This is a genomic window from Salmonella sp. NW177, from assembly GCF_051811585.1.
Lineage (GTDB): Bacteria > Pseudomonadota > Gammaproteobacteria > Enterobacterales > Enterobacteriaceae > Salmonella > Salmonella enterica.
This window is the reverse complement of the sequence record NZ_JAMMZV010000011.1, coordinates 1-93,223: the sequence shown is the minus strand read 5'-3', so window position 1 is coordinate 93,223 and position 93,223 is coordinate 1. Positions and strand designations below refer to the sequence as shown.

The window sequence follows — 93,223 nt, the reverse complement described above, 5'->3', positions numbered from 1 at the left end:
GTGCCGTTGTTCCGTGTCAGTGGTGGCGCATTATAGGGAGTTATTTCTGCCTGACAAGAGGAAATTTAAAATAATTTTCTGAGTGCGCACTTTTTATTCTTTGCGTTTATTTTGCCGACGATTTGTTGGTTAAATGGGCTATTTCACGGGCAAAGTGCGCAACCTGCTCCCAGTCGGTGTACACCACTTCTTTACTGGTATCCGTTTCGCCGCCCGACATCTTCATAATAAGTTTGATCATCAGACGGTCATACCAGCGATAGCGGGGATAGCGAAGCGCGCCTGCAATGACGGCACAGTAGTCAGGTCGCCACGGAGAGCTCATTAAAAACTTCCGCGCGTAGCTGTTAGTCTGCGGCGTCCGTTTTTCAGCTTTACGCGCCACCAGGTTAACGGAATAAAAGGCGCTCGGCATTCCGTTCAACCGCGTGGCGTATTTCTTAACGAACTCCTGAAAGGCGCTGTGGTAATGACCATAACGAATAGACGCGCCAATCACTACGCGATCATAGCTATCCCAGTCCGGCTCTTCTGCGCGATGCAGATTAACGACATCGGCCCAGATCCCCATCTCTTTGAGTTCAGAAGCCAGATAAGAGGCAATTTCGCGCGTTTGTCCGTCCCGGGTAGAGAAAAGAATCAATGTTTTCACGTGTTACTCCATTATTCACGCCAGAAAGTCGGGGTAAAAAGTACCAGCAAAGTGAATACTTCCAGACGACCAAATAGCATGTTGGCGATGAGTATCCATTTCGCAACCGGATTCATACTGGCGAAGTTATCAGCAACCACCCCCAGCCCCGGTCCCAGGTTATTAAGCGTAGCCACTACCGAGGCGAAAGCCGAGAAATCATCTACGCCTGTAGCGATAATAGCCAGCATACTGACGATAAATACCAGCGCGTAGGCAGAAAAGAATCCCCAGACGGCTTCCAGAATACGTTCTGGCAGCGCCCGGTTCCCCAGCTTAATACTGTAAACGGCATTCGGATGCACCAGACGTTTGAGTTCGCGGTTCCCCTGTTTAAACAACAACAGAATACGGATGACCTTTAACCCCCCGCCCGTTGACCCGGCGCAACCGCCAATAAACGCGGAACATAGCAGCAAGACGGGCAAAAACAGCGGCCAGCGCGCAATGCTGTCCGTGGTAAACCCTGCCGTTGTCGCCATCGACACAACCTGGAAGAATGCCTGATTTAGCGTTGTCAGCGCCGAGTCGTAGATATTATGGAACCACAGTACCAGCGTGCAGATTACCACCAGCGTCAACTGTACGCCGATGAACATGCGGAATTCCGGATCGCGCCAGTATACTTTCAGGCTACGCCCGCTTAATAAAGAGAAATGCAGGCCATAGTTACAACCGGAGATCAGCAGGAAAATAGCGATGATGGTATTAATAGTGGGACTGTCAAAATAGCCTACGCTGGCGTCATGCGTTGAGAAGCCGCCGATAGCGATAGTGGAGAAGCTGTGTCCGATAGCATCAAACGCGGGCATCCCTGCAAACCATAGCGCCAGCGCGCAGGCTACCGTTAGCAAGACATAGATAAGCCACAGCGTTTTCGCCGTCTCGGCAATACGCGGGCGCATTTTGTTATCTTTCAGCGGCCCCGGCATTTCCGCCCGATAGAGCTGCATCCCCCCGACGCCGAGGATAGGGAGAATCGCCACCGCCAGCACAATGATCCCCATACCGCCAAACCATTGCAGCATCTGACGATAAAAGAGAATGGCGTGCGGTAATGAATCCAGCCCCACCAGCGTAGTGGCGCCCGTGGTGGTTAACCCGGAGAACGATTCAAAAAAAGCATCGGTAATGGTGAGGTTTGGGCTTTCCGAGAAAATAAACGGTAGCGCACCCACGCTGCCCAGCACGGTCCAGAACAGCACCACGATAAGAAATCCTTCGCGGGATTTCAGCTCGCCCTTTTCCCTACGGTTTGGCCACCACAGTATGGAACCGATCGCCAGCGCGACAAAAAAGGTCTGCGTGAACGCTCTTCCTGCGCCATCACGATATATTAGCGCTACCAGTCCCGGGAGAATCATTGTCCCCGAAAATAAGATAACCAGTAGTCCAACGATTCGGGTAATGGCGCGAAAATGCATCTCTGCCGCTTCCTTTATTCTTAAAAATGAGGTGGGGATTATTCTTCAATCGCTAACAATTGCAATGAACCACGGCTAAAATCCGCCAGTTTTGTGGAAAATGCATTCACATGAGCAAAAGGAAGCGCCACCCTGAGCCGAACAGACGCCTGATAATCGCTGGAAACGATCTTCCCGGCAAACTGTCCTAATAATGCTTCGATTCCGGCCAACTGACCGTACTCACACTGCAAAGTATATTCGGTTAATGGCGTCTTGCGTTGTGTGGCAAGCTGACGTAATGCCTGATTCACACCGCCGCCATAGGCTTTTACCAGCCCGCCCGTACCCAGCAGAATACCACCATAGTAGCGCACGACGACGGCAGTAATTTCTCCGACGCCGCTGCCCATCAATTGCGCAAGCATCGGCTTGCCTGCCGTTCCCGCCGGTTCGCCGTCGTCTGAAAAGCCCAGTTGCTGTGAGTCGTCCGGCGCACCCGCCACCCACGCCACACAATGGTGGCGCGCATCAGGGTGCTCAGCTCTGACTGACTCAACAAACGCTTTCGCCGCGTCTACGCCATCGGTATGCGCCAATAGCGTAATAAAGCGGCTTTTTTTGATCTCTTCAACAACGGTGACCGGCGCTGCAGGGATTAACCAACTGTCCATTACGCCAGTTTTAAATCCCGCGTCATGTTTTCCACGCCGTTTTCGTGGATGACCACGTTATCTTCAATGCGAATACCGCCGAAAGGCTTGAGCGCTTCAATTTTCTGCCAGTTGAAGTGCTTGCTGAACGGCCCTTCGCGCCACGGCGCTAACAGCGATTCGATGAAGTAAATCCCCGGTTCGATGGTCAACACCATTCGCGGCTGTAACACACGCGTGCAGCGCAGATACGGGTATTTGGACGGCGCGGCGAGATGCGTACCGGAATCATCCTGCATAAACCCGGCCACATCGTGTACCTGCAGACCCAACGGATGACCAATACCGTGCGGCATAAACGGCCCGGTGAGATCATTTTCCACCATCGCCTCTTCACTCATGTCGGTAATGATTTGATGTTTACGCAGCAGCTTCGCGATGCGCTGATGGAACTGAATATGATAATCCACATAGCTGACGCCCGCCTTCATGGTAGCGATCAGCGCCAACTGTTCGTCGTTAACATCTTTCACCAGGTGGGCGTAGTCGTTATCGCTTTTCGCCGACCAGGTTCGCGTCAGATCCGCCGCGTAGCCGTTGTATTCCGCGCCCGCATCCAGCAGGAAACTGCGCATTTCAGACGGTGCCTGATGATCCAGTTTCGTGTAATGCAGCACGGCGGCATGTTCGTTCAGCGCCACAATGTTGCTGTATGGAACATCAGTATCGCGATGTCCCGTGGCGGTCAGGTATGCCAGGTTGATGTCGAACTCACTCATGCCGGAACGGAAGGCCTCTTCCGCCGCACGATGACCGCTCACCGCCATTTTCTGCGCTTCGCGCATACAGGCCAGTTCATAATCCGTTTTATAGGCGCGGTAGTAATGCAGATAGTCGATAACACCTTTCGGGTTGATGTTGCTGGCGGCGATATCCAATTGTAGCGCGCGCTCAGGAACCGGGCCGATATAGCCGATATTGCCACGCGCGGCAGGCAGCTGGCTGCCGATGCCATCCGCTTTCGGTAAGGCGACGACCTCGACTTCTTCCGTCCAGAAGGATGTTGGCAGCGGTTCAACGTTATGCCAGTAATCGACCGGCAGATAAAACCACAATTTGGGTTTGTTGACGCCATCGACCAGCAGCCAGCAATTTGGAACCTGAGTTACCGGCACCCACGCTTTAAACTGCGGATTGACCTTAAACGGATAAGGGTGATCGTCGAGAAAGACGTTGAAAAGCTCGCCGGAATGAATAAGTAACGCATCCAGCTTAAAGCGCGCCAGAACATCGCGCGTCCGTTCTTGTAAGGTAACAATATGATTTTTATAGAGCGCGGCCAGTGATTCCATTTTTTACCCTTCTGTTTTTTTGACCTCAAGTTCCCGCATCTTAGCACATCGCCCCACGAGAGCGTGATCTCTGCCGAGCGTGATCACATCGGCATTTCTTTAATCATTTATTTGCATTTTATTAACACAAAATACACACTTCGCTTCATCTGGTACGACCAGATCACCTTGTGGATTCAGGAGACTGACATGCTTTATAAAGGCGACACCCTGTACCTCGACTGGCTGGAAGATGGCATCGCCGAACTGGTGTTCGATGCTCCAGGCTCGGTCAATAAACTCGACACCGCAACCGTCGCCAGCCTCGGCCAGGCGCTTGAGGTGCTGGAAAAGCAACACGATTTAAAAGGGCTGCTGCTGCGCTCGAATAAAGCGGCCTTTATTGTCGGCGCGGACATCACCGAATTTCTTTCACTGTTCCTCGTCCCCGAAGAGCAGTTAAGCCAATGGCTGCATTTCGCTAATAGCGTCTTTAACCGTCTGGAAGATTTACCCGTACCGACCCTTGCCGCCGTAAACGGCTATGCGCTGGGCGGCGGGTGCGAATGCGTGCTGGCCACCGATTACCGTCTGGCGACGCCAGACCTCCGTATCGGTCTGCCGGAAACTAAACTGGGCATCATGCCGGGTTTCGGCGGCTCCGTTCGTCTGCCGCGTATGCTGGGCGCAGACAGCGCGCTGGAGATCATCGCGGCAGGTAAAGATGTCGGTGCTGAGCACGCGCTGAAAATCGGCCTTGTGGACGGCGTGGTCAAACAAGAGAAGCTAATTGAAGGCGCGATAGCGGTGTTACGCCAGGCCATTACCGGCGATCTCGACTGGAGAGCTAAACGCCAGCCGAAACTGGAACCGTTGAAACTCAGTAAGATTGAAGCGGCGATGAGCTTTACCATCGCTAAAGGCATGGTCGCACAAACGGCGGGTAAACATTATCCGGCGCCGATGACCGCAGTGAAAACCATTGAAGCCGCCGCGCGTTTTGGTCGTGAAGAAGCGTTGAATCTGGAAAATAAAAGCTTTGTTCCGCTGGCGCATACCAATGAGGCTCGTGCGCTGGTCGGTATCTTCCTCAACGATCAATATGTAAAAGGTAAAGCCAAAAAGCTGACCAAAGATATTGAGACGCCGAAACAGGCAGCCGTACTGGGCGCGGGCATTATGGGCGGCGGTATCGCTTACCAGTCGGCCTGGAAAGGCGTACCGGTCATCATGAAAGATATCAACGATAAATCGTTGAACCTCGGCATGACCGAAGCGGCCAAGCTGCTGAACAAACAGCTGGAGCGCGGCAAGATCGACGGTCTGAAGCTGGCGGGCGTCATTTCGACCATCCACCCGACTCTCGATTATGCCGGTTTCGATCGCGTAGATGTTGTTGTCGAAGCGGTAGTCGAAAATCCGAAAGTCAAAAAAGCGGTACTGGCGGAAACCGAGCAGAAAGTGCACCCGGAAACCGTGCTGGCCTCAAATACCTCCACCATCCCAATTGGCGAACTGGCAAGCGCCCTGGAACGTCCGGAAAACTTTTGCGGAATGCACTTCTTCAACCCGGTACACCGGATGCCGCTGGTTGAAATCATTCGCGGCGAGAAGAGTTCAGACGAAACCATTGCCAAAGTCGTCGCCTGGGCCAGCAAAATGGGCAAGACACCGATTGTAGTCAACGACTGCCCCGGCTTCTTTGTTAACCGCGTGCTGTTCCCCTATTTCGCCGGTTTCAGTCAACTGCTGCGCGACGGCGCGGATTTCCGCAAAGTCGATAAAGTGATGGAAAAACAGTTCGGCTGGCCGATGGGCCCGGCCTATCTGCTCGACGTGGTGGGTATTGATACCGCCCACCACGCGCAGGCGGTAATGGCGGCAGGCTTCCCGCAACGGATGCAGAAAGAGTATCGCGACGCGATCGACGCATTGTTTGACGCCAGCCGTTTTGGGCAAAAAAACGGTCTGGGCTTCTGGCGCTATAAAGAAGACAGCAAGGGTAAGCCGAAGAAAGAAGAAGATGCCGCGGTGGATGACCTGCTGGCAAGCGTCAGTCAGCCGAAACGCGACTTCAGCGACGACGAGATAATCGCCCGTATGATGATCCCGATGATTAACGAAGTGGTTCGCTGTCTGGAAGAAGGCATTATCGCAAGCCCGGCGGAAGCCGATATGGCGCTGGTCTACGGCCTGGGCTTCCCTCCGTTCCACGGCGGCGCATTCCGCTGGCTGGATACACAGGGCAGCGCGAAATATCTTGATATGGCGCAGCAGTATCAACACCTCGGCCCGCTGTATGAAGTGCCGGAAGGGCTGCGTAATAAAGCGCGCCATAACGAACCGTATTATCCCCCGGTTGAACCAGCCCGTCCGGTTGGTTCTCTGAAAACGGCTTAAGGAGTCACAATGGAACAGGTTGTCATTGTCGATGCTATTCGCACCCCGATGGGCCGTTCGAAGGGCGGCGCGTTTCGCAACGTGCGGGCAGAAGATCTCTCCGCCCACTTAATGCGTAGCCTGCTGGCGCGTAATCCGTCGCTTACAGCGGCGACCCTCGATGATATTTACTGGGGCTGCGTACAACAAACGCTGGAGCAAGGCTTCAACATTGCCCGTAACGCCGCGCTGCTGGCAGAAATTCCCCATTCGGTACCGGCGGTCACCGTCAACCGTCTGTGTGGTTCCTCGATGCAGGCGTTACACGATGCAGCGCGAATGATCATGACCGGCGATGCGCAGGTTTGTCTGGTTGGCGGCGTGGAGCATATGGGGCACGTGCCGATGAGCCACGGCGTGGATTTTCACCCGGGTCTGAGTCGCAACGTCGCCAAAGCGGCAGGGATGATGGGGCTAACGGCGGAAATGCTCTCCCGCCTGCACGGCATTAGCCGGGAAATGCAGGACCAGTTCGCCGCCCGCTCTCACGCTCGCGCCTGGGCCGCTACCCAGTCTGGCGCATTCAAAACGGAGATTATCCCGACTGGCGGTCATGATGCAGACGGCGTGTTGAAGCAGTTTAACTACGATGAAGTGATCCGCCCGGAAACCACGGTCGAAGCGCTATCAACGCTGCGTCCGGCATTTGATCCGGTTAGTGGCACGGTCACGGCGGGCACCTCATCCGCGCTTTCCGATGGCGCAGCCGCCATGCTGGTAATGAGCGAAAGTCGTGCCCGTGAGCTGGGCCTGAAACCTCGCGCCCGTATTCGCTCAATGGCAGTGGTGGGTTGTGATCCGTCAATTATGGGTTACGGGCCGGTTCCGGCATCAAAACTGGCGTTGAAAAAAGCGGGACTGTCGGCCAGCGATATCGATGTGTTTGAGATGAACGAAGCGTTTGCCGCACAGATCCTGCCATGCATTAAGGATCTGGGATTGATGGAGCAGATAGACGAGAAGATCAACCTCAACGGCGGCGCGATCGCGCTTGGTCATCCGCTCGGCTGCTCCGGAGCACGTATCAGCACCACGCTTATCAACCTGATGGAGCGCAAAGACGCGCAGTTTGGTCTGGCGACGATGTGTATTGGTCTGGGTCAGGGCATCGCCACGGTGTTTGAGCGGGTTTAATCAAAGATAATATCCCCTAAATAACTCGCATTGCAGCGCAGCGGCAACTGAGCGAATCCCCGGGCACATAGATAACTATGTGCCCGGGGTGAGCAAAGGCAGCCAACAAAGAGGCTGCGCGAATTATGACGGGAAACAGTTTAGTTGCCGTTTTTCCCGCCCGTCAGGGGCGGGTTTTTTCACCGTATGGCCCGTTCTACTCAGTAAGCGCTTTGGTCAGGCTAAATGGCATAGCTTGATATCCACGCGCACCATGTATTTGCATTTCGACCGCAGGCTCTTTTTCTCCCCATTTGAACTCTTCCAGATACGGATTAGGTAAGCTGGTAAATGCGCCTACCGACAAATCAAACGCACCACCTGCTGTTGCGGAATACACGAACACAGAATTCTTGTCAGTCTGGTACTCGGTGATAGAGGTTACCGGGCTAAACCACTCGTTCCCGCGCTCTTTACCGTATTGCCAGATCTGTTGGACTGTCTTGTTTTTCTGGTCGATTTTGTAAATCACGGAGCGGCTGTATTTCATACTCTGCATAGCAGGCTGTTCTAAGCCGCGGCCATCGCCATTGTCGAAAGCGGAAAGGTATAAGATATCGCCTTTACTCTTACTATCAATTTTAAAGGCCGTATGTTGCGTCCATGTCCAGTCGAAGTCACCCTCGCAGCCACTGTCCTGGCAGGCGATTTTTTGGCCTTTGCTATCCACAGGCGTCAGAATTGCGGCATTAAATGGCGCTTTCCAGCCAGCAGGCGTACCCAGTATCCACTTCACTTTCTTATCGCGGCCGATTTTGATAATCGCACTCTGGTGGCGGGAGCTGATGATGATGGAATCATCTTCACTGTCATAGTCGACGCTGTTGACATGCGCCCAGTTGCGGCCAGCCCCACTACCCACGATATCCCCGAATTTGTCGGAGGAGTCCAGCGCCGCCAGATCTTCTTCGCTCAACGTATGGCCGGACTGGCTGGCGTCGATATTCAGGCACACAGCGCCCTGATCGAGGGTTTTCATTATCACATCACGATAAGGATCGAGGATATCAAACAGACGCCATTCATCCACTACCACGCCGTTCTGATCAACTTCGGCAATCACATCACGCACGGTACGAACATTTTTCCCATCAGGACGTTTATAGTTAGAGCTGGCTACACGCAGGAAGTAGTGACCGTTGGCCGCGTTATCCATTGAGTGTGAAAAATCGTTATAATTATCCGGCAGACGGCGGTTAAAGATTTCACGCCCCATGATATCGTATTTCACATAACGCTGACCGTAGCCCCACGATAGTGCGCCATCCTGGTTTTGTTTAAAGCCCATCATAACGCCAGCACGATAAATTGACTTTAAATCATAAATTGAACTTGGATTCATAAACCAACGAATATCACCGGAGGTGTCGATAATAGCGTTAGCTGTAGTGAAGTTCCATTCTAATGCACCCCCAGTAGGGTTGTTCCAGACAGTACGCGTTCCATTCCCAGACTTATCTTTCGTATTATTCAAAAGATACAAGCGATCTTTAAATTCTGGGGAAACCTTTTTAACATCGATAGTAAAGAGTGCTGATTGTTCTTCTTTTGTACCCGATGATTCAATATAGGCAGGCGGTGCATACATTTTATAGCTTTCTTTTATATTTTCGGTTTTACTACCCTGGATCCTTGTATATTCAACTTCAACGGTATTGACATAATCTGGGTAAAGACCAAAGACGGGGATACCGCCATACGTTAAAAGGTATTTATTATTAACTTTATACGCGATCTCCTGGCCATTTTCTTTGGGGACAATCCGTACATGCACGTCACGTAACTGGTAACCGCCATTACGAATAACGGCGGTTAGCGGCGCGATATCATAGGGGTTCATAACAACTTCGCCAATTTTTCCCTGGACCTGATAGTCCACTTTAGCGCCGCTGGCGCCGCCGATGGCGAAAGCAGTAGAAGGTACTGATGACAAAATTGCAACAGATAATGCGAGAGAAGTTAAAGCATATTTAAATTTCATAACACTCTCCATCTTATAAATAAATAACTAACTTTCCATTTTATGTTTCTTTTATAAAAATAAATGAAGCATATATAATTAACTATTTTTATTGATAGCCTCAGGACATAATATTACTTAATTTATTACACGCAATACAAAGCCTGTAGATATTCAATATCATAAGGTTTTATAGTTGACGATTAATTAATATTTAAGAGGACTTTTAGGTAGGCTAACGTAAAAAGGGACGCTACTGCGTCCCATAAAATAGTTAAATAAATGCGAACGCATCGCCAAACAGACGATCTTCCCGCGCGTTACGCTCATGACAGAACAGATCGCGGGCGATTTTCGCCATCTCAAAACGTCCGGCAATATAAATATCGTGCCCCGCCAGCGTACCATAATCCTGCAATACCGCCGTAAGTACCGTTCCTGTACGTCCACGCCAGCCTTCTTCCGGCTGCTCGACAACAGGTTCAATACGCAAATTCGGATGGTTAACAGAGAGTGCTTCCAGCTCAGAGAGATCATAGAGGTGCTTTTCTTCGCGACCACCCCAGTAAATGGTAACATCGCGGTTCGGGTTGCGCGCTAACGCCGTCAACAGGATGGAGCGCACATAAGAAAAGCCCGTACCGCCCGCGATCAGAATCAACGGACGCTCTTCATCGTCACGTAGCCAGGCGTCGCCATGCGGAATATCGACGACGATTTCCCGGTCTTTCAGAATCCGATCCATGACCGCCATCGCATACAGATTGAGCTCGGAGGCGCCAATGTGTAATTCAATAAACCCTTTCTCGTCCGGCGTTGAGGCCATCGAAAACGGGCGTTTGTCACGCTCGTCCATTACGACCATCAAATACTGACCAGCGCGGAATGAAAACGCCGCGTCCGGCACTAAACGAACCCGATATACGGTATCGGTGATAGCTTCTACCGAGGTCACTTTACAGCTTAAGGTTGTCATGCGCTCCCTCTGTCGGGTGTCGGGTCAATACCGACATTTTTCAAGCCGAGTCGCCACAGCCTGAAATGTCGATGTCCGCTTTCAGTTATTTAAAGATAGCCAGCTCATCCCAAATCGCATCAATACGCGCGGTAACTTCAGGATCTTTAACAATAGGACGACCCCACTCGCGTTGGGTTTCGCCCGGCCATTTGTTTGTGGCATCCAGCCCCATTTTTGAACCCAGCCCGGAGACCGGCGAGGCAAAATCCAGGTAGTCAATCGGCGTATTTTCAACCAGCACCGTATCCCGCGCAGGGTCCATACGGGTGGTAATCGCCCAGATCACATCATTCCAGTCGCGTGCGTTAACGTCATCATCGCAAACGATAACAAATTTCGTATACATAAACTGGCGCAAAAACGACCAGACGCCCATCATGACGCGTTTCGCATGACCAGCGTACTGCTTTTTCATCGTCACTACCGCCAGGCGGTAAGAACACCCTTCCGGCGGCAGATAAAAGTCGACGATTTCCGGAAACTGTTTTTGCAGAATAGGCACGAAGACTTCATTGAGCGCCACCCCTAATACCGCAGGCTCATCGGGCGGACGCCCGGTATAGGTAGAGTGATAGATGGCATCCTCACGCTGCGTAATATGCGTGACGGTAAAGACCGGAAAGTTATCCACTTCATTATAATAGCCCGTATGATCGCCATACGGTCCTTCCGGCGCCATCTCTCCCGGCTCAATGTAACCTTCAAGGATAATCTCGGCGCTGGCAGGCACTTCCAGATCGTTAGAAAGGCATTTAACCACTTCAGTTTTCGTGCCGCGCAGCAGGCCCGCAAAGGCATACTCCGACAGAGTATCGGGAACAGGAGTCACGGCGCCAAGTATCGTCGCCGGATCGGCGCCCAATGCGACGGAGACCGGGAAACGTTCACCCGGACGCGCGGCTAACCACTCCTGAAAATCCAGCGCGCCGCCGCGGTGAGACAGCCAGCGCATAATCAGCTTATTTTTACCTATCAACTGCTGACGATAAATGCCCAGGTTTTGCCGTTCTTTGTGCGGGCCACGCGTTACCGTCAGTCCCCAGGTAATCAGCGGCGCGGCGTCGTCCGGCCAACAGGTCATGACTGGAAGACGCGTTAAATCGACATCATCGCCAGACGCGATTTTCTGCTGGCAAGGCGCGCCGCGTAACCGTTTCGTTGGCATATTCAGCACTTGCTTAAACTGCGGCAGCTTGTCAAACAGATCGCGAAAGCCTTTCGGCGGCTCAGGTTCTTTCAGAAACGCTAATAATTTACCCACTTCCCGTAATGCGGAAACATCATCCTGCCCCATGCCCATCGCCACGCGTTTTGGCGTGCCAAAAAGGTTGCACAGCACCGGCATGGCGTAACCTTTAGGATTTTCAAACAGCAACGCCGGTCCACCGGCACGCAGCGTGCGGTCAGCGATTTCCGTGATTTCCAGATGAGGATCCACAGGTAGCGTGATGCGTTTTAGTTCCCCCTGCTGCTCAAGTAGCGTCAGGAAGTCGCGTAAATCGTGATATTTCATGGCGTCCATTGTAGCCTCTTGGTAAGCGCATCATTATACGGCGTTCATCATCGGGATGCTGTATTTTTGTTAAATTAGCGTGAACTCTGGCAACCAACGCTAATCCAGATACGGCTTAAAGGATGAAGTGTATAATTAACTTCGCGCATGGCTTTTGCTATGCTTGCGCCCCGAACAAGCGGATAAGAGTCATTATGCAATCCTGGTATTTACTGTACTGCAAACGCGGGCAACTTCAGCGTGCTCAGGAACACCTCGAAAGACAAGCGGTAAGTTGCCTGACACCGATGATCACCCTGGAAAAAATGGTACGCGGAAAACGTACCTCCGTCAGCGAACCGCTCTTTCCTAATTATCTGTTCGTTGAATTTGATCCGGAAGTGATACATACCACTACAATCAACGCCACGCGCGGCGTCAGCCATTTTGTGCGCTTTGGCGCGCATCCTGCGATCGTGCCTTCCAGCGTTATTCATCAGCTTTCTATCTACAAGCCCGAAGGCGTTGTCGATCCTGAAACCCCCTATCCCGGCGATAGCGTCATCATCACGGAAGGCGCATTTGAAGGGCTGAAAGCGATTTTTACCGAGCCGGATGGCGAAACGCGTTCGATGTTACTGCTTAATTTACTCAATAAAGAAGTGAAGCAGAGCGTAAAAAACACCGGTTTTCGCAAGATTTAGCTATCGTTCAGAATACGACCTCAAATAAGGTTCTGGCGTTGGCATCTGTCATCGCCGCTAACCATTGCGGATCTTCACCACGCCATAGCGCTATGCGCTCCAGGATGTGAGGCAGATACGCGGGCTCGTTGCGTCGTGACGTTGGTTTCGGCGTAAGATCGCGAGGCAACAGATACGGCGCGTCGGTTTCTATCAGTAGCTTTTCCGCTGGAATAAACGGTAAGAGTTCACGTAGCTCAAGCCCGCGTCGTTCGTCGCAAACCCACCCGGTAATACCGATATAGAGCCCTCTATCCACACAGGCCTGCATTTGCTGGCGTGAACCGGTAAAGCAGTGCAGTATTGCACCAGGAAGACTATCCAGCCAGGGATCAAGCAATGCCAGAAATCGCTCATGCGCGTCCCGGCAGTGCATAAAGATTGGCATCTGCAATTCGGCGGCAATTTGTAGCTGCGCCTGAAAGGCACGCTCCTGCTCCTGCGGCGTGGAAAAATTGCGATTGAAATCCAGCCCGCACTCACCGATAGCGACGACTTCTGGCTGGTTCGCCAGCGCAATAATGGCGTCTTCAGACGCGGGTGACCACTGACTGCTGTCATGGGGATGGACGCCAGCCGTCGACCAACAATGGGGGTAGCGCCGCGCCAGTTTTAACGCCTGCTGACTTTCATGGATGTTCGTTCCGGTCAGTAGCATACCTTTTACTCCCGCCGCAAACGCACGGGCGACCACATCATCACGATCTTTTGCAAACTGGCTACTGGTTAAATTAACGCCAATATCAAACATGCTTGCCCCCATATGACAACCGCCCTGGCGGGCGGTTGTGTTTAGTCTTCAGTGTGCTCGGCCTTTTCGGTTTCGGCCTCGTTATCTTCGTCGCGCGTCCGTCGCTTACCGACATAAAAGCGTGAGCAGAAAACGCCAATTTCAAACAGGCAGTACATCGGTATCGCCAGCAACGTTTGCGAGAAAACATCTGGCGGCGTAAGCAGCATTCCCACAATGAATGCCCCGACCAGGATATAAGGCCGTTTTTTACGCAAATCTTCTGGCGTGGTGATGCCCATCCAGCACAGCAACACAATCGCCACCGGCACTTCAAAGGCTACGCCAAAGGCCATAAAAAGCGCCATGACAAAGCTAAGATAGCTGGCGATATCTGTCGAAACCTGTACCCCTTCCGGCGCCGTATGCGTCAGGAAACCAAAGGCCAAAGGGAATACGACAAAATAGGCGAAGGCCATACCAATGTAGAAAAGCAGCGAGCTGGATACCAGCAGCGGTACGACCAGACGACGCTCATGCTTATACAGCGCCGGGGCGATAAAGGCCCAAACCTGGTACAAAATGACAGGCGCGGATAAGATCAAAGACACCATGAAGGTGAGTTTGATAGGCGTAAAAAACGGCGACGCCACATCCGTCGCAATCATTGTCGCCCCTTGCGGCATCTGTTTAATCAGCGGTGCGGCGACTAAATGATAAATATCATTGGCGAAATAAATTAACGCCAGAAAAATCAGAAGTACTGCGACGATGCAGTTTAGCAGGCGCTTACGCAACTCGATCAGATGCGTGATAAGCGGTTGAGTATCTTCTACAGCCATGTTTACGGTTTATCACTCGACGAGGGGGAAGATTCGACAACAGGCGCAGCGGATTTCTTCTCGGCGTCTATCGTGGCTACGGAAGCGGTTTCCGTCGACTCAGGCACGTTAGCTTTAACGGGCTCCGGCTTTTGTTCCGGCGCGCTCGCCTGTGTTTCAGCGGCGGCAGGGGTGACGCCCTCATGCTGCGTTTCGTTCCCTTTTACCACCGGATTATGGATGGTATGCGCTTCATCGCTCGCTTGTTCGGGATCGTTAGCGCTGTAGGTGCGTTTCATCGACTCCGCCGCCTGACGCAGTTCATCCATAGATGCTTTCAGTTCGGGAGTCAGATTTTCCAGGCTCGCCTTTTCGACTTTTTTCAGACTGTCCTGGAACTCCTGAAGTTTCAGTTCCTGAGTCAGTTCATTCTGAACCGTTGTCGCAAGGGACCGCAACGCGCGAATCCAGCCCGCTACCGTTTTTACCGCTACTGGCAATCGTTGCGGCCCCAACACAATGAGGCCGATAACGAACACTAACAGCAGTTCGCTAAAACCGATATCAAACACAGATTATACCTGCTCTTTATCTTGGCTTTTAGCGTCTTCCTTTTTCGCTTCGCCTTGCTTATCCGCGATAGATTTAGCGGTAAAATCAGCGTCCTGACTGGTTTTATCCTGTTTGGCATCATCATCGCTCATGGCCTTTTTAAAGCCTTTGATAGACGCGCCAAGATCGGAACCGATGGAACCGAGTTTTTTGGTGCCGAACAGCAGTACGACGATAACGGCAACAATCAACAACTGCCAAATACTGATACCACCCATACATGTTCCTCTGTGATAGATGATGAATTAATAGGGCCGCATTATACACATTATCCTTCGCGCTGCCTCTTTGTTAGCCGCTTTCGCCCGCCCTATTCACATACTTTTACATACGACCGGGACGACATTGACTTGCGGCCTGAGTACTGCCTCGAGTGATAATATGTACCTGCGTGACACAACCGGCGTTGAGCGATAAAAAATCTCAACGAGTTTTACGCCAGCCAACCAGCCAGACCACTACGCCGCCGACCATGAGCCAGCCAGGCATCAATCCCCATTCAGGGCGGTTGACGAGTAAGAATGACCCGCTCAGTAACAGCGTTGCGCCAATTCCCAATAAATAACGAGACTGACTTTGGCGCACATGGTTTACCTGTAACTCGCGCGCAATCTTATCAACACTGTGCTGTAAATATTTGCCCTGGCGCAAACTGTCGTACACCAGTTCAGGTATTTCTGGCATTTTTTCGACCCAGAACGGCGCTTTTTCTTTAAGAGCCCGCGTGAGAGCCGGAATACCCACCTGATCTTTGATCCAGGACTCAAGAAACGGCTTCGCCGTTTTCCACAAATCAAGCTGAGGATAAAGTTGCCGCCCAACCCCTTCAACATACAATAATGTTTTCTGCAACAACACCAGTTGCGGCTGGACTTCCATGTTAAATCGACGCGCTGTATTGAAAAGGTTTAACAACACATGACCAAACGAGATTTCCGCGAGCGGCTTTTCAAAAATAGGTTCACAGACGGTGCGGATGGCAAACTCAAAATCTTCAACGTTGGTATCTGGCGGAACCCAGCCTGAATCGACATGCAGTTCTGCCACCTTTCGGTAATCGCGATTAAAAAACGCGATAAAGTTTTCAGCCAGATAACGCTTATCTTCTTTGTTTAGCGACCCGACGATACCGCAGTCAATGCCGATATATTGCGGATTTTCAGGGTGTTCATGGCTGACAAAAATATTTCCCGGATGCATGTCCGCATGGAAAAAGCTGTCGCGGAAAACCTGGGTGAAGAAAACTTTAACCCCGCGTTCCGCCAGCAGTTTCATGTTGGTGCCGTTCTTTTCCAGGGCCGCCACATCCGAAACCGGAATGCCGTATATCCGCTCCATCACCATCATGTTCTGGCTACAGTAATCGGAGTACACCTCCGGGATATACAGCATGGGACTATTTTCAAAATTGCGGCGTAACTGAATTGCGTTGGCCGATTCCCGCAGCAGATTCAGCTCATCGATCAGCGTTTTCTCATACTCACGCACCACTTCCGTCGGGCGCAGACGACGCCCATCCGGCAACAGGCGTGGTACCCAGCGAGCAAGGCGATAAATCAGTTTCAGGTCTGCCTGAATTACCGGCAAAATATCCGGGCGAATGACCTTAATAACCACTTCTTTACCGTTTGATTTCAATCGCGCGGTATGTACCTGGGCGATTGACGCCGACGCTAAAGGCTGGATATCAAAGTCGTCAAACCAGGCTTCGACTGGTAGCCCCCCCATCGCCTCTTCAATCTGGGCTTTCGCCAGCCGACCATCGAATGGCGCGACTTTATCCTGGAGCAAAGCGAGCTGATCGGCGATTTGCGGCGGGAACAGGTCACGGCGCGTGGAGAGCATCTGACCAAATTTTATCCAGACCGGTCCCAGCTCTTGCAACGCCAGTCTTAATCGTTCACCCAGCAATTTATCTTTATGCCGGTTTGGCATCCAGAACAGCGAATAGCGCCATAATCGGAGTGGCAGTGTAAGACGCATTCGGGGGATGAGTTCATCAAGGCCGTAGCTTAAAAACGTGCGGATGATGAAATATAGGCGCCGTACTTCACCTGGCGTCATTTGGCCTCCAGTTTTTCCAGCCGTGTGGTCAGAGAATCTACGGCGCGCTCAACAGCCGCGGTTTCTTCGGCAAACCATGCGACTTCCAGCGGGCCAGGCGCCATACGCCACTCTTCAGTGATCGCTTCAGCGGCATAACGCTGCTGGCGTTGAAACCCGTGGCGCAGGAATTTAGCCCCGCCACGCACGACCTTACCGATACTTTCCGCCGCAATATCACCCGTGTATGGCGCCAACAGCTCCGCAGGATCGAATTCGGCGAGATCGGCGAGCGCCACAAAATTTTGCACGACCTGAATATCGCCCTGCACTTCCAGTTCGCCGCTGCGAATAAGCGTGGCCAACTGCTGACGATCGCGTAGTTTTGGCAAAACGCTAGCTTGAGTGATTACCGTACAGTCCGCTTCGCCTTCCCATGCCCCCAGCACATCAACCTGGCGTTCACTGAATACCAGGACTAATGGCGTCGAAAATCCCTTTAGTTTCACACACAGTACTTTTCCCTGTAAGCGCGTTCTGGCTGATTTCAGCGCTGGCGAACGATACAGAAACGTATTGAGGAGACCTTCAATTCCTGCGGTCACTAAGGGTTTAAAAGGCATTCCACCCTCCTAGAATTTATAACCACGGTGCAATGCCACAACGCCCGCCGTCAGATTGTAATAATCCACGCTCTCAAATCCGGCGTCCTGCATCATGGCTTTTAAGGTATCCTGATCGGGATGCATACGGATGGATTCCGCGAGATACCGATAGCTATCCGCATCGTTCGCAACCATCGAGCCAATACGCGGTAAAATATGGAAAGAATAGGCGTCATACGCTTTACTCAGCGGCTCAATGATAGGCTTGGAAAATTCAAGCACCAGTAAACGTCCGCCGGGTTTCAACACACGGAACATTGACCGCAGCGCTTTTTCTTTTTCCGTTACATTGCGCAAACCAAACGAAATGGTAATGCAATCAAACGTATTATCAGGGAAAGGCAGAGCTTCGGCATTCGCCTGCACATACTCTACGTTGCCGATCACGCCGATATTACGCAGCTTCTCACGCCCCATTTTGAGCATAGAATCATTAATATCCGCCAGGATAACTTTGCCAGTTTCCCCGACCATACGTGAAAATTTCGCGGTAAGATCGCCCGTACCGCCCGCTAAATCGAGAACGGTTTGTCCACGACGCACGCCACTGCAATCAATGGTGAAGCGCTTCCACAAACGATGAATGCCAAATGACATTAAATCATTCATCACATCGTACTTTGACGCCACAGAATGAAAAACGTGGGCCACCATGTCAGCTTTCTGCTCTTTAGCGACGGTCTGAAAGCCAAAGTGCGTCGTTTCTTGTGAATCTTCCACCATCTCAGTGCCTGCTTATCGATAAAAATGTTCAAGAAGTGTAACAGATTGGGCCAATTTGCCCTACTCTGCGCCAGGACTAAACTACTCCGTATGGGTTAACTTAACTGCTGCTTCACCCGTTCATCATTGGGATAATGTTCATCCTGCCGCCCTTCAGGGATCGATCGTAAACGATATTCTTCATCTTGCGTAACGGCCTGTTCCGCTAAATCCGGATTAATCTCGCGTTTGATTTCCACGCCTAGCCCCCGGAAAGCCTCCGCCTGCGCCAAAACGTTGCCACGCCCCGACGCAAGTTTTTTCATCGCCTGGCGGTAGTTATCCTGCGCTTTATCCAGACTCTGACCGATCGCTGACATATCATCAACGAACAATCGCATTTTATCGTAGAGCTTACTGGCTCTGTCCGCGATGTGCTGCGCATTGCGGCTCTGGTGTTCATAGCGCCACAGGTTGGCGATTGTCCGTAACGCCACCAGCAGCGTCGTGGGGCTTACCAGCATAATGTTATTTTTCAGCGCCTCGGTTATCAGTTCGGGCTGTTTATCTAACGCCAGCAGGAAAGCGGGTTCTACGGGGATAAACATCAGAACATAGTCCAGCGAGCGGAGGCCGGGAAGCTGCTGGTAGTCTTTACGCCCCAGTAAGCGAATATGATTGCGCACCGAGGCGATGTGCTCTTGTAAAGCGGCCTCGCGCGTGTAGTCATCTTCAGCGTTAAAGTAACGCTCGTAGGCGACCAACGTCATTTTAGCGTCGATGACCACATCTTTGCCCTGCGGCAAGCGGACGATGACATCCGGCTGCATCCGCGAGCGCGCATCGTTCTCAATACTGACCTGGGTTTCGTATTCGTAGCCTTCACGCAGTCCGGATGCCTCCAGCACCCGCGCCAGCACAACTTCGCCCCAGTTTCCTTGCGCCTTATTGTCCCCTTTCAGGGCGCGCGTCAGGTTGATCGCTTCCTGCGCCATTTGCGCGTTAAGCTGCTGCAAATTACGAATTTCGTGCGCCAGCGTATGCCGCTCCTGCGCTTCTTTGCCAAAACTCTCCTGAACCTGGCGGCGAAAACCGTCCAGTTGCTCACGCAGCGGCGTCAGCAGGCTATTCAGGCTTTGTCGGTTTTGTTCGTCTACGCGACGATTACTGTGTTCAAAGATACGATTCGCCAGATTTTCAAACTGCTCGCTTAAACGCTGTTCGCTGTTGATCATCTGACGGATTTTGTCTTCCGCGTGTTGCTGAGTCGCTTCCAGACGGGTCGTGACTTCACGCAGATCGGCTTCCAGAGAGGTATTAATACTGTGCAGGCTACGCAGTTCGTTATTAAGTAACTCGCATTCACTGCGCCAGTGCGCTTCTTGCGCTAATTGCTGCCGGGCCGCGCTAAGTTCGATATCCAGCTCACGCCGTTCTTCGATAAGATCGGCGCGGATTTGATCGGCGTGCGCTTTCGTCGCCAGCCAGCCAATCACCGCCCCAGCCGCCAGCGCCACGACGGCGCTTATCATAAGAGTAATATCCACAACACCTCTCCTGGAACCACACTGTCCTGCACAAAATAGAATTGTGCTGTATAAACGTCCAGTTTAAAAGGGATTTCCTGCGAGGCGCCACGCAAAAAGAAAAGGCCGAACGCGTCGGCCTTTGCAAAAGAGAGGAGAATTACAGCAGACGACGGGCCGCTTCCACGACGATTTTCACCGCGTGGCTTTCAGTTTGTTTCATCGTTTCCGCATTCGGAATCTCTTGTTGGGTACGGTTAACGATAACGCCCGCCACCATACCTGCGCGTAACCCCTGGCTTGCGCACATGGTTAACAGCGTAGCGGATTCCATTTCGTAGTTCATTACGCCCATCGCCTGCCACTCTTCCATAGAGCCTTTGAAGCGACGAACAACGCGGCCAGAATAGGTGTCATAACGTTCCTGACCCGGATAGAAAGTGTCGGAAGAGGCGGTTACGCCAACGTGAGTCGTGGCACCAATCGATTTCGCGGCTTCAACCAGCGCAGTGGTGCAGGCAAAGTCGGCAACCGCCGGGAATTCCATCGGCGCAAAATGCAGGCTCGCCCCATCCAGACGTACGGATGCGGTCGTTACCAGAACGTCGCCGACGTTAATGTGCGGCTGAATAGCCCCCGTGGTGCCGATACGCAAGAAGGTACGAATACCCAGTTGCGCCAGTTCTTCCACGGCAATAGAGGTAGACGGGCCACCGATACCGGTAGAGCAAACGATAACTGCTTTGCCATCCAGCTCAGCGCGCCAGGAGGTGAATTCGCGGTGAGATGCCAGCTTAACCGGCTTATCCATCAGCGCGGCGATCTTTTCCACACGCTCAGGATCGCCAGGGACGATGGCGAGCTGGGCCCCTTGTAAATCGTTTTTGGTGAGGCCGAGATGAAAAACATCAGACTTGGACATATAAAACTCCTCTGTGAATCGGGTTTGTCAGAAGAAGCAAAGAGACACTTTACCTAAGGCATAAAGATATTTTCGTGACAGCCATCACTATGGCGTAAAACAATTGCACTCGCTTACCATTAAAAAGTGATGCACATCACAATAAATAATCAATATCGCCAGGCATTGCACAAAAGATAGCCGCTTTAAGGCAATGTGGTTTGTTACACACTGTCTATAGTTAAGATTGCGCTATTTTTTAAGGGTACGGAGAATACCATGACAACGACACATCCATCCGGCTTTGCACCTGCAGCTTCCCCACTTGCCCCTACGATGATTCATACGCCTGATGGGGCCATTAGCGCGGGGATAACGTCGATTCCCTCTCAGGGCGACGATATGCCAGCCTATTACGCCAGACCAAAAGCGAGCGACGGCGCGCTGCCTGTGGTCATTGTGGTACAGGAAATTTTTGGCGTACATGAACACATTCGCGATATTTGCCGACGACTGGCGCTGGAAGGCTATCTCGCTATCGCGCCGGAACTCTATTTCCGCGAAGGCGACCCCAATGATTTCGCCGATATACCCACATTATTGAGCGGGCTGGTGGCTAAAGTACCGGATTCGCAAGTCCTTGCCGACCTGGATCACGTCGCCAGTTGGGCTTCGCGCAACGGCGGAGACGCGCATCGGCTGATGATCACCGGTTTTTGTTGGGGAGGCCGAATTACCTGGCTGTACGCCGCGCACAACCCACAGTTAAAAGCGGCGGTAGCGTGGTACGGCAAGCTGGTGGGCGACACGTCACTCAATTCGCCGAAGCATCCCGTTGATATCGCCACCGATCTTAACGCGCCGGTACTGGGTTTATACGGCGGGCAGGATACCAGTATTCCACAGGAGAGCGTGGAAACCATGCGTCAGGCGCTACGCGCCGCTAATGCGAAGGCGGAAATCGTGGTCTATCCCGATGCAGGGCACGCGTTTAATGCCGATTATCGTCCGGGCTACCACGAAGCCTCAGCGAAAGACGGCTGGCAAAGAATGCTGGAATGGTTCGCGCAGTACGGTGGGAAAAAAGGCTAACCACAGCGCATTACGATGTTTGTTGGGCCTACGAGACCGGAGTCGGTATAGGCTCAACAAAGCGTCATCGCCACGTTAGCTATGCTTTACCACAGCATTTTTTATATTTTTTGCCGCTGCCACAGGGACAGAGATGGTTACGACTGACGGCTCCTGTGTCTTTACGCGCGTCCTGCGCCAGCCAGCGCATGATCGATGCCATCGGATAGCCTTGCGCCAGCAGCTCCCGCCAGACATTCATATACGGCGTAACGTGCTGGAAAAAATGCTTATAGCCCGCACACAAGTAATTATGCGCAGGATGACCGGACGGCGAGACGGCAAAGCGATGCTTCGGACAGCCGCCATGACACGCAAAGCGGTAGTCACAGCGACGACAATCGGCGGTCAGGGTCTCCCGCTTGGCCTCGCCAAACGCAATAGCCCGCTCGCTATTATTTAAGGTTTTGATGCTGTGCTGGTGGATATTCCCCAGCAGATGCTCCGGGTAGACAAAGTGGTCGCAGTTGTAGAGATCGCCGTTCGACTCCAACGCAAAGGCATGTCCACAAGTCTCGGAATGTACACACAGTACCGGCTGCTGCGCCGTCCAGGCGGCTAACGCCACGTCAAACATCTGCACATAGACGCGGTCTACGTCGCGACGAACCCAGATATCAAAGATCTGGTTGAGAAATTCGCCATATTGCCACGACGGTACCGTCCATGGCGCCAGCGTCGCCGCGCTTTCGCCGGGCATCACCAGATTAAGTACCGATGAGTTATCGGTGCTCATTCGCTCTACCAGCGGGATAAACTGAATAAAACGCGATCCCGCCGCCAGAAGAAATTCGTAGACGTCTGCTGCATGACCGACGTTATGTTTTCCCACGACGGTTAAGGTATTAAAGTCGACATGGTGCGCTTTAAGCCGCGCCATTGCTGCGACGACCTGTTCATGAGTTCCTTTTCCAGCGCGATTAAGCCGATAGTGGTTGTGTAACGACGCCGGGCCGTCGATAGAGAGACCGATGAGAAAATGCTGTTCAGCGAAAAAGCGCGCCCACTCGTCATTCACCAGGATGCCGTTCGTCTGCAACGCATGAGTGATTTTTCGCCCATCGCCGTACTTTTCACATAATGCGACAACCCGGCGGAAAAACGGTAGCCCCATCATGGTCGGTTCGCCGCCCTGCCAGGCAAAGTCAATGCGGTCGCCACTCTGCGCGGCAATATGCTGGCGTATAAACTGTTCCAGCGTCTCGTCCGACATTCGCCAGTTTTTATTGCGTTCCGGGTACAGCGCCTCTTTTTCAAGATAGAAGCAATATGTGCAATCAATATTGCAGATCGCGCCGCCGGGTTTGGCCATTACGTGACAACCTGCTACCGCCATGTCAGACATCTCCGTTAAAAAATAAGGTTCACCAGCGCCATGAGACAATGCGACGTTTATCGTCGCCAGGGAACATAACAGAATGGAAAACCTCGTTTTGTGCTATGAGAGCGCTGGGCGATCATGACAGGAAAAACGATCTGCGAGGCAATAAAATCCGCCGCGCTGCTTCCAGGGACGCTATCAGCCTGGTTGTCATTCATACGGAGAACCTTTTTATTATCAAGATCGCCAAATAGCCAGATCCTGAAAAAGACAGCGCGGAAAATAAGAAAAAGGGAAATGAGAAGAAAGAGGCGCTGTTAATCAGGGTCAGACACGGGCGCTACCCGTCAAAGGGTAGCGCCGCATTGCTGCCGGATAAACGCAGCGGTCAGGATGGGTTATTTCGCCTGACGCAGATTGTGCGCCGCTTTGACCATGTTCGCTAACGCCGCGCGGGTTTCCGGCCAACCGCGAGTTTTCAGACCGCAGTCCGGATTCACCCACAGGCGTTGTGCCGGAATACGTTGTGCCGCCTTCTTCAGCAGGGCTTCAATCCACTCGACGCTCGGCACGTTCGGCGAGTGAATATCGTACACGCCCGGCCCGATTTCGTTCGGGTAGTCGAACGCTTCGAACGACTCCAGCAACTCCATATCCGAGCGGGAGGTCTCAATGGTGATCACATCCGCGTCCAGCGCGGCGATCGAATCCATAATGTCGTTGAACTCGCAGTAACACATGTGGGTGTGGATCTGAGTTTCATCCTTCGCCACCGCCGCGTTGATGCGGAAGGCTTCCACACCCCATTCCAGATAGGCGTCCCAGTCGCTGCGACGCAATGGTAAACCTTCACGCAGCGCCGGTTCGTCGATCTGAATAATCCCAATCCCCGCCGCCTCCAGATCCGCGACTTCATCACGCAGCGCCAGCGCAATCTGTTTCGCAATCGTTTCGCGGGTCACGTCTTCGCGGGGGAATGACCAGCAAAGAATAGTCACCGGGCCGGTCAACATCCCTTTTACCGGCTTGTCGGTCAGCGACTGGGCATATTTCGCCCACTCCACGGTAATCGGTGCCGGACGGCTGATATCGCCAATCACTACCGGCGGTTTCACACAGCGGGAGCCATAGCTTTGCACCCAACCATTCTGGGTAAAGACGAAGCCGTCCAGATGCTCGCCGAAGTATTCCACCATGTCGTTTCGCTCGGCTTCGCCGTGTACCAGCACATCCAGCCCTAAACGCTCCTGCTCGATGATAGCCTGTTTGATATGTTCGGCGATGCCGGTGCGGTAGTTATTCGCGTCGAGGTTGCCCTTTTTGAAGTCCAGACGCAGGCCGCGAATTTCCGTGGTTTGCGGAAACGAACCGATAGTCGTCGTCGGCCAGGCGGGAAGTTTAAAGCGGGCGCGTTGCGCTTCAGCGCGCACCTCATACGGATTCTCACGCTGGCTGTCCTGCGCGGTGATCGCCGCCAGGCGTTTTTCTACCGCGGCATTATGTACGCGACGGGAGTGACGACGAGCCTGAATCGGTGCGCTCCATTCCTCAAGCGCCGCCGTTTCGCCGCTGTTCAGCGCATCGCGCAGCAACGCCAGTTCACCGCATTTTTGCAGCGCAAAGGCAAACCAGCTTTTAACTTCCGTATCCAGACGCGTTTCGACGCTGAGATCGATCGGGCTGTGCAGCAAAGAGCAGGAGGATGCTACCCACAGCGCGCGTTTGCCCACAAGGGCGTTAATCTGCGCGTATTTTTCGGTCAAATCGGCGCGCCAGACATTACGCCCGTTAATCAAGCCTGCGGAGAGCAGCCAGTCGACCGGCAGACGTTGATGCAGTTCCGCTACATCATCTTTGCCATGAATGAGGTCAACATGTAACCCCTGTACCGGTAGCGCGATAATAGTGTCCAGGTTTGGCGTCACGCCTTCAAAATAGGTCGTCAGCAACAGCTTCACCTGGCCGGCGAGCGCGTCGTAAGCCGGTTTGAAGGCATCCAGCCACGCCTGCGGCAGTTCCAGCACCAGCGCTGGCTCATCAATTTGGACCCACTCAATACCACGTTTTGCCAGTTCAGCCAGTACGTGCTGATACACCGGCAAAATGTCTTTCAGCAACGTCAGGCGGTCAAACGGCTCGCCTTTCACTTTACCCAGCCACAGATACGTGACAGGCCCCAGCAGTACGGGTTTGATCTTATGCCCCAGCGCCAGCGCTTCGTCCACTTCCTCCAGCAATTGTGTCCAGGTGAGTCTGAACTGCTGGCCTTTGCTGAACTCCGGTACTATGCAGTGATAGTTAGTATTAAACCATTTGGTCATTTCCGCTGCCGCCGCCGGTTCGCCGGTTGGCGCGCGACCGCGACCAATGCGGAACAGAGTGTCGATGTCCACGGAACCGTCGTTGTTCTGATGACGAGCCGGCACATTGCCTAACAGCAGGCTGGTGGTCAGAACATGGTCGTACCAGGCAAAGTCGCCTACCGGTAACAGGTCAATACCCGCTTGTTTCTGCTGCTCCCAGTGACGCGCGCGCAGTTCGCGGCCCACCGCCAGTAACGCTTCACGCGTTGTGTTCCCCGCCCAGTAGCTCTCTTGCGCTTTTTTCAACTCGCGACGCAGGCCAACGCGAGGAAAACCGAGGGTATGAGTCAATATTGTCATTTTACTTCCTCTAATTATATGTAAATCCTAAGTATTTTAAATTCAGGGAAGGCGGCAAGTTTGCTCATCCCCGGGAGCTTACATCAGTAAGTGACCGGGGTGAGGAAACGCAGCCAACGCACCATCAATTTAAAAGACGACGGATTTTGGACGTCTGGATGTTTACACATCCATAATGTAAAGGTACTGTATATTCCTCAAGCGCAATTTGTTCATGGCGAAGTGAAGGACTTTCATGATCGAAATTAAACATCTGAAAACACTCCAGGCATTGCGGAATAGTGGATCGCTGGCTGCTGCTGCTGCGGTGCTGCACCAGACCCAATCCGCTCTGTCTCATCAGTTCAGCGATCTGGAACAACGCCTTGGCTTCCGCCTGTTCGTGCGTAAAAGCCAGCCGCTACGCTTTACGCCGCAGGGGGAAGTTCTGCTGCAACTGGCAAACCAGGTGCTGCCGCAAATCAGCCGTGCGCTGCAGGCGTGCAACGAACCGCAGCAAACTCGTCTGCGCATCGCTATTGAATGTCATAGCTGTATTCAGTGGCTGACCCCGGCGCTGGAAAACTTCCGTGCAAGCTGGCCGCAGGTAGAAATGGATTTCACATCCGGCGTCACTTTTGATCCGCAACCGGCCTTGCAACAAGGCGAGCTGGATTTGGTGATGACGTCGGATATTTTGCCGCGCAGCGGGCTGCATTATTCGCCGATGTTTGATTTTGAAGTCCGACTGGTGCTGGCGCCCGACCATCCGCTGGCCAGCAAAACGCAGATTACGCCGGAAGATTTAGCCAGCGAAACGCTGTTGATTTACCCGGTGCAGCGCAGCCGACTGGATGTCTGGCGACATTTCCTGCAACCGGCGGGTATCAGTCCGCTGCTGAAAAGCGTGGATAATACGCTACTGCTGATTCAGATGGTGGCGGCCAGAATGGGCATTGCCGCCCTGCCGCACTGGGTGGTGGAAAGCGTTGAGCGCCAGGGTCTGGTGGTGACCAAAACCCTGGGTGATGGTCTGTGGAGCCGCCTGTATGCCGCCGTGCGCGACGGCGACCAGCGTCAGGCGGTGACCGAGGCGTTTATTCGCTCGACGCGGGATCACGCCTGCGATCATCTGCCGTTTGTGCGGAGCGCGGAGCGACCCATTTTCGATGCCCCCACAGCGAAGCCAGGATCACAGCCGCGCCTGTAATAAAGCTTGGCCAGTGGGGCTGCTGATGCCAGATGGCAAGATTAACCAGCAGTCCTGCGGGAACATGCATATTATTCATGATACCCAGAGTCCCGGCGTCTACCTGGGTAGCGCCATAGTTCCACATAAAGTAGCCAATGCCGGACGCCACCACGCCGAGAAACACCAGAATGCTCCATTGCAGCGTGGTTTCCGGCAGCTTTTGCGCGTTCCCCAACAGCGACCACGCCACCGCCGCCACCAAAAACGCCCCCAGATAGAACCACGCAAAGGCGTTGTGCTGCGGCATGGGACGGGTCTCCATCAGACGTTTATACCCCACCATTCCGATAGCGAAACTGATATTAGAAAGCTGCACCAGGAGCAAACCGACCCAAAAATGGTCGGTCACGCGATCGTAGCGAATAATCCCGGCGCCAATCACCGCCAACAACGCGCTAAATGCATAGCCCCAGCGCAAACGACGCTGACTCATCACATCGTAAATCAGCGTGATATAGAGCGGCGTCAGAACGGTAAACAGCAGCAGTTCGGATACGGTCAGGTAGAGGTAAGCATGGAAGCTCAACATATACATGATGCCAAGCTGCATCGCCCCCACCAGCATATACAGGCTGATGGTTTTTAGGTTGTGCCCGCGAGTACGCAAAAACGGCAGAAAAACGAGCGCCGCCAGCCCAACGCGTATCAGCACCGCGAAATAGCTATCGACATGCCCGGCAAGATACTCGCCAAATAAACTAAAGGAGAAAGCCCACAGGATAGTGGTAATGATGAGTAGCGCCACAATGGATGTCTCTTAAAACAGGGAACACCCATTGTAGCGGAGAGTGAAGTTGACAACTGGTCAACTAACAAACAATCACATCAGCGTAAGAAAAGATCGTGCAGGTAATGCGGCACGGCGTTATCCGCGTTGATGCCGATCACCTCAAGTTCGGGATACAGGTCTTTCAGACGCTGGTGCGCATTGCCCATGATGCAGCCTTTGCCCGCCATCGTGAGCATTTCAGCGTCGTTCATTCCGTCGCCAAAGGCGATACACTCTTTCAGGCTGTACCCCATCGCCTGAGCGACCGCTTCCAGCGCATGACCTTTCGACACTCCGCCCGCCATCACTTCCAGACAGGTTAGCGTAGAGAAGCTCACGTTTACCCGATCGCCCCAGCGCGCGTTAATCGCCTGCTCCAGCGGCAACAACTTTTCATGAGTGTCGCTGGTGAAAAACACTTTGCTGACGCCCTCCGGCTCCAGCAGCGCAGGCTCAAACAACGAGTAGTTAAATACCGCCTCTTTGAAAAAACGCATTTCATCGGGGCGATGACGATTCATAAACCATTCGTCGTCGCGATAAACGTTAGTCACGATGTCCGGGTTCGCATTCACCACCCCGAACAGGTCGCTGGCAATGTCGCTGTCCAGATTATGCGTAAAAACCAAATTCCCGTCGGTATCGTGCACTCGCGCGCCGTTGGAGGTGATCATGTAAGACTTGATTTCAAGATTATCGCGGATTTGCCCTACATCGACATGATGACGACCAGTGGCAAAGACAAAATGGATGCCGCGTGCGGTCAACAGCTTCAGAGTCTCTTTGGCATAAGGGGACAACGTATGGTCGGGGGAGAGCAGCGTGCCATCTAAATCAGACGCAACAACCTGATACATAATAAAATTTAACCTCTAAGCAAAGCGATTTCCGCTGGATAAATTAGGCTTGTTGAAAAATTCAACAATGGCGTTAAGCGCGACTGAGCGCATGGCGTCCTTTTCAAAAAGGATCTCATGGTACGCGCCTTTGATAACCAGCGGTTTTCCCCCTTCACAAGGGTATCCCGCCGCGGCGCGAATTTCACAAAAACGATCGTGGGTGCGGTTATCCACTACCCGCTCTTCTTCCGCCTGAATCAGTAGCGTAGGCGTCGTGTCATCGCTCGCCCCGGCCAGTACCTGCTCACCCGCCAGAATGCCTTCGCGTACCCAATGCCAGGTGGGGCCGCCAACGCGCAGCTGCGGCTCGTCGGCATAAAATCGTAAGTTGCGCTGATAACGCTGGCGGCTGTGGGTCAGCGCATTCATCCCAAACGGCAACGCCCGCCACTGACCAGTACCAATAGCGTAATCTTCACGGATACGCTGGTGCCCTTCGGCCCAGTCGAGAATATGGCGCACCATAAAGGAAGGCAAGCGTATCACAATACCAAACATCGGCGCGGTGAGCGCAATAGCGTCGCACCGCACACGATGGCGTTGCAGGAACAGAGTGGCTATCGCGCCCCCCATTGAGTGCGCCAGGATATAACGCTTACGCCACGGCCCCGGCTCAATTTCCTGCTGCCAGAACGCCGCTAAGTCCTCAACATAATCGTTAAAATGATCAACGTGGCCCCGATGCGGGTCCGATAACATCCGCCCGGAGCGCCCTTGACCACGGTGGTCGATGATGAAGATATCAAAACCGAGATGAAAAAGGTCATACGCCAGTTCAGCGTATTTTACATAACTCTCAATGCGGCCAGGACAAATGACGATCGTCCGATCGTTGGAATCATTTCGAAAACGGACAAAGCGCACCGGAATGTTACCCACGCCGATAAACTCTGCCTCTTCCCGCTGACGCCAGAAATCGGTCAGCGGCCCCATAGCAAAAGCGGCAAACGCATTTTCTCTTGTTTCCCAGTCATTTTGCTGCTGAAACATCGGGTTTTCGGCCTCGTTTACCAGGTAAAATCGTTTTTTGCGTCGTGCCTGACACAACACAGCGGCAGTAGCGTATTGTGGCACAAAAACAGACAACCAGGGAGTTTCGCATGACCTTTGAATGGTGGTTCGCCTATCTACTGACCTCAACTCTGCTGAGTCTTTCTCCGGGTTCAGGCGCCATCAATACCATGACGACGTCTATCAACCATGGATATCGTGGCGCAGCGGCTTCTATCGCCGGACTCCAGACCGGACTGGGGATACATATCGTACTGGTGGGCGTCGGACTGGGTACGCTCTTTTCGCGCTCTCTCCTCGCTTTTGAAATTCTGAAATGGGCTGGCGCGGCTTATCTTATCTGGCTGGGTATCCAGCAATGGCGCGCCGCAGGCGCTATCGATCTGCATACTCTCGCCCAGACGCAATCGCGGGGTCGACTGTTCAAACGGGCGATATTTGTCAATCTAACCAATCCCAAAAGTATTGTCTTTCTTGCCGCCCTGTTTCCGCAATTCATCATGCCGCAGCAACCGCAACTGGCGCAGTACCTCATTCTCGGCGTCACTACGATTGTGGTGGATATGATTGTGATGACCGGTTACGCCACGCTGGCGCAGCGCATTGCCGCCTGGATTAAAGGACCAAAGCAGATGAAGGCGCTGAATAAAGCGTTTGGTTCGTTGTTTATGCTGGTAGGCGCGCTCCTGGCGTCGGCAAGACACGCGTGATAGTCGTGCCGGATGATGTTTATCCGGCCCGGAGGTAAATTAACGCGAAATAATCAGGTGAATACCAAAGCCCGCAAACAAAGCGCCGGCAAAGCCATCAATCCATTTCGCCAGACGCTGATAGCCGCGGCGCATTTTCGGCAGCGCGAACAGGCTGGCGACTACGGTAAACCAGGCCAGCGTTTCCAGGGTGATTAACGCGAAAATACCCCAGCGCGCCGCAGCGCCGACGTTATCGCCGACAAACAGTGAAAAAACGGAACCAAAATAGATAATCGCTTTAGGATTCGACAGATTGGTCAACAGCCCTTTGAGAAAACTGCGCCCGCTCTGCGCCAGTTCAATGTGCGGAGAAGACGCCGCCGCATCCTGTTTTTTCAGCGCGCCGCGCAGCATCTGATAGCCCATCCAGCACAGGTACAGGCCGCCGCCTACCATAATGATCGTATGCAGCCAGGCCATTTTTTCGATGATGAGATGCAGGCCAAGCAGCGCCACGCCCGCCCATACCATCACGCCGCAGGTAATGCCCAGTACGCCCATCATCGCTTCTTTACGCGAACGGCTGACAGCAGTTTGAGACACGAAGAAAAAGTCGGGGCCGGGGCTCATTAGCGCAACGATGTGCACCATTGCCACGGTGAAAAATAGCATCATCATAAAAATGGCTCGCGGGGAAATAGTTCAGTGAGTCACCATCCTGGCACTTTTTTGCCGGGCTGACTACTCTTCGTCATCACCATCGACATGCGCGCGGATGAGCGCCATGAATTCTTTCCCGAAGCGCTCCAGTTTGCGCATCCCAACCCCGTTAACGCTTAACATCTCGCTGGCGGAAACCGGCATCTGTTCCGCCATTTCTATCAGCGTGGCGTCGTTAAAGACCACATACGGCGGGATATTCTCTTCATCAGCGATAGCTTTACGCAGCTTGCGCAACTTAGCGAACAATTTGCGATCGTAATTACCGCCGAACGATTTCTGCATCACGCGGGGTTTGAGGGCGACGATGCGTGGCACCGCAAGCTTTAGCGGAACGTCTCCACGGAGTACCGGACGCGCGGCATCCGTCAACTGTAATGCGGAGTGCTGCGCAATATTTTGCATTACCAGCCCCAGATGAATGAGCTGGCGAATCACGCTCACCCAGTGCTCATGGCTCTTTTCGCGTCCCATGCCATAAACCTTGAGTTTGTCATGACCGAAATCGCGAATGCGTTGGTTATTCGCGCCGCGGATCACCTCGACAACGTAGCCCATGCCAAAACGCTGGTTAACCCGACCAATGGTAGAAAGCGCAATCTGGGCATCGTTTAAGCCATCATATTGTTTGGGCGGATCGAGACAGATATCGCAGTTGCCGCACGGTTCTTGTCGGCCTTCGCCAAAGTAATTAAGCAATACCAGGCGGCGGCAGGTTTGCGCTTCGGCAAAAGCGCCCATCGCATTCAGTTTATGCCGTTCAATATCCTGAAGCTGTCCGGCTGGTTTCTCTTCCAGACAACGACGTAGCCAGGCCATATCAGCCGGATCGTAAAATAGCATGGCTTCCGCAGGCAGTCCGTCGCGCCCGGCGCGGCCCGTTTCCTGATAGTAGGATTCAATATTGCGCGGGATATCGAAATGCACGACGAAACGTACGTTAGGTTTGTTTATGCCCATTCCAAAAGCGACGGTCGCCACCACGATTTGCAGATCGTCGCGCTGAAATTTTTCCTGCACATCGGCGCGAATAGTGTTTTCCAGCCCCGCATGATAGGCCGCCGCGCTAATGCCGCGACTTTGCAAGCGCGCGGCGGTATCTTCCACTTTCGCCCGACTGTTGCAGTAGATGATACCCGATTTGCCGCGTTGCTCCTGAACATAGCGCATTAGCTGGTCGAGCGGCTTAAACTTCTCCATCAGCATGTAGCGGATATTCGGTCGGTCAAAGCTACTGATCTGGATTAACGGATCGTTAAGCCCAAGCAGACGAATAATATCCTGGCGCGTGGTGTCGTCGGCGGTGGCGGTCAATGCCATAAACGGCAAAGCGGGAAAACGCTGGCGAAGCTGACCGAGCGCCGCATATTCCGGACGGAAATCATGCCCCCATTGCGAGATACAGTGCGCTTCATCCACCGCCAGCAATACCGGATTCCAGTGCGCCAGATGATCAAGAAAGTTGTCCAGCATCAGGCGTTCCGGCGCAATATACAGCAGACGAATCTGTCCGGTACGGCACCCCGCCATCACCTCAAGCTGCTGCTCGCGGCTTTGAGTGGAGTTCAGACAGGCCGCCGCCACCCCGTTCGCCAGTAGCTGATCGACCTGGTCTTTCATCAACGAGATCAGGGGCGAAACGACGACGGTCAATCCGTCCAGCAACAACGCCGGGATTTGATAGCACAGAGATTTGCCGCCGCCGGTGGGCATGACGACCAGACAGTCGCGACCGGAGAGCGCAGTATCAATAATCGCTTCCTGGCCCGGGCGAAACTGTTGGTAGCCAAAGGTTTCCTGCAAAACCTGTTTGGCCCCTGATTCCAGATTCAACACTTCCGCCTGCGCCACATTAACCCCGTTCACCATAAATCAAAACAGGCGCTATTTTCAGCGCCTGCGAGAGAAACTGCAATGTTTAAAACACAATCCAATCAGAAGATATCGTTAAGCATCACGCCGACGCCGACACGTGTCTGATTAAAATTATAGTCGATCAGCGATTCGCCATAGCCGCTGTACACCTGGGTATAAAGCCGGACATGTTTGGTGACCGGATAGCTTAATCCAACTTCCGCGCCGCCGTAGCCTGTATTCCAGTTGTACTGGCCTTTGGCACTTAATACCGCCTCGCCCAGGTGATAACCGATTTTAAGCTGGTAATAACCCATATATTTGGTGATGTCCGGATTATCGTCGGTACTGCCAATCACGTACCACGGTTTGACCTCTACCAGCCAGTTACCGTTTTCGGCCATCAGACGGGTATACAGACGGTTCCAGCTACGCGAGGTGGGGTCCGAACGTCCGTTAGAGTCATGGTTGTAGCCCATCTCTACGTCGCGCAGCGTCCAGCCGGCAAAGCGATAATCGGTAGCAAAACCAAGAAAAAGCTGCGGTTCGTAGTTGGTTTCGCGAAACGGCGAAGACTCTTTACTGTTGGAAAGCTGCCACCAGGATTTCTGCGTATAGGAAGCGCCCAGTACCGAGTTCGGCCCCAGTATTCCGCGCCACAGCGGAAACGCCAGGCTCAACTGAAATTTCACTTCATCTTTACGTGCGTTTTCAGACCAGTTGTAGGTACTTATGGCCTCTTTGTTCAGATCGCTGGTGTTCGTGTAGATCAAGTAGTTCGTGTCATAAGGGTAAAGCGTAAAAGGGTTATCATGCTCCTGTAGCATGTTAGCGATGATACTTCCCCGTACTGCAGGCGCATCATGAACCTCTTTTATCGTAGCTTCTTGTGCATATGCCGCTAATGGCAGTAGCGTGGCTGGCAACAACCCTCTCAAAATCGCCCGCATTCTTGACGTTCTCCTGACGAAGTATTTTCAGCTTGAATCATTCTCTGCCAACCATTTTTACATATTTACACACATAGCCGTTAGTTATCCCTTCTTAAAGTAGAAAACAACAATTAAGAAGCATAATATCAACATTTCATTAACCAATGAGGTGTCAGGAATCTATGTCCGCTGTACTTACCGCTGAACAAGCTCTGAAATTAGTGGGTGAAATGTTTGTCTACCACATGCCGTTTAATCGGGCGTTAGGGCTGGAGCTGGAACGCTATGAAAAAGCGTTCGCCCAACTGGCCTTCAACAACCAGCCGATGATGGTCGGCAACTGGGCGCAAAGCATTTTACACGGCGGCGTGATCGCCTCTGCGCTGGATGTCGCCGCCGGACTGGTATGCGTCGGCAGCACGCTAACTCGCCACGAAACCATCAGCGAAGATGAACTACGCCAGCGCCTGTCGCGGATGGGAACGATTGACCTGCGCGTCGATTACCTGCGTCCGGGCAGAGGCAACCGCTTTACGGCCACCAGTAGCCTGCTGCGCGCAGGGAATAAAGTGGCCGTCGCCCGCGTGGAATTACACAATGAAGATCAGCTGTACATCGCCAGCGCCACCGCTACTTATATGGTGGGATAAAAGCAGGTAAACTGTTGTTACACTTCAGATACGAGTTTTCCGGATGGACGCAAAACAAACACGGCAGGGCGTATTACTCGCTCTTGCCGCCTATTTTATTTGGGGGATCGCCCCCGCATATTTCAAGCTGATCTATTACGTTCCCGCAGATGAGATCCTGACGCACCGCGTGATTTGGTCATTTTTCTTTATGGTGGCGCTGCTTAGCGTCAGCCGGCAGTGGCGACAGGTTAAGCGCTTACTGAAAACGCCAAAGAAGATTTTCCTGCTGGCCCTGTCCGCCGTACTGGTCGGCGGTAACTGGCTATTGTTCATTTGGGCGGTAAATAATCACCATATGCTGGAGGCCAGCCTGGGTTATTTCATTAATCCGCTGGTTAACATCTTGCTGGGGATGATTTTTCTTGGCGAACGCTTCCGTCGAATGCAGTGGCTGGCGGTGATTCTGGCGGTGTGCGGCGTGCTGGTGCAACTCTGGACCTTTGGTTCACTGCCGATTATCGCGCTGGGGCTGGCGTTTAGTTTTGCGTTTTACGGCCTGGTGCGTAAGAAGATCGCCGTTGAAGCGCAGACGGGTATGCTGGTCGAAACGCTATGGCTGTTGCCGGTCGCCGCGATTTATCTGTTTGGCATCGCCGATAGCCCTACCAGCCATATGGGGCAAAACGCACTATCGTTGAACTTGCTGTTAATGGCGGCGGGTGTGGTCACTACGATTCCGCTGCTGTGCTTCACCGGAGCGGCTACGCGTCTGCGTCTTTCTACACTGGGCTTTTTCCAGTATATCGGCCCAACGCTGATGTTTTTACTGGCGGTGACGTTTTATGGCGAAGTGCCGGGCGCGGATAAGATGGTGACATTTGCGTTTATCTGGGTCGCGCTGGCGATTTTCGTGATGGATGCGATTTATACGCAGCGTAAAAAATAACGCGACTATTATTCTAAATATAATCTGAAAAAATATGCCTCCCCTTGTAAGGGGGGTAGCATATTGTCATGCTAACGACGTAACCCAACATATGGATGTGAAATTAATGTTAAGTGTTTTTATTCCTTCATCTGAGAGATGTGTTTCCAGATGTCGTTATTTATTATCATTCGCGCTAATAAATATAATATTTTCCATTTTGGTTGGGGTTTTATTACATTTAAGCTTTGTGATACTGGCAATTTTATTCACAATTTTACTACATTATCTCGTCATTAATTTAAACTGTCAGCGATTCAGAGACAGTGGCTTTGAATATATAAAATTCTATGTATGGGGTACGCTTGTAATCTATATTGCCTCCTTCGTGATAATGGTTGCTGAAGATTTCGCTTGCGATGGCTTTGGTATGCCTCTTTTTCTAATATGGTATTTTGCAACCTTTTCTCTGCTACTTCTGGCCCCCCCGGATTCGAATTCACTCAACAAGTAATTTAATGGAGTTTACATGGACAAGGATTATATTAATGATGGTTCGCTATCTGAAAAATGGAAATACCGTTTTTCATTTTACGATCAACATGGTTTCCCTGGATTTTGGAAAGTAAGCCCAGAATATAAACAGGCATTTAAAGCATTAAAGCCCCGACAACGGTTGACTATTCAAATAAACTTTATTGCCTTTTTCTTCTCATGGATTTATTTGTTTGTACTGGGTCTGTGGAAAAAAGCAATTATAGTTATTTTATTAGGGATCGTTGCAATATTTATTGGAGCATTAATCGGCGTTAACATACTTGGACTTGTTGTCGCAGCTTATGTCGGCGTCAATACAAATAAGTGGTTCTATGAGAAAGAGGTTAAAGGTATCAATACCTGGAGCCTGTAACTTTTCAGGGTGGTTCAGCCGCAGCTGAATCACCCTGGCCTTAATGTCTTACAGCCAGTTCTTGCGCTTAAAGTACAAATACGGCGCAAGCCCCGCCAGAATCATAAAGATAATCGCGCCTGGATAACCAAAGCTCCACTTCAGTTCCGGCATAAACTCGAAGTTCATCCCATAGCTGGAAGCGACCAGCGTCGGCGGCAGGAACACCACGGAAACCACCGAGAAGATTTTGATAATGCGGTTCTGCTCAATATTGATGAAACCCATCGCCGCCTGCATCAGGAAGTTCACCTTCTGGAACAGCGATTCATTGTGCGGCAGCAGAGATTCGATATCGCGCAGGATCTCACGCGCCTGCTCCAGCTGTCCGCCCGGTAAGCGCGCCTTGCGCACCAGGAAGTTCAGCGCGCGTTGGGTATCCATCAGACACAGGCGTACCTTCCAGCCGATATCTTCCAGTTCCGCCAGCGTGGAGAGCGCTTCGTCGTATTCATCGCCCTGATGCCCTTCCATAATGACGCGGCTCAGTTTTTCCAGATCGCTGTAGATGTTTTCGATTTCATCCGCCAACTGTTCAATTTTAGTTTCGAACAGATCGAGCAGTAATTCATAAGCATTACCGTCGACCATCGCCTGGCTGCGGGCGCGCATACGATACAAACGGAAGGCGGGCAGTTCGCGTTCACGCAGCGTAAACAGACGGCCATCGCGAATAGTGAATGCCACCGTAGAGTTACCGGCATGATCTTCCGCATCTTCGAAGAAGAAGAAGGAGTGGATATGCAGTCCGTCTTCGTCTTCAAAGAAGCGCGCGGATGCTTCGATATCTTCCAGTTCAGGACGCGTCGCCAGACTCTGGCCCAGCTCAGATTGTACGCGCAATCGCTCGTCGTCGTCCGGTTCGACCAAATCGACCCATACGGCATCAATCAGGCTTTGTGACTCCTCGACTTCCAGCCGGGTCAGTCGGTTTTTTTCCAGTTGAAATGCGCTCAGCATGACCGGGACTCCCAATGCGTAAAAATATCGGACAGTTCAGATGGGCACACAGAAACAAATTGGGTTTCAGACCATTAAACAGCCTGACTCAACGCGACGGGAAAAAATGAAAGGTCGCTGACAACCGCTAAGGCTATCAGCAAAAAGGGATAGCCTTAGGAGTTGATCCTGGATGACAGGATAATGAGCCAGTATCTACTGGGTGTGTCCAAGGCGAATGTCCTCTTAGCGTAATCGTGGGCGCATGTTACGCCAGCAAAAATTTGCCGTCAACACGCAACGAAACGCGAAAAAGCAATAATTTCCCCTTATGCAGAAAGGTTAGCAGAGTGAGAGTATTTATCTATGATTTCAGAATATTAACATCAATATATCGCCGGATGGCGGCTTCGCCTTATCCGGCCTACAAATCAAAATGTTAGCCAGCGCGTAGGCCGGATAAGAGGCGTCATCCGGCAATATGAGAGTCGGTCAAACCGTTTCCAGCTTCGCATATGCGGCAACCAGCCATTTGATCCCTTGCCCCTGAAAAGCCACCTGCAACCGGCTATGTTCGCCGCTGCCCTCCAGGTTGACAATAGTTCCCTCGCCGAACTTCGCATGGCGCACGCGTTGGCCGAGTTTGTAGCCTGTGTCGTTTTCCGCCAGCGGCGTTCCCATTCGTTGATGGCTCACCGGACGACTGACGGTGGCGCGCAGACGGACCTCTTCCACGCACTCCTCCGGCAGTTCGCCGATAAAACGCGACGGGCGATGGTAGACCTCTTTACCGTACAGACGGCGAGTTTCCGCATAGGTTAGCGTCAGTTTCTGCATGGCACGGGTAACGCCGACGTAGGCCAGACGACGCTCCTCTTCCAAACGCCCGCCCTCATCCAGCGACATCTGGCTGGGGAACATGCCCTCTTCCATGCCGACAATAAACACCTGCGGAAACTCCAGCCCTTTGGCCGAGTGCAGCGTCATCAGCTGCACCGCATCCTGCCAGGTATCCGCCTGCCCCTCGCCCGCTTCCAGCGCCGCGTGAGAGAGGAAGGCCTGCAATGGCATTAAATCTTCATCTTCGTCGTTGTAGCTGAACTGCCGCGTTGCCGTCACCAGTTCCTCTAAGTTTTCGATGCGCGTCTGGCCTTTCTCGCCTTTTTCTTGCTCATACATGGTGCGCAGGCCGGAATCTTTGATCACCCGGTCAGTCTGCACATGCAGCGGCATGTCGGCGGTTTCCTGCGCCAGGGCGTCGATCAGTTCCATAAAGCGTTGCAGCGCGCTGGCCGCACGCCCGGCCAGGGCTTTTTCCTGTAACAACTCACGGCACGCCTGCCACAATGTTAGCTGGCGATCGCGCGAGGTCTGGCGCACCACGTCCAGCGTGCGGTCGCCGATACCGCGCGTTGGGGTATTCACCACGCGTTCAAAGGCGGCATCATCGTTGCGATTGGCAATCAAACGCAGATAAGAGAGCGCATCTTTGATCTCCTGGCGTTCGAAGAAGCGCATCCCGCCGTAAATGCGGTACGGCATACTGGCCTGTAATAACGCTTCTTCCAGCACGCGCGACTGGGCGTTGCTGCGATAAAGGATGGCGCATTGCGCAAGCGCGCCGCCGTTGTCCTGCCAGGTTTTGATACGGTTAACCACAAAGCGCGCTTCATCCAGTTCGTTGAAAGCGCAGTACAGAGATATCGGTTCGCCATCAACGCCGTCAGTCCACAGCTTTTTACCCAAACGCCCGTTGTTGTTTTCAATCAGAGCGTTCGCCGCGCTAAGGATGTTGCTGGTCGAGCGGTAATTCTGCTCCAGACGAATGGTCTGCGCGCCGGGGAAATCATTGAGGAAGCGCTGGATGTTCTCTACCTGGGCCCCGCGCCAGCCGTAGATCGACTGGTCATCGTCGCCGACAATCATCACCTTACCGGTATCGCCCGCCAGCAGACGAACCCAGGCGTACTGAATGTTGTTGGTATCCTGGAATTCGTCCACCAGGATGTTAGTAAACCGCTCGCGATAGTGTTGCAGGATGTGCGGCTTGTTCAGCCATAGTTCATGAGCGCGCAGCAGTAGCTCGGCAAAATCCACCAGACCAGCGCGATCGCACGCTTCCTGATAGGCCTGATACACCTTCTGCCAGGTCTGCTCCACCGGATTGCCATAGCTTTGGATATGGTGCGGGCGTAGCCCTTCGTCTTTCTGGCTATTGATGTACCACATCGCCTGACGCGGCGGCCACTGCTTCTCATCAAGATTCATCGCCTTAATCAGGCGTTTAAGCAAACGCATCTGATCTTCGCTGTCGAGAATCTGGAAATCCTGCGGCAAATTAGCGTCCATATGATGCGCGCGCAGCAGGCGGTGCGCCAGACCGTGGAACGTCCCTACCCACATTCCGCCCTGGCTGGTCCCCATCAACTGGCCAATACGATGGCGCATTTCCGCCGCCGCTTTGTTGGTAAAAGTCACCGCCATGATGGAGTATGGCGAGTTGTTTTCTACGCTCAGTAACCAGGCGATACGGTGCACCAGCACGCGGGTTTTCCCGCTTCCCGCGCCCGCCAACACCAGCATGTTGCTACGTGGCGCGGCCACCGCTTCGCGCTGTTTATCATTAAGGCTGTCGAGCAGGTAAGAAACGTCCATTGGCACCGCCGCGTAAAAACATGAAAACTAAAAACGCCCGGGGCGCTTCGCTTACCGGGGCTACTTATCGTAGGGCGGATAAGCATAGCGCCATCCGCCAGAATAACTGGGAATTTATACAGAACTACTGGTGATTATATCAGCGAGGTGAGAGATGCCAACCGCGAAATTTCGATATGCGGCAGTAAACGGCTGTCCTGCGTCCGCATCAGGTCGGCATTTTCAGGTTTAATCCAGCAGGCCTGCATCCCACAGCGAATAGCGCCAGCCACATCGGTAGTCAGATCGTCGCCGACATGCAGGATCTCGCCGATCGGCACATGCAGCTTTTCCGCCGCCAGGAAATACATGTCGCTAAACGGCTTGGAACGCCCATCCGGGCCGGCGCGCAGTACAAACTTAAAGTAATCGCCGAGGCCAAACAGTTCCGGCTGGGCGTTGCCGTTAGTGATCGCCACCAGCGGCCATTTTTTCGCAAGCTGCTGTAACGTCTCATGGGTAGCCTGCGGAACCTCAATCTGGCTGCGCCATTTGGCAAAATGCATCATCGCCGCATTCGCGCCGGCAATGGCCTCCTGCGCCGATAATCCCGCATCCCGCATGGCCTGCTCTATCGCGCGATGGCGCCAGCGGGTAACGTCATGATAGATTTCCGGCTCCGCTTCACGCACCGCCTGCCGTATCCGCTGTAAATCGACGTTTTGAAACGAACGTAGCGACGGGTGATAATTTTGCATAAAAGCGAGCGCTTCCTGCTCAGTACGCAAAATCACCGGACGGTTATCATAAAGGGTATCATCCAGGTCAAAGGTGAGCGCGGCAATACGCCCCAAAGGCCGGTAAAAACGCATTATTTCCCCCGTTTAGCGCGCGGATGCGCCGCGTCGTACACTGAAGCAAGGTGTTGAAAATCAAGATGAGTATAAATTTGGGTGGTGGAAAGGTTGGCATGACCCAGCAGCTCTTGCACGCCGCGCAGATCGCCGCTCGATTCCAGCATATGGGTCGCGAACGAATGGCGCAGCTTATGTGGATGCACGTGGCTGTTTAGCCCCTGCTTTATGCCCCATTCGGCGAACCGTTTTTGGACATTGCGCGCGGAGATACGCTTGCCGAGCTTCGACAGGAATAACGCCTCTTCGTCGCTGGCGAACAGGCCGCGCAGATCCAGCCAGTGCTCAATCCACGTCACCGCGTTACGGCCAATCGGCAGGCGTCGCTCTTTGCTGCCTTTACCCATTACCCACACTTCTCCGGTATCGAGATCGAGGTGCTTTATATCCAGGCCAACCAGTTCGGATAAACGCAGTCCCGCGCCGTACATGACCTCCAGCATCGCCCGATCACGTACGGCGAGCGGATCGTTAAGATCGATGTCCAGCAGGCGGTTAACGTCGTCGACATCAATATTTTTCGGCAGATGACGCGGCGCTTTCGGTGCGGAGACGCCCTTCGCCGGGTTAGCTTTCAATTCGCCCTGACTGACTAACCAGTCAAAAAAGCTTCGCAATGCCGAGAGACGTAGCGCCAGACTGGCAGGGCCAAGCCCTTTGCGCCGACTGCGCACCGCAAAACTGCGCACAATCGCAGCGTCACATTGTTGCCAGCTTTTCAGCCCGGTTTCTCCGGCTAAAGCGATAATGGCATCAAGCTGACGCTGGTAGTTCAGCAGGGTAATAGGGCTAAGCTGGCGCTCCACGCCTAAATAGCGCAGGAACCGCGAGACGTCCTGAGAAAGCGCGACATCCGTCATACGCGTTTAATCCAGCGTTCCAGCAGTTCCGGCAGCATCAGCGCGATCTCCTGTAAAAGCTGCGTCCCCTGCCCCGGCTGATAGTGGTGCGGGTCACGGCTGCTGAAGAGAATCACCCCGAGGTCGCCATCGCTGCCCATCATCGACATGGCTACCGAGCCTACAGCCTTCGCCTCCGGCAAGACCACCAGCAGTTCCGGGCCGTTTAGCGGGCCAAGATAATGCTGCGACTGTCCCAGCCGCTGAATACGCAGCGGCTCGAAGGCCTGACGGTTTAAAGCCAGATGCGTATAGCGCGATGGCGCGCCAAGACGCCACCGATCCGGGAACAAACGCAGCGTCGCGCCGGCAAGCCCCAAATCGCGCGCCCAGCGGTGAAACCGCACCAGCATCTCATCCAGACTATCCGCGGCGACCAGACGGCTTTGCAGATGCAGCAAGCGATAAAACAGGCTTTCATTGGCATGAGCCTGTTCCATCAGCAGCGTCATATTTTCTTCAAGCACATTGATGTGATTACGCGCGCGGGCCATATGCCACTCAACGAGCGAAACCGTTCCCCGCACGGGATGTGGAACACGCATCGCTTCCACGGCATGGGCGTTACGGATAAAAAACTCAGGGTGGTGGCGCAGGTAATCGACGACCGCTCGATCGTCCAGTTCCGTGAGCGTTTCCTGTAGTTCTTCCTCTGGTTGCTTCATAAATGGATAAATCCGTCGTAGATATGTGCCGCCGGACCAGTCATGTATAACGGATGACCCGGACCTTTCCAGGCGATATCCAGCCGACCGCCCGGTAATTCCACGCGTACCTCTTCAGCCAGCAGTCCCTGCTGAATCCCCACGGCAACGGCAGCGCACGCGCCGCTGCCGCACGCGCGGGTCTCCCCTGCGCCGCGTTCATAGACTCGCAGCCGGATATGCTCACGTCTTACAACCTGCATAAAACCAATGTTGGCGCGTTCCGGAAAACGCTCATGGCTTTCCAGAACCGGCCCCAGTGTTTCAACGGCCGCCGTGTCGACGTTATCAACCTGAATGACACAGTGCGGATTGCCCATTGAAACCACGCCGCACAGTATGGTCTGTTCCGCCGCTCGCATAATATACGTCTTTTCCGCTTTGTTGGCGCGAAAAGGCACCTGCGCGGGTTCAAAGTTTGGCTCCCCCATATTCACCCGCACCAGTTCATCTTCCGTGACGCTCAGTACCATCCGGCCATTCGCGGTACTGACCCGAATGTCGCGTTTATTGGTTAGCCCTTTCAGGCGAACAAATCGCGCGAAACAGCGCGCGCCATTGCCGCACTGCGAGACTTCACTGCCGTCGGCGTTGAAGATGCGGTAATGAAAGTCCAACTCAGGATCATAGGGCGGCTCAACCACCAGCAGCTGATCGAACCCTACGCCCAGGTGTCTGTCGGATAGTCGACGAATCAGTTCCGGCGAAAAAAAGACATTCTGCGTTACCGCGTCGACGACCATAAAATCGTTGCCAAGGCCATGCATTTTAGAGAATTGCATCATTCACTCCGTTCACGCGGGGACAGAAAACTATCCTCAGTAATTGACCTGGGACGGGCCATCTCCCGTTGCGCGATCGTTCTTATCGGGCATCGTGGACTGCGTTTGCGAATCGACTTTTTTCGTCGGCGGCGGCGCATTTTTATCGGCTGGCGGGAAATAAAGCGGCCCTTTCAAACCGCAGCCCGTCAGGCTGAACAGAGTAAGAAGTACAGCGAGTGTCTTAAACACGTTTTTCATTATGGATTGCCTGTAAGTTCATGCTTTCTATTTTCTATCATCGCAGGAGAAGGCGTAAAAGCAAGCGTTTAGGGGCTCTTTATAAAATCTGAAAAGCGGCGCGTTGCCATGATTATTGCGCATTTACATCAGGGAACATGCTTTGCTAATCACTTTAGGTTTACGTACCACGTCCGGATGACCTTATGCAATATCGTAATTTGTTTTGCCTTTTTTCGCTTTCACTTCTGCTGCCTCCCGCCTGGGGATGCCGGCTGAGTGAATCTCCGCACAATGTTTATCAACGGCAAGGCAGCGGCGTGGTTTATCTCCAGCCAGAAGAGGAGAACAATCTTTCGTTGCCGGAGGTGAATTTCAAACGCCTGCGTCGGTTACCCAATTCATTGATTAACCCGGCAACTCAGGGCTGGAACTGGATAGCCCAGCCCCCTTCCTGAACCGGGAAATTAACGCCGGAAAAGAGCATGGCTATTTTATGCGTGATAGCCAGCAAGGTCAGGGTATTCATGTCTTTAGCATCAATGGGCCGCTAAAAGTCACCGAGCGTTTTGCGTATGACAACCGCTATGTTTATACGTGGATTGGCAGCCAGCTTTACCGAACAGCATCCCCCTGCCCGGATAAGACGCATACTCTGAATAGGAACGTCATGTACACCAACAATAAAGACATCATCATCATAACGCAGGCACCGGAATGCCAAAAATGACGCCGCTAAACCATTTTGCACGTTTGAATAAACATCTGAAAAACGCCCTTCGGGGCGTGGGGATCGGTTCATGCATTTACGTCATTATTGAAAGCGTTATGCACGGCACGATAAACGGTGTTGAAGCTGCCGGGGTTCTGACGATAAGCGCGGTACTCGGTCTGCTTAGCGCTCTTTTGGATATCAAAGCAAAGCCGCGCGCCCCCTTAATCCTGTTGCATTTTCTCCTCTGCGGCGGCTGCGTCGCGCTGATGGTGGCAATGCTGTCGGCTCTGAACCATTTCCCGGTTAACGCGTCCGTCATACTTATCACCAGTGCGCTATTTATCGTCATTTATCTACCGCTGGGTTTTATCCTTTACCGCTCACAACGGTAATTCGTATCAGTTCCAGAAGCTGACGCTTCCCCTTATACTGGCGCTATCACTCAATAGCGGGATAAAACAATGAACGACAGTGAATTTCATCGCCTGGCTGACGCCCTGTGGCTCACCATTGAAGAACGCCTCGATAACTGGGACGGCGACAGCGATATCGACTGCGAAATCAACGGCGGCGTGCTGACCCTCAGCTTTGAGAACGGCAGTAAGATCATTATTAACCGTCAGGAGCCGTTGCACCAGGTGTGGCTGGCGACCAAACAGGGCGGCTATCATTTCGATCTGAAAGGCGACGAGTGGATTTGCGATCGCAGCGGCGAAACCTTCTGGGATCTGCTGGAGCAGGCGGCGACGCAGCAAGCGGGTGAAAAGGTGAGTTTTCGCTAAGTTTTAATTCCGCAGGAGAGCCAGAAGAATAGCGCTTTCCTGCGTATATTTAACGAGATATGCGGTCGTATTACCAACCCCGAAATGTGAAATACAGCCAGGTTGCCAGAAACAGCGCGGGCCATACACTCAACCAACCAACCCAAAAACCGTAGCGTTGCCAAAAGGTTAGGTTAAATAGTGGCTTCTGCTCGGTAAAAAGTTGACGTAACGCTGGTGACCAACGTTTTTCCTTGATTTCATTGCTGCAATGATTGCATATCGCTAAACCAAACTTATCTCTTTTTCTCGCCTGAGACAGACCACATGTACGGGTCCTTTTTTGGCGAATAATCAACCATACATCCTGATTATTACAATAAGGGCATGTTTCATGTGTGGGTAGGGTTGCCAGAGGCAGCACATCAATATGGTGAGTAATAACAAAAAACATATATCTCTACCCTATTGTTCCAGGTTTCTGGCAACAGCCATTTTAAAAATATCCTGTAACTCATCTGAATCATAATCGAGATCGTTTAGAGAGATATTCATCACGCGATTACTTCCATGCTTATTTAATAATGACAGAAAATTATTACGCATTTTCTCATTAGTAATTCGCTGACAATAAAGCTCAACATCTTTGACAAAAACGGCCAGCACAGGCGTATTATCGCTAACACGCTCACCAACATAGTCGATTTCATGCCAGTAAACTATTGGTAGCCTGGTTGTGTGTAATGTTACTCCCTCCTGGTTCAACGTTAGCTGTGGCTTTCCTGAAAAGGCGGAGTACCAGTAAGCACTTGCGCCTGCTATCATGAGGAGTATTAAAAAAACACACACCATCTTTAGCATAATACTATAATTTAGAAAGAGGCTCATCATAAGAGCTATAGCTACCACTGAATAAAACAGAGCTAATTTTATTTGTCGTTTCTTATTCACGTAAATAAGAATAGGGTTGTTTATTGACATATAATATCCTTTTATAAAAACATCCATAAGAAACCATTAAAGAGCTTTTGTTTCTAATATGGTTTTTCAAAACATATTTACGAAAACAATGAAAGACGCGATAGCGTTTTGAACGGTCTGGATATTACTACATAAATTGTATAAGAAAAAATATTGTCTAAACCTTGTTCCGCTCAATGAGCATTCTTCGAATGTAGGCTGGATAAGGCGTGTTAGCGCCGCCATCCGGCACAGTATCGCTCTAAAGCCATAATCATATTGATAAGAATAATGGCCGCACATGTGAGCATTAACGCGGTAAAGAACAAAAAGGCGATACCGTACAATTCCCATCCCAAGTCATAGAGAAAATGGTAATTGTCGCAGGAGATGATCACATCCTCCAGACCGGGACATACTTTTCCCCATCGCCCCCAGTAAGACGCATCCCAGAGTTGAAAACTGGCCATGCTGGCGCATAGCGAGAGCAGGCACCCAGCGGATATAAAACAGAATAACTTATTTATAAGAATGAAGCCGAGGCTGACCATCGCCATGACTATCCCTAACAAAATGAACGCATCTGCCACCTCAAACCTCCTCCTGTAAACCAAATGCGGAGGTCACGGTAACGAAGTTGGGTGAAGTTAATGTGAAGCGGTGAACGCCGGCCGGGCAGCTTTGCCCGGCGCAGCACTTACGAAAAATACTGCTGCAATAGCGGCGCGTCATGATCCTGGTTTGCTGGCGGCACGGTGTTGATAGGCTGCGTACGGAATGGGATCACCTGCGCGCGGCCATCGGTTTTCACTATCTGGTAGAACTGCGGCAGGTTAAAGTTGATAAAACTGGAGCCATACGTGAAGCGATCGTGCGATGACGAATAGAAGCGACTGACGTCGCGCACCAGTTCTTCCTTGCTACCTTCGCAGTGGTGATACACTTCCGCCCGGTTACTTTCATCCAGAATATAAATATTAAAGCCTTTCTCATCGCCCGTTTCTTCAAAGAAGAACTGGATGATCCCTTCGCTGGCGAAGCCATCCACCACTGACGGCAATTTCACCTGGTTGGTTTCCACCTGTACCGACAGCCCGTGCAGCTTGTTATGCGAAATCGCGCCGTAGAATTCGATAGCGTTCTCCAGCTTCTGCACCGAGACATTCAAGCGTTCGAAGAATAGCCCCCACGTCTGCCCGGAAACCCGCAGCGCCTTGAAGCGACCGGTCTCCTGACGGGTGCTGGAAAGACGTAGCTCAATACATTCGGAGACCAGTTGCTGCACACGGGTGCGAATCAGGCCGCGAAGATGCTGACTGTAGCAGAACACCTCCACGCTATCCGGCGGCGCGGCATCCTGGTGCATTTTCCCCAGAATCGTTTTCAGCGCTTCGATCATCGCCTGCTCGCCGTTAAAGTGCAGAGTACGCACTTCGTTCCACGAGTTGCGATATAACAAGTCGATACTGCCTATCAGACAGTTTTGCTCTTCGCCAAAGCTGAAAACGTCCAGCTTACGGAAGTCAAAATGGACCACTTTATTGCGAAACGCCGCCGTCGGGTCATATTCGAGGTTAACGATAATCGCCAGATGGCGAATTTCACAGGGGCTGTAGAGCGCTTTCGGCGTCGGAGCAGGCAAGCGCAGCGGGAAATGGTGCGAAACATCGGCGACCATCTCCTGCAACTTAGGCAGGTCGACAATACCGTTGCCCTTAATAAACAGATGCGTTCGCGACGTCAGCAGGCCGTTGAACCACGCCCACGCGACCAGCTTATTAAGATAACGGTTATATTCCAGCGGCTGATGGCTGATGATGGAATCCATGTTCGGCGCGCGGTTGTAGAGATACCAGCCTGAACGGTTGGCGCGTCCCGGCGGCACATGGATAAAGGTTAAATTCGGCTCGGACAGATCCGGCGATATCTGCGGGTTCACCAGCGTGACTTTACCCGGCAACGCTTCAAAAGCCGCGTACAGCTTACGCGTCAGTACGCCGATATCCTGCGGGCTGGCACTCACGCTGAGGTTGTTGCGCCGCGCAAAGCGAATCAGATTACGATAGCTCTGCATCATGGCGTCGAGCAATTCGTTGTGGGCTTCGCGCACCTGATCGATTTTCCAGTTTGCGCGATTATCGAGCATGGTCAGACGCGCGTCGTCCCATCCCCACTCGCTGACTAACTGGCTTAATACTTCCCGACGCCAGCCTACGCAGGCGCGCTCGCGACTTAATTTCTCGCACACTTTCAGGTAAAAGCAGCGGCGGACTAAATCCAGCCGCGTCGGATCTTCAATCGCCATCAGGTATTCAGTGACCCGTTCCAGCATCATGCAGTAGGGATCGAGTCCAAACGATACGATTTCACCGTCATGCAGACGTTGTTTAATATCTTTCGCCAGCAGACGTGGGTTGGGATATTCCCATGAGTAGGCTTCCAGCAGCAGCGTTTTCAGCACCGCTTTGTACGGCGAGTCAATGCTCTTGTATAGCTGCCACAGGCTGGCGCCAAAGTACTCTTCGGCGGAGAGCGAGCTTAAGCCCCCCAGATCCAGCCATTCGTTTGGCGTTAATACGCCCTGCGCGTAGAGCGTCATGACATAGTCGTCGTAATGCTCTTCTTCGTCGCACGGCACCATACTCCACAGGATACGCTTCCCGGCCAGGCGCACAGCGGTACGATAAAACTCATCAAGCAACAGGATATGCTGCGTAGAACCACAGTCTTCCCCGCCCAGACTGCCGCTTTCGTTATGGCGGAAACGGTTCTCGTCGATCAGGAAGAAGCTCACCTCAACGCCAAGCGAGGCGGCCCAGCTTTCCAGCAGGCTACACTTACGTTGCAGCAACTGACGCTCTTCGCCGTCGAGCCAGGACTGATGGCACACCCAGATATCCAGGTCGGACGAGCAGCTCTGCCCGACCGAGGAGGTGCTGCCCATGGTGTAAACGCCGGTAATCGGCAGCTCGCCCTTCGGCGGGTCCTGCGGCGTCATACCGCGGTACAGCTCAAGTTCGTTCAGATAGTGGCGTTGGGTTTCATCAGGCGTGTAGAAGCAAATACCGCTGGGAACGTTACCATCAAGGTAACCCGGCATCAGTGGATGGTGATAGTGCAATAATGTCGGCAGAAGACTGTAAACCTGCTGAAAAGCGGGTCCCATGGCAGCAAGCGCGCGATCCACACGCAGTTGATTTATGGCATCCAGTCTCTGTTTCAGAGTCTCAATATAGAGGTACAAGACGTATCGCCTGATGTTGCTACCCGTCATGGTGCAGGTCAGTACTTGACCGTCGCCATTCGGGATAAACCGTATGTCAAAAATAACCGTTACCCTTTCTCGTCTGCATATTTTTATCTAATACCGACGAAAAAATGGTCTAAAACGTGATCAATTTAACACCTTGCTCATTGACCGTAAAGAAAGATGCGCTACATACAAGTGTAGCACCGTTCGCTGCGTGTAAATTCTTAAATACGGGCTGGCGGTTTCTCGTCATTATTCACTGTCATTGACGACACTGCGCCTTATCCTCTCACTCACGGTGACCGGAAAACTAACATACTCTCTATAAGGATGTTAGGATGGTCAATGATTGATAATGACGGTAACAAGCATGTTAGACAATGTTTTAAGAATTGCCACACGCCAAAGTCCCCTTGCGCTTTGGCAGGCACATTATGTCAAAGACGCATTGATGGCAACCCATCCGGGACTGACGGTAGAACTGGTGCCGATGGTCACACGCGGCGACGTGATCCTTGATACTCCCCTGGCGAAAGTGGGCGGTAAGGGACTGTTTGTTAAAGAGCTTGAAATCGCGCTGCTGGAAAAACGCGCTGATATCGCCGTGCACTCTATGAAAGACGTTCCGGTGGCCTTCCCGGACGGTCTCGGTCTGGTGACCATTTGCGAGCGCGAAGATCCGCGCGACGCGTTTGTCTCGAATAAATATCACAGTCTGGACGATCTGCCCGCGGGTAGTATCGTCGGGACGTCCAGTTTGCGTCGCCAGTGTCAACTGGCGGAACGCCGTCCGGACCTCATTATCCGTTCGTTGCGCGGCAACGTCGGCACACGTCTCGGCAAGCTGGACAACGGCGACTATGACGCCATTATCCTGGCCGTGGCCGGTCTGAAACGCTTAGGTCTGGAGTCGCGCATTCGCACAGCCTTGCCGCCCGACGTTTCGCTTCCTGCCGTAGGCCAGGGCGCCGTCGGGATTGAGTGTCGTCTTGACGACGCGCGAACACAGGCGCTGCTCGCACCGTTGAATCACTCGCAAACCGCGCTGCGCGTAACGGCGGAACGCGCTATGAACACCCGCCTGGAAGGCGGGTGTCAGGTGCCGATTGGCAGCTATGCAGAAATCATCAACGGTGAAATTTGGTTACGCGCGCTGGTTGGCGCGCCGGACGGTTCGGTGATGGTGCGCGGCGAACGTCGTGGTTCTCCCGAGCAGGCGGAGCAAATGGGCATCTCGCTTGCAGAGGAACTGCTGGAAAACGGCGCGCGCGCGATTCTGACAGAAGTTTATAACGGCGAGACGCCCGCATGAGTATTCTGATCACCCGCCCCTCTCCCGCAGGGGAAGCGTTAGTGAGCCGTCTGCGCGCACTGGGGCAGGTGGCCTGGAGTTTTCCACTGATTGAATTTGTCGCCGGCCGGGAGCTACCCACCCTGGCCGACCGCCTGGCGACGCTGACGGAAAACGATCTGGTTTTTGCCCTTTCACAGCACGCCGTCGCCTTTGCTCACGCCCAGCTCCAGCGGGATGGTCGAAACTGGCCTGCGTCGCCGCGCTATTTCGCGATTGGCCGCACCACGGCGCTCGCCCTTCATACCGTTAGCGGGTTCGATATTCGTTATCCATTGGATCGGGAAATCAGCGAAGCCTTGCTACAATTACCTGAATTACAAAATATTGCGGGCAAACGCGCGCTGATTTTGCGTGGCAATGGCGGCCGCGAACTGCTGGGCGAAACCCTGACAGCTCGCGGAGCCGAAGTCAGTTTTTGTGAATGTTATCAACGATGTGCGAAACATTACGATGGCGCGGAAGAAGCGATGCGCTGGCATACTCGCGGCGTAACAACGCTTGTTGTTACCAGCGGCGAGATGTTGCAACGGCTCTGGTCGCTGACTCCCCAGTGGTATCGTGAGCACTGGTTACTACGCTGTCGGCTATTGGTCGTCAGTGAGCGTCTGGCGCACCTCGCCCGGGAACTGGGCTGGCAAGATATTAAGGTCGCTGATAACGCCGACAACGATGCGCTGTTGCGCGCATTACAATAACTCTCATAATGGGATGCCATAATGACGGAACAAGAAAAATCCTCCGCCGTGGTTGATGAGACCAGGGAGAGCGTGGAAACCACGCCACAGCCAGTTAATACCGAGAAAAAAAGTAAGAACGGCGCCGCGCTGGTATTAAGCGCGGTGGCGATTGCGATTGCCCTGGCGGCAGGTATTGGGCTTTATGGCTGGGGAAAACAGCAGGCAACCGCGCAAACGGAAACCAGCGATGCGCTGGCGACGCAACTAACCGCCTTGCAAAAGGCGCAGGAGAGCCAAAAAGCGGAGCTGGAAGGGATTATCAAAAAACAAGCGGCGCAGTTAGATGACGCAAATCGCCAACAGGCGGCGCTGGCGAAACAGCTTGATGAAGTACAACAAAAAGTCGCCACCATTTCCGGCAGCGATGCTAAAACCTGGCTGCTGGCGCAGGCTGATTTCCTGGTGAAACTCGCCGGACGCAAGCTATGGAGCGATCAGGACGTCACTACCGCCGCTGCGCTGCTCAAAAGCGCTGACGCCAGTCTGGCGGACATGAATGACCCCAGCCTGATTACCGCACGACGCGCGATTACTGACGATATCGCCAGCCTGTCATCCGTTGCGCAGATCGACTACGACGGCATTATTCTCAAACTCAATCAGCTCTCTAACCAAATCGATAACCTGCGTCTGGCGGATAACGATACCGATGGTTCGCCGATGGATTCAGACAGCAGCGAGCTGTCCAGCTCGCTAAGCGAATGGCGCGTTAACCTGCAAAAAAGCTGGCAGAACTTTATGGACAGCTTTATTACCATTCGCCGCCGCGATGATACCGCCGTACCGCTGTTGGCGCCCAACCAGGACGTCTATTTACGCGAAAATATTCGCTCCCGCCTGTTAGTCGCCGCGCAGGCCGTGCCACGCCATCAGGAAGAAACATACCGTCAGGCGCTGGATAACGTTTCGACCTGGGTTCGCGCTTATTACGATACTGACGACGCCGCGACAAAAGCCTTCCTGGAGGAGGTCGATAAATTAAGCCAGCAAAATATCACGATGGATCTGCCGGAAACTCTGGGAAGCCAGGCGATTCTTGAAAAACTGATGCAAACCCGCGTGCGTAATCTGCTGGCGCAACCGACAGTCTCTACGGCAGCGCCTGCCACGCAGACAGACGCTCCGGCAGCCGCGCCGCAAGGAGAATAATGATGCTAAAAGTATTATTGCTCTTTGTGTTGTTGCTCGCGGGTATCGTGGTCGGCCCGATGATAGCCGGTCACCAGGGCTATGTGTTAATCCAGACCGATAACTACAACATTGAAACCAGCGTCACCGGACTGGCGATCATTCTCATCGTCGCTATGGTGGTGCTATTCGCCATTGAGTGGTTGCTACGCCGTCTGTTTCGTACCGGCGCGCACACCCGCGGTTGGTTTGCCGGCCGTAAACGCCGTCGCGCCCGCAAGCAGACCGAACAGGCGCTGCTGAAGCTGGCGGAGGGCGACTATCAGCAGGTTGAAAAGCTGATGTCAAAAAATGCCGACCATGCTGAACAACCGGTGGTAAATTATCTGCTGGCGGCAGAAGCGGCGCAGCAGCGCGGCGATGAAGCACGCGCTAATCAGCACCTTGAACGTGCGGCAGAGCTGGCGGGGAACGACACCATCCCGGTCGAGATCACACGCGTGCGCTTACAGCTGGCGCGCAATGAAAATCACGCGGCGCGTCACGGCGTGGACAAACTGCTGGAGGTCACGCCGCGTCACCCGGAAGTTCTGCGTCTGGCGGAGCAGGCCTATATTCGCACCAGCGCATGGAGTTCTTTACTGGATATCATCCCATCCATGGCGAAAGCGCACGTCGGCGATGAAGCGCATCGCGCCATGCTCGAACAACAGGCGTGGATAGGACTCATGGATCAGGCGCGTGCCGAGCAGGGCAGCGAAGGATTACGCGCCTGGTGGAAAAACCAAAGCCGTAAAACCCGCCATCAGGTGGCGCTGCAGGTCGCAATGGCCGAGCATCTGATCGAATGTGACGATCATGATATGGCGCAGCAGATTATCATTGACGGTCTGAAACGCCAGTATGACGATCGGCTGGTGCTGCCCATTCCTCGCCTCAGAACCAATAATCCGGAACAACTGGAGAAAGTGCTGCGCCAGCAAATCAAGACGGTAGGCGATCGCCCGCTGTTATGGAGCACGCTCGGCCAGTCGCTAATGAAACACGGTGAATGGCAGGAGGCGACTCTGGCTTTCCGCGCCGCGCTGAAACAACGCCCGGACGCGTATGATTATGCCTGGCTTGCCGATGCGCTTGATCGACTGCATCAACCCGAAGAGGCCGCCGCCATGCGACGCGACGGCCTGATGCTGACATTACAGAACAATCCCCCGCAGTAATTCCCTCTTGCCCGGTGGCGCTTCGCTTACCGGGCTTACCGCCTACACAAAATCATTCGGGATGCATAAAAAAACGCCTGCCCGGTTAAGGGGCAGGCGTCAAAACAGGTCTGTATGACAACATAAAGGGGTGCTTCACTCAACGTTGTGTCCAGGGTGTTTGATGAGGCGTAAGCGACATCTGTCAGTGGACGATAAGCACCGTAAACGGCTCTGCATCATTCCTGAGTTTATGAGGCCAGAAGGCGAACATAAGAGAGGGAATGAGCATCTACCCGTACATTATTGCACATAACGTGCCATCTTTGCACCGCTAAAAAACAGGCGCAGGCATTAAAAAAACGTAGAGAATTCACACGATTGTCATCCCCCCGCCGCTAGCGAGGTTTTAGCGTGTCGCCCGGCGGAGACAGAACAGGATGCTTTTTATAAAGTGATTATAAATCAATAGATTATTCGTCACCGAATAGCGACAAATGAAGCCTGGGATATCGCCAATAAACCATAATGGCAACACGTGCGGGATAAGTGGTTGAAAATGAACAGAAAACAAAAAACCCCGCCGAAGCGGGGTTCAAAATTGGTCGGCGAGAGAGGATTCGAACCTCCGACCCACTGGTCCCAAACCAGTTGCGCTACCAAGCTGCGCTACTCGCCGATATACTGCTTTTTTGAATTTTTAGTTCAATTCATTGAGTCGTGGTGCGAGGGGGGGGACTTGAACCCCCACGTCCGTAAGGACACTAACACCTGAAGCTAGCGCGTCTACCAATTCCGCCACCTTCGCGTTTCACAACTCTATATTAATGGGGTGGCTAATGGGATTCGAACCCACGACAACTGGAATCACAATCCAGGGCTCTACCAACTGAGCTATAGCCACCACTGAAACTTTTTACGCGGTATTAAACCACCGCAGCTCAAGCACCTAAATAAATGGTACGCCCGACAGGATTCGAACCTGAGACCTCTGCCTCCGGAGGGCAGCGCTCTATCCAGCTGAGCTACGGGCGCTTAGCGCCGTTGCGGGGGTGGATAATACGGACTTCACACCCCGCTGTCCAGTGCCTTTTTAAATAAAATGCGCGTTTGGTTATGCTTTGCGCATTTTGGCGCTTATTCCCCCACCTTGTGGGCGGTTCCGTGACGATTCAGACCGAAAACTTTGTAGACCAGCGTGACGGCCAGCAGGAAGATGACGCCGACAAACAGCGACATGCGCGTATCTTCATTAAAGTACATGCCGATTAAAACGCAAACCAGAAACGCCATCGTCAAATAGTTCGCCCACGGAAACATAATGGAACGAAAAGGATGATCCGCAATCGCTTCTTTATGCGCCCGACGAAAGCGCAGTTGGCTAATCAGAATGACAAACCACGGCACCATCCCCGGCAGTACGCTGGCGCTATAAACGTAAACAAAGACGCGCTGCGGATTGGGGATGATGTAGTTCAGGCAAGAACCTACCAGCAAAATCAAAATAGAGAGCGCCACGCCCGCGACCGGCACGCCGTGGCGAGAGACTTTCGCGACTGCCGCCGGCAGTTGACGGTTTTTCGCCAGCGCGTAAAGCATACGCCCACAGCTATACATTCCGCTGTTACAGCCGGAGAGCGCCGCCGTCAGCACGACAAAGTTGATAATGCCTGCCGCGGCGGTGATGCCGATTTTCGCGAAGGTGAGCACAAAGGGGCTGCCGTTGCTGCCAATCTCATTCCACGGGAAAATGGTGACGATCACGAAAATCGCGCCAACATAAAAAATCAGGATACGCCACAGCACTTTACCCACCGCGCTACGCAACGTCACCTGCGGATTCTTCGCTTCACCGGCGGTAATACCGATCAACTCAACCCCTTGATAAGAGGCCACCACGATACATAATGCGGTCAGAAAGCCTTTCCAGCCGCCGGCAAAAAAGCCGCCATGCTCGGTCAGATTACCAAAGCCAATCGCCTGGCCGCCGTTGCCAAAGCCGAAGAAAATCACCCCCAGACCGATGATGATCATCACAATAATCGTGGTGACTTTGATCATCGCAAACCAGAACTCGATTTCACCATACAGGCGCACCGCAGCCAGATTCGCCAACGCGACCAGTCCGACGGCAATCAGCGCCGGTATCCACTGCGCCATCTCCGGAAACCAGAACTGGACGTAGACCCCAATGGCGGTAATTTCCGAGATCCCGACCGCCATCCACATAAACCAGTATGACCAGGCGGTAAGATAGCCAAAAAAAGGACTCATATACCGGTGGGCGTACACGGCAAAGGAGCCGGTAACAGGTTCCAGAAAGAGCATCTCCCCCATCGAACGCATGATGAAAAAGACGAACAATCCGGCGATGATATACGCCAGCAGCACTGACGGGCCCGCCCATTTCAGCGTACTGGCGGCGCCCATAAAGAGTCCGACGCCGATGGTGCCCCCGAGGGCAATCAATTCAATATGACGAGCTTCCAGCCCACGCTGTAGCTCCGGTTTTTTCTCTGCCATAAATCCTCATGTCGTGTTTGCAACGGTTCCGGTAGTACCGGTTATTGTTATGGGTACATCGATTGTTGCGAATATTTTCTTAAATTTGGACAAATGGCAAATGGAGCATTAAAAAAATGCACTTATTGTGTAAGAAATCATCGATTATGTTGTAAATGAGCAGCGCCATAAGCACAAGCCGCTGCTCAAGTCATCAGAAGGGAGAATTAGAGATCGCCAGTATAGTGCCAGCGAAGGTAGCGCAGCAGGCGCATCTGGCGGGTAATACGCCTCGGTTGCGAAAGCAGACGATACAACCACTCCAGCCCCAGGTTCTGCCATATTTTTGGGGCGCGTTTGACGTGACCGGTAAACACATCATAGGTACCGCCCACCCCCATATATAACGCATGGGGATGCACTTCCCGACAATCGCGCATGAGTAATTCCTGTTTTGGCGATCCCATCGCGACGGTGACAATTTTCGCGCCGCTGGCATGGATACGCGCAAATAGCGCCTGACGCTGCTCCGGCGTAAAGTAACCGTCCTGGCTACCCACAATATTGACGTTCCACTGCGTCCGCAGTTTTGCTTCCGTCTGCGCCAGCACCTCAGGCTTGCCGCCGACAAGAAATACCGGTGTGCCTTCTTTCCCCGCGCGCGCCATTAACGCTTCCCAAAGGTCAGCGCCAGCCACACGAGAAACCTGCGCCTGCGGAAATTTTTTACGTATTGAACGCACCACGCTGATGCCATCGGCATATTTAAATTCCGCCGCCGCTATCAACGCGCGGACTTCCGGATTATCTTCCGCCGTCAGCAGCTTTTCGGCGTTGATCGCCACCAACGTGCCTTGCTTCAGTTGACCATCGGCAAACAGATAATTCAGCGCATGTGACATGTCACGCCAGCCAATCAGAGGTAACCCGCGCAGCGAGTAAAGGGGCGCAGCGGCATTATTGGTCATAGTTTTCCTTCCACCTGTGCCTGAGGGAGCGAAGTTGTACGTTTATGAATCAGTCCGGCGCTATCAAATAACCAGAACAGAAGCTTAGCGACCAGCAGGCTGGCGCCAAAAACCACCAGGAAGAAAACCACGCGCGAAACAAACGAATCCAGCCCTTCTCGCGCCAGCACAATCATATTAAAGATGGCGCCAAAGCAGAAACTGTGCAGAATCGCCGCCTTATAGCGATTGGGCTCCCGGTTACCCAGTTCATACAGCCAGTCGAACCATTTGATAATCAGCCCGACGACGATCGCGCCGAGCGGAATAAACAGCGCCCCGCCCATGACCACCAGCGATCCGATAAGCGTTGGCGATATCGCCAGGCCAGAATGGTTGTTCAGTACTTCCCAGGTGAAGTAATTCGCAGAATTCAGCACGATACTGGGTCGTCCCGGCCATAACCAAGTGGGAATAAAGACGTAGAAATCACGCACGATAGGGGCCAGCCCCTGAAAATCGATATTGTGGTAATTTTGCAACAGCAGCGCCAGATTCTCCCACGGCGAAAAGGTATCGCGCGTCAGATAAAGAAACGTATAGAACGCCTCATCGCCGCTCACATTTAATCCGTAGCGTTTGAGCGCCAGCCAGAACATACCGACAATCCCCAGCACGCCCGCCGCTGCCAGCATCCACAGGCTGATCCAGCCCCGAATAATGCCGATAAACAGGAAGATAGCAAACGCAATAATGATGTTAGCGCGCGTGCCGCCGACAATCATGTAGGTCAACAGACCAAACGCGACGGTGCTCACCAGAAAGAACAGCCACGCTTTGCTGTCCTGGCGCAGGAAATAGACCACCAGCATCGCCGGAATGAAGAAATAGAAGAACCGTTTTAACGCCACGCCGGAGACTTCGCTGGAAAAGATCTGGCTGTAGGAGTGCAGCCGGAACAGCAAAAAGCCGTTATGCATAAAGAAAATCGCCACGCTCACCAGCGCGATGCCCATCAGGATCACCCAGGTAAGGTGGGTTTCCACCCGGTTCATGGTAAATAGCGGCTTGCGTGGTACATCCACAACGCGTTTGCGTAAACGCGTTTTATAGGTCACGTAATACACGCCGTAGAAACAGGCGGCGGATAATAGAGCCTGCAATAAGATTTCCGGCGGCGCGACGCCAACGTCGAAACGAAATACCAGCACGCTGGTTAGCGGAAAACCAAAAAAGAAGGTCAACAAAAACAGCAACGAAAAGAAAACGTTGAAGTTAAAACGCACGCGGCGGAATTCAAACCAGGTCAGCGTGGCGATAAACAGCGTAGAGAGCAGCCAGACCACCAGCAGCCCGCTGAATTGCATTAAACTCATTCGGCTTCTCCTGCGGCGATTCTCAACGCATTATGCCACGGTTGCAGGTAGTTGGGGCTAAAGAAGGTGATGCCGCTTTTATCTACCGATGCGAGCTGACGCTGCGCCTCGCGCACGACCTGCTCATTAAGATCGTCCGTGGTAAACAGGACGGGCAGATGCTGTTCCGCCATATCCTGCCAGAAAGGATTGTCGCGATTCAGTACGCACGGGATATCGGCCTGAATTAGCAGACATAACGTCCCGATCCCCTGTTGGCGGGCAAAAATAAAATAACCGAGGTCGCACTGGCGCAACAGCGCAAGATAGGCATCAAATTCCATTTTTTCGCTAAGAATTTGTAAATTTTCGGCGCTAAATAGCGCCAGACCGGCCTGACGAACCTCATCAATATAGTCCTGGTTATTGGCCGGATAGCCCATCGGCACCACCACGTTTACCGTGTCGCCAAACTGCTGATACACCGCCCGTAACGCCGCAATATGTTGGTTACTGCGATCGCCGGAGTTCCCTACCAAAATGGTCAATTTCCCCGCACGTTGGCGCTCTTTTGCCATAGCATTCAGGGAAGGGTCCATGCGCGTCGGGAAATAGAGCAACTCGCCGCGTACGCCCGGGTGCTGGCGCGCAAAATAGCTGAGATCGCCGCGCGTCGCGAATACGCCCCCTACTCGCCCCTGCGCGATACGACGAAGCGGGTAGAAAAGGCGGAATTTCAGCCCGTGGGACACTTCGTAGAGATCCGCGCCCCAGATATGCCAGTAAAACTGAGCTGGCTTAATACCGCCGCTTAACAGCGCCAGCCACAGGCTGGTGTTGAACTGACCGTGAAAGAAGAATCTCTGTCGACGATTTGCTTTCGCTTTGGCGATGACCGCCTGCGCCAGCGCTTTCTTACTGCCATAAAAACGAAGCGAGAGCGCCGGGCAGCTTTCCGTGAAGCCGTTATCTTCACCGGCAACCATAAATTCGCGCGCGTGCTCGCTTGCGGCGGCCAGCGTATCATTGAAAAACCGCAGCACGGTGTGGTTATGGTGAGGGATATCCGATCCCAGGACGTGAATCAGTACAGTCATGCTCGCCTACGCCAGAGTAAAAATACGCCGCAACAAAGTGAAAAATAGACAATATAGGTGGCCATATAAGCCTGTGCCGCACCCAGCGCGCCGTGAGCGGGAATCAGCCAGTGAGCGAACGCCGTTAACAGAATGAACTGGCTAATTTCAGCCAGAATGTAAAATCGCAACGACGCTTTGGCAATCACCAGATAACCGAAAACATAGGCGCCGACTTTCAGCACGTCGCCCACTAACTGCCAGGCGAACAGATCGCGCATCGCGGTGAATTTAGCGGAAAAAAGCAGCCAGATAGCAAAATCGCGCAGTAGCCAGACGGTAAAACTCGCCGCCGCGACCGCCGGTAAAACAAATTTCAGCGCTTTTACCACTTCACGCGTAATGTCCTGTTTTTCCGTCAGGCGTGAGAGCGTGGGTAACAGGTAAACGCTGAAGGAGGCGGTGATAAATTGCAGATAGGCGTCAGAAATACTGCTTACGCCCTGCCAGATCCCGACATCGCTCCAGCTATAGTGCGCGGCCAGTTGGTTTCGCATCATCACATAGGCGACCGGCATCGTAACGGAGGTAATCAGCGCCATCAGGGTAAATTTACTGAGCTGCCCTGCCAGACCGTTGTTCCAGGAGGGCTTGAGATAGCATAGCGGGACGGTGCCGCGCTTAATCAGTATTATACCGGCTGGCACTACCACCAGCGCCGGCACCAGCGCCAGGCCAAGCAGAGCGCCTTCATAGCCGCCGACACGGTAGCAGAGATACCAGGCGGCGACGCCCAAAAAGCTGCCGACAATTAACGATAAGGCATTACCCGACGCGTCACGAAAGCCCTTCATTAGCGCCAGCAGCAGGTTCGCCCAGGCGATCCCCATTTGTACCAGCGCAACCAGACGCACCAGCCCTTGATAGTCCGTGTGACCGAACAGTCCCTGGCTAATCGGCGCCGCCGCCAGCAGGAAGACCAGCGCCAGCAGCGTAGAGAACCCCAATACCATCGCGGAGGAGGTTCCCACCACGGTACGTAACTGCGCCGGGTCATCATGATGTTGTGCGACGAGTTTGGTAACGCCGTTAAATATCCCGGCACCAGCCAATACGCCCAGCACGGTGATCATCTGGCGGAAGTTACCCGCTTGTCCCACGCCCGCCGGGCCAAAAGAGACGGCCAGTAGTTTCACCACCAGCAGTCCGGCGCCAATTTTTACCAGCGTACTGACCGCCGTCCACAGGGAGGCTTTAGCAAGCGACATATCAGGAGAAATAATTTAGCAAGGTAGTAATCACCGTTCGTTGATCGACGGGCGCAAGGTTATAAAACAGCGGCAGACGCAGCAAACGTTCGCTCTCTTTTGTGGTGTAGACATCGTCCCCGATAAACTCGCCGAATTTATCGCCCGCCGGACAATCATGCAGCGGAATGTAATGGAATACCGCCATGATTTCCGCCTCTTTCAGGAAATTAATCAGCGCGCTGCGATCGGCGATATCCCGCAGTTTGATGTAAAACATATGGGCATTATGCCCGCAGTTTTCCGGAATAGAAGGCAGCTCGATACGCCCGGCGCGCGCCAGCGGCGTTAACGCATCGTAGTAAGTCTGCCACAGCGACAGACGCTGTTGATTGATACGATCGGCGGCCTCCAGTTGCGCCCACAGATAGGCAGCCTGCAGATCGGACATCAAATAACTGGAGCCGATATCCCGCCAGGTGTATTTATCCACCTGACCACGGAAGAACTGGCTACGGTTGGTGCCTTTTTCGCGGATGATCTCCGCGCGTTCAATTAGCGTACGATCGTTGATCAGCGTCGCGCCGCCTTCGCCGCCAGCGGTGTAATTTTTGGTTTCATGGAAGCTAAAACAGCCGATGTGACCGATCGTCCCTAACGCGCGCCCTTTGTACGTGGACATCACACCCTGGGCGGCATCCTCGACAACGAACAGATTATACTTATCCGCCAGCGCCATGATGACATCCATTTCACAAGCGACGCCAGCGTAGTGTACCGGCACGATAGCGCGGGTTTTATCAGTAATCGCCGCCTCAATCAGCGTTTCGTCAATATTCATCGTATCCGGACGAATATCGACAAACACAATTTTCGCGCCGCGCAGGACAAAAGCGTTAGCGGTGGAGACAAACGTAAAGCTCGGCATGATCACTTCATCGCCGGGCTGAATATCCAACAACAGAGCCGCCATCTCCAGCGATGCGGTACAGGAAGGCGTTAGCAACACCTTCGCGCTGCCGAAATGTTGCTCCAGCCACTGCTGGCAACGACGCGTAAAGCCGCCGTCGCCGCACAGTTTGCCGCTGCTCATTGCAGACTGCATGTATTCGAGTTCGGTTCCCACCACCGGCGGCGCATTAAAAGGAATCATGTTGTCACCTGTATAACCAGTACGCAGTGCTTTCGATGTTGGCACCGCTTTGTATGTAACGTTTAAGCGCGGCGGTGTTGCCCAACTGGGTCGCCACCCGCAATGTTGCTTTGCCGCGACTCTGCGCCCAACAGATCGCCGCCTGCATAAGTTCCGCTCCCGCGCCGCGTCCGGCCAACAGGCCGATGCGCGCGTCGGTATCATTCAATTCCCGCAGCGAGACGTAACCGCGGATAGCGCCTGTCTCCGTGCGAAGCACCAGGCATTGGTGATCAAACGTGCCGCGTACCGCATTCTCAATCCACTGGGCGTAAAAACGGGCGCTGGCGTCGGGCGCATACCACGGCGCGCGAAAACGACTCTGCGTAAACGCCTCTCCGGCCAACTGACGCAAAGCAGGAATGTCCGTAAGGTGTGCAATTTCCGCGCCATGCTGGTCGCGATGCCCTTTTACCGGCAACGCAAAATCCACTTCGCCTTCAACCAAAGAGAATCCCAGCGATTGCAACGCCGACAGCCAGGCGATGTTTTCAGCCGGCACTTTTACCTGCACGCGTTGCCACGCCTGCAGCGCTTCTGGCGTTAATTCGGGCGCTGAGGCATCGATACGCACAATGCCGCTATTCACGCCAAAGAACGTATTTTCCCAGAGTAACGGTTCAATACTGGCGCGGACGGGCACGGAGCAACTCCAGTAAATATTGGCCATAGCCGGTTTTTTCAAGCTGACTGGCGGCGCGTTTCAAACCATCATCATCCAACCAGCCGTTGCGCCAGGCAATCTCCTCCAGACAGGCAATTTTGAAGCCCTGGCGCTTTTCCACCGTCTGCACAAAAGTGCTCGCCTCAATCAGACTGTCGTGGGTGCCCGTATCCAGCCAGGCGAAGCCGCGGCCCAGCAGTTCAACGGTCAGCTTACCTTCCTCCAGATACATCTGGTTGATAGAAGTGATCTCCAGCTCGCCACGCCCGGACGGTTTCACGCGCTTCGCATACTCGACGACCTTGCTGTCATAGAAATAGAGGCCGGTGACCGCCCAGTTAGATTTAGGCTGTTTCGGCTTTTCTTCCAACGAGAGCGCGCGAAAATCATCGTCAAACTCCACGACGCCAAAGCGTTCCGGGTCCATGACCTGATAGCCAAATACCGTAGCGCCTTCGGTACGCGCCGCGACCTGACGGAGTTTGGGGCTAAAACCCTGACCAAAAAAGATATTGTCGCCCAATACCAGGCATGAGGGTTCACCGTTGAGGAACGTTTCGCCAATGATAAAGGCCTGCGCCAGCCCGTCCGGACTGGGCTGCTCGGCATAATGTAAATCGATACCGAATGCTGCGCCGTCGCCCAACAAACGCTGAAAGTCGCGTTTATCCTCCGGCGTGGTGATGATCAAGATCTCACGAATTCCCGCCAGCATTAGCACCGATAACGGATAGTAAATCATCGGTTTGTCGTAGACGGGCAGAAGCTGCTTTGATACGCCGCGCGTAATGGGATGCAACCGGGTACCGGAACCTCCCGCCAGAATGATGCCTTTCATTCGTTTCTCCTCCAGGAGTAAGAACCTGCCGTTTAGCGTTTCAGCCCTAAGCGTTCGCCCTGATAACTGCCATCCTGCACGGGTTTCCACCAGGCCTCATTGGCGAGATACCACTGAACGGTTTTTCGCATCCCGCTTTCGAAGGTTTCCTGCGGCGTCCAGCCCAGCTCGCGGGCGATTTTCGACGCGTCGATGGCATAACGTAAGTCATGGCCGGGTCGATCGTCGACGAAGGTAATGAGATCGTGATAATTCACCACACCCTGCGGTTTTTGTGGGGCCAGTTCTTCCAGCAGAGCGCAGATCGTCCTGACCACATCCAGATTTTTACGTTCGTTATGACCGCCGATATTATACGTTTCGCCCACCGCGCCGTTCGTCACCACGTGATACAACGCACGGGCATGATCCTCTACATACAGCCAGTCGCGAATTTGCTGACCGTTGCCATAGACCGGCAATGGTTTACCCGCCAGCGCGTTCAGAATCATCAGCGGGATCAGTTTTTCCGGGAAATGGTAGGGCCCGTAGTTATTAGAGCAGTTGGTGACAAGCGTAGGCAGACCGTAGGTACGTAACCAGGCGCGTACCAGATGGTCGCTGCTGGCTTTGGAGGCGGAATAAGGGCTGCTTGGCGCATATGGCGTGGTTTCGGTGAAGAAATCGTCTGCAGTATGCAGATCGCCATACACTTCATCGGTGGAGATATGGTGGAAGCGGAACGCCGCTTTAGCGTCCGCGTCAAGCGCGGACCAGTAAGCGCGAGCGGCTTCCAGCAAGGTGTAAGTACCAACGATATTCGTTTCAATAAACGCCGCCGGGCCGTCGATGGAACGGTCTACATGGCTTTCCGCCGCCAGGTGCATCACGCTATCGGGCTGATACTGCTGGAAAACTCGCTCCAGTGATGCCCGATCACAGATATCCACCTTCTCAAAGGCGAAACGGTCGCTTTGCGCCACCGACGCCAGAGACATCAGGTTGCCCGCATAGGTGAGTTTATCCACCACCACCACCGCGTCTGCCGTTTCATGGATGATATGCCGCACCACCGCAGATCCGATAAAGCCTGCGCCGCCGGTCACCAGAATGCGTTTCATCAGCGCCAGACCCCTTTGGTATCAACCACATAACGTTGATGAACCGCATCGCCGGGAATCGCTTTAAATTCGTCGTGATCGACCAGCATCACCAGCACATCGGCGGCGGCCAGCGCCGCGTCCAGTTTCGCCAGCGTGCAAAGTCCGTCCAATTTTTTCGGCAACTGACGGATATTCGGTTCGACGACCAGGGTTTCGCCGCTGTGCCAGCGGGCGATACTTTGCGCGATCCCCATCGCCGGGCTTTCGCGCAGATCGTCGATATTCGGCTTAAAGGCCAGCCCAAAACAGGCGATTTTCACTTCGCTGGCGCGTTTATCGGTGGCCGCCAGGCAATCTGCGACCGCGGCTTTTACCTGATCGACCACCCAGTGCGGTTTGCCGTCATTCACTTCACGCGCGGTGCGAATCAGTCTCGCCTGCTGCGGATTTTGCGCCACAATAAACCACGGATCGACCGCAATGCAGTGCCCGCCAACGCCTGGGCCCGGCTGCAAAATATTGACGCGCGGATGGCGGTTCGCCAGACGGATCAATTCCCAGACGTTAATCCCCTGTTCGGCGCAAATCAGCGACAATTCATTCGCAAAGGCGATATTCACATCACGGAAGCTATTTTCCGTCAGCTTGCACATCTCTGCGGTGCGCGAGTTGGTGACAACGCATTCGCCCTCAAGGAAAATTTTGTACAGCGCGCTGGCGCGAGCCGAACATACTGGCGTCATACCGCCAATCACGCGGTCATTTTTAATGAGTTCCACCATCACCTGACCCGGCAGCACACGCTCCGGACAATAGGCGATATTCACGTCGGCCTGCTCGCCCGCCTGCTGGGGAAAGGTCAGATCCGGACGCATCCCGGCCAGCCAGCCGGCCATTTGCTCCGTTGCGCCGACCGGCGATGTTGATTCCAGAACCACCAGTGCCCCTTTTTTTAATACCGGCGCAATGGATTTCGCCGCGGCTTCCACATAGGCCATGTCAGGGTCGTGATCGCCTTTGAATGGCGTCGGCACGGCAATCAGGTACGCATCGGCCTCGACAGGTGTCGTCGTCGCACGCAGAAAGCCGCCCTCCACCGCCATCTTCACCACATTGCCCAACGCCGGCTCCACGATGTGAATTTCACCGCGATTTATGGTGTCTACCGCATGTTGGTTGATATCCACGCCGATAACCTGCTTCTGGCGGGAAGCAAAAGCGGCTGCAGTCGGTAATCCGATATACCCCAGCCCAATAACAGAAATGGTCGTAAAACTCATAACGATACCCGATAACTTTTTAACGCCTGTAAAATGCGCGCGCATGATTGCCCGTCACCATAAGGATTATGGGCGCGGCTCATGGTTTGATATTCATTTTCGTCGTGCAGTAGACGCATAACTTCCGCCACAATGCGCCGGGAGTCCGTGCCAATCAGTCTTACCGTACCAGCGGTAATGGCTTCCGGACGCTCTGTGGTTTCACGCATGACCAATACCGGCTTACCTAATGACGGCGCTTCTTCCTGAATACCGCCGGAATCGGTCAGAATGAGCCAGGCGTGATTCATCAGCCAGACAAAAGGTAAGTAGTCCTGCGGCTCAATCAGTACCACGTTTTCAACATGGCCGAGGATACGGTTGACAGGTTCGCTGACGTTGGGATTGAGATGCACCGGATAGACAATTTGCACATTCTGGTTCGCGGCGGCGATTTCCGCCAGCGCCTGGCAGATATGCTCAAAGCCCTGACCAAAGCTTTCACGCCGATGACCGGTCACCAAAATCATCTTCTTATTCGCGTTGAGGAAAGGATACTGCTCGGCCAGTTCAGCCTGTAATGTATCGCTCGTCAGAACGCGATCGCGTACCCAGATCAGCGCGTCGATAACGGTATTGCCAGTGACAAAAATGCGCTCATCCGGAATGTTCTCCCGCAACAGATTCTGCCGCGAGTTTTCCGTCGGCGCAAAGTGGTACATCGCCAGATGTCCGGTCAGCGTGCGGTTTGCCTCTTCCGGCCAGGGGGAATAGAGATCGCCGGTTCGCAACCCGGCTTCTACGTGCCCTACCGGAATTCGTTGATAGAAAGCCGCCAGGCTGGTAGCAATCGTAGTGGTGGTATCGCCATGAACCAGCACCACATCAGGTTTAAAATCTGCCAGGATCGGCTTTAATCCCTCCAGAATTCGGCAGGTAATTTCCGTCAACCCCTGTCCCGGCTGCATAATGTTGAGATCGTAATCAGGCACAATAGAAAAAAGAGTTAATACCTGATCAAGCATCTCCCGATGCTGCGCAGTAACGCATACTTTAGCCTCGAAATGAGGATCTTTTTCCAGCGCATGGACCAGAGGCGCCATCTTAATGGCCTCCGGTCGTGTACCAAATACAGTCAGTACTTTCACATCGATTCTCTTCGAATAGACAGTAGGGGCCCAGCCCCCTACTGCAGAGGTGTTGCTAAATCGTGCGGCGACGGGTTAAGGCAACGCCCGCACCGATTAGCGCCCCAACGATACCCCACATGATCATCAGGAAGGCTCGGCGTGGGCTATCACGTTTTACCGGTTCTTCCGGCGTACGCAAATAACGATAGGTCTGAAAACGAGGGTCCAGGGTCGGCCCCACATTAAGCGTATTCAACATTGCCCGATTTTGAAAGTAGTCCAAATCGAACGCAGGGCCAACCGCTTGCAGATTTTCAAGACGCGCCTGCAACATAGGGCGACCGAGTAAAAAAAGCTCTGAGTCCGGTAATTCATCCGCCGGGACATCCGTCGCGCTACGAGAAATATTATGTTGTTCCGCAATTTTGAGCGCCTGCTCAATACTGTTTACACGACGTGAATAGATCGCTTTCGCAACCTCCTCCTGCCGTTTGACCTGGGCTTTCATCTGCACGGTACGCGCAGCCCAGGCACCTTTTAATTCATCATTCAGATGGCTCGCCGCCCGCTGGCTGGCGAATGCAACATACTGACGCAGCAAATTATTGGCGTCCGGCGCAGTTTCAGCAATCAGCTTCACATTGTCGTTGATGGCGCGTGTAAAATCGCCGGGCGTAAACTGTATGTTATTGATCAGTTCATCAAGCATCGCCGCATCAGCTTTGCTATTCCCGACCATTCGCTGCTTGTAATAGTCCGTCTGTAACCAGAAATCGCGACGCGTATCCCAGGAGGCAAGTTGCATGATGAACTCTTTATACGCTTCATCCATCACCGAGGGTTTATCGGAAGAAGCAGGATCGGTCTTAATATCCAGGTTGCGCAGAAACTGCTGCTGGGAGTAATAACCGCCCAACATATTTACGGTTGGGCGATCGGTGATCGCCGTCGCACTCCACTCCTGACGAGCAAAAAAGGTATAGGCTAACGCGATAAGGGCAAATAGCAGGCCAATGCCGATAATCCAGAATTTGCCAGCCCATAAAGTACGAAACAACCCGCGAATATCCAGTTCATTTTCAGCGCTCACCGCGCGTGCCCCCGGTAATGGTTGTGTCATCGTATCCTCATTTACTTGGTTAAGTTTGGCCGGTTCTCACGTTGCCTGCGCAGGCGACGCTTCACACGCTTAATAAATCTCGCCACCTTCCAGGCCCGCTTAATGCAGTAGCCATAGAGGAAGAATGCTAGCAAAAAGAGCACCAACATAACCCATTCAGGAACAAAATGAGAGTATTCTGCCGTTACGCCTACTCCCGCCAGAATCGCCGCTGCGAGCGTAATAAGAACAAATGCCTGGCGGGAAGTAAACCCTGCTCGCATAACCAAATGATGAATATGTTGGCGATCAGGGGAAAAGGGGCTCATCCCTTTACGCAGACGGCGATACATAATCGCCACCATATCCATCAATGGAATAGCGATAATCCATAGCGCGGTAACCGGGCTGATAGAGTGAGTTTTCCCCTGCGTCGTTTCCAGTAAAAGCCAGATGACGGTAAAGCCAATCAGTGTACTACCGGCATCGCCCATAAAGACTTTATAACGCCGCCCCAAAATACCGAGATTAAGCATAATGTAAGGCAGAATCGCGGCGATCATGGCAAAGCACCACATTGCCAGACTAGTCTGACCATCAAACCATAAAATCAGCCCCATCGCCGCAAATGAGACGCTGGATAACCCACCCAGCAGGCCGTCAATACCGTCCACCATATTGAAAGCGTTGATCGCCGCCCATACCGCAAACAGGGTAAGGAAATAGCCAAAGGGGCCAAGCACTAACTCCCAAGGCCCAAAGATGTAACCAAGGCTACCTAAGTGAAGTTTTGCGATAACCATCATTACAACCGCAATAACAGCCTGAACCACAGCACGAATTTTTACACTGATATCAAAACGGTCATCCATCGCACCAACAAAAACCAATACACCAGCGCAAATAAGATATAGCGATAAGTGCGGTATGTAGTAATCCGAGAGGCCAAACATAAAGCAGATTCCTGCAAACACAGAAATCCCGCCGACTAATGGGATAACACCCTGATGTCGTTTACGAAAGTTTGGTTTATCCACTAAACCAATTTTTATGGCTACTTTTCGCGCAAGAAAAATAAAAATGGTCGTGAATAAAAAAATACTGATTAGCTCAGATAAAGCGGTGAGTAACTTCACAGTGTATGTGCTCTCAGCATATATCATTTCCTTAAAGTATAATGCGTTACGCCAGCTCCTAGAAGAGACCTGTTAGAACATTACACTTTTTACCGCAAACAATGTGTATTGTGCATGGTGTTACTCTGTAGCGCATATCCCAATGACCAGTTTATATGACATGACGCTAGGATGAATCGCAAAACAAAAACGCCACGTAAAAACGTGGCGTTTTCAGGTAAAGACCAGGTTATGAGCGCTTCATCATCTCGAAAAAGTCGTCATTAGTTTTGGTCATCGCCAGTTTGTTAATGAGGAATTCCATCGCGTCAATTTCACCCATCGGATGGATGATTTTACGCAGGATCCACATTTTCTGCAGCTCTTCCTGAGTGGTGAGCAGCTCTTCTTTACGGGTACCGGAACGGTTGTAGTCGATAGCCGGGAAGACACGTTTTTCAGCGATCTTACGCGAGAGGTGCAGCTCCATGTTACCGGTGCCTTTAAACTCTTCGTAGATAACTTCGTCCATCTTGGAACCGGTATCGATCAGCGCCGTCGCGATGATAGTCAGGCTACCGCCCTCTTCCACGTTACGCGCCGCGCCGAAGAAACGCTTCGGACGATGCAGGGCGTTAGCGTCCACACCACCGGTCAATACTTTACCGGAAGCCGGCACCACGGTGTTGTAGGCACGCGCCAGACGGGTGATGGAGTCGAGCAGAATGATAACGTCTTTCTTGTGTTCAACCAGACGTTTCGCCTTCTCGATAACCATTTCGGCAACCTGAACGTGGCGGGATGCCGGTTCGTCAAAGGTAGACGCAACCACTTCGCCTTTCACCAGACGCTGCATCTCGGTTACTTCTTCCGGACGTTCGTCAATCAGCAGCACCATCAGCACGCAGTCCGGGTGGTTATACGCGATGCTCTGCGCGATGTTCTGCAGCAGCATGGTTTTACCCGCTTTCGGCGGCGCGACAATCAGACCGCGCTGGCCGCGACCGATCGGCGAAGCCAGATCCAGAACGCGCGCCGTTAAGTCTTCGGTAGAACCGTTACCACGCTCCATACGCAGACGAGAGTTTGCGTGCAGCGGGGTTAAGTTCTCAAAGAGGATTTTGTTACGGGCGTTTTCCGGTTTGTCGTAGTTAACTTCGTTAACTTTCAACAGCGCAAAATAGCGTTCACCTTCTTTCGGCGGGCGAATCTTACCAGAAATGGTATCACCAGTGCGGAGGTTGAAACGGCGGATTTGGCTGGGGGAAACGTAGATATCATCAGGACCGGCGAGGTAGGAGCTGTCTGCAGAACGGAGGAAACCAAATCCATCCTGCAATATCTCCAGCACACCGTCGCCAAAGATATCTTCGCCACTCTTTGCGTGCTGCTTCAGGATGGCAAAAATAATGTCCTGCTTGCGCATACGGGCCAGATTTTCCAGCCCCATACTTTCGCCGAGAGTGATCAGCTCAGAAACCGGCGTATTCTTTAATTCGGTAAGATTCATAATGGTGTGAGTTCTTAAACTTGGGGTAAATCTCGAACTTAATGTTGTGAATGGTATGGCAGGGTCATCCATGCCTGTTTACGGCTATCAACTCATGTCTGTTCGCTGTCTGGTCACAGGAAAGTACGCAGAACTGAAACGACAAGACGGAATGAGCGAAGAGCCAGGAATCTTTCCACTTCTCGTGCGAGAAAAAACGGGAAGTGACGGATAAAACCAGATTCAAACTTAATAAGGTATGTTTAATTCGAAGTCAATACTAACTTAGCACGACTCAGACCGGGCGTCCAGAGATCCTGACAATTTAAGAATAACGTAAGGACAACAGACGCCACGAAACTGCCTGATACCTTAATCATTCGTCGAATGACAGACGCCTGACTATACAGCGCCTTTGTCATTCGACGTATAAAAGGTATTACGCCAGATTGGCGTCGAGAAACTCTTTCAACTGACCTTTAGACAGTGCGCCTACTTTGGTTGCCGCCACTTCGCCGTTTTTAAACAGCAGCAGAGTCGGAATACCGCGGATGCCATATTTAGGCGCAGTACCTGGGTTCTGGTCAATGTTCAGTTTGGCAACGGTCAATTTGCCCTGATATTCGTCAGCGATTTCATCCAGAATCGGAGCGATCATTTTACACGGCCCGCACCACTCTGCCCAGAAATCAACGAGGATAGCCCCGTCCGCTTTGAGTACATCCGTGTCAAAACTGTCGTCAGTCAGGTGAATAATTTTATCGCTCATATATAACTCCACAGGAATAAGCCTGGCGTGTTGGTGTAGCATTAACCAACGAGGTGCTGATGTTAACTTCGCCAACAAAGGTTGACTTTATTTCACCGGATACGCTTTCGTAAAGCAATAGTAAGCTGATATTCTACCACACTATGAGCAAAACACATTTAACAGAACAGAAGTTTTCCGACTTCGCCCTGCACCCACAGGTGGTTGAAGCCCTTGAAAAAAAAGGGTTTTATAATTGTACGCCCATTCAGGCACTGGCCCTTCCGCTAACGCTGGCGGGTCGTGACGTTGCAGGGCAGGCGCAAACCGGTACCGGGAAAACGATGGCGTTTCTGACGTCAACGTTTCATTATTTACTTTCTCATCCCGCGATCGACGATCGCAAGGTGAACCAGCCGCGCGCGCTGATCATGGCGCCGACGCGTGAATTAGCCGTACAAATTCACGCAGACGCGGAGCCGTTGGCGCAAGCGACAGGCTTAAAATTAGGCCTGGCTTACGGCGGCGATGGTTACGACAAGCAGCTTAAAGTGCTGGAAAGCGGCGTTGATATTCTTATTGGTACAACGGGCCGACTGATCGACTACGCCAAACAAAACCACATTAACCTCGGCGCCATTCAGGTCGTCGTACTCGATGAAGCCGATCGCATGTACGATTTGGGCTTTATTAAAGATATCCGCTGGCTGTTCCGTCGTATGCCGCCGGCTGCGCAGCGTCTGAACATGTTGTTCTCCGCCACCCTGTCTTATCGGGTTCGCGAGCTGGCGTTTGAACAGATGAACAACGCCGAATATGTTGAAGTGGAACCGGAGCAAAAGACCGGCCACCGCATTAAAGAAGAGCTTTTCTACCCCTCTAATGAAGAGAAAATGCGTTTACTGCAAACGCTGATCGAAGAAGAGTGGCCGGATCGCGCCATTATTTTCGCCAACACCAAGCATCGTTGCGAAGATATCTGGGGACATCTGGCGGCAGATGGCCATCGTGTTGGTCTGCTGACCGGCGACGTCGCGCAGAAAAAGCGCCTGCGGATTCTGGATGAGTTCACCCGCGGCGATCTGGATATTCTTGTGGCGACCGATGTCGCGGCGCGCGGGTTGCATATCCCCGCCGTAACGCACGTCTTTAACTACGATCTGCCAGACGATTGTGAAGACTATGTTCACCGTATCGGTCGTACCGGTCGCGCTGGCGCCAGCGGGCATTCCATCAGCCTGGCTTGCGAAGAGTATGCGCTGAATCTGCCCGCTATTGAGAGCTATATCGGCCACTCGATTCCGGTCAGCAAATACAATCCGGAAGCGCTCATGAACGATCTGCCCAAGCCGTTGCGCCTGACGCGTGCGCGTCCTGGCAATGGTCCGCGCCGCGCTGGCGCTCCGCGTAATCGTCGTCGTTCAGGTTAAGAAAAGTTATGCCATACACAAAATCATTTAGCCTGTATCAAGGCGGCAAGAAAACAAATCCCGATGAGCTTAGGAAGAGTACGCAGCCAACATGGATACAGGTTGAAGGATGAAGTGTATGAATTCCACCTCGTTGTATGCCGCCATTGATCTCGGTTCCAATAGTTTTCATATGCTGGTCGTGCGCGAGGCGGCGGGAAGCATCCAGACGCTGACCCGAATAAAACGCAAGGTGCGTCTGGCCGCGGGTCTGAACAACGACAACCACCTTTCAGCCGAAGCGATGGAACGCGGCTGGCAATGCCTGCGTCTATTTGCTGAACGTTTGCAGGATATCCCGCAGCCGCAAATCCGCGTGGTTGCCACCGCAACATTGCGTCTCGCCGTCAATGCAGGGGAATTTATCGCGAAAGCGCAGACTATCCTTGGTTGTCCGGTGCAGGTTATCAGCGGCGAAGAAGAGGCGCGGCTGATTTATCAGGGGGTTGCTCATACCACCGGCGGCGCAGATCAGCGACTGGTGGTGGATATCGGCGGCGCCAGCACTGAACTGGTTACCGGCACTGGCGCGCAAACCACGTCGCTGTTTAGCCTGTCGATGGGCTGCGTAACGTGGCTTGAACGCTATTTTAGCGATCGTAATCTGGCGCAAGAAAACTTTGATGATGCGGAGAAGGCCGCGCGCGATGTACTGCGTCCGGTCGCCGATGAACTGCGTTTTCATGGCTGGAAGGTCTGCGTGGGTGCCTCCGGCACCGTACAGGCATTGCAGGAAATCATGATGGCGCAGGGGATGGACGAGCGCATTACGCTCGCCAAACTGCAGCAGCTAAAACAACGCGCGATACAGTGCGGGCGTCTGGAAGAGCTGGAAATCGAAGGCCTGACGCTGGAGCGCGCGCTGGTTTTCCCAAGCGGGCTGGCTATTCTGATCGCGATATTTACCGAGCTGAACATCCAGAGCATGACGCTGGCAGGCGGCGCGTTACGCGAAGGGCTGGTGTATGGGATGTTGCATCTGGCGGTAGATCAGGATATCCGCAGCCGCACGCTGCGAAACATTCAGCGTCGGTTTATCGTCGATACCGATCAGGCGAATCGCGTGGCGAAGCTGGCAGATAACTTCCTCAAACAGGTAGAAAATGCCTGGCATATTGAGCCTATCAGTCGTGAACTGTTGCTGAGCGCTTGCCAATTGCATGAGATCGGTTTGAGCGTTGATTTTAAACAGGCGCCCTATCATGCTGCCTATTTAGTACGCCATTTGGATCTGCCTGGCTATACGCCCGCGCAGAAAAAGTTGCTCGCCACCCTCTTACTGAATCAGACCAATCCGGTCGATCTCTCTTCGCTTCATCAGCAAAACGCGGTACCGCCCCGTGTTGCGGAACAGCTATGCCGTTTGCTGCGACTGGCGATTCTTTTTGCCGGTCGCCGTCGTGACGATCTGGTACCAGAAATTACGCTACAGGCGCTAAATGAAAATCTGACGTTAACCTTGCCTGGCGAGTGGCTGGCACATCACCCGCTGGGTAAGGAGTTGATTGATCAGGAAAGCCAGTGGCAAAGCTATGTACACTGGCCGCTGGACGTTCGCTAACCGTAGTTTGATTGCCGGATGACGCTTCGCTTATCCGGCCTACGATTTCGCTCGCTTTGCCGCCATCATGGCTTTCAGATTAGCCAGGTGACTTTGCCCTTTTTGCATTCGCTCCTCAGCGCTTACCACTTTGCGCTCCTGCTCCCAGATTAAATCATCCTGCGGCAGTTCTAACAAGAAGCGACTGGGTTCCGGGCGCACCAGTTCCCCATACTGACGGCGCTCTTTACATAATGTAAAGGTGAGCTCTTTCTGCGCGCGAGTGATCCCGACATAGGCCAGCCGACGCTCTTCCTCAATATTATCTTCGTCAATGCTGCTTTGATGCGGCAAAAATCCTTCTTCCATTCCCACCATATAGACATACGGGAATTCCAGTCCTTTCGACGCATGAAGCGTCATCAACTGTACCTGATCCAGCTCTTCTTCGCTCTCGCCGCGCTCCATCATATCGCGCAGCGTAAAGCGTGTAACCACCTGGGTCAGCGTCATCGGCTCATCAAGTTCGTTGCCTTCCAGCATCTCAGTCATCCAGCTAAAGAGCTGGTTAACGTTTTTCATACGCATTTCCGCCGCTTTGGGGCTCGGCGAGGTTTCGTACAACCAGGATTCATAGTCAATACCGTGGATGAGATCGCGCACGGCGGCGACAGGCTCGCGTTCGGCCAGACGCTGGATTTCCCCCAGCCAGTGGGTAAAACGCGTCAATGAATCGTAACCACGTCCGGTCAGCTTTTGGCTAAGTCCCATATCAAAGCTGGCGGTAAACAGGCTCTTATTACGCGTCATTGCCCATTCGCCCAGCTTTTGCAGCGTGGCCGGACCGATTTCGCGTTTTGGCGTATTCACGATGCGCAGGAAAGCGCTGTCATCATCCGGGTTGGTCAACACCCGCAGGTAGGCCAGCAGGTCTTTAATCTCCGGACGGGAGAAGAATGAGGTGCCGCCGGAAATTTTGTACGGAATGCGGTTCTGCATGAGGAATTTTTCAAATACCCGCGACTGATGATTCCCGCGATACAGAATGGCGTAATCCTTGTACTGGGTCTTGTTCACAAAGTGATGGGCAATCAGTTCGCCGGTAACGCGCTCAGCCTCATGCTCTTCATTGTTTGCGCTTAACACTTTGAGTTCCGCGCCGTAACCGAGCTCGGAAAAGAGGCGCTTTTCAAAGACGTGCGGATTATTGGCGATGAGAATATTTGCCGCTTTCAGGATGCGGCCCGAAGAACGATAGTTTTGCTCCAGCTTAATCACCTGCAGCGCCGGAAAATCCTGGCTCAGTAACACCAGGTTTTGCGGACGCGCCCCGCGCCAGGAGTAGATAGACTGATCGTCATCGCCTACGACCGTAAAGCGCGCGCGTTGCCCAACCAGCAGCTTAACCAACTCATACTGGCTGGTGTTAGTATCCTGATATTCATCCACCAGCAGATAACGAATTTTATTCTGCCAGCGCTCGCGCACCTCGTCATTGCGTTGCAGCAGCAGCGTCGGCAGCAAAATCAAATCATCAAAATCGAGAACGTTACATGCCTTCATATGGGCGTCGTAAAGCCCGTAGCAGTGGGCAAAAATACGATCGCGTTCGCCTTTCGCCCCCGCCGCTGCCTGTGCAGGCGTTTTGAGATCGTTTTTCCAGTTGGAGATCGTGGAGATCAGCTGTTGCAACAGAACCTTGTCGTCTTCGATCAGGCCTTCGGTCAGCTCTTTGAGCAAGGCGACCTGGTCGGTATCGTCAAACAATGAAAAGTTCGATTTCATCCCCAGCGCAGCGTACTCGCGCTTAATAATATCCAGCCCTAGTGTATGAAAGGTGGAGATCATCAAACCGCGCGCTTCCTTACGGCCGAGCGTCTGCCCGACGCGTTCTTTCATCTCACGCGCTGCCTTGTTGGTAAACGTCACCGCCGCAATATGCCGGGCCTGATAGCCGCATCCGCGGATCAGGTGGGCGATTTTATTGGTAATTACGCGAGTTTTACCAGAACCCGCTCCTGCCAGCACCAGGCAGGGTCCGGTGACGAATTCGACAGCGTGTTGTTGGCCGGGATTTAAACGCATGGGAATAGTGCTCAATCTTCGAACGGGGGAGGGATTGTAGCAGAAAGCGAGGCCCAGAGAAGACCAGGCTGCTTTTTCAGGCAGCCTGGAAAAGGTCAATCAGCAGGCTCTGGCGGCAAGCGGCGTATAGCCATTACGCTGTGCGCTCTTGATCCAACTGTAAGAACCCATTAGCGCGATCGCCGTCAGCAGAACATACTCAAGCGACATCGCATAAACGCCCTGTACTGCATAGATCACGACGCTAATTACATCAATAATCACCCACAGCAGCCAGTTTTCCACGTACTTGCGGGTCATCAGCACCATCGCCGCAATCGACAACACCAGCATGGTGGAATCCCAGAACGGGAACGCATCCGGCTGGAGTTCAGGCATCGCCACCTGCATACCTACCGTTTGCAGCAGAGCGAGCATAACGCGGGTCAACATAGCGAAGACCGGATCGATAAACCACGTCATCAGCAGAATGGCGATAATACATACGCCCCCCAACCTCCATGTTTGTTGACGAGAAAGCCAGCGTACTTTCAGAGCGGCTTCCCGGGCGTCATTCTGCCGGCTCCATGCGTACCAGCCGTAAATATTCGCCGCAAAGAAAAACACCTGAAGTAGCAAGCTGGCATACAGTTGAATCTGAAAAAAGATGGCGGCAAACAGAGTGACGTTAATCAAACCAAACAGGTAATTAACGATTTTTTCCCGGCTGGCGCACCAGATGCACAATAAGCCAAAGACGGTGCCGATAGCCTCAATCCATGACAGCGCATACCCACCCTCGCCGAGAGGAATGTTGACCATTACATTGTTAATGCTGAAAAAGTCCATCATTGCTCTCCTTGCAAACTATCGAAATAAATGGCCTGAAGCGCCAGAGAAATTTGGCGCTCTTCACCTTGCTGGCACAAGGTTTCCTGCTGAACATAATGGTTAATGCTGCTCTCCAGACAGCCACTATGCGCGACGACCACGTTTAGCAACGACGCGGTACGCAGCCCTCGTAACGCCCCCACCACCATCAGCGCGGCGGTTTCCATATCCGCGCCGAGAACTCCCCTGGCCGACCATTCGGCATCCAGTTCAGCTTCGCGATCGGTATAAAAACTGTCATGGCTGCGCACCAGCCCGCAAACGGCAGAGATGTTCATCTGTTTCGCCTGCTGTATCAGCGTGGCGGTAAGATACGGGTCCGCACAGGCCGGATAACTGGCGGGCGCATAGGTTTTGCTGGCGCCGTCGTCAGCCACCGCGCCGTGGGCGATGATCACATCGCCCAACGCCAGCGAGTCCTGCAACGCACCGCAACTACCGATACGGATTAGCGTGTTAACGCCAACCTGGCGTAACTCCTCAATGGCGATAGCGGTTGACGGTCCGCCGATTCCCGTGGAAAGCACGACTATTTCAACCCCCTGGTACCAGCCGCGCGCCGCGCGAAACTCCCGGTTTTGCCCCAGAATCTCAGCCTTATCAAGAAAACGGGCGATTCTATCCACCCGCCCGGGATCGCCGGGCAAAAGCGCATATTTCGCGCGGGTCATGCTTGTGTTAAGCCGAATATGGGGTTGCATCTCCCGTCTCCTTATTGTTCTGAGAGGTTCAGATTTCCGCCTCCTGTTTGAGTTTTTCAGGAGCCAGTAAAATGATCCGCTCACCGTCGGTATCGATAATGTTCAGCGATTTCAGATCGTGCAGTATCCGGTTGATGCTGCGCGTCGTCGCCGCAAATTCCTGACCAAGATTCTGCTTATCAAGCAAAATAGTGGTTGATTCATATTGTTGATAACGCAGCCATAATGCCTGGCATACGCGCTGATGCAGCGAGTACAAATTGTCGCTACTGGCCTTTTTCGACAACTGGTAATACTGTTGGCTGAAAAACCGCAGCATTCGCTGGTTAAAGTGGTTATCCAGCGTCAGCCAGCGGCAAAAATGCGCTTGCGGCAGGCTGAGTAGCTGTACATTGCCGACGGCTACGACAGAACAGATGTAATGCCGCGACTCAAATATCTCTAGCTCGCCCAGCATGTCTCCTTTGCCATAACGCGCCTGCCGGTAACGGCGTCCATCTTCAGCTTCGTAAAAAACATCCACTTCGCCGGCCACAATGAGTGAAAATTGCTGGCATATTTCCCCCTGGCGGCAGATAAGCGCGCCGCGGGAAATGTCGTCAAATCGCCAGCACTGCATGATTTCCAACGGGCAGTATTTGAGTAATTCATAGAGCACTGGGTCGCGTACAACCTGGCGTAGCCCTAAAAGCCAGTCGTCTGGAAATTCTGCGTTTTTCATTATGTTCATGGTATCTCGCCCCTTGTCAGAAAGGACAGGACCGCCGTCCCGCGCATCCGAAATACGCCTGCTAAAAATGCCGCTTATCTCCCGGTTCATTAAATCAGGCGGGACATCTGTCCTGTAATGGCGAAGAGTATATGTCTGACGGCCTAAGGAGTGATAAAGTGACGGCCAATCTTTGCGACGTGAGAACACAATAATGGCAAAAATGGCAGCAGCACTGCATATTCTTGTAAAAGAAGAGAAACTGGCTTTAGATCTTCTGGAGCAAATTAAAAACGGCGGCGATTTTGAGAAGCTGGCGAAGAAGCATTCTATCTGCCCATCCGGTAAAAAAGGCGGTCATTTAGGCGAATTTCGTCAGGGCCAGATGGTTCCGGCATTCGATAAAGTAGTCTTTTCCTGCCCGGTACTGGAGCCAACCGGCCCGCTGCATACTCAGTTCGGTTACCACATCATTAAAGTATTGTATCGCAAATAAAAAGCCGGGTGGCGGCTACGCCTTACCCGGCCTACATCGTCTGCTTGATTTTGTAGGTCGGGTAAGCGCTAGCGCCACCCGACACTGCCTACATTAACCCGCTACCGCAATGCGTTTCATATCCGTCATATAGCCGCGCAGTTTCTTACCTACCTGCTCAATCGCATGGCTACGAATCGCGTCGTTCACGTCGCGAAGCTGTGCGTTGTCTACCGCGCCTTCCGGGATAGCACTACCCAGATCGCCCGGTTGCAATTCCGCCATAAACGGTTTCAGCAGCGGTACGCAAGCGTAAGAGAACAGGTAGTTACCGTATTCTGCGGTATCGGAGATAACTACGTTCATTTCGTACAGACGCTTACGGGCGATGGTGTTCGCGATCAGCGGCAGCTCGTGCAGTGATTCGTAGTAAGCGGATTCTTCGATGATGCCGGAATCGACCATGGTTTCGAACGCCAGCTCAACGCCCGCTTTCACCATCGCGATCATCAGCACGCCTTTATCGAAGTACTCCTGCTCGCCGATTTTACCTTCAAACTGCGGCGCGGTTTCAAACGCGGTTTTACCGGTCTCTTCACGCCAGGTCAGCAGTTTCTTATCGTCGTTAGCCCAGTCAGCCATCATGCCGGACGAGAATTCGCCGGAGATGATGTCATCCATGTGTTTCTGGAACAGCGGCGCCATGATCTCTTTCAATTGTTCGGACAGCGCGTAAGCACGCAGTTTCGCCGGGTTAGACAGACGGTCCATCATCAGGGTGATGCCGCCCTGCTTCAGCGCTTCGGTGATGGTTTCCCAGCCGAACTGAATCAGTTTTTCGGCGTATGCCGGGTCGGTGCCTTCTGCCACCAGCTTGTCGAAGCACAGCAGAGAACCGGCCTGCAACATACCGCACAGGATGGTCTGCTCACCCATCAGGTCGGATTTCACTTCCGCCACGAAAGAAGATTCCAGTACGCCCGCACGGTGACCGCCGGTGGCCGCCGCCCAGGCTTTCGCAATCGCCATGCCTTCGCCTTTCGGGTCGTTTTCCGGGTGAACGGCGATCAGCGTTGGCACACCGAAGCCACGCTTGTATTCTTCACGTACTTCGGTGCCCGGACACTTCGGCGCCACCATCACCACGGTGATGTCTTTACGGATCTGCTCGCCCACTTCCACGATGTTGAAGCCGTGGGAGTAGCCCAGCGCCGCACCGTCTTTCATCAACGGCTGTACAGAACGTACCACGTCGGAGTGCTGTTTGTCCGGCGTCAGGTTAACCACCAGGTCCGCCTGCGGGATCAGCTCTTCGTAGGTACCCACTTTGAAGCCGTTTTCGGTCGCTTTACGCCAGGAAGCACGCTTCTCAGCAATCGCTTCTTTACGCAGGGCGTAGGAGATATCCAGACCGGAATCACGCATGTTCAGGCCCTGGTTCAGCCCCTGAGCGCCACAGCCGACGATGACCACTTTTTTACCCTGAAGGTAGCTCGCGCCGTCGGCGAATTCGTCGCGGCCCATAAAGCGGCATTTACCCAGCTGCGCCAGCTGCTGGCGCAGGTTCAGTGTATTAAAGTAGTTAGCCATGATGGTGTACTCCGTGATGTTGTGTGTCGCGCTTATTGTTCGGTTTACAGATTGCTATCTGTGCGAATGAACCCACATTACAACAGGAAATTTATTGCGGAAATTGATATATTCACAACGTTATGTTGCGGTTTATGCAACGTCAAAAACCGGAGGTCTGTCTGTGGATTTACGCGATCTAAAAACCTTCCTGCATCTGGCGGAAAGCCGCCACTTTGGCCGCAGCGCGCGGGCGATGCACGTCAGCCCCTCCACGCTCTCCCGGCAGATCCAGCGGCTGGAAGAAGATCTCGGCCAGCCGCTGTTTGTGCGCGACAACCGCACCGTCACGCTGACCGAAGCCGGTGAAGAGCTGCGAGTGTTTGCCCAACAGACGCTTTTGCAATATCAGCAGTTGCGCCATACCCTCGATCAGCAGGGGCCGTCCCTTTCCGGCGAACTCCATATCTTCTGTTCAGTGACCGCGGCATACAGTCATCTGCCGCCGATCCTCGACCGTTTTCGCGCCGAACACCCTTCTGTTGAAATCAAATTGACGACCGGAGATGCTGCCGATGCGATGGAAAAGGTGGTAACGGGAGAAGCGGACCTGGCAATCGCCGGCAAACCAGAAACGCTGCCCGGCGCGGTGGCGTTTTCGATGCTGGAGAATCTGGCAGTGGTGCTGATCGCCCCGGCGCTGCCCTGCCCGGTGCGTAATCAGGTTTCGGTTGATAAGCCCGACTGGTCGACGGTGCCGTTTATCATGGCCGACCAGGGGCCGGTACGCCGTCGCATTGAGCTGTGGTTCCGTCGCCACAAAATCAGTAACCCGCAGATTTACGCCACCGTCGGCGGTCATGAGGCGATGGTCTCAATGGTGGCGCTCGGCTGCGGCGTGGCGCTGCTGCCGGAAGTGGTGCTGGAAAACAGCCCGGAACCGGTGCGCAATCGCGTGATGATTTTAGAGCGCAGCGACGAAAAAACGCCGTTTGAGCTTGGCGTCTGCGCGCAAAAAAAGCGGCTGCATGAGCCGCTAATTGATGCGTTCTGGAAGATTTTACCGAATTAGTTTTACGGCCCTACCATTACCCGAACAGGCTTCCCAATACGGCTAAGCATATTCACCAGAGCATCAATGGTGAATTTGCTGCATTTCTTGTTGACGACATCCGAAACGCGCGGTCGGGATATATGCAAAACTGTAGCAACCTCGGCTTGCTTCATCTGGTTTCGCGTAATCCAGAGGGTAATTTCTTCCATGAGCTGTTCTTTAATGGCTAACGTGTTTTCGATTTCACTCAGGGAATCAGCGTAAAACTTTTCTGCGTCCTGCTTATCAAACCCCAAATCAGCAAAAACATTACCGCCAGATGGCGTCACATGGCGAATATCACTATCAGTTTTGGCAATCACAAGCTGTTTCTCCGTTGTTGCACCACCCGGTTATAACGCGTTCTGGCGATGTTTTTATCGTGCTGACTGGTTTGTTGCGTCTGTTTTTGGAAACTATGCAAAACGTAGAGTGCTTCTTCAAACTTAGCGACATACATAACGCGATAGATACCATTGTTGTCACGAATCCGAATTTCATTTACCCCAGCCCCAATTTCTGAAAACGGTTTCCAGTCATCGGGTTCAATTCCATACTGAATTTTGTGAAGCTGATAACCGACTGCTTTACGTACCGTTATGGGAAAAGCCAGGAGATCCTCCAGAGAAGATCCCACCCATCGAATTTCTTTTTCATTGGAGAGAGCTCGGGTGAGTAACATAACATCCTTGTGTATAAAATTTTATACATTGTTTTTAGCAGGTGCAAGTGATAGCGGTGCTAACGATATGGTGAGCCGAGTTTCACCACAAGCAGATTGGGCGCCTTCTGGAAAACGTCTCGCAAAATTAAATGAGTGGATGCTCCGGGCTGGCAGAAAAGCCCAATAACTGAGGGAAGATCATATCTGGATATCAGGCCCACTTTACTTTGTGGGCCCGAAAAACTAAACGCTGAATTAACCCGCCAGAAAGAACCGGAACGCCGGGTTATTGCTCTCATCATGGCATTCATAGCCCAGCTCATGCAGCCGGGTTTCGAAATCCGGCTCATGATCGCCTAACTCGAACGCCGCCAGCACGCGGCCATAATCGGTACCGTGGCTGCGGTAATGGAATAGCGAAATATTCCAGTGCGTGCCAAGCGTATGCAGGAATTTGAGCAACGCGCCGGGCGACTCCGGAAATTCGAAACTATACAAACGCTCCTGTAATGGCTTGGAGGGGCGTCCGCCGACCATATAGCGCACATGCAGCTTCGCCATTTCATCGTCGGAGAGATCCACTACGCTATAACCGCCGTCGCACAGTTGGGTGATAATCTCTTTTCGCTCCTCCAGCCCCTGACTGACGCGTACGCCGACAAAAATACAGGCATTTTTCGCGTCGGCAAAACGGTAGTTAAATTCGGTGACCATACGCCCGCCAAGCAACTGGCAGAATTTGAGAAAGCTCCCCTTTTCTTCCGGAATGGTCACCGCCAGTAACGCTTCGCGCTGTTCCCCCAGCTCGCAGCGTTCAGACACATAGCGCAAGCCGTGGAAGTTGACGTTGGCGCCGGAAAGGACGTGCGCCAGGCGTTCGCCGCGAATATTGTGCTGGGCGATATATTTTTTCATCCCCGCCAGCGCCAGCGCGCCGGACGGCTCCGCCACCGCACGCACATCTTCAAACAGGTCTTTCATCGCCGCGCAGATCGCGTCGCTATCGACTGTAATAATGTCGTCGAGATATTCCTGGCACAGGCGGAAGGTTTCGTCGCCGATGCGTTTTACCGCCACGCCTTCAGCAAATAACCCAACGCGCGGGAGATCCACTGGATGACCGGCTTCCAACGCCGCTTTCAGGCAGGCGGAATCCTCCGCTTCGACGGCAATCACTTTGATTTGCGGCATCAATTGTTTGATCAGTACCGCTACGCCCGCCGCCAGGCCGCCGCCGCCAACCGGCACAAAGACACGATCGAGATGCGAATCCTGCTGAAGCAGCTCCAGCGCCAGCGTGCCCTGCCCGGCGATCACCATTGGGTGATCAAACGGCGGCACCCAGGTAAAACCCTGCTGCTGCGCCAGTTCAATAGCTTTCGCTTTCGCTTCATCAAAATTAGCGCCGTGCAACAGCACTTCGCCGCCAAAACCGCGTACCGCATCGACTTTAATATCCGCCGTTGCTTTTGGCATGACGATCAGCGACTTCACGCCAAGCCGCGCGGAGGAGAACGCCACGCCCTGCGCATGGTTCCCCGCCGACGCAGTAATCACGCCGTGGGCTTTTTGTTCTTCGGTCAATCCGGCCATCATCGCGTAAGCGCCGCGCAGCTTAAAGCTATGTACCGGCTGCCGGTCTTCGCGTTTGACGAGAATAACGTTATCCAGACGTGACGAGAGCTTTTCCATTTTTTGCAGCGGCGTCACCTGCGCCGCTTCGTATACTGGCGCGCGTAGCACCGCGCGCAGATACTCCGCCCCTTCCGGCGCGACTGACAGTGGTTGAGATTCCGCCATCATCAACCTCCCAGTTTCGATTTATCGCGCACCGCGCCTTTATCGGCGCTGGTCGCCAGGCTGGCGTAGGCACGCAGGGCAAACGAAACCTGACGCTGACGATTTTTCGGCGTCCAGGCTTTGTCGCCACGAGCTTCCTGCGCCTCGCGGCGTGCGGCGATTTCAGCCTCACTCAACTGCAACTGAATGCTGCGGTTCGGAATATCAATCTCAATAGTGTCGCCATCTTCAATCAACGCAATAGTGCCGCCGCTGGCCGCTTCCGGCGAGACGTGGCCGATGGAAAGACCCGAAGTACCGCCGGAAAAACGCCCATCGGTGATGAGCGCGCAGGCTTTGCCCAACCCCATCGACTTCAGGAAACTGGTCGGATAGAGCATTTCCTGCATTCCCGGCCCGCCTTTCGGCCCTTCGTAGCGGATCACGACTACATCGCCTTCCACTACTTTGCCGCCGAGAATCGCCTCTACCGCGTCGTCCTGGCTTTCATACACTTTCGCCGGGCCGGTAAATTTAAGGATGCTGTCATCGACGCCTGCGGTTTTCACAATGCAGCCGTTTTCGGCGAAGTTGCCATACAGCACCGCCAGACCGCCGTCTTTGCTATAGGCATATTCCAGCGAGCGGATGCAACCCGCTGCGCGGTCGTCATCCAGCGAATCCCAGCGACAATCCTGCGAGAACGCCTGGGTAGTACGGATACCGGCAGGGCCAGCACGGAACATTTTTTTAACCGCTTCGTCCTGCGTAACCGTGATGTCGTACTGTTCCAGCGTTTGCGGCAGCGTCAGGCCTAATACGTTTTTCACGTTGCGGTTCAGCAGCCCGGCGCGATCCAGCTCGCCTAAAATACCCAGCACACCGCCGGCACGGTGAACGTCTTCCATATGGTATTTCTGGGTACTTGGCGCCACTTTACACAGCTGCGGCACCTTGCGGGACAGCTTGTCGATATCACTCATGGTGAAGTCGATTTCCGCTTCCTGCGCCGCCGCCAGTAGATGCAGAACGGTATTGGTCGAACCGCCCATCGCAATATCCAGCGTCATCGCATTCTCAAACGCCGCCTTGTTGGCAATGTTTCGTGGCAGTGCGCTTTCGTCATCCTGCTCGTAATAGCGTTTAGTCAGTTCAACAATCCGCTTACCGGCATTGAGGAACAACTGCTTCCGGTCAGCATGGGTCGCCAGCAGCGAACCGTTGCCCGGCTGCGACAGGCCCAGCGCTTCGGTCAGGCAGTTCATGGAGTTAGCGGTAAACATGCCGGAGCAGGAGCCGCAGGTTGGACAGGCGGAACGCTCCACCTGGTTACTTTGATCGTCAGAGACTTTCGGGTCCGCGCCCTGAATCATGGCATCAACCAGATCCAGCTTGATAATTTTGTCTGAAAGCTTGGTTTTCCCGGCTTCCATCGGTCCGCCGGAGACAAAGATCACCGGAATATTCAGGCGCAGCGAGGCCATGAGCATCCCTGGGGTGATTTTGTCGCAGTTGGAGATACACACCATCGCGTCAGCGCAGTGAGCGTTCACCATGTACTCCACGGAGTCGGCGATCAGCTCGCGTGACGGCAGTGAATAGAGCATACCCCCGTGCCCCATGGCGATCCCGTCATCCACGGCAATAGTGTTGAACTCTTTCGCCACACCGCCGGAAGCTTCAATCTGTTCGGCGACCAGCTTACCGAGATCGCGCAGATGAACGTGACCCGGCACAAACTGAGTGAATGAGTTCACCACGGCGATAATCGGTTTGCCAAAATCACTGTCGGTCATTCCGGTGGCGCGCCACAGCGCGCGGGCACCCGCCATATTACGACCATGGGTGGTGGTGGCGGAACGGTACTTAGGCATGCTTTATTTACTCCCCATCTTTTCCCTTCATACTTCACGCCACAGGTGCGTTGGCTGCCTCACTCACCCCAGTCACTTACGACAGTAAGCTTCTGGGGATTTGCTGCGTTGCCGCCTTCCTGTGACGCAAATTATTTGGGAAAATATTAACTTTATTTATTATGAATTTACCGGATCCAACCAGCCCCATTTATCCTCAGTTTCTCCAGTGAAGAGACCAAAGAAGGCTTGTTGGATACGCTTGGTGACAGGACCGCAGCGGCCTTCGCCTACCTGGATACCATCAACGCTGCGTACCGGAGTAATTTCTGCCGCGGTTCCGGACATAAACACTTCGTCGGCCAGATACAGCGACTCACGGGACAGCACCTGCTCGCGCACTTCAATACCCAGCTCTTTCGCCAGTTTGATGATCGCATCGCGAGTAATGCCTGGCAGCGCGGAAGAGGTAAACGGCGGAGTAAACAGCACGCCATCTTTTACCTCAAACAGGTTTTCGCCTGCGCCTTCGGAGATATAGCCGTTTACATCCAGAGCGATGCCTTCCTGATAGCCGTGGCGGCGCGCTTCGCTACCCACCAGCAGTGAGGAGAGGTAGTTACCGCCCGCTTTCGCAGCGGTTGGAATGGTGTTCGGCGCAGCGCGATTCCAGGAAGAAACCATCGCATCGATCCCCTGATCCAGCGCTTCGGCGCCCAGGTATGCCCCCCACGGGAACGCGGCGATGATGACGTCAGTGGTGTATCCCGGGGGCGGGTTAACGCCCATACCGACATCGCCGACAAATACCAACGGACGGATATAGGCGCTGGTCAGGTTGTTTTTGCGGATCACTTCGCGGCAGGCTTCCATCAGCTCATCAATACTCTGGGAAACCGGAAAACGATAAATTTTTGCTGAGTCGCGCAGGCGCTGCATATGTTCACGATGACGAAACACTACCGGGCCTTTGTGAGAGTCGTAGCACCGAATCCCTTCAAATACCGACGTACCGTAGTGCAGCGCGTGAGACATTACGTGAACCTTCGCGTCTTCCCAGCGCACCATCTCGCCATTGAACCAAATATAATCAGCTTTTTTCGTCGTCATTTTTCTTCCTTTTGCGCTCAGGCGCGGATTTGTTGTGATGTGGCAGCGCTCTGGCAGATTGCGACATGCGCAACATCTACCAGTTTACTTAACTGACTAAACAGTAAGTCGACCGACCGGGGACTGGCAACGGTCAATTCAATATTTATATTCTGCGCATCGGTCGCGGCTTCCATATTCATGGAGCACACCTGAAAACCACGATGGCGCACCACGCGTAAAACACGTTCTAAGGTTTCTGGATTAAAGCGTGCCGATACATTGACCTGATGTTGCATCATGATAATTTCTCCAGCATTTCAGAGTTACTGGCGCCAGGCGGCACCAACGGCCAGACATTTTCAAGTTCGTCGATTGAGACGTGAAGCAGGTACGGCCCTTCGCTTGCCAACATCGTGTCGAGTGCCGCTTCAACCTGGTCTTTACGAGTAATGTGCTGGCCTGGAATGCCGAAGGCGCTGGCCAGCATGAGGAAATCGGGGTTATCGGTCAGGGTGGTTTCGCTATATCGCTCCTGGAAAAACAGTTGCTGCCATTGTCGAACCATCCCTAACCGCTGGTTGTCGAGTAAGACTATCTTCAACGGTAACTGCTTGCGTTTTACGGTGCCCAACTCCTGAACATTCATCATGAAGGAGCCGTCACCGGAGATACAGATAACGGTATCATTCGGTCGCGCTACTTGCGCGCCAACGGCCGCCGGTAAGCCGAATCCCATCGTCCCCAGACCGCTGGAAGTGATGAAGTTCTCCGGGCGGGTGTAAGTCATATGCTGGGCTGACCACATCTGATGCTGCCCAACATCCGTCGTCACCACGCTGTCTGCGGGTTTGCGTTCCGACAATTGCTTCAACAACAACGGCGCATAGATAGTCTCGCCAGGATGGTCATAGCGCCAGGCGTGTTCTGCGCGCAGCTCTGCACAGGACTGACGCCATGCGTCGATCTTCAGCGGTTGCTGTAATGCCGGCAACAGCGAATTTAAATCGCCCTGCAACGCGACGTGTGCCTGACGCAGTTTGTTCATTTCCGCCGGGTCGATATCCATATGGATTACGCTGGCGTTCGGCGCAAACGTATTCAGCTTACCGGTCACCCGGTCATCAAAACGTGCACCCACTGCGATCAGTAAATCACACCCTTGCACCGCGAAATTAGCCGCTTTAGTACCGTGCATTCCCAGCATGCCCAGATAGTACGGATAATCAGCTTCAACAGCCCCCAGCCCTTTCAGCGTGCAGGTAACTGGCATTTGCGTTACCGCGATAAATTTACGCAGCGCCGGAACCGCCTGCGCCATACCAACACCACCGCCGACGTACAGCATGGGTTTTTTCGCCTGTTCCAGCATCTGGCGCGCCTGTTCCACATCAGCCTGCGGGAAGGTCGCTTCGTTAGCAACGGTAGTAAACCAGGGTTCCAGCTCACCGCTGGCCAACTGGATATCTTTCGGGATATCCACCAGAACCGGGCCAGGACGGCCAGCGTTGGCGACTTCAAAAGCCTCCGCCATGATGCGCGGCAACTCTGCCAGCGACTGCACCAGGAAGCTGTGTTTGGTACAGGCCAGCGACAGGCCTAACACATCCACCTCCTGGAACGCATCAGTGCCGATGAACGGGGCGGAAACCTGACCCGTGATCGCGACGACGGGGACCGAATCTAACAACGCATCCGCCAGGCCAGTGATCAGGTTAGTGGCGCCAGGGCCGGAGGTGGCGATACAAACACCGGTTTTGCCGGTAGAACGGGCATAACCGATTGCCGCCATTGCGGCACCCTGCTCGTGTCGGCACAACAAATGCTCCACACCACCGTCATACAACGCGTCGTAAACCGGCATAATTGCGCCGCCAGGATAACCAAATACGGTTTTCACCCCCTGCGCTCGCAAAGCATGTACCACCCACTGTGCCCCGTTCATAGTTACATCCCCGTCGTAAATCTTGAGAAACAGAATTTTATGCTGTTATTCACGCTCTGCTCCTCGCTTAAGTTTTTCAGGCCAAAAAAAAACCCCCGGACCTTTCGGTGCGGGGGTCTTAGTTCGTTAAGGCTTGATTTCTAAGCCTTTCCTCGTCCAAGTGCAGCCCCGCACGGTGGGATAATAATCACCACCACGCTAATCACGACCAGGCTAATCACTCGTAGAAGGGCTGTCATTTTTGTCTATTCTTGCATCTTGTTCGAAGGAATACCTAAAGAGTTACCATAGGTTTTGCCAATAGCACAAGATATTTTTTTAACCATGTTTCAGATAATGCAGGTGAATGCCTAAAAGTGCTTTGTTTTTTATAAGAAAAATTAGCAACTGAAAAATTTTCACGTTTTCCTCCCCCATTTGGCGCACTCTACACCCTGTTTTCCTTCTTTTCGCTTCTGCGAGCGTTCTTCCAGTTTGATGTTTCTTACCTGAAAATGACGCCAAAATTCAGGAAGCAGCCGCTAAAAAACAAAAAGTCAGTAATTCGATTTTCTCTTCTATCCCGCATAATCCACGTAACAGGAGGGATTATGTCACTGGCGATTGTTCATACTCGCGCCGCACTTGGCGTCAATGCGCCGCCTATCACTATAGAGGTGCATATCAGTAATAGATTACCGGGATTAACCATGGTTGGCCTACCGGAAACCACGGTAAAAGAGGCGCGTGACCGGGTACGTAGTGCGATTATTAATAGCGGATATGAATTTCCGGCTAAAAAAATAACCATTAACCTTGCTCCAGCCGATCTACCGAAAGAGGGCGGAAGGTATGACCTGCCTATTGCTGTTGCGCTTCTGGCCGCGTCTGAGCAGCTTACAGCGTCGAATCTTGAGGCATATGAGCTGGTGGGTGAGTTAGCGCTTACAGGCGCATTACGTGGCGTTCCTGGCGCAATATCAAGCGCAACGGAAGCCATCAGGGCCGGCAGAAATATTATCGTCGCAACAGAGAACGCGGCGGAGGTTGGGCTTATCAGCAAAGAAGGATGTTTTATCGCCGATCATCTACAAACCGTCTGCGCCTTTCTGGAAGGGAAACACGCCCTGGAAAGACCTTTAGCTCAGGATATGGCATCGTCTACCGCAACTGCCGATCTTCGCGATGTGATCGGTCAGGAGCAGGGTAAACGCGGCCTGGAGATTACAGCGGCAGGGGGACATAATCTGCTATTGATCGGCCCGCCGGGTACGGGTAAAACCATGCTGGCCAGTCGACTGAGCGGGATTCTTCCACCATTAAGCAATGAAGAGGCGTTGGAAAGCGCCGCGATCCTCAGTCTGGTTAATGCCGATACGGTACAAAAACGATGGCAGCAACGTCCCTTTCGCTCACCTCATCATAGCGCCTCGCTTACTGCTATGGTCGGCGGCGGCGCAATACCCGCCCCGGGGGAGATATCGCTGGCGCACAACGGAATTTTGTTCCTTGATGAATTGCCTGAATTTGAACGACGCACACTGGATGCGCTACGTGAACCTATAGAATCCGGTCAAATTCATTTATCCCGTACCAGAGCGAAAATAACGTACCCTGCCAGGTTCCAGTTAATCGCCGCAATGAATCCCAGCCCAACCGGACATTATCAGGGAAACCATAATCGCTGCACGCCAGAACAGACACTACGTTACCTTAATCGGTTGTCAGGCCCGTTTCTTGATCGTTTTGACCTTTCGCTTGAGATACCGCTTCCACCGCCCGGGATTCTTAGCCAACACGCCTCAAAGGGTGAGAGCAGCGCTACGGTAAAAAAGCGGGTCATCGCCGCCCATGAACGGCAGTACCGACGGCAGAAGAAGTTAAACGCGCGTCTGGAGGGTCGCGAAATCCAAAAATACTGTGTTTTGCATCACGATGACGCCCGCTGGCTTGAAGACACGCTGGTGCATCTTGGATTATCCATTCGCGCCTGGCAGCGTTTACTAAAAGTGGCCAGAACCATTGCCGACATAGAACTGGCTGACCAGATCTCGCGTCAGCATTTGCAGGAGGCGGTAAGCTATCGGGCGATAGACAGATTGTTAATTCATTTGCAAAAGCTGTTGGCGTAAAAAAAGGGCATTACGCCCTTTTTATTAATCATCAGCTTCGGTGTAGTCTTCTGCGCCTTCAACTTGCGGCTTGCCGCCAGACAAGGTGTGGAAGCGTTTTGGACGCTTGATACGCGTCATATACTTGGACCAGACGCGTTCTGCATCCGTTACCGGCTCGCGTTCACCGCGACATACCGCTACAAACAGCTTCTCTTCTTCAGTCACAGGCTCACGCTTGCCAAGATCCAGATCATTAAAGGCATGACCATGACGCTCAAGCAGTTGTGCCTCTTTAATCGTGAAATCACCGTGACGAGAGAATCCACGTGGATAATGTTTATTGTCAAAATATCGATTAGTCGTCGTAAAGCTTTCCGCCATCCTGCACGCTCCTAATTCTTTGTCTGAGCTATTTATGGCGCGGAGTATTAGTTACGCTTGACAGAGTGTAAAACAAAACATTTAAATCATAACGACAAATAATTTTGTGGAGAGCACAGTGGATACGGAATTGTTAAAAACTTTCCTGGAAGTTAGCCGGACACGCCATTTCGGGCGGGCCGCAGAAGCACTTTACCTGACGCAATCCGCGGTGAGCTTTCGTATCAGGCAACTGGAGAATCAACTGGGCGTAAACCTTTTTACGCGGCACAGAAACAATATCCGTTTAACCACGGCTGGCGAAAAACTTTTACCGTATGCGGAAACGCTGATGAATACGTGGCAGGCGGCACGTAAAGAGGTGGCGCATACCTCACGCCATAACGAGTTTTCCATCGGCGCCAGCGCGTCTTTATGGGAGTGTATGCTTAACGCCTGGCTGGGGCGACTGTACCAACTACAGGAGCCGCAAAGCGGCCTGCAGTTCGAAGCCAGAATCGCTCAACGGCAATCGCTTGTGAAGCAACTTCATGAACGCCAGCTTGATCTCCTCATTACTACCGAAGCGCCCAAAATGGATGAGTTCAGCAGTCAGTTGTTAGGGCACTTCACTTTGGCGTTATATTGCAGCAGCCCTGCCCGTAAGAAATCAGAACTCAATTATCTGCGGCTGGAGTGGGGACCAGACTTCCAACAGCATGAAACCGGGCTGATCGCAGCAGATGAAGTGCCGGTATTAACAACCAGCTCAGCCGAACTCGCCCGACAGCAGCTTAGCGCATTAAATGGCTGTAGCTGGCTTCCTGTAAACTGGGCAAATGAAAAGGGCGGATTACATACCGTTGCCGACAGCGCAACGCTTTCACGGCCGCTATACGCCATTTGGCTGCAAAACAGCGATAAATACTCGCTGATCTGCGATCTGTTAAAAACGGATGTGCTGGATGAACAATGAAAATGATGAAAAGAAAAAGAAGGGAACTTACGATTACCTGATCAGATAATCAGGTAATTTCAGGCAAAAAAAATCCTTAGCAGATGCTAAGGATTATTTCTGGCAGGGGCGGAGAGACTCGAACTCCCAACACCCGGTTTTGGAGACCGGTGCTCTACCAATTGAACTACGCCCCTAATTAGGGTGGCGGAACGGACGGGGCTCGAACCCGCGACCCCCTGCGTGACAGGCAGGTATTCTAACCAACTGAACTACCGCTCCACCGAATTCTTTTACAACCACTGATTTTTACATCAGTTTACTGCTTAATTTGATGCCTGGCAGTTCCCTACTCTCGCATGGGGAGACCCCACACTACCATCGGCGCTACGGCGTTTCACTTC

Annotated in this window: 90 protein-coding genes, 6 tRNA genes and 1 pseudogene; 24 read left to right on the top strand and 73 right to left on the bottom strand. The window is 53.1% G+C overall.

All coding sequences use genetic code 11. The annotated features are described in order from the left end of the window. Positions 1–106: 106 nt before the first annotated feature. Genes hemG through pepQ form a run of 4 tightly spaced genes read right to left on the bottom strand, consistent with a single transcriptional unit; the run spans position 107 to position 4,099 of the window. Positions 107–652 (bottom strand): menaquinone-dependent protoporphyrinogen IX dehydrogenase, encoded by a 546-nt coding sequence (hemG, locus tag NA986_RS22900; RefSeq protein ID WP_000853982.1) that lies wholly within the window; start codon positions 650–652, stop codon positions 107–109. 11 nt (positions 653–663) lie between these two features. Beyond that, positions 664–2,115 carry a Trk system potassium transporter TrkH gene (trkH, locus tag NA986_RS22895; protein WP_000545688.1) on the bottom strand — a complete coding sequence of 484 codons (1,452 nt, stop codon included), beginning with the start codon at positions 2,113–2,115 and terminating at the stop codon, positions 664–666. Between the two features lie 38 nt (positions 2,116–2,153). Beyond that, positions 2,154–2,768, bottom strand: a complete 615-nt coding sequence (locus NA986_RS22890) for an IMPACT family protein (protein ID WP_000378897.1) — start codon at positions 2,766–2,768, stop codon at positions 2,154–2,156. Next, complete coding sequence (gene pepQ, locus NA986_RS22885; protein ID WP_000444529.1) at positions 2,768–4,099, bottom strand: Xaa-Pro dipeptidase; 1,332 nt, start codon at positions 4,097–4,099, stop codon at positions 2,768–2,770. The genes NA986_RS22890 and pepQ overlap by 1 nt, the downstream gene beginning before the upstream one ends. A gap of 189 nt (positions 4,100–4,288) precedes the next feature. On the opposite strand from pepQ, the gene fadB reads away from it, so the two are divergent. Then, complete coding sequence (gene fadB, locus NA986_RS22880; RefSeq protein WP_023215734.1) at positions 4,289–6,478, top strand: fatty acid oxidation complex subunit alpha FadB; 2,190 nt, start codon at positions 4,289–4,291, stop codon at positions 6,476–6,478. Positions 6,479–6,487: 9 nt separating this feature from the next. Then, the gene (fadA, locus tag NA986_RS22875) at positions 6,488–7,651 is read left to right on the top strand and encodes an acetyl-CoA C-acyltransferase FadA (RefSeq protein WP_000438778.1); all 1,164 of its coding nucleotides are present in this window, start codon (positions 6,488–6,490) and stop codon (positions 7,649–7,651) included. A gap of 196 nt (positions 7,652–7,847) precedes the next feature. Here the strand turns inward: fadA and NA986_RS22870 are convergent, their stop codons facing one another. The 3 genes from NA986_RS22870 to ubiD all read right to left on the bottom strand — a co-directional run bounded on the left by NA986_RS22870 (position 7,848) and on the right by ubiD (position 12,190). Beyond that, positions 7,848–9,671 carry an aryl-sulfate sulfotransferase gene (locus NA986_RS22870; protein ID WP_000669892.1) on the bottom strand — a complete coding sequence of 608 codons (1,824 nt, stop codon included), beginning with the start codon at positions 9,669–9,671 and terminating at the stop codon, positions 7,848–7,850. A 253-nt stretch (positions 9,672–9,924) separates the two neighbouring features. Continuing rightward, positions 9,925–10,626 (bottom strand): NAD(P)H-flavin reductase, encoded by a 702-nt coding sequence (gene fre / locus NA986_RS22865; RefSeq protein WP_000209832.1) that lies wholly within the window; start codon positions 10,624–10,626, stop codon positions 9,925–9,927. A gap of 85 nt (positions 10,627–10,711) precedes the next feature. Continuing rightward, complete coding sequence (ubiD, locus tag NA986_RS22860) at positions 10,712–12,190, bottom strand: 4-hydroxy-3-polyprenylbenzoate decarboxylase (protein ID WP_000339760.1); 1,479 nt, start codon at positions 12,188–12,190, stop codon at positions 10,712–10,714. A 185-nt stretch (positions 12,191–12,375) separates the two neighbouring features. Here ubiD and rfaH point away from each other — a divergent pair, with 185 nt between their 5' ends. Then, positions 12,376–12,864, top strand: a complete 489-nt coding sequence (gene rfaH / locus NA986_RS22855; RefSeq protein WP_001192410.1) for a transcription/translation regulatory transformer protein RfaH — start codon at positions 12,376–12,378, stop codon at positions 12,862–12,864. A gap of 7 nt (positions 12,865–12,871) precedes the next feature. Here rfaH and tatD read toward each other — a convergent pair whose 3' ends face one another. The 9 genes from tatD to udp form a co-directional block, all read right to left on the bottom strand. Next, positions 12,872–13,654, bottom strand: coding sequence for a 3'-5' ssDNA/RNA exonuclease TatD (tatD, locus tag NA986_RS22850; RefSeq protein WP_000459637.1), 783 nt, complete (start codon positions 13,652–13,654; stop codon positions 12,872–12,874). 41 nt (positions 13,655–13,695) lie between these two features. After that, complete coding sequence (tatC, locus tag NA986_RS22845) at positions 13,696–14,475, bottom strand: Sec-independent protein translocase subunit TatC (RefSeq protein ID WP_000257554.1); 780 nt, start codon at positions 14,473–14,475, stop codon at positions 13,696–13,698. A 2-nt stretch (positions 14,476–14,477) separates the two neighbouring features. Continuing rightward, the gene (gene tatB, locus NA986_RS22840; protein WP_000459612.1) at positions 14,478–15,026 is read right to left on the bottom strand and encodes a Sec-independent protein translocase protein TatB; all 549 of its coding nucleotides are present in this window, start codon (positions 15,024–15,026) and stop codon (positions 14,478–14,480) included. Between the two features lie 3 nt (positions 15,027–15,029). Then, a complete protein-coding gene (gene tatA, locus NA986_RS22835) occupies positions 15,030–15,284 on the bottom strand; it encodes a Sec-independent protein translocase subunit TatA (RefSeq protein WP_000508972.1) in 255 nt (84 codons plus the stop codon). Between the two features lie 205 nt (positions 15,285–15,489). Next, positions 15,490–17,130: a ubiquinone biosynthesis regulatory protein kinase UbiB gene (ubiB, locus tag NA986_RS22830; RefSeq protein WP_000187559.1), complete on the bottom strand. Its 1,641-nt coding sequence runs from the start codon at positions 17,128–17,130 to the stop codon at positions 15,490–15,492. Beyond that, positions 17,127–17,732 (bottom strand): ubiquinone biosynthesis protein UbiJ, encoded by a 606-nt coding sequence (gene ubiJ / locus NA986_RS22825; protein ID WP_001727022.1) that lies wholly within the window; start codon positions 17,730–17,732, stop codon positions 17,127–17,129. Before ubiJ ends, ubiB begins: the two co-directional genes overlap by 4 nt. 9 nt (positions 17,733–17,741) lie before the next feature. Next, positions 17,742–18,497, bottom strand: coding sequence for a bifunctional demethylmenaquinone methyltransferase/2-methoxy-6-polyprenyl-1,4-benzoquinol methylase UbiE (ubiE, locus tag NA986_RS22820; protein WP_000229009.1), 756 nt, complete (start codon positions 18,495–18,497; stop codon positions 17,742–17,744). A gap of 95 nt (positions 18,498–18,592) precedes the next feature. Beyond that, on the bottom strand, positions 18,593–20,023 hold the full coding sequence (gene rmuC, locus NA986_RS22815) for a DNA recombination protein RmuC (RefSeq protein WP_000355562.1): 1,431 nt from the start codon (positions 20,021–20,023) through the stop codon (positions 18,593–18,595). A gap of 139 nt (positions 20,024–20,162) precedes the next feature. Beyond that, positions 20,163–20,924: a uridine phosphorylase gene (gene udp / locus NA986_RS22810; RefSeq protein ID WP_000045169.1), complete on the bottom strand. Its 762-nt coding sequence runs from the start codon at positions 20,922–20,924 to the stop codon at positions 20,163–20,165. A gap of 258 nt (positions 20,925–21,182) precedes the next feature. On the opposite strand from udp, the gene NA986_RS22805 reads away from it, so the two are divergent. Then, positions 21,183–21,995 (top strand): dienelactone hydrolase family protein, encoded by an 813-nt coding sequence (locus NA986_RS22805; RefSeq protein ID WP_000213959.1) that lies wholly within the window; start codon positions 21,183–21,185, stop codon positions 21,993–21,995. A gap of 79 nt (positions 21,996–22,074) precedes the next feature. Here the strand turns inward: NA986_RS22805 and NA986_RS22800 are convergent, their stop codons facing one another. Together NA986_RS22800 and metE are read right to left on the bottom strand one after the other, a co-directional pair. Beyond that, complete coding sequence (locus NA986_RS22800) at positions 22,075–23,418, bottom strand: anaerobic sulfatase maturase (protein ID WP_021294455.1); 1,344 nt, start codon at positions 23,416–23,418, stop codon at positions 22,075–22,077. 335 nt (positions 23,419–23,753) lie between these two features. After that, the gene (metE, locus tag NA986_RS22795; RefSeq protein WP_023215731.1) at positions 23,754–26,018 is read right to left on the bottom strand and encodes a 5-methyltetrahydropteroyltriglutamate--homocysteine S-methyltransferase; all 2,265 of its coding nucleotides are present in this window, start codon (positions 26,016–26,018) and stop codon (positions 23,754–23,756) included. Between the two features lie 235 nt (positions 26,019–26,253). Between metE and metR the strand changes: the two genes are divergently transcribed. Next, positions 26,254–27,207, top strand: coding sequence for an HTH-type transcriptional regulator MetR (gene metR, locus NA986_RS22790; RefSeq protein WP_000569786.1), 954 nt, complete (start codon positions 26,254–26,256; stop codon positions 27,205–27,207). Here the strand turns inward: metR and NA986_RS22785 are convergent. The 3 genes from NA986_RS22785 to pldB form a co-directional block, all read right to left on the bottom strand. Beyond that, positions 27,095–27,994 (bottom strand): carboxylate/amino acid/amine transporter, encoded by a 900-nt coding sequence (locus NA986_RS22785; protein WP_023215730.1) that lies wholly within the window; start codon positions 27,992–27,994, stop codon positions 27,095–27,097. The two genes, metR and NA986_RS22785, sit on opposite strands and share 113 nt — an antisense overlap. 80 nt (positions 27,995–28,074) lie before the next feature. Then, on the bottom strand, positions 28,075–28,875 hold the full coding sequence (yigL, locus tag NA986_RS22780; protein ID WP_023215729.1) for a sugar/pyridoxal phosphate phosphatase YigL: 801 nt from the start codon (positions 28,873–28,875) through the stop codon (positions 28,075–28,077). Positions 28,876–28,890: 15 nt separating this feature from the next. Next, on the bottom strand, positions 28,891–29,907 hold the full coding sequence (gene pldB / locus NA986_RS22775) for a lysophospholipase L2 (protein ID WP_000487685.1): 1,017 nt from the start codon (positions 29,905–29,907) through the stop codon (positions 28,891–28,893). A gap of 110 nt (positions 29,908–30,017) precedes the next feature. Between pldB and rhtB the strand changes: the two genes are divergently transcribed. Then, positions 30,018–30,638 (top strand): homoserine/homoserine lactone efflux protein, encoded by a 621-nt coding sequence (rhtB, locus tag NA986_RS22770; RefSeq protein WP_000142523.1) that lies wholly within the window; start codon positions 30,018–30,020, stop codon positions 30,636–30,638. Between the two features lie 39 nt (positions 30,639–30,677). Here the strand turns inward: rhtB and rhtC are convergent, their stop codons facing one another. The 3 genes from rhtC to pldA form a co-directional block, all read right to left on the bottom strand. Then, positions 30,678–31,298: a threonine export protein RhtC gene (gene rhtC, locus NA986_RS22765; RefSeq protein ID WP_000980080.1), complete on the bottom strand. Its 621-nt coding sequence runs from the start codon at positions 31,296–31,298 to the stop codon at positions 30,678–30,680. Between the two features lie 63 nt (positions 31,299–31,361). Next, on the bottom strand, positions 31,362–33,191 hold the full coding sequence (gene recQ, locus NA986_RS22760) for an ATP-dependent DNA helicase RecQ (protein WP_023194994.1): 1,830 nt from the start codon (positions 33,189–33,191) through the stop codon (positions 31,362–31,364). An 83-nt stretch (positions 33,192–33,274) separates the two neighbouring features. Continuing rightward, the gene (gene pldA / locus NA986_RS22755) at positions 33,275–34,144 is read right to left on the bottom strand and encodes a phospholipase A (protein ID WP_001201692.1); all 870 of its coding nucleotides are present in this window, start codon (positions 34,142–34,144) and stop codon (positions 33,275–33,277) included. A gap of 164 nt (positions 34,145–34,308) precedes the next feature. On the opposite strand from pldA, the gene yigI reads away from it, so the two are divergent. From yigI to yigF, 4 genes are read left to right on the top strand one after another with little or no spacing between them, the layout of a single operon-like run. Further along, positions 34,309–34,776, top strand: a complete 468-nt coding sequence (gene yigI / locus NA986_RS22750) for an acyl-CoA thioesterase YigI (RefSeq protein ID WP_001277136.1) — start codon at positions 34,309–34,311, stop codon at positions 34,774–34,776. 43 nt (positions 34,777–34,819) lie between these two features. Further along, positions 34,820–35,704 carry an EamA family transporter RarD gene (gene rarD / locus NA986_RS22745; RefSeq protein WP_000339080.1) on the top strand — a complete coding sequence of 295 codons (885 nt, stop codon included), beginning with the start codon at positions 34,820–34,822 and terminating at the stop codon, positions 35,702–35,704. Between the two features lie 34 nt (positions 35,705–35,738). After that, positions 35,739–36,197, top strand: coding sequence for a membrane protein (locus NA986_RS22740; RefSeq protein WP_001538085.1), 459 nt, complete (start codon positions 35,739–35,741; stop codon positions 36,195–36,197). Positions 36,198–36,212: 15 nt separating this feature from the next. Then, positions 36,213–36,593, top strand: coding sequence for an inner membrane protein YigF (gene yigF / locus NA986_RS22735; RefSeq protein ID WP_000356594.1), 381 nt, complete (start codon positions 36,213–36,215; stop codon positions 36,591–36,593). 48 nt (positions 36,594–36,641) lie between these two features. Here yigF and corA read toward each other — a convergent pair whose 3' ends face one another. The 8 genes from corA to lptM form a co-directional block, all read right to left on the bottom strand. Beyond that, positions 36,642–37,592, bottom strand: coding sequence for a magnesium/cobalt transporter CorA (gene corA, locus NA986_RS22730; protein WP_000947139.1), 951 nt, complete (start codon positions 37,590–37,592; stop codon positions 36,642–36,644). Between the two features lie 155 nt (positions 37,593–37,747). Next, positions 37,748–37,804 carry a YsgD/CorL family protein gene (gene ysgD / locus NA986_RS22725; protein ID WP_212723238.1) on the bottom strand — a complete coding sequence of 19 codons (57 nt, stop codon included), beginning with the start codon at positions 37,802–37,804 and terminating at the stop codon, positions 37,748–37,750. A gap of 259 nt (positions 37,805–38,063) precedes the next feature. Further along, a complete protein-coding gene (gene uvrD, locus NA986_RS22720) occupies positions 38,064–40,226 on the bottom strand; it encodes a DNA helicase II (protein ID WP_000383436.1) in 2,163 nt (720 codons plus the stop codon). Positions 40,227–40,360: 134 nt separating this feature from the next. Then, positions 40,361–41,077 carry a 5-amino-6-(5-phospho-D-ribitylamino)uracil phosphatase YigB gene (gene yigB, locus NA986_RS22715; protein WP_001213560.1) on the bottom strand — a complete coding sequence of 239 codons (717 nt, stop codon included), beginning with the start codon at positions 41,075–41,077 and terminating at the stop codon, positions 40,361–40,363. Next, positions 41,077–41,979 carry a tyrosine recombinase XerC gene (xerC, locus tag NA986_RS22710; RefSeq protein ID WP_000132874.1) on the bottom strand — a complete coding sequence of 301 codons (903 nt, stop codon included), beginning with the start codon at positions 41,977–41,979 and terminating at the stop codon, positions 41,077–41,079. The genes yigB and xerC overlap by 1 nt, the downstream gene beginning before the upstream one ends. Beyond that, positions 41,976–42,683, bottom strand: a complete 708-nt coding sequence (locus tag NA986_RS22705) for a DUF484 domain-containing protein (RefSeq protein ID WP_000812763.1) — start codon at positions 42,681–42,683, stop codon at positions 41,976–41,978. The genes xerC and NA986_RS22705 overlap by 4 nt, the downstream gene beginning before the upstream one ends. Further along, positions 42,680–43,504, bottom strand: coding sequence for a diaminopimelate epimerase (gene dapF, locus NA986_RS22700; RefSeq protein WP_001160671.1), 825 nt, complete (start codon positions 43,502–43,504; stop codon positions 42,680–42,682). Before dapF ends, NA986_RS22705 begins: the two co-directional genes overlap by 4 nt. Positions 43,505–43,540: 36 nt before the next feature. Continuing rightward, positions 43,541–43,744 carry an LPS translocon maturation chaperone LptM gene (gene lptM / locus NA986_RS22695; protein ID WP_000799903.1) on the bottom strand — a complete coding sequence of 68 codons (204 nt, stop codon included), beginning with the start codon at positions 43,742–43,744 and terminating at the stop codon, positions 43,541–43,543. A gap of 185 nt (positions 43,745–43,929) precedes the next feature. Between lptM and NA986_RS22690 the strand changes: the two genes are divergently transcribed. The 4 genes and pseudogenes from NA986_RS22690 (at position 43,930) to cyaY (ending at position 45,220) form a co-directional block, all read left to right on the top strand. Further along, on the top strand, positions 43,930–44,181 hold the full coding sequence (locus NA986_RS22690; protein ID WP_001621231.1) for a hypothetical protein: 252 nt from the start codon (positions 43,930–43,932) through the stop codon (positions 44,179–44,181). Then, positions 44,151–44,453: pseudogene (locus tag NA986_RS22685) on the top strand (hypothetical protein); the annotation flags it as partial. The gene NA986_RS22690 and the pseudogene NA986_RS22685, both read left to right, overlap by 31 nt. Next, positions 44,441–44,830, top strand: a complete 390-nt coding sequence (locus NA986_RS22680; RefSeq protein WP_017442077.1) for a DUF3021 family protein — start codon at positions 44,441–44,443, stop codon at positions 44,828–44,830. The pseudogene NA986_RS22685 and the gene NA986_RS22680, both read left to right, overlap by 13 nt. A gap of 69 nt (positions 44,831–44,899) precedes the next feature. Next, on the top strand, positions 44,900–45,220 hold the full coding sequence (gene cyaY, locus NA986_RS22675; protein WP_023215728.1) for an iron donor protein CyaY: 321 nt from the start codon (positions 44,900–44,902) through the stop codon (positions 45,218–45,220). A gap of 70 nt (positions 45,221–45,290) precedes the next feature. Here cyaY and NA986_RS22670 read toward each other — a convergent pair whose 3' ends face one another. The 4 genes from NA986_RS22670 to cyaA all read right to left on the bottom strand — a co-directional run bounded on the left by NA986_RS22670 (position 45,291) and on the right by cyaA (position 49,403). Further along, entirely contained in the window at positions 45,291–45,653 is a 363-nt protein-coding gene (locus NA986_RS22670) for a hypothetical protein (RefSeq protein ID WP_010989084.1), read from the bottom strand. 11 nt (positions 45,654–45,664) lie between these two features. After that, positions 45,665–46,207, bottom strand: coding sequence for an STM3941 family protein (locus NA986_RS22665; protein ID WP_001747560.1), 543 nt, complete (start codon positions 46,205–46,207; stop codon positions 45,665–45,667). A gap of 185 nt (positions 46,208–46,392) precedes the next feature. Continuing rightward, on the bottom strand, positions 46,393–46,749 hold the full coding sequence (locus NA986_RS22660; RefSeq protein WP_000752580.1) for a hypothetical protein: 357 nt from the start codon (positions 46,747–46,749) through the stop codon (positions 46,393–46,395). A gap of 107 nt (positions 46,750–46,856) precedes the next feature. Continuing rightward, complete coding sequence (gene cyaA, locus NA986_RS22655) at positions 46,857–49,403, bottom strand: class I adenylate cyclase (RefSeq protein ID WP_023215727.1); 2,547 nt, start codon at positions 49,401–49,403, stop codon at positions 46,857–46,859. A 376-nt stretch (positions 49,404–49,779) separates the two neighbouring features. Between cyaA and hemC the strand changes: the two genes are divergently transcribed. Genes hemC through hemY form a run of 4 tightly spaced genes read left to right on the top strand, consistent with a single transcriptional unit; the run spans position 49,780 to position 53,848 of the window. Beyond that, positions 49,780–50,721, top strand: coding sequence for a hydroxymethylbilane synthase (gene hemC / locus NA986_RS22650; protein ID WP_001521319.1), 942 nt, complete (start codon positions 49,780–49,782; stop codon positions 50,719–50,721). Beyond that, a complete protein-coding gene (gene hemD, locus NA986_RS22645; RefSeq protein ID WP_000025495.1) occupies positions 50,718–51,458 on the top strand; it encodes a uroporphyrinogen-III synthase in 741 nt (246 codons plus the stop codon). The genes hemC and hemD overlap by 4 nt, the downstream gene beginning before the upstream one ends. Positions 51,459–51,479: 21 nt before the next feature. Continuing rightward, positions 51,480–52,649 carry a uroporphyrinogen-III C-methyltransferase gene (hemX, locus tag NA986_RS22640; protein WP_000138962.1) on the top strand — a complete coding sequence of 390 codons (1,170 nt, stop codon included), beginning with the start codon at positions 51,480–51,482 and terminating at the stop codon, positions 52,647–52,649. 2 nt (positions 52,650–52,651) lie between these two features. Continuing rightward, positions 52,652–53,848, top strand: a complete 1,197-nt coding sequence (gene hemY / locus NA986_RS22635) for a protoheme IX biogenesis protein HemY (protein WP_031607597.1) — start codon at positions 52,652–52,654, stop codon at positions 53,846–53,848. Positions 53,849–54,429: 581 nt separating this feature from the next. Here hemY and NA986_RS22630 read toward each other — a convergent pair. The 20 genes from NA986_RS22630 to trxA all read right to left on the bottom strand — a co-directional run bounded on the left by NA986_RS22630 (position 54,430) and on the right by trxA (position 71,591). After that, a tRNA-Pro gene (locus tag NA986_RS22630) sits at positions 54,430–54,506 on the bottom strand. 42 nt (positions 54,507–54,548) lie between these two features. Further along, positions 54,549–54,635, bottom strand: a tRNA-Leu gene (locus tag NA986_RS22625). A 20-nt stretch (positions 54,636–54,655) separates the two neighbouring features. Continuing rightward, positions 54,656–54,731 (bottom strand) — tRNA-His (locus NA986_RS22620). A gap of 54 nt (positions 54,732–54,785) precedes the next feature. After that, positions 54,786–54,862 (bottom strand) — tRNA-Arg (locus NA986_RS22615). A gap of 102 nt (positions 54,863–54,964) precedes the next feature. Continuing rightward, entirely contained in the window at positions 54,965–56,350 is a 1,386-nt protein-coding gene (gene thrP, locus NA986_RS22610; RefSeq protein WP_000818378.1) for a bifunctional threonine/serine APC transporter ThrP, read from the bottom strand. Between the two features lie 206 nt (positions 56,351–56,556). Beyond that, a complete protein-coding gene (wecG, locus tag NA986_RS22605; protein ID WP_000183621.1) occupies positions 56,557–57,297 on the bottom strand; it encodes a lipopolysaccharide N-acetylmannosaminouronosyltransferase in 741 nt (246 codons plus the stop codon). Then, positions 57,294–58,652 (bottom strand): ECA oligosaccharide polymerase, encoded by a 1,359-nt coding sequence (gene wzyE / locus NA986_RS22600; RefSeq protein ID WP_000055605.1) that lies wholly within the window; start codon positions 58,650–58,652, stop codon positions 57,294–57,296. The genes wecG and wzyE overlap by 4 nt, the downstream gene beginning before the upstream one ends. After that, positions 58,649–59,728, bottom strand: a complete 1,080-nt coding sequence (locus NA986_RS22595) for a TDP-N-acetylfucosamine:lipid II N-acetylfucosaminyltransferase (RefSeq protein WP_023206350.1) — start codon at positions 59,726–59,728, stop codon at positions 58,649–58,651. Before NA986_RS22595 ends, wzyE begins: the two co-directional genes overlap by 4 nt. Further along, entirely contained in the window at positions 59,725–60,975 is a 1,251-nt protein-coding gene (wzxE, locus tag NA986_RS22590) for a lipid III flippase WzxE (RefSeq protein ID WP_023206351.1), read from the bottom strand. Before wzxE ends, NA986_RS22595 begins: the two co-directional genes overlap by 4 nt. Before the next feature lies 1 nt (position 60,976). Next, on the bottom strand, positions 60,977–62,107 hold the full coding sequence (gene rffA, locus NA986_RS22585; protein WP_000612080.1) for a dTDP-4-amino-4,6-dideoxygalactose transaminase: 1,131 nt from the start codon (positions 62,105–62,107) through the stop codon (positions 60,977–60,979). Between the two features lie 4 nt (positions 62,108–62,111). Further along, entirely contained in the window at positions 62,112–62,789 is a 678-nt protein-coding gene (gene rffC, locus NA986_RS22580) for a dTDP-4-amino-4,6-dideoxy-D-galactose acyltransferase (RefSeq protein ID WP_001145156.1), read from the bottom strand. Continuing rightward, positions 62,767–63,648, bottom strand: coding sequence for a glucose-1-phosphate thymidylyltransferase RfbA (rfbA, locus tag NA986_RS22575; protein WP_000676077.1), 882 nt, complete (start codon positions 63,646–63,648; stop codon positions 62,767–62,769). Before rfbA ends, rffC begins: the two co-directional genes overlap by 23 nt. A gap of 32 nt (positions 63,649–63,680) precedes the next feature. After that, positions 63,681–64,748 carry a dTDP-glucose 4,6-dehydratase gene (gene rffG, locus NA986_RS22570; RefSeq protein ID WP_000822145.1) on the bottom strand — a complete coding sequence of 356 codons (1,068 nt, stop codon included), beginning with the start codon at positions 64,746–64,748 and terminating at the stop codon, positions 63,681–63,683. Beyond that, positions 64,748–66,010: a UDP-N-acetyl-D-mannosamine dehydrogenase gene (gene wecC / locus NA986_RS22565; RefSeq protein ID WP_000011244.1), complete on the bottom strand. Its 1,263-nt coding sequence runs from the start codon at positions 66,008–66,010 to the stop codon at positions 64,748–64,750. Before wecC ends, rffG begins: the two co-directional genes overlap by 1 nt. After that, on the bottom strand, positions 66,007–67,137 hold the full coding sequence (gene wecB / locus NA986_RS22560) for a non-hydrolyzing UDP-N-acetylglucosamine 2-epimerase (RefSeq protein ID WP_000866685.1): 1,131 nt from the start codon (positions 67,135–67,137) through the stop codon (positions 66,007–66,009). Before wecB ends, wecC begins: the two co-directional genes overlap by 4 nt. 55 nt (positions 67,138–67,192) lie before the next feature. Next, entirely contained in the window at positions 67,193–68,239 is a 1,047-nt protein-coding gene (wzzE, locus tag NA986_RS22555) for an ECA polysaccharide chain length modulation protein (protein WP_000193413.1), read from the bottom strand. 11 nt (positions 68,240–68,250) lie between these two features. After that, on the bottom strand, positions 68,251–69,354 hold the full coding sequence (gene wecA, locus NA986_RS22550; protein ID WP_000771937.1) for a UDP-N-acetylglucosamine--undecaprenyl-phosphate N-acetylglucosaminephosphotransferase: 1,104 nt from the start codon (positions 69,352–69,354) through the stop codon (positions 68,251–68,253). A gap of 229 nt (positions 69,355–69,583) precedes the next feature. Beyond that, positions 69,584–70,843 (bottom strand): transcription termination factor Rho, encoded by a 1,260-nt coding sequence (rho, locus tag NA986_RS22545; RefSeq protein WP_001054532.1) that lies wholly within the window; start codon positions 70,841–70,843, stop codon positions 69,584–69,586. Positions 70,844–70,930: 87 nt separating this feature from the next. After that, the gene (locus tag NA986_RS22540) at positions 70,931–71,014 is read right to left on the bottom strand and encodes a rho operon leader peptide (protein WP_134820045.1); all 84 of its coding nucleotides are present in this window, start codon (positions 71,012–71,014) and stop codon (positions 70,931–70,933) included. 247 nt (positions 71,015–71,261) lie between these two features. Then, positions 71,262–71,591 (bottom strand): thioredoxin TrxA, encoded by a 330-nt coding sequence (gene trxA, locus NA986_RS22535; RefSeq protein WP_001280776.1) that lies wholly within the window; start codon positions 71,589–71,591, stop codon positions 71,262–71,264. A gap of 143 nt (positions 71,592–71,734) precedes the next feature. Here trxA and rhlB point away from each other — a divergent pair, with 143 nt between their 5' ends. Together rhlB and gppA are read left to right on the top strand one after the other, a co-directional pair. Further along, on the top strand, positions 71,735–73,000 hold the full coding sequence (rhlB, locus tag NA986_RS22530) for an ATP-dependent RNA helicase RhlB (protein WP_000047524.1): 1,266 nt from the start codon (positions 71,735–71,737) through the stop codon (positions 72,998–73,000). A gap of 118 nt (positions 73,001–73,118) precedes the next feature. After that, positions 73,119–74,600, top strand: a complete 1,482-nt coding sequence (gppA, locus tag NA986_RS22525; protein ID WP_023215726.1) for a guanosine-5'-triphosphate,3'-diphosphate diphosphatase — start codon at positions 73,119–73,121, stop codon at positions 74,598–74,600. Between the two features lie 39 nt (positions 74,601–74,639). Here the strand turns inward: gppA and rep are convergent, their stop codons facing one another. The 4 genes from rep to NA986_RS22505 form a co-directional block, all read right to left on the bottom strand. Next, positions 74,640–76,664: a DNA helicase Rep gene (gene rep, locus NA986_RS22520; RefSeq protein WP_001238842.1), complete on the bottom strand. Its 2,025-nt coding sequence runs from the start codon at positions 76,662–76,664 to the stop codon at positions 74,640–74,642. A 99-nt stretch (positions 76,665–76,763) separates the two neighbouring features. Next, complete coding sequence (gene pnuC, locus NA986_RS22515) at positions 76,764–77,492, bottom strand: nicotinamide riboside transporter PnuC (RefSeq protein WP_020838007.1); 729 nt, start codon at positions 77,490–77,492, stop codon at positions 76,764–76,766. Further along, positions 77,492–78,235, bottom strand: coding sequence for a nucleoside phosphorylase (locus NA986_RS22510; protein ID WP_001182428.1), 744 nt, complete (start codon positions 78,233–78,235; stop codon positions 77,492–77,494). Before NA986_RS22510 ends, pnuC begins: the two co-directional genes overlap by 1 nt. Positions 78,236–78,263: 28 nt before the next feature. Further along, positions 78,264–78,965 (bottom strand): Crp/Fnr family transcriptional regulator, encoded by a 702-nt coding sequence (locus NA986_RS22505; RefSeq protein WP_001024340.1) that lies wholly within the window; start codon positions 78,963–78,965, stop codon positions 78,264–78,266. 193 nt (positions 78,966–79,158) lie between these two features. On the opposite strand from NA986_RS22505, the gene ppiC reads away from it, so the two are divergent. Beyond that, positions 79,159–79,440, top strand: coding sequence for a peptidylprolyl isomerase PpiC (gene ppiC / locus NA986_RS22500; RefSeq protein WP_001096806.1), 282 nt, complete (start codon positions 79,159–79,161; stop codon positions 79,438–79,440). Between the two features lie 93 nt (positions 79,441–79,533). Here the strand turns inward: ppiC and ilvC are convergent, their stop codons facing one another. Continuing rightward, the gene (gene ilvC, locus NA986_RS22495) at positions 79,534–81,009 is read right to left on the bottom strand and encodes a ketol-acid reductoisomerase (protein ID WP_000024943.1); all 1,476 of its coding nucleotides are present in this window, start codon (positions 81,007–81,009) and stop codon (positions 79,534–79,536) included. 163 nt (positions 81,010–81,172) lie between these two features. On the opposite strand from ilvC, the gene ilvY reads away from it, so the two are divergent. Next, positions 81,173–82,060: an HTH-type transcriptional activator IlvY gene (gene ilvY, locus NA986_RS22490; RefSeq protein ID WP_000365798.1), complete on the top strand. Its 888-nt coding sequence runs from the start codon at positions 81,173–81,175 to the stop codon at positions 82,058–82,060. Between the two features lie 2 nt (positions 82,061–82,062). On the opposite strand, the gene NA986_RS22485 is transcribed toward ilvY, so the two are convergent. The 9 genes from NA986_RS22485 to ilvL all read right to left on the bottom strand — a co-directional run bounded on the left by NA986_RS22485 (position 82,063) and on the right by ilvL (position 89,650). After that, a complete protein-coding gene (locus NA986_RS22485; RefSeq protein ID WP_000560822.1) occupies positions 82,063–82,404 on the bottom strand; it encodes a helix-turn-helix domain-containing protein in 342 nt (113 codons plus the stop codon). After that, positions 82,401–82,718 (bottom strand): type II toxin-antitoxin system RelE/ParE family toxin, encoded by a 318-nt coding sequence (locus tag NA986_RS22480; RefSeq protein ID WP_000535852.1) that lies wholly within the window; start codon positions 82,716–82,718, stop codon positions 82,401–82,403. The genes NA986_RS22485 and NA986_RS22480 overlap by 4 nt, the downstream gene beginning before the upstream one ends. 282 nt (positions 82,719–83,000) lie before the next feature. Continuing rightward, entirely contained in the window at positions 83,001–84,545 is a 1,545-nt protein-coding gene (gene ilvA, locus NA986_RS22475; protein ID WP_001518457.1) for a threonine ammonia-lyase, biosynthetic, read from the bottom strand. A gap of 2 nt (positions 84,546–84,547) precedes the next feature. Further along, entirely contained in the window at positions 84,548–86,398 is a 1,851-nt protein-coding gene (gene ilvD, locus NA986_RS22470; protein WP_023215725.1) for a dihydroxy-acid dehydratase, read from the bottom strand. Between the two features lie 159 nt (positions 86,399–86,557). Beyond that, on the bottom strand, positions 86,558–87,487 hold the full coding sequence (gene ilvE, locus NA986_RS22465) for a branched-chain-amino-acid transaminase (RefSeq protein ID WP_000208532.1): 930 nt from the start codon (positions 87,485–87,487) through the stop codon (positions 86,558–86,560). A 17-nt stretch (positions 87,488–87,504) separates the two neighbouring features. Continuing rightward, the gene (gene ilvM / locus NA986_RS22460) at positions 87,505–87,768 is read right to left on the bottom strand and encodes an acetolactate synthase 2 small subunit (protein ID WP_000983260.1); all 264 of its coding nucleotides are present in this window, start codon (positions 87,766–87,768) and stop codon (positions 87,505–87,507) included. Continuing rightward, positions 87,765–89,411, bottom strand: a complete 1,647-nt coding sequence (gene ilvG / locus NA986_RS22455; protein WP_001012555.1) for an acetolactate synthase 2 catalytic subunit — start codon at positions 89,409–89,411, stop codon at positions 87,765–87,767. The genes ilvM and ilvG overlap by 4 nt, the downstream gene beginning before the upstream one ends. Positions 89,412–89,413: 2 nt before the next feature. Further along, the gene (gene ilvX / locus NA986_RS22450) at positions 89,414–89,464 is read right to left on the bottom strand and encodes a peptide IlvX (protein ID WP_192930503.1); all 51 of its coding nucleotides are present in this window, start codon (positions 89,462–89,464) and stop codon (positions 89,414–89,416) included. An 87-nt stretch (positions 89,465–89,551) separates the two neighbouring features. After that, on the bottom strand, positions 89,552–89,650 hold the full coding sequence (gene ilvL, locus NA986_RS22445; RefSeq protein ID WP_001311244.1) for an ilv operon leader peptide: 99 nt from the start codon (positions 89,648–89,650) through the stop codon (positions 89,552–89,554). A gap of 351 nt (positions 89,651–90,001) precedes the next feature. Here ilvL and NA986_RS22440 point away from each other — a divergent pair, with 351 nt between their 5' ends. Then, positions 90,002–91,522, top strand: a complete 1,521-nt coding sequence (locus NA986_RS22440) for a YifB family Mg chelatase-like AAA ATPase (protein ID WP_070794048.1) — start codon at positions 90,002–90,004, stop codon at positions 91,520–91,522. A gap of 24 nt (positions 91,523–91,546) precedes the next feature. Here the strand turns inward: NA986_RS22440 and maoP are convergent, their stop codons facing one another. Next, entirely contained in the window at positions 91,547–91,885 is a 339-nt protein-coding gene (maoP, locus tag NA986_RS22435) for a macrodomain Ori organization protein MaoP (protein WP_000840996.1), read from the bottom strand. A gap of 106 nt (positions 91,886–91,991) precedes the next feature. On the opposite strand from maoP, the gene hdfR reads away from it, so the two are divergent. After that, on the top strand, positions 91,992–92,840 hold the full coding sequence (gene hdfR, locus NA986_RS22430; RefSeq protein WP_001541181.1) for an HTH-type transcriptional regulator HdfR: 849 nt from the start codon (positions 91,992–91,994) through the stop codon (positions 92,838–92,840). A 100-nt stretch (positions 92,841–92,940) separates the two neighbouring features. Here the strand turns inward: hdfR and NA986_RS22425 are convergent. Both NA986_RS22425 and NA986_RS22420 read right to left on the bottom strand, forming a co-directional pair. Further along, positions 92,941–93,016 (bottom strand) — tRNA-Trp (locus NA986_RS22425). An 8-nt stretch (positions 93,017–93,024) separates the two neighbouring features. Further along, positions 93,025–93,101, bottom strand: a tRNA-Asp gene (locus NA986_RS22420). Positions 93,102–93,223: the final 122 nt, after the last annotated feature.

What these genes read in the sequence shown, in the direction of transcription:
- trkH (WP_000545688.1), bottom strand. Translation starts at nt 2,115, where the DNA reads ATGCATTTTCGCGCCATTACCCGAATCGTTGGACTACTGGTTATCTTA.
- NA986_RS22890 (WP_000378897.1), bottom strand. Translation starts at nt 2,768, where the DNA reads ATGGACAGTTGGTTAATCCCTGCAGCGCCGGTCACCGTTGTTGAAGAG.
- pepQ (WP_000444529.1), bottom strand. Translation starts at nt 4,099, where the DNA reads ATGGAATCACTGGCCGCGCTCTATAAAAATCATATTGTTACCTTACAA.
- fadB (WP_023215734.1), top strand. Translation starts at nt 4,289, where the DNA reads ATGCTTTATAAAGGCGACACCCTGTACCTCGACTGGCTGGAAGATGGC.
- fadA (WP_000438778.1), top strand. Translation starts at nt 6,488, where the DNA reads ATGGAACAGGTTGTCATTGTCGATGCTATTCGCACCCCGATGGGCCGT.
- NA986_RS22870 (WP_000669892.1), bottom strand. Translation starts at nt 9,671, where the DNA reads ATGAAATTTAAATATGCTTTAACTTCTCTCGCATTATCTGTTGCAATT.
- fre (WP_000209832.1), bottom strand. Translation starts at nt 10,626, where the DNA reads ATGACAACCTTAAGCTGTAAAGTGACCTCGGTAGAAGCTATCACCGAT.
- ubiD (WP_000339760.1), bottom strand. Translation starts at nt 12,190, where the DNA reads ATGGACGCCATGAAATATCACGATTTACGCGACTTCCTGACGCTACTT.
- rfaH (WP_001192410.1), top strand. Translation starts at nt 12,376, where the DNA reads ATGCAATCCTGGTATTTACTGTACTGCAAACGCGGGCAACTTCAGCGT.
- tatD (WP_000459637.1), bottom strand. Translation starts at nt 13,654, where the DNA reads ATGTTTGATATTGGCGTTAATTTAACCAGTAGCCAGTTTGCAAAAGAT.
- tatC (WP_000257554.1), bottom strand. Translation starts at nt 14,475, where the DNA reads ATGGCTGTAGAAGATACTCAACCGCTTATCACGCATCTGATCGAGTTG.
- tatA (WP_000508972.1), bottom strand. Translation starts at nt 15,284, where the DNA reads ATGGGTGGTATCAGTATTTGGCAGTTGTTGATTGTTGCCGTTATCGTC.
- ubiB (WP_000187559.1), bottom strand. Translation starts at nt 17,130, where the DNA reads ATGACGCCAGGTGAAGTACGGCGCCTATATTTCATCATCCGCACGTTT.
- ubiJ (WP_001727022.1), bottom strand. Translation starts at nt 17,732, where the DNA reads ATGCCTTTTAAACCCTTAGTGACCGCAGGAATTGAAGGTCTCCTCAAT.
- ubiE (WP_000229009.1), bottom strand. Translation starts at nt 18,497, where the DNA reads ATGGTGGAAGATTCACAAGAAACGACGCACTTTGGCTTTCAGACCGTC.
- udp (WP_000045169.1), bottom strand. Translation starts at nt 20,924, where the DNA reads ATGTCCAAGTCTGATGTTTTTCATCTCGGCCTCACCAAAAACGATTTA.
- NA986_RS22805 (WP_000213959.1), top strand. Translation starts at nt 21,183, where the DNA reads ATGACAACGACACATCCATCCGGCTTTGCACCTGCAGCTTCCCCACTT.
- metE (WP_023215731.1), bottom strand. Translation starts at nt 26,018, where the DNA reads ATGACAATATTGACTCATACCCTCGGTTTTCCTCGCGTTGGCCTGCGT.
- metR (WP_000569786.1), top strand. Translation starts at nt 26,254, where the DNA reads ATGATCGAAATTAAACATCTGAAAACACTCCAGGCATTGCGGAATAGT.
- yigL (WP_023215729.1), bottom strand. Translation starts at nt 28,875, where the DNA reads ATGTATCAGGTTGTTGCGTCTGATTTAGATGGCACGCTGCTCTCCCCC.
- pldB (WP_000487685.1), bottom strand. Translation starts at nt 29,907, where the DNA reads ATGTTTCAGCAGCAAAATGACTGGGAAACAAGAGAAAATGCGTTTGCC.
- rhtB (WP_000142523.1), top strand. Translation starts at nt 30,018, where the DNA reads ATGACCTTTGAATGGTGGTTCGCCTATCTACTGACCTCAACTCTGCTG.
- rhtC (WP_000980080.1), bottom strand. Translation starts at nt 31,298, where the DNA reads ATGATGATGCTATTTTTCACCGTGGCAATGGTGCACATCGTTGCGCTA.
- pldA (WP_001201692.1), bottom strand. Translation starts at nt 34,144, where the DNA reads ATGCGGGCGATTTTGAGAGGGTTGTTGCCAGCCACGCTACTGCCATTA.
- yigI (WP_001277136.1), top strand. Translation starts at nt 34,309, where the DNA reads ATGTCCGCTGTACTTACCGCTGAACAAGCTCTGAAATTAGTGGGTGAA.
- rarD (WP_000339080.1), top strand. Translation starts at nt 34,820, where the DNA reads ATGGACGCAAAACAAACACGGCAGGGCGTATTACTCGCTCTTGCCGCC.
- NA986_RS22740 (WP_001538085.1), top strand. Translation starts at nt 35,739, where the DNA reads ATGCCTCCCCTTGTAAGGGGGGTAGCATATTGTCATGCTAACGACGTA.
- yigF (WP_000356594.1), top strand. Translation starts at nt 36,213, where the DNA reads ATGGACAAGGATTATATTAATGATGGTTCGCTATCTGAAAAATGGAAA.
- corA (WP_000947139.1), bottom strand. Translation starts at nt 37,592, where the DNA reads ATGCTGAGCGCATTTCAACTGGAAAAAAACCGACTGACCCGGCTGGAA.
- uvrD (WP_000383436.1), bottom strand. Translation starts at nt 40,226, where the DNA reads ATGGACGTTTCTTACCTGCTCGACAGCCTTAATGATAAACAGCGCGAA.
- yigB (WP_001213560.1), bottom strand. Translation starts at nt 41,077, where the DNA reads ATGCGTTTTTACCGGCCTTTGGGGCGTATTGCCGCGCTCACCTTTGAC.
- xerC (WP_000132874.1), bottom strand. Translation starts at nt 41,979, where the DNA reads ATGACGGATGTCGCGCTTTCTCAGGACGTCTCGCGGTTCCTGCGCTAT.
- NA986_RS22705 (WP_000812763.1), bottom strand. Translation starts at nt 42,683, where the DNA reads ATGAAGCAACCAGAGGAAGAACTACAGGAAACGCTCACGGAACTGGAC.
- dapF (WP_001160671.1), bottom strand. Translation starts at nt 43,504, where the DNA reads ATGCAATTCTCTAAAATGCATGGCCTTGGCAACGATTTTATGGTCGTC.
- lptM (WP_000799903.1), bottom strand. Translation starts at nt 43,744, where the DNA reads ATGAAAAACGTGTTTAAGACACTCGCTGTACTTCTTACTCTGTTCAGC.
- NA986_RS22690 (WP_001621231.1), top strand. Translation starts at nt 43,930, where the DNA reads ATGCAATATCGTAATTTGTTTTGCCTTTTTTCGCTTTCACTTCTGCTG.
- NA986_RS22680 (WP_017442077.1), top strand. Translation starts at nt 44,441, where the DNA reads ATGCCAAAAATGACGCCGCTAAACCATTTTGCACGTTTGAATAAACAT.
- cyaY (WP_023215728.1), top strand. Translation starts at nt 44,900, where the DNA reads ATGAACGACAGTGAATTTCATCGCCTGGCTGACGCCCTGTGGCTCACC.
- NA986_RS22670 (WP_010989084.1), bottom strand. Translation starts at nt 45,653, where the DNA reads ATGTTTTTTGTTATTACTCACCATATTGATGTGCTGCCTCTGGCAACC.
- NA986_RS22665 (WP_001747560.1), bottom strand. Translation starts at nt 46,207, where the DNA reads ATGGATGTTTTTATAAAAGGATATTATATGTCAATAAACAACCCTATT.
- hemC (WP_001521319.1), top strand. Translation starts at nt 49,780, where the DNA reads ATGTTAGACAATGTTTTAAGAATTGCCACACGCCAAAGTCCCCTTGCG.
- hemD (WP_000025495.1), top strand. Translation starts at nt 50,718, where the DNA reads ATGAGTATTCTGATCACCCGCCCCTCTCCCGCAGGGGAAGCGTTAGTG.
- hemX (WP_000138962.1), top strand. Translation starts at nt 51,480, where the DNA reads ATGACGGAACAAGAAAAATCCTCCGCCGTGGTTGATGAGACCAGGGAG.
- hemY (WP_031607597.1), top strand. Translation starts at nt 52,652, where the DNA reads ATGCTAAAAGTATTATTGCTCTTTGTGTTGTTGCTCGCGGGTATCGTG.
- thrP (WP_000818378.1), bottom strand. Translation starts at nt 56,350, where the DNA reads ATGGCAGAGAAAAAACCGGAGCTACAGCGTGGGCTGGAAGCTCGTCAT.
- wecG (WP_000183621.1), bottom strand. Translation starts at nt 57,297, where the DNA reads ATGACCAATAATGCCGCTGCGCCCCTTTACTCGCTGCGCGGGTTACCT.
- wzyE (WP_000055605.1), bottom strand. Translation starts at nt 58,652, where the DNA reads ATGAGTTTAATGCAATTCAGCGGGCTGCTGGTGGTCTGGCTGCTCTCT.
- NA986_RS22595 (WP_023206350.1), bottom strand. Translation starts at nt 59,728, where the DNA reads ATGACTGTACTGATTCACGTCCTGGGATCGGATATCCCTCACCATAAC.
- wzxE (WP_023206351.1), bottom strand. Translation starts at nt 60,975, where the DNA reads ATGTCGCTTGCTAAAGCCTCCCTGTGGACGGCGGTCAGTACGCTGGTA.
- rffA (WP_000612080.1), bottom strand. Translation starts at nt 62,107, where the DNA reads ATGATTCCTTTTAATGCGCCGCCGGTGGTGGGAACCGAACTCGAATAC.
- rfbA (WP_000676077.1), bottom strand. Translation starts at nt 63,648, where the DNA reads ATGAAAGGCATCATTCTGGCGGGAGGTTCCGGTACCCGGTTGCATCCC.
- rffG (WP_000822145.1), bottom strand. Translation starts at nt 64,748, where the DNA reads ATGAAACGCATTCTGGTGACCGGCGGCGCAGGCTTTATCGGATCTGCG.
- wecC (WP_000011244.1), bottom strand. Translation starts at nt 66,010, where the DNA reads ATGAGTTTTACGACCATTTCTGTTATTGGGCTGGGGTATATCGGATTA.
- wzzE (WP_000193413.1), bottom strand. Translation starts at nt 68,239, where the DNA reads ATGACACAACCATTACCGGGGGCACGCGCGGTGAGCGCTGAAAATGAA.
- rho (WP_001054532.1), bottom strand. Translation starts at nt 70,843, where the DNA reads ATGAATCTTACCGAATTAAAGAATACGCCGGTTTCTGAGCTGATCACT.
- trxA (WP_001280776.1), bottom strand. Translation starts at nt 71,591, where the DNA reads ATGAGCGATAAAATTATTCACCTGACTGACGACAGTTTTGACACGGAT.
- rhlB (WP_000047524.1), top strand. Translation starts at nt 71,735, where the DNA reads ATGAGCAAAACACATTTAACAGAACAGAAGTTTTCCGACTTCGCCCTG.
- gppA (WP_023215726.1), top strand. Translation starts at nt 73,119, where the DNA reads ATGAATTCCACCTCGTTGTATGCCGCCATTGATCTCGGTTCCAATAGT.
- rep (WP_001238842.1), bottom strand. Translation starts at nt 76,664, where the DNA reads ATGCGTTTAAATCCCGGCCAACAACACGCTGTCGAATTCGTCACCGGA.
- pnuC (WP_020838007.1), bottom strand. Translation starts at nt 77,492, where the DNA reads ATGGACTTTTTCAGCATTAACAATGTAATGGTCAACATTCCTCTCGGC.
- NA986_RS22510 (WP_001182428.1), bottom strand. Translation starts at nt 78,235, where the DNA reads ATGCAACCCCATATTCGGCTTAACACAAGCATGACCCGCGCGAAATAT.
- NA986_RS22505 (WP_001024340.1), bottom strand. Translation starts at nt 78,965, where the DNA reads ATGAACATAATGAAAAACGCAGAATTTCCAGACGACTGGCTTTTAGGG.
- ppiC (WP_001096806.1), top strand. Translation starts at nt 79,159, where the DNA reads ATGGCAAAAATGGCAGCAGCACTGCATATTCTTGTAAAAGAAGAGAAA.
- ilvC (WP_000024943.1), bottom strand. Translation starts at nt 81,009, where the DNA reads ATGGCTAACTACTTTAATACACTGAACCTGCGCCAGCAGCTGGCGCAG.
- ilvA (WP_001518457.1), bottom strand. Translation starts at nt 84,545, where the DNA reads ATGGCGGAATCTCAACCACTGTCAGTCGCGCCGGAAGGGGCGGAGTAT.
- ilvD (WP_023215725.1), bottom strand. Translation starts at nt 86,398, where the DNA reads ATGCCTAAGTACCGTTCCGCCACCACCACCCATGGTCGTAATATGGCG.
- ilvE (WP_000208532.1), bottom strand. Translation starts at nt 87,487, where the DNA reads ATGACGACGAAAAAAGCTGATTATATTTGGTTCAATGGCGAGATGGTG.
- ilvM (WP_000983260.1), bottom strand. Translation starts at nt 87,768, where the DNA reads ATGATGCAACATCAGGTCAATGTATCGGCACGCTTTAATCCAGAAACC.
- ilvG (WP_001012555.1), bottom strand. Translation starts at nt 89,411, where the DNA reads ATGAACGGGGCACAGTGGGTGGTACATGCTTTGCGAGCGCAGGGGGTG.
- ilvL (WP_001311244.1), bottom strand. Translation starts at nt 89,650, where the DNA reads ATGACAGCCCTTCTACGAGTGATTAGCCTGGTCGTGATTAGCGTGGTG.
- NA986_RS22440 (WP_070794048.1), top strand. Translation starts at nt 90,002, where the DNA reads ATGTCACTGGCGATTGTTCATACTCGCGCCGCACTTGGCGTCAATGCG.
- maoP (WP_000840996.1), bottom strand. Translation starts at nt 91,885, where the DNA reads ATGGCGGAAAGCTTTACGACGACTAATCGATATTTTGACAATAAACAT.